The 115,343-nt window shown below is 60.5% G+C and carries 103 protein-coding genes, 1 tRNA gene and 1 pseudogene; 50 read left to right on the top strand and 55 right to left on the bottom strand.

The features are described 5' to 3' along the window. The first annotated feature begins 119 nt into the window (after positions 1-119). From colR to BM403_RS13720, 5 genes are all read left to right on the top strand, one after another. The gene (gene colR / locus BM403_RS13740) at positions 120-803 is read left to right on the top strand and encodes a two-component system response regulator ColR (protein ID WP_003175870.1); all 684 of its coding nucleotides are present in this window, start codon (positions 120-122) and stop codon (positions 801-803) included. Beyond that, positions 793-2,073, top strand: coding sequence for a sensor histidine kinase (locus tag BM403_RS13735; protein ID WP_015885676.1), 1,281 nt, complete (start codon positions 793-795; stop codon positions 2,071-2,073). The genes colR and BM403_RS13735 overlap by 11 nt, the downstream gene beginning before the upstream one ends. A 187-nt stretch (positions 2,074-2,260) precedes the next feature. After that, a complete protein-coding gene (locus BM403_RS13730) occupies positions 2,261-2,941 on the top strand; it encodes a class I SAM-dependent methyltransferase (RefSeq protein WP_043205833.1) in 681 nt (226 codons plus the stop codon). Between the two features lie 4 nt (positions 2,942-2,945). After that, positions 2,946-3,665, top strand: coding sequence for a lipopolysaccharide kinase InaA family protein (locus BM403_RS13725; RefSeq protein ID WP_015885674.1), 720 nt, complete (start codon positions 2,946-2,948; stop codon positions 3,663-3,665). Beyond that, positions 3,662-3,889: a hypothetical protein gene (locus tag BM403_RS13720; protein WP_015885673.1), complete on the top strand. Its 228-nt coding sequence runs from the start codon at positions 3,662-3,664 to the stop codon at positions 3,887-3,889. Before BM403_RS13725 ends, BM403_RS13720 begins: the two co-directional genes overlap by 4 nt. A 60-nt stretch (positions 3,890-3,949) precedes the next feature. On the opposite strand, the gene BM403_RS13715 is transcribed toward BM403_RS13720, so the two are convergent. From BM403_RS13715 to BM403_RS13685, 7 genes are all read right to left on the bottom strand, one after another. Then, on the bottom strand, positions 3,950-6,976 hold the full coding sequence (locus BM403_RS13715) for a multidrug efflux RND transporter permease subunit (protein ID WP_093543238.1): 3,027 nt from the start codon (positions 6,974-6,976) through the stop codon (positions 3,950-3,952). Positions 6,977-6,979: 3 nt separating this feature from the next. Beyond that, the gene (locus BM403_RS13710) at positions 6,980-8,110 is read right to left on the bottom strand and encodes an efflux RND transporter periplasmic adaptor subunit (RefSeq protein WP_046035263.1); all 1,131 of its coding nucleotides are present in this window, start codon (positions 8,108-8,110) and stop codon (positions 6,980-6,982) included. Positions 8,111-8,278: 168 nt separating this feature from the next. Next, a complete protein-coding gene (locus BM403_RS13705) occupies positions 8,279-11,338 on the bottom strand; it encodes a multidrug efflux RND transporter permease subunit (RefSeq protein ID WP_093543236.1) in 3,060 nt (1,019 codons plus the stop codon). Then, a complete protein-coding gene (locus BM403_RS13700) occupies positions 11,335-12,492 on the bottom strand; it encodes an efflux RND transporter periplasmic adaptor subunit (protein WP_093543234.1) in 1,158 nt (385 codons plus the stop codon). Before BM403_RS13700 ends, BM403_RS13705 begins: the two co-directional genes overlap by 4 nt. A 263-nt stretch (positions 12,493-12,755) precedes the next feature. Further along, a complete protein-coding gene (locus BM403_RS13695; protein ID WP_046035297.1) occupies positions 12,756-13,853 on the bottom strand; it encodes a DUF1513 domain-containing protein in 1,098 nt (365 codons plus the stop codon). A 2-nt stretch (positions 13,854-13,855) separates the two neighbouring features. Then, a complete protein-coding gene (locus BM403_RS13690) occupies positions 13,856-14,920 on the bottom strand; it encodes an imelysin family protein (protein WP_046035265.1) in 1,065 nt (354 codons plus the stop codon). A gap of 31 nt (positions 14,921-14,951) precedes the next feature. Next, positions 14,952-16,379, bottom strand: coding sequence for a di-heme oxidoreductase family protein (locus tag BM403_RS13685; RefSeq protein ID WP_093543232.1), 1,428 nt, complete (start codon positions 16,377-16,379; stop codon positions 14,952-14,954). A gap of 139 nt (positions 16,380-16,518) precedes the next feature. Between BM403_RS13685 and BM403_RS13680 the strand changes: the two genes are divergently transcribed. Continuing rightward, the gene (locus BM403_RS13680; RefSeq protein WP_093543230.1) at positions 16,519-17,082 is read left to right on the top strand and encodes an NAD(P)H nitroreductase; all 564 of its coding nucleotides are present in this window, start codon (positions 16,519-16,521) and stop codon (positions 17,080-17,082) included. Positions 17,083-17,205: 123 nt separating this feature from the next. On the opposite strand, the gene BM403_RS13675 is transcribed toward BM403_RS13680, so the two are convergent. The 7 genes from BM403_RS13675 to gap form a co-directional block, all read right to left on the bottom strand. Further along, a complete protein-coding gene (locus BM403_RS13675; RefSeq protein WP_093543228.1) occupies positions 17,206-19,344 on the bottom strand; it encodes a methyl-accepting chemotaxis protein in 2,139 nt (712 codons plus the stop codon). A 138-nt stretch (positions 19,345-19,482) separates the two neighbouring features. Then, entirely contained in the window at positions 19,483-19,884 is a 402-nt protein-coding gene (locus tag BM403_RS13670; protein ID WP_015885663.1) for a YbaN family protein, read from the bottom strand. 148 nt (positions 19,885-20,032) lie between these two features. Next, complete coding sequence (locus BM403_RS13665; RefSeq protein WP_093543226.1) at positions 20,033-20,641, bottom strand: biliverdin-producing heme oxygenase; 609 nt, start codon at positions 20,639-20,641, stop codon at positions 20,033-20,035. Positions 20,642-20,778: 137 nt separating this feature from the next. Next, complete coding sequence (locus tag BM403_RS13660; protein ID WP_046035270.1) at positions 20,779-23,349, bottom strand: TonB-dependent receptor; 2,571 nt, start codon at positions 23,347-23,349, stop codon at positions 20,779-20,781. A gap of 115 nt (positions 23,350-23,464) precedes the next feature. After that, positions 23,465-24,433 (bottom strand): FecR family protein, encoded by a 969-nt coding sequence (locus BM403_RS13655; protein ID WP_093543224.1) that lies wholly within the window; start codon positions 24,431-24,433, stop codon positions 23,465-23,467. Between the two features lie 74 nt (positions 24,434-24,507). After that, a complete protein-coding gene (locus tag BM403_RS13650; protein ID WP_015885659.1) occupies positions 24,508-25,026 on the bottom strand; it encodes an RNA polymerase sigma factor in 519 nt (172 codons plus the stop codon). Between the two features lie 137 nt (positions 25,027-25,163). Next, positions 25,164-26,165 (bottom strand): type I glyceraldehyde-3-phosphate dehydrogenase, encoded by a 1,002-nt coding sequence (gene gap / locus BM403_RS13645; protein WP_024077195.1) that lies wholly within the window; start codon positions 26,163-26,165, stop codon positions 25,164-25,166. A gap of 221 nt (positions 26,166-26,386) precedes the next feature. On the opposite strand from gap, the gene edd reads away from it, so the two are divergent. The 4 genes from edd (at position 26,387) to BM403_RS13625 (ending at position 31,487) form a co-directional block, all read left to right on the top strand. Continuing rightward, positions 26,387-28,213, top strand: coding sequence for a phosphogluconate dehydratase (gene edd / locus BM403_RS13640; RefSeq protein WP_015885657.1), 1,827 nt, complete (start codon positions 26,387-26,389; stop codon positions 28,211-28,213). Continuing rightward, positions 28,210-29,166 carry a glucokinase gene (locus BM403_RS13635; protein ID WP_015885656.1) on the top strand — a complete coding sequence of 319 codons (957 nt, stop codon included), beginning with the start codon at positions 28,210-28,212 and terminating at the stop codon, positions 29,164-29,166. The genes edd and BM403_RS13635 overlap by 4 nt, the downstream gene beginning before the upstream one ends. Before the next feature lie 127 nt (positions 29,167-29,293). Next, positions 29,294-30,028: a response regulator gene (locus BM403_RS13630; RefSeq protein ID WP_015885655.1), complete on the top strand. Its 735-nt coding sequence runs from the start codon at positions 29,294-29,296 to the stop codon at positions 30,026-30,028. A 31-nt stretch (positions 30,029-30,059) separates the two neighbouring features. Next, positions 30,060-31,487, top strand: coding sequence for an ATP-binding protein (locus tag BM403_RS13625; RefSeq protein WP_218189864.1), 1,428 nt, complete (start codon positions 30,060-30,062; stop codon positions 31,485-31,487). 123 nt (positions 31,488-31,610) lie between these two features. Here BM403_RS13625 and BM403_RS13620 read toward each other — a convergent pair whose 3' ends face one another. Then, positions 31,611-32,540 (bottom strand): AraC family transcriptional regulator, encoded by a 930-nt coding sequence (locus BM403_RS13620; protein ID WP_015885653.1) that lies wholly within the window; start codon positions 32,538-32,540, stop codon positions 31,611-31,613. A 328-nt stretch (positions 32,541-32,868) separates the two neighbouring features. Between BM403_RS13620 and BM403_RS13615 the strand changes: the two genes are divergently transcribed. Beyond that, positions 32,869-33,210 (top strand): antibiotic biosynthesis monooxygenase family protein, encoded by a 342-nt coding sequence (locus BM403_RS13615; RefSeq protein WP_093543220.1) that lies wholly within the window; start codon positions 32,869-32,871, stop codon positions 33,208-33,210. 44 nt (positions 33,211-33,254) lie between these two features. Then, entirely contained in the window at positions 33,255-33,500 is a 246-nt protein-coding gene (locus BM403_RS13610; protein ID WP_046035272.1) for a hypothetical protein, read from the top strand. 61 nt (positions 33,501-33,561) lie between these two features. On the opposite strand, the gene BM403_RS13605 is transcribed toward BM403_RS13610, so the two are convergent. Next, positions 33,562-34,194, bottom strand: coding sequence for a flavin reductase family protein (locus BM403_RS13605; RefSeq protein WP_093543432.1), 633 nt, complete (start codon positions 34,192-34,194; stop codon positions 33,562-33,564). Positions 34,195-34,370: 176 nt separating this feature from the next. Here BM403_RS13605 and BM403_RS13600 point away from each other — a divergent pair, with 176 nt between their 5' ends. After that, positions 34,371-35,126 (top strand): COG4705 family protein, encoded by a 756-nt coding sequence (locus tag BM403_RS13600; RefSeq protein WP_093543218.1) that lies wholly within the window; start codon positions 34,371-34,373, stop codon positions 35,124-35,126. Between the two features lie 60 nt (positions 35,127-35,186). Here BM403_RS13600 and BM403_RS13595 read toward each other — a convergent pair whose 3' ends face one another. From BM403_RS13595 to BM403_RS13580, 4 genes are all read right to left on the bottom strand, one after another. Continuing rightward, complete coding sequence (locus BM403_RS13595) at positions 35,187-36,506, bottom strand: MFS transporter (RefSeq protein ID WP_015885648.1); 1,320 nt, start codon at positions 36,504-36,506, stop codon at positions 35,187-35,189. A 286-nt stretch (positions 36,507-36,792) separates the two neighbouring features. Beyond that, entirely contained in the window at positions 36,793-38,118 is a 1,326-nt protein-coding gene (locus tag BM403_RS13590; protein WP_093543216.1) for a sigma-54-dependent transcriptional regulator, read from the bottom strand. Continuing rightward, entirely contained in the window at positions 38,112-39,878 is a 1,767-nt protein-coding gene (locus tag BM403_RS13585) for a sensor histidine kinase (protein WP_093543214.1), read from the bottom strand. Before BM403_RS13585 ends, BM403_RS13590 begins: the two co-directional genes overlap by 7 nt. A 268-nt stretch (positions 39,879-40,146) precedes the next feature. Continuing rightward, entirely contained in the window at positions 40,147-41,670 is a 1,524-nt protein-coding gene (locus tag BM403_RS13580) for a fumarate hydratase (RefSeq protein ID WP_046035276.1), read from the bottom strand. Positions 41,671-41,886: 216 nt separating this feature from the next. On the opposite strand from BM403_RS13580, the gene BM403_RS13575 reads away from it, so the two are divergent. After that, positions 41,887-42,819, top strand: coding sequence for an iron-sulfur-binding ferredoxin reductase (locus BM403_RS13575; RefSeq protein WP_093543212.1), 933 nt, complete (start codon positions 41,887-41,889; stop codon positions 42,817-42,819). A gap of 30 nt (positions 42,820-42,849) precedes the next feature. After that, complete coding sequence (locus BM403_RS13570; RefSeq protein ID WP_093543210.1) at positions 42,850-43,599, top strand: enoyl-CoA hydratase-related protein; 750 nt, start codon at positions 42,850-42,852, stop codon at positions 43,597-43,599. Between the two features lie 100 nt (positions 43,600-43,699). Here BM403_RS13570 and pyk read toward each other — a convergent pair whose 3' ends face one another. After that, positions 43,700-45,151 carry a pyruvate kinase gene (gene pyk / locus BM403_RS13565; protein WP_015885642.1) on the bottom strand — a complete coding sequence of 484 codons (1,452 nt, stop codon included), beginning with the start codon at positions 45,149-45,151 and terminating at the stop codon, positions 43,700-43,702. A 173-nt stretch (positions 45,152-45,324) separates the two neighbouring features. Here pyk and BM403_RS13560 point away from each other — a divergent pair, with 173 nt between their 5' ends. After that, a complete protein-coding gene (locus BM403_RS13560; protein WP_015885641.1) occupies positions 45,325-45,699 on the top strand; it encodes a tol-pal system YbgF family protein in 375 nt (124 codons plus the stop codon). Between the two features lie 225 nt (positions 45,700-45,924). After that, a complete protein-coding gene (locus tag BM403_RS13555; RefSeq protein ID WP_015885640.1) occupies positions 45,925-46,284 on the top strand; it encodes a PilZ domain-containing protein in 360 nt (119 codons plus the stop codon). A 77-nt stretch (positions 46,285-46,361) separates the two neighbouring features. On the opposite strand, the gene BM403_RS13550 is transcribed toward BM403_RS13555, so the two are convergent. From BM403_RS13550 to BM403_RS13525, 6 genes are read right to left on the bottom strand one after another with little or no spacing between them, the layout of a single operon-like run. Further along, entirely contained in the window at positions 46,362-47,693 is a 1,332-nt protein-coding gene (locus tag BM403_RS13550; RefSeq protein ID WP_093543208.1) for a DUF58 domain-containing protein, read from the bottom strand. Positions 47,694-47,700: 7 nt separating this feature from the next. Continuing rightward, entirely contained in the window at positions 47,701-48,696 is a 996-nt protein-coding gene (locus BM403_RS13545; RefSeq protein WP_093543205.1) for an AAA family ATPase, read from the bottom strand. After that, positions 48,693-49,862, bottom strand: a complete 1,170-nt coding sequence (locus BM403_RS13540; protein WP_046035278.1) for a DUF4350 domain-containing protein — start codon at positions 49,860-49,862, stop codon at positions 48,693-48,695. The genes BM403_RS13545 and BM403_RS13540 overlap by 4 nt, the downstream gene beginning before the upstream one ends. Continuing rightward, positions 49,859-51,388, bottom strand: a complete 1,530-nt coding sequence (locus BM403_RS13535) for a DUF4129 domain-containing protein (protein WP_093543430.1) — start codon at positions 51,386-51,388, stop codon at positions 49,859-49,861. The genes BM403_RS13540 and BM403_RS13535 overlap by 4 nt, the downstream gene beginning before the upstream one ends. Next, positions 51,375-52,355, bottom strand: a complete 981-nt coding sequence (locus tag BM403_RS13530; protein WP_015885635.1) for a stage II sporulation protein M — start codon at positions 52,353-52,355, stop codon at positions 51,375-51,377. Before BM403_RS13530 ends, BM403_RS13535 begins: the two co-directional genes overlap by 14 nt. After that, positions 52,352-53,044 (bottom strand): RDD family protein, encoded by a 693-nt coding sequence (locus tag BM403_RS13525; protein WP_043205827.1) that lies wholly within the window; start codon positions 53,042-53,044, stop codon positions 52,352-52,354. Before BM403_RS13525 ends, BM403_RS13530 begins: the two co-directional genes overlap by 4 nt. Positions 53,045-53,211: 167 nt before the next feature. Here BM403_RS13525 and sbcB point away from each other — a divergent pair, with 167 nt between their 5' ends. Then, a complete protein-coding gene (gene sbcB / locus BM403_RS13520) occupies positions 53,212-54,639 on the top strand; it encodes an exodeoxyribonuclease I (RefSeq protein WP_093543203.1) in 1,428 nt (475 codons plus the stop codon). Positions 54,640-54,730: 91 nt separating this feature from the next. Here sbcB and mvaT read toward each other — a convergent pair whose 3' ends face one another. Next, entirely contained in the window at positions 54,731-55,105 is a 375-nt protein-coding gene (mvaT, locus tag BM403_RS13515; RefSeq protein WP_005790963.1) for a histone-like nucleoid-structuring protein MvaT, read from the bottom strand. Positions 55,106-55,455: 350 nt separating this feature from the next. On the opposite strand from mvaT, the gene purU reads away from it, so the two are divergent. Continuing rightward, positions 55,456-56,304, top strand: a complete 849-nt coding sequence (gene purU, locus BM403_RS13510) for a formyltetrahydrofolate deformylase (protein ID WP_015885632.1) — start codon at positions 55,456-55,458, stop codon at positions 56,302-56,304. An 86-nt stretch (positions 56,305-56,390) separates the two neighbouring features. Continuing rightward, a complete protein-coding gene (locus BM403_RS31885; RefSeq protein WP_015885631.1) occupies positions 56,391-56,561 on the top strand; it encodes a hypothetical protein in 171 nt (56 codons plus the stop codon). 13 nt (positions 56,562-56,574) lie between these two features. On the opposite strand, the gene BM403_RS32520 is transcribed toward BM403_RS31885, so the two are convergent. Both BM403_RS32520 and BM403_RS32515 read right to left on the bottom strand, forming a co-directional pair. Continuing rightward, positions 56,575-57,339 carry a methyl-accepting chemotaxis protein gene (locus BM403_RS32520; protein ID WP_370636119.1) on the bottom strand — a complete coding sequence of 255 codons (765 nt, stop codon included), beginning with the start codon at positions 57,337-57,339 and terminating at the stop codon, positions 56,575-56,577. Positions 57,340-57,432: 93 nt separating this feature from the next. Further along, a pseudogene (locus tag BM403_RS32515) lies at positions 57,433-58,464 on the bottom strand (cache domain-containing protein); the annotation flags it as partial. 204 nt (positions 58,465-58,668) lie between these two features. Between BM403_RS32515 and BM403_RS13500 the strand changes: the two are divergent. Next, positions 58,669-60,147 carry a helicase HerA-like domain-containing protein gene (locus BM403_RS13500; RefSeq protein WP_093543428.1) on the top strand — a complete coding sequence of 493 codons (1,479 nt, stop codon included), beginning with the start codon at positions 58,669-58,671 and terminating at the stop codon, positions 60,145-60,147. Positions 60,148-60,151: 4 nt separating this feature from the next. Here BM403_RS13500 and BM403_RS13495 read toward each other — a convergent pair whose 3' ends face one another. Beyond that, on the bottom strand, positions 60,152-60,607 hold the full coding sequence (locus BM403_RS13495; RefSeq protein ID WP_015885628.1) for a DUF721 domain-containing protein: 456 nt from the start codon (positions 60,605-60,607) through the stop codon (positions 60,152-60,154). Between the two features lie 305 nt (positions 60,608-60,912). Here BM403_RS13495 and secA point away from each other — a divergent pair, with 305 nt between their 5' ends. The 3 genes from secA (at position 60,913) to BM403_RS13480 (ending at position 65,954) form a co-directional block, all read left to right on the top strand. Beyond that, complete coding sequence (gene secA, locus BM403_RS13490; RefSeq protein WP_043205822.1) at positions 60,913-63,648, top strand: preprotein translocase subunit SecA; 2,736 nt, start codon at positions 60,913-60,915, stop codon at positions 63,646-63,648. Positions 63,649-63,771: 123 nt separating this feature from the next. Further along, positions 63,772-64,989: a bifunctional glutamate N-acetyltransferase/amino-acid acetyltransferase ArgJ gene (gene argJ / locus BM403_RS13485; RefSeq protein WP_015885626.1), complete on the top strand. Its 1,218-nt coding sequence runs from the start codon at positions 63,772-63,774 to the stop codon at positions 64,987-64,989. A 20-nt stretch (positions 64,990-65,009) separates the two neighbouring features. After that, positions 65,010-65,954 carry a Nudix family hydrolase gene (locus BM403_RS13480; protein ID WP_046035280.1) on the top strand — a complete coding sequence of 315 codons (945 nt, stop codon included), beginning with the start codon at positions 65,010-65,012 and terminating at the stop codon, positions 65,952-65,954. 162 nt (positions 65,955-66,116) lie between these two features. Here the strand turns inward: BM403_RS13480 and BM403_RS13475 are convergent, their stop codons facing one another. Genes BM403_RS13475 through BM403_RS13465 form a run of 3 tightly spaced genes read right to left on the bottom strand, consistent with a single transcriptional unit; the run spans position 66,117 to position 69,698 of the window. Next, positions 66,117-66,695 carry a cob(I)yrinic acid a,c-diamide adenosyltransferase gene (locus BM403_RS13475; RefSeq protein ID WP_015885624.1) on the bottom strand — a complete coding sequence of 193 codons (579 nt, stop codon included), beginning with the start codon at positions 66,693-66,695 and terminating at the stop codon, positions 66,117-66,119. Between the two features lie 2 nt (positions 66,696-66,697). Then, on the bottom strand, positions 66,698-68,734 hold the full coding sequence (locus BM403_RS13470) for a sensor histidine kinase (protein ID WP_015885623.1): 2,037 nt from the start codon (positions 68,732-68,734) through the stop codon (positions 66,698-66,700). Between the two features lie 46 nt (positions 68,735-68,780). Continuing rightward, on the bottom strand, positions 68,781-69,698 hold the full coding sequence (locus BM403_RS13465) for a putative 2-dehydropantoate 2-reductase (protein ID WP_093543201.1): 918 nt from the start codon (positions 69,696-69,698) through the stop codon (positions 68,781-68,783). A 123-nt stretch (positions 69,699-69,821) separates the two neighbouring features. Between BM403_RS13465 and BM403_RS13460 the strand changes: the two genes are divergently transcribed. Both BM403_RS13460 and BM403_RS13455 read left to right on the top strand, forming a co-directional pair. Beyond that, complete coding sequence (locus BM403_RS13460; RefSeq protein WP_003209785.1) at positions 69,822-70,307, top strand: YajQ family cyclic di-GMP-binding protein; 486 nt, start codon at positions 69,822-69,824, stop codon at positions 70,305-70,307. Between the two features lie 135 nt (positions 70,308-70,442). Further along, positions 70,443-71,285 carry a mechanosensitive ion channel family protein gene (locus tag BM403_RS13455; RefSeq protein ID WP_015885621.1) on the top strand — a complete coding sequence of 281 codons (843 nt, stop codon included), beginning with the start codon at positions 70,443-70,445 and terminating at the stop codon, positions 71,283-71,285. 192 nt (positions 71,286-71,477) lie between these two features. On the opposite strand, the gene BM403_RS13450 is transcribed toward BM403_RS13455, so the two are convergent. After that, complete coding sequence (locus tag BM403_RS13450) at positions 71,478-72,761, bottom strand: OprD family porin (protein WP_093543198.1); 1,284 nt, start codon at positions 72,759-72,761, stop codon at positions 71,478-71,480. Between the two features lie 872 nt (positions 72,762-73,633). On the opposite strand from BM403_RS13450, the gene BM403_RS13445 reads away from it, so the two are divergent. Together BM403_RS13445 and BM403_RS13440 are read left to right on the top strand one after the other, a co-directional pair. Next, positions 73,634-74,059, top strand: a complete 426-nt coding sequence (locus BM403_RS13445; protein ID WP_093543426.1) for an HIT domain-containing protein — start codon at positions 73,634-73,636, stop codon at positions 74,057-74,059. A gap of 3 nt (positions 74,060-74,062) precedes the next feature. Next, entirely contained in the window at positions 74,063-74,269 is a 207-nt protein-coding gene (locus tag BM403_RS13440) for a SlyX family protein (RefSeq protein ID WP_015885618.1), read from the top strand. 70 nt (positions 74,270-74,339) lie between these two features. Here BM403_RS13440 and BM403_RS32365 read toward each other — a convergent pair whose 3' ends face one another. Next, on the bottom strand, positions 74,340-74,942 hold the full coding sequence (locus BM403_RS32365; protein WP_025854767.1) for a cold-shock protein: 603 nt from the start codon (positions 74,940-74,942) through the stop codon (positions 74,340-74,342). A 413-nt stretch (positions 74,943-75,355) separates the two neighbouring features. Between BM403_RS32365 and BM403_RS13430 the strand changes: the two genes are divergently transcribed. From BM403_RS13430 to nadA, 20 genes are all read left to right on the top strand, one after another. After that, a complete protein-coding gene (locus tag BM403_RS13430; protein WP_003193874.1) occupies positions 75,356-75,829 on the top strand; it encodes a Dps family protein in 474 nt (157 codons plus the stop codon). Between the two features lie 180 nt (positions 75,830-76,009). After that, positions 76,010-76,354 (top strand): ribbon-helix-helix domain-containing protein, encoded by a 345-nt coding sequence (locus BM403_RS13425; RefSeq protein ID WP_015885615.1) that lies wholly within the window; start codon positions 76,010-76,012, stop codon positions 76,352-76,354. A 321-nt stretch (positions 76,355-76,675) separates the two neighbouring features. Continuing rightward, positions 76,676-76,897: an FmdB family zinc ribbon protein gene (locus BM403_RS13420; RefSeq protein ID WP_003193872.1), complete on the top strand. Its 222-nt coding sequence runs from the start codon at positions 76,676-76,678 to the stop codon at positions 76,895-76,897. Positions 76,898-77,004: 107 nt separating this feature from the next. Then, the gene (gene aspS, locus BM403_RS13415) at positions 77,005-78,780 is read left to right on the top strand and encodes an aspartate--tRNA ligase (protein ID WP_015885614.1); all 1,776 of its coding nucleotides are present in this window, start codon (positions 77,005-77,007) and stop codon (positions 78,778-78,780) included. A gap of 150 nt (positions 78,781-78,930) precedes the next feature. Continuing rightward, positions 78,931-79,677, top strand: a complete 747-nt coding sequence (locus BM403_RS13410; protein ID WP_015885613.1) for a YebC/PmpR family DNA-binding transcriptional regulator — start codon at positions 78,931-78,933, stop codon at positions 79,675-79,677. Between the two features lie 176 nt (positions 79,678-79,853). Continuing rightward, positions 79,854-80,378 (top strand): crossover junction endodeoxyribonuclease RuvC, encoded by a 525-nt coding sequence (gene ruvC, locus BM403_RS13405; RefSeq protein WP_015885612.1) that lies wholly within the window; start codon positions 79,854-79,856, stop codon positions 80,376-80,378. Positions 80,379-80,445: 67 nt separating this feature from the next. Beyond that, positions 80,446-81,057, top strand: a complete 612-nt coding sequence (ruvA, locus tag BM403_RS13400) for a Holliday junction branch migration protein RuvA (RefSeq protein ID WP_003175802.1) — start codon at positions 80,446-80,448, stop codon at positions 81,055-81,057. Next, entirely contained in the window at positions 81,058-82,116 is a 1,059-nt protein-coding gene (ruvB, locus tag BM403_RS13395; RefSeq protein ID WP_015885611.1) for a Holliday junction branch migration DNA helicase RuvB, read from the top strand. A gap of 151 nt (positions 82,117-82,267) precedes the next feature. After that, on the top strand, positions 82,268-82,723 hold the full coding sequence (gene ybgC / locus BM403_RS13390; RefSeq protein WP_015885610.1) for a tol-pal system-associated acyl-CoA thioesterase: 456 nt from the start codon (positions 82,268-82,270) through the stop codon (positions 82,721-82,723). 1 nt (position 82,724) lies between these two features. Then, complete coding sequence (tolQ, locus tag BM403_RS13385) at positions 82,725-83,420, top strand: protein TolQ (RefSeq protein ID WP_015885609.1); 696 nt, start codon at positions 82,725-82,727, stop codon at positions 83,418-83,420. A gap of 23 nt (positions 83,421-83,443) precedes the next feature. Continuing rightward, positions 83,444-83,896: a protein TolR gene (tolR, locus tag BM403_RS13380; RefSeq protein WP_161793227.1), complete on the top strand. Its 453-nt coding sequence runs from the start codon at positions 83,444-83,446 to the stop codon at positions 83,894-83,896. Further along, positions 83,896-84,969, top strand: coding sequence for a cell envelope integrity protein TolA (tolA, locus tag BM403_RS13375; protein ID WP_015885608.1), 1,074 nt, complete (start codon positions 83,896-83,898; stop codon positions 84,967-84,969). Before tolR ends, tolA begins: the two co-directional genes overlap by 1 nt. Before the next feature lie 17 nt (positions 84,970-84,986). After that, complete coding sequence (gene tolB / locus BM403_RS13370) at positions 84,987-86,267, top strand: Tol-Pal system beta propeller repeat protein TolB (RefSeq protein WP_043205819.1); 1,281 nt, start codon at positions 84,987-84,989, stop codon at positions 86,265-86,267. A gap of 57 nt (positions 86,268-86,324) precedes the next feature. Further along, positions 86,325-86,825, top strand: coding sequence for a peptidoglycan-associated lipoprotein Pal (gene pal / locus BM403_RS13365; RefSeq protein ID WP_003193861.1), 501 nt, complete (start codon positions 86,325-86,327; stop codon positions 86,823-86,825). A gap of 6 nt (positions 86,826-86,831) precedes the next feature. Continuing rightward, a complete protein-coding gene (gene ybgF / locus BM403_RS13360) occupies positions 86,832-87,668 on the top strand; it encodes a tol-pal system protein YbgF (RefSeq protein ID WP_046035282.1) in 837 nt (278 codons plus the stop codon). Between the two features lie 164 nt (positions 87,669-87,832). Beyond that, positions 87,833-88,480 carry a 7-carboxy-7-deazaguanine synthase QueE gene (gene queE / locus BM403_RS13355; protein WP_015885605.1) on the top strand — a complete coding sequence of 216 codons (648 nt, stop codon included), beginning with the start codon at positions 87,833-87,835 and terminating at the stop codon, positions 88,478-88,480. Positions 88,481-88,496: 16 nt separating this feature from the next. Further along, positions 88,497-89,171 carry a 7-cyano-7-deazaguanine synthase QueC gene (gene queC / locus BM403_RS13350; protein ID WP_015885604.1) on the top strand — a complete coding sequence of 225 codons (675 nt, stop codon included), beginning with the start codon at positions 88,497-88,499 and terminating at the stop codon, positions 89,169-89,171. A gap of 63 nt (positions 89,172-89,234) precedes the next feature. Next, positions 89,235-89,310, top strand: a tRNA-Lys gene (locus BM403_RS13345). A 317-nt stretch (positions 89,311-89,627) separates the two neighbouring features. Further along, positions 89,628-90,914: an OmpP1/FadL family transporter gene (locus BM403_RS13340; protein WP_093543196.1), complete on the top strand. Its 1,287-nt coding sequence runs from the start codon at positions 89,628-89,630 to the stop codon at positions 90,912-90,914. A 257-nt stretch (positions 90,915-91,171) separates the two neighbouring features. Further along, positions 91,172-92,230: a quinolinate synthase NadA gene (gene nadA / locus BM403_RS13335; RefSeq protein WP_015885602.1), complete on the top strand. Its 1,059-nt coding sequence runs from the start codon at positions 91,172-91,174 to the stop codon at positions 92,228-92,230. Between the two features lie 137 nt (positions 92,231-92,367). On the opposite strand, the gene BM403_RS13330 is transcribed toward nadA, so the two are convergent. The 12 genes from BM403_RS13330 to arcD (BM403_RS13275) all read right to left on the bottom strand — a co-directional run bounded on the left by BM403_RS13330 (position 92,368) and on the right by arcD (BM403_RS13275) (position 106,898). After that, positions 92,368-92,856 (bottom strand): RDD family protein, encoded by a 489-nt coding sequence (locus BM403_RS13330; RefSeq protein WP_015885601.1) that lies wholly within the window; start codon positions 92,854-92,856, stop codon positions 92,368-92,370. Positions 92,857-92,952: 96 nt separating this feature from the next. After that, entirely contained in the window at positions 92,953-93,165 is a 213-nt protein-coding gene (locus tag BM403_RS13325) for a cold-shock protein (protein WP_007951194.1), read from the bottom strand. Between the two features lie 393 nt (positions 93,166-93,558). Beyond that, positions 93,559-94,683 (bottom strand): glycine cleavage system aminomethyltransferase GcvT, encoded by a 1,125-nt coding sequence (gene gcvT, locus BM403_RS13320; RefSeq protein WP_046035284.1) that lies wholly within the window; start codon positions 94,681-94,683, stop codon positions 93,559-93,561. A 39-nt stretch (positions 94,684-94,722) separates the two neighbouring features. Further along, entirely contained in the window at positions 94,723-96,099 is a 1,377-nt protein-coding gene (locus tag BM403_RS13315) for an L-serine ammonia-lyase (RefSeq protein WP_015885599.1), read from the bottom strand. A 161-nt stretch (positions 96,100-96,260) separates the two neighbouring features. Continuing rightward, the gene (gene gcvP / locus BM403_RS13310) at positions 96,261-99,101 is read right to left on the bottom strand and encodes an aminomethyl-transferring glycine dehydrogenase (protein ID WP_046035285.1); all 2,841 of its coding nucleotides are present in this window, start codon (positions 99,099-99,101) and stop codon (positions 96,261-96,263) included. 10 nt (positions 99,102-99,111) lie between these two features. Then, complete coding sequence (gene gcvH / locus BM403_RS13305; RefSeq protein ID WP_015885597.1) at positions 99,112-99,495, bottom strand: glycine cleavage system protein GcvH; 384 nt, start codon at positions 99,493-99,495, stop codon at positions 99,112-99,114. A gap of 444 nt (positions 99,496-99,939) precedes the next feature. Beyond that, positions 99,940-101,451 (bottom strand): sigma-54-dependent transcriptional regulator, encoded by a 1,512-nt coding sequence (locus BM403_RS13300; protein WP_093543194.1) that lies wholly within the window; start codon positions 101,449-101,451, stop codon positions 99,940-99,942. 191 nt (positions 101,452-101,642) lie between these two features. Next, positions 101,643-102,005: a DUF5064 family protein gene (locus tag BM403_RS13295; RefSeq protein ID WP_015885595.1), complete on the bottom strand. Its 363-nt coding sequence runs from the start codon at positions 102,003-102,005 to the stop codon at positions 101,643-101,645. 18 nt (positions 102,006-102,023) lie between these two features. Beyond that, positions 102,024-102,953 (bottom strand): carbamate kinase, encoded by a 930-nt coding sequence (gene arcC / locus BM403_RS13290; RefSeq protein ID WP_046035287.1) that lies wholly within the window; start codon positions 102,951-102,953, stop codon positions 102,024-102,026. 156 nt (positions 102,954-103,109) lie between these two features. After that, entirely contained in the window at positions 103,110-104,120 is a 1,011-nt protein-coding gene (locus BM403_RS13285) for an ornithine carbamoyltransferase (RefSeq protein ID WP_015885593.1), read from the bottom strand. 69 nt (positions 104,121-104,189) lie between these two features. Then, entirely contained in the window at positions 104,190-105,446 is a 1,257-nt protein-coding gene (gene arcA / locus BM403_RS13280) for an arginine deiminase (RefSeq protein WP_093543191.1), read from the bottom strand. Positions 105,447-105,470: 24 nt separating this feature from the next. Continuing rightward, positions 105,471-106,898: an arginine-ornithine antiporter gene (gene arcD, locus BM403_RS13275; protein ID WP_043205814.1), complete on the bottom strand. Its 1,428-nt coding sequence runs from the start codon at positions 106,896-106,898 to the stop codon at positions 105,471-105,473. A gap of 446 nt (positions 106,899-107,344) precedes the next feature. Here arcD (BM403_RS13275) and arcD (BM403_RS13270) point away from each other — a divergent pair, with 446 nt between their 5' ends. Then, a complete protein-coding gene (gene arcD / locus BM403_RS13270; RefSeq protein ID WP_093543189.1) occupies positions 107,345-108,772 on the top strand; it encodes an arginine-ornithine antiporter in 1,428 nt (475 codons plus the stop codon). Beyond that, positions 108,769-109,632: a DNA-3-methyladenine glycosylase family protein gene (locus tag BM403_RS13265; protein WP_093543187.1), complete on the top strand. Its 864-nt coding sequence runs from the start codon at positions 108,769-108,771 to the stop codon at positions 109,630-109,632. Before arcD (BM403_RS13270) ends, BM403_RS13265 begins: the two co-directional genes overlap by 4 nt. A gap of 115 nt (positions 109,633-109,747) precedes the next feature. On the opposite strand, the gene BM403_RS13260 is transcribed toward BM403_RS13265, so the two are convergent. The 7 genes from BM403_RS13260 to BM403_RS13230 all read right to left on the bottom strand — a co-directional run bounded on the left by BM403_RS13260 (position 109,748) and on the right by BM403_RS13230 (position 115,286). Next, a complete protein-coding gene (locus BM403_RS13260) occupies positions 109,748-111,097 on the bottom strand; it encodes a CoA transferase (RefSeq protein ID WP_093543185.1) in 1,350 nt (449 codons plus the stop codon). Between the two features lie 40 nt (positions 111,098-111,137). Further along, positions 111,138-112,481, bottom strand: coding sequence for a sensor histidine kinase (locus BM403_RS13255; RefSeq protein WP_046035290.1), 1,344 nt, complete (start codon positions 112,479-112,481; stop codon positions 111,138-111,140). 65 nt (positions 112,482-112,546) lie between these two features. Next, positions 112,547-113,011: a hypothetical protein gene (locus BM403_RS13250; protein WP_015885586.1), complete on the bottom strand. Its 465-nt coding sequence runs from the start codon at positions 113,009-113,011 to the stop codon at positions 112,547-112,549. Positions 113,012-113,188: 177 nt separating this feature from the next. Further along, complete coding sequence (locus BM403_RS13245; protein ID WP_003193803.1) at positions 113,189-113,866, bottom strand: response regulator transcription factor; 678 nt, start codon at positions 113,864-113,866, stop codon at positions 113,189-113,191. Between the two features lie 7 nt (positions 113,867-113,873). Further along, positions 113,874-114,281 carry an SH3 domain-containing protein gene (locus BM403_RS13240; protein WP_093543183.1) on the bottom strand — a complete coding sequence of 136 codons (408 nt, stop codon included), beginning with the start codon at positions 114,279-114,281 and terminating at the stop codon, positions 113,874-113,876. A gap of 107 nt (positions 114,282-114,388) precedes the next feature. Further along, positions 114,389-114,688, bottom strand: a complete 300-nt coding sequence (locus BM403_RS13235; RefSeq protein ID WP_015885584.1) for a YciI family protein — start codon at positions 114,686-114,688, stop codon at positions 114,389-114,391. Between the two features lies 1 nt (position 114,689). After that, entirely contained in the window at positions 114,690-115,286 is a 597-nt protein-coding gene (locus tag BM403_RS13230) for a septation protein A (protein WP_015885583.1), read from the bottom strand. Positions 115,287-115,343 lie beyond the last annotated feature (57 nt).

Below are 115,343 nucleotides of genomic sequence, written 5' to 3'. Positions count from 1 at the left end.
CGACAATACAATCAGTTGAAAAGCTTTATCGACAGGCCTTTCAGCTCTATCCCTGAGCCCCACTTGGCCTTAAGCTGCGCGAGCCAACACGGCCGTTACCGCGTACGGAGACACTGCCCATGCGAATCTTATTGGTTGAAGACAACCGCGATATCCTCGCCAACCTGGCGGATTACCTGGGGTTGAAGGGCTATACCGTGGACTGTGCGCAGGACGGTTTGTCAGGCCTGCACCTGGCCGCCACCGAGCATTACGACCTGATCGTGCTCGACATCATGCTGCCCGGCATCGACGGCTACACCCTGTGCAAGCGCCTGCGTGAAGACGCCCGTCGTGACACGCCGGTGATCATGCTCACCGCCCGCGACCAACTCGACGACCGGCTGCAGGGCTTCAAGTCCGGTGCCGATGACTACCTGCTCAAGCCGTTTGCCCTGTCGGAACTGGCCGCGCGTATCGAAGCCGTGCTGCGCCGTGCCCAGGGCGGCGGTCGCCGCGCCCTGCAGGTGGGTGACCTGAGCTACGACCTCGACACCCTAGAAGTCACCCGCGAAGGGCGCCTGCTCAAGCTCAACCCGGTCGGCCTGAAACTGCTGGCGGTACTGATGCAGAAAAGCCCGCACGTGCTGCGCCGCGAAATTCTCGAAGAAGCCCTGTGGGGCGATGACTGCCCAGACAGCGACAGCCTGCGCAGCCACGTTCATCAATTGCGCCAAGTGATCGATAAGCCGTTCGCCAAACCGTTGCTGCAAACGGTGCACGGCGTGGGTTATCGCCTGGCCGAGGGTCGTGATGGAGTTTAAGCAAAGCCTTTCCCAACGGATCATCATCGCCTTTGCCTTGATGAGTGCGTTGGTGGCGGGCGCCTTTGCCATGGGCATCGTGGCGACTGTGCACTTGGTCGAAGAAAAGTTGATCTCGGCGGGCCTGGGCGGTGACTTGCAGCGTCTGCTGCTGATGGACACGGTCGAGGACTGGCGGCACCGGCCCGAGCCGGACCAACTGTTTTACTTCAGCGGTGGGCCTGGCGACTTCGAGTTGCCCAAGGATTTGCGGCACCTTGAGCCCGGGTTCCATGAAGTATTCCGCGAGACGCTGTCGTACCACGCCATGGTCGAAGTCATTGACGGCAGGCGCTACGTGCTGCTGCAGGATCAAAGCGATTTCGAAGAACGCGAGCGGGTGCTGTTTGCGGTCGTGCTGGTGGGCTTCGTCCTCAGCCTGGCCCTGGCGGTGTTCCTGGGTTGGGTGCTGGCGCGCAAAGTGATGGCACCGGTCGTGCGTCTGGCCCGCCAGGTACGTCACCGTGACCAGTTGCTGGGCCTGGCACCGCCCCTGGCGCCGGACTACGCGGCGGATGAAGTGGGTGAGCTGGCCGTGGCCTTTGATGCCACGCTGGGAAGGCTGCGTCAGGCGCTGTCCCGCGAGCAGATGTTTACCAGCGATGTAAGCCACGAATTGCGCACGCCGTTGATGGTATTGGCCAGCTCCTGCGAACTGTTGCTGGAAAACCCGGCCATCGATCAGCGTGGGCGTAACCAGGTACAGCGTATCGCCCGGGCGTGTGAAGAGATGCGTGAGCTGGTGCAAACCTTCCTGATGCTTGCCCGCGCCGAACACGACAATGCGTCGATGTCGCCACAGGTGACGTTGCCGCAGGTCGCCGACGACTTACTCGGCATCTGGCGTGAACAAATCGAGCGTAAAGGCCTGGAACTGATCTACCAGCCGGGTAACCCCCTGGACACGCGCTACAACACCACCTTCCTGCATGCGGTAATGGGCAACCTGTTACGCAACGCCTTGCACTACACCGAACACGGCTTTATCCGCCTCACGTTGGAGCCAAGCGGTTTTGTGGTGGAAGACTCCGGAGTGGGCATTCCGGAAGACAAGCGCGAAGCGATGTTCGAGCCCTTCGTGCGCGGCAACGAGAAACGCGGTGAAGGCTTGGGCTTGGGCTTGTCGCTGGTCCAGCGGATCTGCGAAAACCAGGGCTGGAGCGTCAGCCTCAGCACCATGGAGCCCAACGGCTGTCGCTTTCATGTGCAATTGAGTCAGGTCAACGCCTGACTCTACCCCCTGCCGCAATCCTGCCAGAGATACCCGCTATTCGGCGAAGATGGCCCCATGCCATTGCTTGTGTCTGTAAAGTCTTGAAATGTATGGGATTGGACAGGACAAGTTTTTCACAACTGGTTGACCTGTTGATCACAGTTCACTGCTTAAGGTTGTAGGCATCAGTAACTGGAGATCAGTGATGTCTACCCCGATCAAACTCGAATTTTCCGAAAAGTACGACGACGAGCACGCGCAGAATTATTTGCTCAAGCATCAGGACAATCTGGCTCGCCGGCTGTCCCACAAACGCGACGAGCAATTAGCGCGCGGTGCGCTGGCCATGGCCGGTGAGCCTGGGCTGGTGCTGGACCTGCCATGCGGGGCCGGGCGGTTCTGGCCGTTGCTGGCTGAAAAGCCCAACCGTGTGATTATCGGTGCCGACAATTCAGCGTCGATGTTGAAGGTCGCCACAATCGCCCAACCGGCGGACGTGGTGAAACGGGTACGCCCCTTGCAGACATCTGCCTTTGATATCGATTTGCCAGATAACTCGGTCGACAGCATCTTCTGCATGCGCTTGATGCACCATATTGGTGATCCGGCGCACAGGCTAGCGATACTGCGGGAATTTCAGCGTGTTACCCGCGACAGCGTCATCATTTCGCTGTGGGTGGATGGCAATTTCAAGGCCTGGAAACGCAAGCGCGCCGAAGTAAAACGTCGCAACAAGGGTGAGCAGGAAGGTTACCAAAACCGGTTTGTGTTACCGGCTGCTACTGTTGAAGCAGAATTTGAGGAAGCGGGTTTCCGTGTCCAGGAGTCCCTGGACTTCATACCGCTCTACGCCATGTGGCGAGTCTATGTATTGCGCAAGAGGTAACAGGATGGCAGTTGAGTGCGTAGCGGGCAGTCACGTAGCTCCCGAAGAGCGATTCGATTATTTCTGGCGCCAGCAGGGCGAGTGGGTCGAGGAGCCTAACCGTCGGCGTGGCGGTGAAAGTGGCGTGCAACGGGTCATGGGCCCCAATGGACGCTTGCTCTACAGCAAACGCCAGACTGGGCATATCTACCGCAGCTGGTTGCACCCGTTCGGCCGCCCCACGGTGTTGCGCGAGCGCGATGCCATCAAGGGCCTGCGCCTGTTGGATGTGCGAGTGCCGGAGATGGTGTTTTGCGAGGCGCGCCGCGACCCCGAGCACCAATGGAAGGCGTTGTTGGTCACCGCCTCTCTCGACGGTTTCGACGAAATCGAAAACTGGTACGCCGCCGGTGGCCGCGAACAGTACGGCGAGTTGGTTCACGAGCGTCTGCTCAAGGAATTGGCCGGCACCCTGGCGCGTATGCACAAGGGCCGTTGGCAGCATGGCTGCCTGTACATCAAGCATATTTTCGTGCGGGTGACGGGCGAAGGTGACTCGGCCAACGTGGAAGTGGCGCTGCTGGATTTCGAGAAATGCCGCCAGCGTTTGACCGCTTATCGGGCGGCCTCCCATGACATGCTGCAATTGCGCCGCCATTCGTCGTGGAACGATACCGACTGGAAGAAACTCAGCTATTTTTATGAGACGGCGTTTGGCAGCGCTATCAAGGGTTTAACCAGATGAAGCTAGAAATAGCACGAGGTTTGTTCCTGGTCGGGGCGCTGGGCGTTGCAGCCTTGGCGCTGGCGGCGTGGGAACAGCCCCGCACACAGGTGCTCAGTGCGACGCAGGGTGGCGGGCAATGCCTGTTGCCGCGCGTCGCCAAGACCAGTGTGGCGGTCAAGCCTGATCATGAGTTGTTGCTGTTCATGTTTGGAATGTCTCAAGGGATGAGGCCGCAGAGTTGAAACGATTCAAACCCCCGAAAAAGGGCCTTGCGATGCGAGGCCCTTTTTTTTGCCTGCAGGTCAGGCCTCATCCGGTTTGGCCAGCAAGGTATACACGCAAGGCAGCACAAACAATGTAAACAGCGTGCCGATCGACATCCCTGTCGCAATCACCATACCGATATCAAACCGGCTGACCGCGCCCGCACCCGTGGCGAAAATCAGCGGCACCATGCCGAACACCATCGCCGCGGTGGTCATCAACACCGGTCGCAGGCGAATCGCTGCGGCTTCTTCCACCGCCTGGCGTGGCGTCAGGCCCTTGTCTTTGCGCAATTGGTTGGCGAACTCCACGATCAGGATCCCGTGCTTGCTGATCAAACCGATCAGCGTCACCAAACCGACCTGGGTGTAGATGTTCATGCTTGACCAACCCAGGAACAGCGGAATCAGCGCCCCGCAGATCGACAACGGTACCGTCACCAGAATCACCAACGGGTCACGGAAACTCTCGAACTGCGCCGCCAGCACCAGGAAGATAATCGCCAGGGCCAGGCCAAAGGTGACCCACAGCGCCGTGCCTTCCTGGATAAATTGCCGGGACGCGCCGCTGTAGTCGAACGCATAGCCGGGCGGGGTTTCTTCAAGGGCGATCTGGCGCACGGTGTCGATGGCCTCGCCCATGCTGACGATGGGAAACCCCGAAATCAGCGCCGAGTTGAGTTGCTGGAACTGGTTCAGCTGCCGGGGGCGGGCGCGGTCCGTCACCGTGATCAGGGTCGAGAGTGGCAACAACTCGCCCTGGGCGTTTTTCACGTAGTAGTTGTTCAGCCAGTCGGGGTTGTCGCGGTAGGCACGCTCGACCTGGGCAATCACTTTGTAGCTGCGTCCATCCAGGGTGAACCGGTTGATTTCCGCCTCCGCGAGCAACGTCGCCAGGGTGCCGCCGAGGTCCTGCATCGACACGCCCATCTGCGCCGCCTTGGCACGGTCGATATCCACCACCACTTCGGGTTTGTCGAATGCCAGGTCGATATCGACAAAGGCAAACTTGCCCGACGCCATCGCGCGCTTTTTCACTCGGTTGGCCACATCGAGCAACGACTCATAGTCGTTGGCCGTGTTGATCACAAAGCCGAACGGCAAGCCTTCGCCCGTGCCCGGCAAAGAGGGCAGGTTGAAGCCGAACACTTGCAGGCCGGGAATCTGCTCGAGGCGCTTTTGTACCTCGGGCAGGATTTGCATCTGGGTGCGGTCGCGCTCGTTCCACGGCTTGAGCAGAAAACCGCCGATGCCCGATTGCACACCGTTGAAGCCGTTGATCTGGAACGACGAGTAGTACTCCGGGAACTCCTTGAAGATTTTGATGAACTCGTCTGTGTAGGTGTTGAGGTAGTCCAGGTTAGTCGGCTGCGGCGCGCTGGCCATCATGAAGATGATGCCTTGGTCTTCGTCAGGCGCCAGTTGCGACTGGGTGAACTTGAGGAACACCGGGATCAGGCACAGCACGATCAACGCAAACACGATCACCACCGGCCGCGTGTTCAGGGTGCCGTGCAGCATGCTCTGGTAGCGGCGCTTGAGGCTGTCGAAGATCCGGTCGAGGCGGTGAGCCAGGCCCGAAGGGTTTTCATCGTGACGCAACAACAGCGCGCACATCATCGGCGACAGCGTCAGGGCGACGATGCCGGAAATGATCACTGCACCGGCGAGGGTGAGGGCGAATTCCTTGAACAGCGCACCCGTGAGCCCTTCGAGAAAGCCAATCGGCGCATACACCGCCGCCAGGGTGACGGTCATCGACACCACCGGCAGCGCGATTTCCCGTGCGCCTTCCAGCGCTGCATCCAGAGGCGTCTTGCCGTCTTCGATATGCCGGTGGATGTTTTCCACCACCACGATGGCATCGTCCACCACCAGGCCGATGGCCAGGACCATCGCCAGCAGGGTCAGCAGGTTGATCGAATAGCCCATCAACTGCATGAAAAACAGCACGCCGATCATCGACAGCGGGATCGTGATGACCGGGATCACCACCGACCGCAGGGCACCGAGGAACAGGAACACCACCACAATCACGATCAGTACCGCTTCAAACAGCGTCTTGACGACTTCGTTGATGGACGCCTGGATAAACAGCGTGGCGTCATAGGCAATTTCGGCCTTGAGGGTGGGCGGCAGCTGGGATTCCAGCTCCGGCATGATCTTGCGCACTTCCTTGATCACATCCAATGGGTTGGCGCTGGGCGTGGCCTTGATACCGATGTACACCGACGGCGTGCCGCCAAATGAGCTGATGGCGTTGTAGTTTTCCGCGCCCATTTCCACCCGGGCCACGTCCCGCAGCAGCACACGGCTGTCGCCGGCGGTTTTCACCGTGATCGCGCCAAATGCGTCGGCGGACTTGAGGTCGGTGTTGGCGTTGATACTGGTGACCACGAACTCGCCCTTCACCTCGCCGGCGGCGGACAGGAAGTTGTAGCGGCGCACGGCGTCGGTGATGTCGCTGGCGCTGAGGCCGAAACCGGCGAGTTTCACCGGGTCGAGCCAGATGCGCATGGCGAATACCTGGTTGCCGAGGATCTCCGCTTCGGCCATGCCGGGCAGGGTGGCGAGCTTGGGCTGGATCACCCGAGACAGGTAGTCGGTGATCTGCGGATTGCTCAGTTGCCCGCTGGAGAAGCTGATGTACATCAGCGCCGAGGCGTCGGCGGCTTCTTTGCTCAGCACCGGGTCCTCGGCATCCTGGGGCAGCTTGTTCTTGACCTCGTTGGCCTTGGCCAGCAATTCGGTAAACAGCCGGTCGCTGTTGGCGCCGATGCGCGCGTAGATCGAGATCACCGAGAAGTTCTGGCGACTCACCGAGGTCATGTAGTCGATGCCTTCGGCGCTGGCCAGGCTTTGTTGCAGGGGTTGGGTGATATAGCCCTGGATGGTCTCGGCGTTCGCACCGGGGTAGGCGGTGGTCACCGTGATCAGGGCGTTCTCCATGCTTGGATACTGGCGCAGCGGCAGCTTGCTGTAAGCCTGGAAACCCAGCAGCACAATCAGCAGGCTGACCACCATGGCCAGCACGGGCCGGCGAATAAAGACGTCGGTGAACTTCATGGCTCAGTGCCCTGCCGGCAGGTTTTTGTCCGGGCTGATGGCAATGGGCGTGCCGTTGTCCAGCTTCAGCTGGCCGGCGCTGACCACCTGCTCGCCGGCTTTCAGGCCCTTGCTCACCAGCACCAGGCCGCCGCGCCGCTCACCGGTCTCGACGAACCGCCGTTCGGCGATCAGCAGCGGCTTGCCATCGGCATCCTTTTCCACCTCGCCGCCCTCGGTTTTTTTCTCGGCCACGGCGTACACCGAGTTGCCGTAGAGGGTGTAGGTAATCGCGCCTTCCGGCACCACGATCTGCGCGGCGGGATTGGGCAGCAGCACGTCCAGGCTGGTGAACATGCCGGGCAGCAGCTTGCCCTCCGGGTTGGCCAGGGTGGCGCGCACCAGCACATTGCGCGTGCTGTTCTCGACCTTGGGGTTGATCGCACTGACGCTGCCGGGGAATGGTTCGCCCGGGTAAGCCGAGACGGCGACCTGAACGGCCTGCCCAAGGGCGACTTTGGGCACGGAGTGCTCGGGGATATAGAAGTCGACGTAGAGGCTGCTGATGTCCTGCAAGGTGGCGATCACCGTGCCGCTGGCCAGGTAGTCGCCTACGTCCACTTGGCGAATGCCGATGGTGCCGCTGAATGGCGCGACGATGTGTTTTTTCGCCAACGACGCCTTGAGCTGATTGACCGTGGCCTTGTTCTTTTGCAGTTGCGCGGAGAGGCGGTCGAACTCGCCTTTGGAGATGGCTTGGCTGCCGACCAGTTGGCTGCCGCGACCGTAGTCCAGCTGGGCCAGGCCGAGGTCGGCCTGGGCGGTTTCCAGCAGGGCGCTTTCCACTGCGCTGTCGAGTTGCACCAGCGGCTGCCCGGCCTTGACCTTCTGCCCGGACGCGAACTGCACGTCCTTGACTGTGCCGGCAACCTCCAGGCTCAGGTTGACCCCTTGCAAGGCTTTGAGCGTACCCACCGAGGGCAGGCGCAGTTGCCAGGGCTGCTCGGTCGCCGTGGCGACGGCCACACTCACGGGTGGCTTGGGTTTGGAGAAGACCTGGATTTGCTGATAGATAGAAAAGGCTTTATAGCCCGCCAGCAGCAGGACAATTAACAGGACAACACCCAACATGATCAGCAGGCGACGGCGCAGCATATTCCGGTTCCTTGGAAAAACTGGGGCAGACGAAGACAGGCACATCCGGAACATACTCCGAGTGTCGGAGGTATTCCAGCGGGTAAGTTTTACCGTCGGTGGCAGGCTGGAACTCACCGATTGTCAGTTGTAAAAGGTGAGAAAGGGCTGTCAGCCCTTTCCAGTGAATCAGTGCGGGGATGTGCTGCCAACTGTTCGAGCCGCAGGGTCGGCTTTGGTCAATGCCGCGTACACCGATGGCAGGACGAACAAGGTAAATAATGTCCCGATCGACATGCCGGTGGCGATCACCAGGCCAATATCAAATCGGCTGACGGCGCCTGCGCCGCTGGACAAAATCAGCGGGATCACCCCCAGCACGGTTGCCAGGGTGGTCATCAGAATAGGTCGCAGACGGATTGCTGCTGCCTCCTCGACGGCGGCACGCGGTGAAAGGCCCTGTTCCTTGCGCAGTTGGTTAGCAAATTCGACGATGAGGATACCGTGCTTACTGATCAGGCCTATTAACGTGACCAACCCGATTTGCGTATAGATGTTCAGGGTGGACCAGCCCAGGAACAGCGCGATCAACGCCCCGGCTATCGACAGTGGCACCGTCACCAGTATCACCAAGGAATCGCGCAGGCTTTCGAACTGTGCGGCCAATACCAGGCCGATGATCGCCAGCGCCAGGCCGAAGGTGCCCCACAGCGCGTTCCCCTCCTGAACAAACTGGCGGGTAGCATTGCTGTAATCGAAGGTGTAGCCCGGTGGCGCCTCCTCTTGGGCGATTGCTTGCAGGGTTTCGAGCGCATGACTCATGCCGACAATCGGAAACCCTGAAACGATGACTGAATTGAGCTGTTGGAACTGATTCAACTGCCGCGGTCGCACCTGTTGGCTGGATACTTTGATTAATGTCGAAAGGGGGAGCAATTGACCGTCGGCGTTTTTGACTGCGTAGTGGCTCAGCCATTGTGGATTGTCTCGGTAGGTGCGCTCGACCTGGGCAATCACCTTGTAGAGGTGGCCATCAATGCTGAATCGGTTGATTTCCGTTTCAGCCAGCAGGGTCGCCAGGGTCAGGCTCAGCTCTTCCATGGATACCCCCATTTGCGCGGCTTTGGTCCGGTCGATGTCGATCACCACTTCGGGGCGGTCGAACGCCAGGTCGATATCCACGTAGGCAAATTTTCCTGAGTCTATTGCACGTTGCTTGATGCGTTCGGCCACGCTCATCATCGACTCATAGTCTTGCTGGGAACTGAGCACGAAGCCGAAGGGCAGGCCCTCACCCCCTCCTGGCAGGGACGGCAGGTTAAACGCGAAGACCTGCAGGCCGGGGATACGGTCCAATTTTTCGCGCAGGGGGGCAAGTACCTGCATCTGTGTGCGGTCACGCTCTTTCCAGGGTTTGAGTAGAAACCCACCGACACCTGAATGAACACCGTCCAGGCCGTTGATCTGGAACGAAGCCTGGTATTCGGGCAGCGTCTTGAACGGCTCGATAAATGCTTGGGTATACGTATTCAGGTAGGCCAGGTTGGTCGGCTGCGGCGCACTGGAAAGGATGAATATCAGGCCCTTGTCCTCATCGGGCGCCAGTTCCGAAAGGGTGAACATGAGCATTACGGGAATCAGGCCGAGTATGACCAGGGCAAACACCAAGACCACCGACTGCGCTTTCATGATCTGATGCAGGCGTTGCTGATAGCTTTTTCTCAACGCATTAAAGAAGCGGTCCAGGATCAGGAACAGGCCCTTGGGCTGTTCCTCGGGGCGTAGCAACACCGCGCACATCATCGGTGACAGGGTCAGCGCGACGATACCGGAAATCACCACGGCACCGGCGAGCGTCAGGGCGAACTCCTTGAACAAGGCGCCCGTAAGGCCTTGCAGGAAACCGATAGGGGTATACACCGCAGCCAGTGTGATGGTCATGGACAGCACCGGCACACATATCTCTCTCGCACCCCGGATAGCCGCTTCAAGAGGGGATTTACCCCTTTCGATGTGCCGGTGAATGTTTTCCATCACCACGATGGCGTCATCGACGACCAGGCCGATCGCCAGAACCATGGCCAGCAGGGTCAGAACGTTGATGGAGTACCCCATCACTTGCATGAAAAACAGCGTGCCAATCAGTGACAGCGGAATAGTGACGACTGGAATTACCGCTGAGCGCAGCGAACCCAGGAACAAAAAAACCACCAACACCACGATCACGATGGCCTCCACCAGGCTAGACAGCACCTGGTCGATAGAGGCGTTGATGTACAGCGTCGAGTCGTAGGCGATGTCCACGTCCAGGCCAGGTGGGATCTGCGATTGCAGCTGCGGCAGCAATTCGCGAACGTGCTTGGCCAACTCCAAGGGGTTGGCGTCGGGGGCCGGTTTGATGCTGATGTAGAGTGCAGGGATGCCATTGAACGTACTGAAACTGTCGTAGTTCTGGGAACCCAATTCCACGCGTGCCACGTCACCCAGGCGCACCTGGCTGTCGCCCTTGGTTTTCAGGGGGATCGCATTAAACCCCTCTACCGAATGGAGTTCGGTGTTGGTCTGGATGCTGGTGACGACATATTCACCTGTCACATCACCTGCGGTGGGCTGCACGTTGTAGCGCTTGATCGCCTGCGTCACCTCACTGGCGCTCAAACCAAAACCAGCGAGTTTTATAGGGTCCAGCCACAGGCGCATGGCAAAGCTCTGGTTGCCGATGATCTGCGCTTCGGCCATGCCCGGCAGGGTCACCAGCCGAGGTTGAATCACACGACTCAGGTAGTCAGTGATCTGGGCGTTGTTCATGGTTTCGCTGGAAAAGCTCAGGTACATCAACGCGGTATTGTCAGCCGCGACCTTGCTCAGTATCGGGTCGTCAATCTCGCGCGGTAACTGGTTCCTGACTTCATTGGTCTTGGCCAGCAGCTCCGTGAACAAGCGGTCGCTGTCGGCGCCGACTCGCCCGTAGATCGAGATGATCGAGATGTTCTGGCGACTGGAAGACTTCATGTAATCGATGCCTTGCGCGCTGGCCAGGCTCTTCTGCAACGGTTGGGTGATGTAGCTTTGAACACTCTCGGCACTTGAGCCTGGAGAGACCGTGGTCACCGTGATCAGCGCACTTTCCATCTGTGGGAACTGGCGCAACGGCAATTTTCCGTACGCCTGCCAGCCCAGCAACACAATTAACAGACTCACCACCAGCGCAAGTACGGGGCGGCGAATGAACAGGTCGGTGATCGTCATTCTTCGTTTTCCCGATAGGTCGCCTGGGGCAGGTCGTCCGGTTGATTCCTGTCGATGCTGATATGCACCGGCGTACCGTGCACCAGCTTGTTCTGACCGGCAGTGACGACTTGTTCACCCTTGTGCAGGCCCTTGTCGACCACGACAAGGCCATCGCGTCGCTCGCTGCTTTGGATCAAGCGCCGCTCGGCGATCAGCACGGGCGTGCCGTCTTCCTGCAGCCCATGCTCCTGGGTGTCATCGGGGGGGGCCACAACGTACACGTATTGGCCGTAGGGGCTGAACGTGATCGCGCTTTCCGCAACCACCGTGTGCAATTGCGGGTCGGCCAGCTGTATCCGCAGGTCAGCGAACATGCCTGGCAGCACATTTTTGGGCGGGTCTGCCAGGGTCGCCCGCACCAATACATTTCGCGTGCTGTCATCAACGATCGGGTTGATGGCGCTGACGCTGGCGAGGCTGAAAACACCGGGGCGCGCGGAGACTTCAACCTGAACCGACTGGCCGATCGTGATCAATTGGGCGGCTTGCTCAGGGACATGGAAATCAACGTAAAGACTGCTGGTGTCCTGCAGGCTGGCGATCACCGTACCGCTTTGCAGGAAGTCACCCAGATCCACTTGGCGAATACCGATGATGCCGCTGAAAGGGGCGACGATAGATTTCTTTTTCAGTGCTTCGCTGCGTTGCGCAACGAGGGCATTGTGCCGCGTGAGCTCTGCATTCAGTCGATCGTACTCACCTCGGGAAATGGCGTTGATCGTCACCAGCTCCTTGCCGCGTTCGAAATTCTGCCGGGCCAAACGTTGGTCGGCCCGTGCCATGTCCAATTCGGCCTGTTCGGTCTGGTGCTCAAGTTGCAACAACGGTTGGCCCGCATCGACCCTTTGCCCTGACTCGAAGTGCAGCTGGGTGACCACGCCGGGGACTTCGATACTTAAATTGATACCTTGCAATGCCTTGAACGTGCCAGCCGCCGGCAACTGGCGCTGCCAGCGCTTTTCGAATGCGTTGGAGACCGCCACGCTCACGGGCGGCTTTGGCGCATGCAGGATCTGCAGCTGTTGGTAAACCCAAAACGCCTTGTAGCTGGCAAGCATCAGTACGACTAACAGGACGATACTGAGCATGGTAAGCATCCGACGGCCCGGCATAGCTGGTTCCTTATAGTGAGGCGAGTGAGGTGTTGCATGAAGGACGCGCAGGCAGGACCATCCGACGACACGCTGAGCGCCGAAGTTTTCACGAGAAAGGCGGGGGCAATAAGCAGTAAATTCGCGAGTTTCTGTAGGAATACAGATCTCTAAATGAAAGGTTTTTTCATATTTGCTGTAGGAAAAATGCGGAGTGTTGCTGAGGGAGGGGCATGCGCCAGGGCGTCAGCCCAGGCGCTAAGGCGCTGAAGAGAGTCCCGGCGTTAGATCAGATGCAGATGGTTATCCCAGAGCCCCGCCGGCAGCTCCAACGGTTTTGCAAGCAGTGGGTTCTGGCGGCAGTCGTAGAACCGGCAACGCCCTTGTCCCGACGTCACGACAAACCCATCGTCTACGGCACCGACACCGGCACAGTCGGGCAGCGGCCCATCAAGCCGCAGTTCGCCGCTGTCCATGTCCCAGATGAAGAAGCGGTTGCCACGCGGTGCGGTCAACGCCACCAAGCGCAGCTCGCTGTGCACTGCAACGCTGGCGGTGTAGTGCCCCATGGCCTGCAGCTGTTCATCGGCCACCGGGAATGCCACGAAGGGCTGCCCTGGACGCTTGATCGCCAACAACTCGGAGCGTTCCTGGGACGGCCCCATGAACTGCTGCCCGGTGAGAATGGTGCCGTCGCTGGCGATCCCCATATGGCGCACGCTGTTCATCTGCTGGCCGAGGGTTTCCTTGCTGATCAGCGTACCGTCACGCTGCATCAGCACCAAGCTCGGTTCCATGGCGTTGAGGTTCATCTCCACGCGGCTTTCGGCTTCGGTGCGAATGCCGCCGTTGGCCACCACCAGGGTTTCGCCGTCGGGCATCCACGACACCTGGTGCGGACCGATACCGTGGGTGGAGATTTCGCCAGTGTGCACCAGCCGTTCGCCTTCGAACGTGTACACGCCGAGCAGGCCGCGGCCAGGGTCGGACGTATCGTTTTCGGTGGCGTACAGCCAGTCGCCGCTCTTGTGAATGACCGCGTGGCCATAGAAGTGCCGGTTGGCCTTCGAGGTGATGGTTTGCAGCAACGCGCCATCCCGCAGGTCGATCAGGTAACTCTCGGTGCCCGGGCGACGGGCGACAAACAGCGCAATCGGCAACGTCGGGTGGTTGATGATGTCGTGGCAGCGCTGGCCGACCTGGGTGGCAAACACCGGCTTGCCGTCCAGGCGATAGCCCACGGCGTAGTGCTTGCCGTCCGCATCATCCCGCGCCGAGAGCAGCAGCGGGCCCTTGTCTTTACTTTTGAACAGCGTCCAGCCACCCAACGTGAGTGCGCTGAGCAGCACGCTGCCAACGGCCAAAGCCTGTCGCCTGAGCATCATCAGTCACCGTCGTTGGCATTGAAGCCCAGTTGGATGCCCAGCGCCTTGGCCAATTCGCCTTCGTGCAGGCGGTGGACGACGTTGAGGCTGTCATAGATATCGTTGAGCTGCTGGCGCCCGGCATCGTCGGCCAGCAGCTCGTTGAGGGTGCGCTGGTTGCTGTCGAACAGTTTCAGGGACGCGGCGTAGGCGGCGTCGATCTTGTCAGCCAACGGTTTCTGCTCGGACGGCAGCAGGCCGCGCAGGCCTTTGTTGTCGACGCCGACCCACACGGTCTGGGCCGCCGCGAGGCTGGCTTGCAGGCTTTGCAGGGACGACTGGCTACGCCACGCATCGGCCTGGAAAGGCTGCGGGATACCCTTGGTCTGGCGGCCCATCGGCGTGCCGAGCTTTTTCTTCAGGGTGTCCAGTGCGGTCACTTGGACGCGCAGCAGATCGGCAATGGCTTCGTGGGAATCGGCGTAGCGCTGGTTCGGGAACTTGGTCATCTGCGCGAGCATGCCGTCGGTGCTGTTCCAGCTGGCCAGGATCTCTTCGGCGAGCGCCTTCTGGCGATCACCGATGGCCATCAGCAGTGGGCAGTAACGGGCCTTTTGGGCGTCGTCGGCGATATCGGTCTTGGCGTCGTAGAGGATGTATTCGTAGGCCGACAGGCCTTGCACCACCACGCTGGACTTGGCCAGGGCGGCACCGTCGATCTGCGGCTGGCTGGCGACCAGTTGCTCGACCTGGCGACCGACCAGGTTTTTCTTGTCCGGCCAGAACTGCACCTGCCACGCACGGTTGCCTTCAGCCAGCGGGCCGATCAACAGCGGCTGCAGCTCGGCCCAGGCCTTTTGTGCGTGGAGGAAGTCGGCACGCGCGGTGTCCAGGCTCTCTTTACCCTGGCAGTAGGCCAGGGCGCTGACGGCCAGTTGGCGGTCGGCTTCAACCCAGCGGCTGTAGGTGGGCAGAATCACTTGCTTGGCGATGGCCGCCGAGGTCACGGCTTGCGGGTCTTGCGGCGAGCAGGCACCGAGGGCGAGGGCGGCAAGGCTGGTGAACAACAACTTGGGACGGAACATGTCGAGCTCCCTTCTGTAATTGGGGCAAAGCTTATAAAGAATTCAGGAACGCCAGCAACGCAGCGCGCTGCTCGGCATTAAAAGACAACACATGCTGCTGCGCCGCTTGTGCTTCGCCGCCGTGCCACAGCACGGCTTCCAGCAGGTTGCGAGCGCGGCCGTCATGCAGGAACTGGGTGTGGCCACTCACGGTTTGCGTCAAGCCGATACCCCACAACGGCGGCGTGCGCCAGTCGCGGCCGCCGGCCTTGAATTCGCTGCGGTTGTCGGCGAGGCCCGGTCCCATGTCGTGCAACAGCAGGTCGCTGTAGGGGCGGATCACTTGGTTGGCCAGCTCAGGTTCGGCGGCGTTGGCGGCCGTGGTGAACGCGGGCGTGTGGCAACCCTGGCAGCCAGCTTGATAGAACAGGTTTTTACCGGCCAGCACCTGTGGCGTGTTGACGCCTCGGCGCGTCGGTACGGCCAGGTTACGGGTGTAGAACAGCACCAGGCGCAGGATATTGTCGCTGACCTCCGGCTCGCCGTCGGGGCCATTGCCGTTAGGGGCTTGTTTGCAGGCGACTTGGGCATCGGTGCAGTCATCGAACGGTCTCAGGGAAGTCGTGAGGCCCATATCACCAGAGAACGCGTGAACATTTTGTTGATTGAGGTTGGGTTGCCCGGCTTTCCAGCCAAAACGCCCGAGCACGGTTTTTTGCTGGGCGTCGTCCCAGACCCAATTGGCGCGGCCGACGATGGCTTCCTTGTCGGCGGTCTTCGGGTCGGTGTTGCGCAGGATATCGGCATCGCTGATGGCTTCGAGCAGGCCCAGGCCGATCATCGGCGGGGCGATGCGGGCGGAGAAGCGTGTGTCCGGATGCATCGGGCCGTAGCCGAGTTGGGTGATTTGCAGGTCCGGCTTGCGTAACTCGACCACGGTGCCGTCCTTGAACGTCACGTTGACCGGTGTGTAGTCCATGCGCACCTTGCCTTCGGGCACTACGCCCGGCACCGCCATGTCCTGCAGTTGCCCGCCGTAGACCGGCTCGGGCACTACGCCGATCTGTTCGATGAGTTTGGCGTAGGGCGCAGCGTCCGGAATCGACAGGCGCACCAGCATCGACACCGCATTGGGTGCGTCGGGCAACGGCGGATGCCCACGGCCGTCCTTGATATGGCAGTTCTGGCAGGCGTTGGTGTTAAACAACGGGCCCAGGCCATCACGCGCCGTGGTGGTGGACGGGGCGATCACCCACGGGCTGCGAAAGAAGCTGTTGCCGACGCTGAAGTCCAGGCGCCGCGTGGGCGACAGGTTCGCCGAGGGCAAGGAAAACGCGTTCTGGTCGCGCTTGTTCACCGTCGCAGCGCCGCCCGCCCGTGATTCACCCGGCTCGGCCTTGGTAAACCTGGGCGCGTCATCGCAGGCAGTCAGGCTCAAGGCCAGCAACCCCGCGGACAGGCGAAAAAGCGAACGGAACATCGGGTTTCCTGAGTGAAGGCGCAAAATAGGGGCGCAAAGTCTAACAGGGCGGGGCGCAATGAATAAGAGCAATTATCGTTTGGTGGTATCCGATTCATTCCCGCTAGAATGACCGCACATTTTTTTCTGGAGGTGGCCAATGCAGGCTCTCGACGCTTTGCTCAACCGTGTTTCCGTGCCGCGCCTGCTGGAACCGGCACCGACCCAGGAGCAGCTCGACGTGCTGTTCGCCGCCGCCATGCGTGCACCCGACCACGGCCAGCTGCGCCCTTGGCGTTTCCTGACGGTTGAAGGGGCTGCCCGTGAGCAAATGGGCACGCTGCTGGCCGAGGCTGCGCGCCTGCAAGACGCGGACGCACCGCAAGCCGCCATCGACAAGGCCCAGAACGGCCCGCTGCGTGCGCCGCTGGTGGTGGTGGTGATTGCCCGTCTGCAGGAACACTTCAAGGTGCCCAAGTCCGAACAACGGCTGGCCGCCGCCTGCGCGGCGCACGGCATCCTGCTGGCCGCGTATGCCCAGGGCATTGGTGCGGTGTGGCGCACCGGCGAACTGTCCTACTCGGCCCACGTCGCCAAAGGCCTGGGGCTGACGGCGGATGAGGAAGTGATTGGCTTCCTCTATTTGGGTACGCCGCAGAACCCGCCGCGCACGGCGGCTAAGGAAGATGTGGCGGCGTTCGTCCAGGCCTGGCAGGGTCTTTAGCCGTTCGTGGACCCCATGTGGGAGGGGGCTTGCCCCCGATAGCGGTGTGTCAGCTACAGATAAGTAGACTGATACTCTGCCATCGGGAGCAAGCCCCCTCCCACATTGCTCCTTTGGTGTTATTTAAACCTTGAACTGATCCATGAGTTTCATCTGCTGGCTGGCCAAGGCATTGAGTTGGCTGCTGATGGCCGCCGACTCAGTCGCCTGCCCGGTCAGGGTTTCGGTCACGGTGCGGATCGCCGAGACATTGCGGTTGACCTCTTCGGCCACCGCGCTTTGTTGTTCGGCGGCGCTGGCGATCTGCAGGTTCATGTCGCTGATCACGGTGACAGCATCGCTGATCTTGCCCAGGGCCTGCACCGCTTGATGGATCTGCCCCGCATTGCTCTGGGCCTGGCTTTGGCTCGAATGCATGGTGGCCACCACGCCACGGGTGCCGCTCTGGATGCGTTCGATCACCAGGCGGATTTCCTCCACCGAATCCTGGGTGCGCTTGGCCAGGTTGCGCACTTCGTCGGCCACCACCGCAAACCCACGGCCACTTTCCCCGGCGCGTGCCGCTTCGATGGCGGCGTTGAGGGCCAGCAGGTTGGTCTGCTCGGCAATGCTGCGGATCACTTCCAGCACTGAGCCGATCTGCTCGCTGTTGACCGCCAGGGCTTCGACTTCCGTCACCGCCTTGCTGACTTCCTCGGCCAGGGTCGTGATATCCCGTGTGCTCTGTTCAATGATTTGCATGCCTTCGCGTGCCGATTGATCGGCACCGCGTGCCGCGTTGGCAGCATTCGAGGCGCTGTTGGCGACGTCGTGGGCGGTGGCGCTCATTTCATTGGACGCGGTGGCCACTTGGTCGATTTCGCGGAACTGCACCTGCATGCCTTCACTAGTCTGGCGCGCGATGGCGGAAGACTGGTCCGCCGTGCCCCGGGCTTCGGTGATGCTCTGCTTGATCTGGGCGATGGTCGGTTGCAGCTTATCGAGGAAGCGGTTGAACCAGTTCACCAGTTCGCCCAGTTCATCTTTCTTTGCATACGCCAGGCGTTGGGTGAGGTCGCCTTCGCCGCTGGCGATGTCCTTGAGCATGGCCGCCACGCTGTTGATCGGGCGGGTCACGCCGGTGGCGGTCAGCCAGATCAGCAGCAGGCCCAGCAGGCCGGCGGCAGCGGCCACCAGCAGTGCCTTGAGGGTGCCGGCCGCCTGGGCTTCATCGAGTACGCCTTGCAGTTTGACGTTATCGGCCAGCATCACGGCTTTTGGCAGCTTGATCACCACGCCCCAGGATTTGGCCTCGGCAATCGGCTTGACCGGGTACACGGCGCGAATGGTGCCGTCCTGTTCGCGGATCATGCGGTTGTCGCTCGCCAACAATTGCACGATTTCCTTGCCTTCGGTGCCGAGGGTGTCGATCAGGTTCTTGCCGACCTTCGCCGGCTCGCCGCTGTAGGCGGCAATCAAACCGCTGCTGGAGAGAATCTCCAGGTGTGCTGCGCCGTTGAACAGGTTCTTCTGTGCAGCGTCGGTGGTTGCTTGCAGGGCGGTGAGGGCGATGTCGACGCCCACCACGCCGATGACCTTACCGTCTACGATCAGCGGCAGGGAAATGGTGGTCATCAGCACGGGTTTGCCGGCCACGGTGTCCTCGTACGGGTCCAGCAGACAAATGCTACGGCTATCACGTGGGCAGGTGTACCAGATGTTGTAGGGCGTACCGCTGAGGTTGAGGCTGGTCTTGGTCAGGTCGTCCTCGACCATGATGGTGTTCAAGCCTTGACCGCCTGCACGGCTCCAATAGCTGGAGAAGCGGCCTTTCTCGTTGGAGACGCGGGCCTTGTCGTCGATGAATTCGTTGTCTTTGCCATCCAGGCCGTTGGGTTCGAATGACAGCCAGATACCCAGTACCTTGTTGTTGCGTTCGAAGGCGGTTTTCAGGCTCTGGTTGAGTGCTTCGCGCAGTGCGCCGGGCTCCAGCCCTCGCTGAGCTGCCAGGTTGCGCAGGTCTTTGACCTGATCGGCGAGGGCGGTCAAGGCCACCAGGCTGTCACCGAAGGTTTTCTGCAACTGCACCGCCTGTTCGGCCGCCCTGGCTTGCAGCAGTTGTTCGACGCTGGCAGTGAGCATGCGCGAGCTTGAGTCGCTGACCAACTGATCATTCTGGGTGGTGTTGTAGATATTGATGCTGACGACCAGCGCGATCACCCCCAACAGGCAAAGACCGGACAGCAACACAATTTTCAAGCGGATGGAGAGGGTGTTGAACATAGGTTCACTCACGAATGCACTCATGGGTATGCAAGCACCAGAGCCAAGTCCATTCAGCGCTATGTCTGAAACATCGGCGTCATAAATCAATACATGAGAGGCAGGCGATGAACGGCGCGTAAGCGCCTGTACGCGCCGTTATACGGGCTGTGCGAGCCGTTCGGGGCGTGACCAGATCCACAGGTTGCCCAGGCTCATCCCGGCAATCGCCAGGTAGATCGGCCAGCCGTGGTCGAGCATCACCAGCATCAGCGTGGCGCAGAGCAGCATGCTCACGGTGGCGCTGACCTTGGCCCGCCGGGCAATGATCTTGCCGTTGCGCCAGTTGGACAGGATCGGCCCGAACAGCCGATGGTTTTCCAGCCAGGCGCTGAGACGCGGCGAGCTTTTGGTGGCGGCCCAGGCGGCCAGCAGGATGAATTCGGTGGTGGGCAAACCCGGTATGACAATCGCCACCAACCCGATGCCCAGGCTGACGTAGGCCAGCAGGCCGAAGAGGATCCGGGCGATTTTCGAGGTGGATGGGGTTTTGCGGGTCATGGTTTATTTGTAACGTCGCGAAGTGAGCGCCAACTGTGGGAGGGGGCTTGCCCCCGATGGCAGTAGTTCAGTCACTGTAGAGGGTGACTGGTACTCAGCTATCGGGGGCAAGCCCCCTCCCACAGTTGATGGCATTTCAATCTGGAGGTCAGGCCAATTCAGGGGCGCTAGGGTACGCCTGTTCCAGCAATACGGTGAAGCGTACAAACGCGTCGATCGCGCCTTTTTCCACAGCAGCTTCTTCTTCGGCGCTGAATGGCAGGGCGTCGAGAGTGCGCGTGAAGCTTTTCCAGCCTTCGGCACGACCACCGGCCGGCTCACCCAGGTGGCGGGCACCGAAGGTTTCACTCAGGCCCAGGCCCACGGCGCGCTTGATCAGGAACGCGGCGCCCAGCTTGGAACCTTCGGACACAAACAGCCAGCCCAGGGCTTCGGCCTTGCTCGGGTTTTTCACGGCGCCGGCGACCGGTGCAGGCACGTCGGTGTCCAGGTCGCCCAGGTCCAGCCTGGCGGCTTCGGCGCGGCAGCGCTCGGCCAGGTCCGGCACGATCTTGATCAATTCGGCATCGTTGTACAGGGCCACCAGTTCCGATTGGAACAGGTATTGCGCCACCACGAAACGGGCGAAGTTGGCTTGGGTTTCAAACGGGGCATGAGCCTTCACCAGTGCGTCGAGCCTGGTGTGTGGCTCGTGGGTGATCTGGTTCAGGCGCTGGGAGCGCAGGCTTGGGCGTTCAGCGGTAGGGGAAGCGGTCATGAAAAAAGTCCTTGAGAAGGGAAGCGCCTGGGTGCCCGAAAGAGAGCTGTTATCAACTAGACGAACAAGAAGACGCGGCACAGTAAAAAATCCTCACCCCGGCGCTGAATAATTACGCCGGGGTGAGGCGGGTTTCATCAGATGTCCCAGATCACGTTGATCGCAAAGTTGCGACCTGGCTGGGTCAGGCGGTCGAGGTTGGCCGGGGAGGTCACACCGGCTTCGCCGACGCCGTCGTAGCTGCGCACGTCGTCCCAGTTCCAGTACTTCTTGTCGGTCAGGTTGTAGAGGCCGCCGTTGACGGTCACGTCGTGGGTGACCTTGTAGAAACCGGTCAGGTCGACGATGCCGAAGCCTGGGGTCTTGAACGGGGCACTGGTGGTATTGCCGTCGGGCGAGAAGAACGTATTTTTGTCGACGCGGTTCTGTTTCTTGACCAGGGTCCAACTGACCAGGGCGCCATATTGCTCCTGGTCATAACCCAGTCCGAACACGCCCTTGAGTGGGTTGACACTGTTGAGCGGCTGGCCGGTTTCGTCGTTACGGCCGTAGGCGTAGGCCACGGCGCCCTGTGTATACAGACCCTGCGGTGAGCCGAAGGCGTCCAGGTTCATGCGGCCCTTGGCTTCAATGCCCTTGATGGTGGCGCGTTTGATGTTGAAGGGTTGGAAGATCGTGCCGGTCGGACTTACCGAGGTGTTGTCCTCGTCGATGAAGTCCTTGTACTTGTTGTAGAACACCGCGACATCGAAGTTGCCCGCGTCGAAGTTGCCGCGAATCCCGGTCTCGATGCCTTTGCTGGTTTCCGGCTTAAGGTCCGGGTTGGGCTCGACCACGTAACCTTGCTGGAGGTTTTCAAAGCGACCGTACAACGCCTTGGCCGACGGCGTGCGGAAGCCTTCGGCGTATTGGCCGAACCAGGTGTAGTGATCGGTCAGCGCGTAGGTCAGGCCGAATTTCGGCGAGACCCGGTGCCAGGTCTTGGTGCTGTCGTCGTGGGGGTAAATGCGGGTCGGGTCGGTGGCGTTGAGGAAGTCCTCGGTCAGCTTGGGCTTGAGCTGGGTGTAGTCGTAGCGAACGCTGGGCAGGAAGGTCCAGTTGTTCCAGGCGATCTGGTCCTGGGCAAACAGCGAGTAGGTGTTGATGGTCGGGTCTGGGAAGTCGCTGGCCTTGCGCACGCTGTCACCGGCCGAGGGGCTGGGTGCGCCGATGGCCGTGCAACCACTGCCGACGGCCAGGCAGGTGGCGGCGCCTTCGCGCGAACCGGTGACTTTCTGCTGCTTAAGGGTGGTGCCGTACGTGACGTGGTGATCGGTTTCGCCGAGGCTGAACGCCTTGTCCAGCTGTGCGTCGAACACCCATTGCCGTTCTTGGTACAAGGTCTCGCGGGTACGCAAGACGCGGCGACTTGGCTGGTAGATTTCGGCCGTCGTCTGGTCGGTCTTGGCAATCTGGTAGTTGAGGCTGGTCTTGATGCGGTCGGCAATCGGCGACTCGAGGGCAATGCTGTTTTCCAGGCCGAAGCGTTCACGGGTAATGGTGTCGTTGCCGGTACGGGCACGGTACCAGTTCGAGACGAAGGGGCCGGCGTTGAACGGGCCGCCCACGGCGTTCTTGAGGTTGGTGTCGCGATCATCCTTGTACTTTTCATACGTCAGGCCCAGACGGTTGTCATCGCCGTAGTTCCAACCGAGCTTGGCCAGGATATTGGTCGTGCGTGCGTCTTCCGGGTTGGCGCCGGTGCGGGCCAGGCCGGTGGCGTTGTTGCCGTCGTAGGACTCCATCTCGTGGCCATTGCGCTGGCTCAGGTGCAGCAAGCCGTCGACGTCCTGCACACGGCCAGCGACGGTGCCGGAGGTCAGCCAGCTTTCGTCGGCGGAGCTGTAGCCGGTCTTCAGGCGCGCGCCGACGTCCTGGCCGGGCTTGATGATGTCGTCCGGATCGAGGGTGAAGTAACTCACCGCGCCACCAATCGCGCTGCTGCCGTACAGGGCCGACGCCGGGCCGCGCAGGATCTCCACGCGCTTGACGATTTCCGGGTCGACGTAGTTGCGACGGGTCTTGGCGTAGGGGCCGTTGAAGAAGTTGTCCGGCACTTCCACGCCGTCCACCTGGGTGAGGATGCGATCGCCGTCGATGCCGCGAATGTTGAAACCGGCGTTACCGGCACGGGTGCCGGCGCCGCCGACTGAAACGCCAGGCTCGTAGCGCACCAGTTCGCGAATGGTGTTGACGTTCTGGCGGTCCAGCGCTTCGCGCTCATGCACGCTGACGGTGCTCGGCACGCTGCTCACATCCTGCTCGTTACGGGTGGCGCTGATGGTCACCTGTTGCAGGTTGAGGGCGCCGCCCGCTGCGCGCTTTTCCAGGACGATGCTGTTGCTGCCCAGTTTGCGGTAGCTCAGGTTGGTCCCCACCAACAGCCGGTCCAGGGCTTTTTCCGGCGACAACGGGCCGCTTACGCCAGGGGACGATACACCCTGGCCCAGTTCCGCCGGCAGGCCGACTTGCCAGCCGGTCACGGCGGTAAAGGCGTTCAGTGCCGAAACCAGCGGCTGCTGCTCGATGCTGAAGGTGTAATTGCCGTGGCTGCGTGGGGCAGGTTCGGCGGCGGTGGCGGTCATCACTGGCGCAGCGGCCAACAGGATGGCTGCCGTCAGCAAGGACAGGACGGGCGAAGAGGACCGGCGGTTGAAACAAGAGGACATCGAGAGCGCTCCGGGGTACGAGTCTTATAGTTGCGAACTGAGAAAAATAGGAATCAGTTGCATTGGCTAAGACGAGACGTACCACCGACAGCTATCGAGTAAAAATAATTCTCATTTAGTTCAAGATCACCAGCGCCGGGTATTCCGACAGCTTGGCCGAGGTGATGTGCGCCAGCGAACGCACCACGTCCAGGGGCTGGTCGAGGCGGTAATTGCCGGTGACGGCGACGCTGGCGAGTTGGTCGTTGGTGTTGACGATCCAGCCGGGGTAATAGCGACGCAGCTCGGCGAGCACTTCGCTCATCGGGCAGTTTTCGAAGATCAGCCGGCCTTGCACCCAGGCCAAGTCCTTGTTGGCGTCCAGTTTGGCGGGTTGGCCAAAGCCCTTGGGCCCGATGCGGATACTTTCACCGGCGCTCAGGCGCACACGGGCATCGTCGAAGGTATTGCTCAGGTCCACATCGCCGCGCTGCACTTGCACCTGCGCTTCGCCATTGAGGTAGCGCACGGCGAAGGCGGTATCGCGCACGCTGGCGCGTACGGGGCCGGCGTCGATCTCCAGGGGCAGGCCATGGCTGGGCACGACGTCGAAAAACGCTTCGCCCTGGTACAGGCGGGCGATGCGCTGGTGGTCCTTGATGCGGCTGGAAAACGCCGAGTTGGTGTTGAGTAGTACTTTGGAGCCATCGTCCAATTGCAGGCGCTGGCGTTCGCCCACCACGGTGAGGTGGTCGGCTTGCAGGCGTACCGGCAGGTTGCTGAAGCTGAACAGGCCGATCAACAGCACGGCGGCAGTGGCCAGCGGTTTCCAATGCGGCTTGACCCGGCGCCAGGCGCTGGGTTTGCGCGGCGCGGCCAGTGCGACAGCAGCGCTGTGGACCGGCGCGCCACCCCAGGCGGCTTGGGCCTTGCCGAACGCGTGGACATGCGCGGGGTCGCTGGCCAGCCAGGCTTCGAATTCAGCCTGCTGCCCGGGCAGCGGGCACTGCAGGGCGATCAGCCAGTCGAGGGCTTGGTCCATAGCCGTGTCTTGCAACACCTCATGAGCCAGCTCATGGGGGCGCAGTTTATTCGGGTCCGTCACGGTGTTCCTCGGGTCTTCGCCACGTTCTATTCAACTTTCCTACAGCTTAGGTCGACGTTTCTGTCGGGAGAAGCTTAAGGCCGATCCAGCCGTTCGGCCACACCTACACAGATGGCCATGATCAATTTCAGTTCCTTTTGCACGGTGCTCAAGGACACTTCCAACTGATCCGCGATCTCCTGGTAACTGCAACCGTGCAGGCGGCTGAGGATGAAAATCTGCTGTTGGCGGGCGCTCAACTGGCCGAGGCTGACACTCAGGGCTTCAAGCATCTGCTCGGCCTGGGTGGCGTCTTCGGGGGTGCTGATGGGCGCGGCGACGCTTTGCAGGACGTCCATCGGAACATCTTCCTGCAGCGTACGGGCCTGGATCCTACGCGCGCGCAGATGATCCAGCGCGAGGTTGCGCGCAGTTTGATAGACGAAGGGCTCAAGGTGATCGATCGGCCGCTCACTGAGGGCCCGGGTGACGCGCAGGTAGGTTTCCTGCAACAGGTCCTCGGCGGTGCTGTGGTTATTCACCATCCGCTGCAAGGTGCGAAGCAGAACCACCCGTTGGGTGATAAAGACGTGGTTGAAGCGAGATTGGCTCACAGTGATACCAGACCGGTTTGCAGTTAATGATAATGCTTATCATCAACTCAAATGGCAAGTGGCTATTGCTGTGAGCCTGTATCGATCAAATGTGGGAGGGGGCGAGCCCCTCCCACACAAGCCCTGCACAACTCAAATTATTCCGCGTTGCACAGCGCCAGGCAGTTATCCAGCATACGGTTCGAGAAGCCCCACTCGTTGTCATACCAGGCCAGCACTTTCAGCAATTTGCCGCTGACTTTGGTGTGATTGGCATCGAAGATCGACGACAGCGGGTTATGGTTGAAGTCACTGGAAACCAGCGGCAGGGTGTTGTAGCCGAGGATCTTCGAGTGTTGGCTGGCTTCTTTCAGCAGCGCGTTGACTTCTTCGGCACTGGCTTCTTTCTTCAACTGCACAGTGAGGTCCACCAGCGACACGTTGATCACCGGTACCCGCACGGCCATGCCGGTCAGCTTGCCCGCCAGTTCCGGCAGCACCAGGCCGACCGCTTCGGCGGCGCCGGTCTTGCTTGGGATCATGTTCTGGGTGGCCGAACGCGCGCGGTACGGGTCGGTGTGGTAGACATCGGTGAGGTTCTGGTCGTTGGTGTAGGCGTGAATCGTGGTCATCAAGCCGCTTTCGATGCCCAACTCGCGGTGCAGCACCTGGGCGACCGGCGCCAGGCAGTTGGTGGTGCACGAGGCGTTGGAGATGATCTGGTGCGATTGACGCAAAATGTCATGGTTGACGCCGTAGACCACCGTGGCGTCCGCGCCCTTGGCCGGTGCCGAGATGATCACCTTGCGTGCGCCGGCGGTAATATGGGCGGCAGCCTTGTCACGGTCGGTGAACAGGCCGGTGCATTCAAACACCACGTCGATCTTGTGCGCGGCCCACGGCAGGTCGGCCGGGTTGCGGATGGCACTCACGGCAATCCGGTCACCATTGACGGTCAGGCTTTCCTGATCGTGGGCGACCTCTGCTTCGAAAGTGCCATGTACGGTGTCGTATTTGAGGAGATGGGCATTGATCGAACTGTCGCCCAGATCATTGATGGCGACGATCTGCAAATCCTGGCGGTAGCCTTGGGTATACAGTGCGCGCAGGACATTACGGCCGATACGGCCAAAACCATTGATTGCGATACGAAGAGTCATTGGAAAGTGCCTGTCGTCGATTTGTTGTAAGAATTACAAGATTATTCGCATAAAAATAGAAAACAAGCCTTTTTAGTGGCAATATTTTGTTCAATCTACAACGAGTGACCTGAATCAACTGGTCCGATGATCCAAACGACTCCCTGCCATCCCATGCGCTGCGGGCGTTTGATCAGCATAGACACTCAGGTCGCCACATCCGTTAGCCTGGAGTTCTACACATGCATCCCCGCGTCCTTGAGGTCACCGAACGGCTTATCGCCCGCAGCCGCGCCACCCGCGAGGCTTACCTTGCGCTCATTCGCGGCGCAGCCAGCGACGGTCCGATGCGCGGCAAGCTGCAATGCGCCAACTTCGCCCATGGCGTGGCCGGTTGCGGCACCGAAGACAAAAACAGCCTGCGCATGATGAATGCCGCCAACGTGGCAATTGTTTCTTCATATAACGACATGCTCTCGGCGCACCAGCCGTACGAACATTTCCCGGAACAGATCAAGAAAGCCCTGCGCGAAGTCGGCTCGGTCGGCCAGTTCGCCGGCGGCACCCCGGCGATGTGCGACGGCGTGACCCAGGGCGAGCCCGGCATGGAGCTGAGCCTGCTCAGCCGCGAAGTGATTGCCATGTCCACGGCGGTAGCGCTGTCCCACAACATGTTCGACGCCGCGCTGATGCTGGGCATCTGCGACAAGATCGTCCCCGGCCTGATGATGGGGGCGCTGCGCTACGGCCACCTGCCGATGATCTTCGTACCGGGCGGGCCAATGCCGTCGGGTATTTCCAACAAACAGAAGGCCGACGTGCGCCAGCGCTACGCCGAAGGCAAGGCCACCCGCGAAGAGCTGCTGGAATCGGAGATGAAGTCCTACCACAGCCCCGGCACCTGCACCTTCTACGGCACTGCCAACACCAACCAGCTGTTGATGGAAGTGATGGGCCTGCACTTGCCGGGCGCCTCGTTCGTCAACCCGTACACACCGCTGCGTGATGCGCTGACCCGCGAAGCCGCACACCAGGTCACGCGCCTGACCAAGGCCAACGGCAACTTCACGCCGATCGGCGAGATCGTCGACGAGAAATCCATCGTCAACTCGATCATCGCGCTCAATGCCACCGGCGGGTCCACCAACCACACCCTGCACATGCCGGCCATCGCGATGTCGGCGGGCATCATCCTTACCTGGGACGACATGGCCGACCTCTCCGAGGTGGTGCCGACCCTGTCCCACGTGTATCCAAACGGCAAGGCCGACATCAACCACTTCCAGGCGGCGGGCGGCATGTCGTTCCTGATCCGCGAATTGCTCGAAGCCGGCCTGCTCCATGAAGACGTCAACACCGTGGCCGGCAAGGGCCTGAGCCGTTACACCCAGGAACCGTTCCTGGTCGACGGCGAGCTGATCTGGCGCGACGGCCCCATCGAAAGCCTCGACGAAACCATCCTGCGCCCCGTGGCCCGTGCGTTCTCGCCCGAAGGCGGCTTGCGCGTGATGGAAGGCAACCTTGGCCGTGGCGTGATGAAAGTCTCGGCCGTGGCGCCGGAGCACCAGATCGTTGAAGCCCCTGCCGTGGTGTTCCAGGACCAGCAGGACCTGGCCGACGCCTTCAAGGCCGGGCAACTGGAAAAAGACTTTGTCGCGGTCATGCGCTTCCAGGGCCCACGGTCCAACGGCATGCCCGAATTGCACAAGATGACGCCGTTCCTTGGCGTGCTGCAGGACCGCGGCTTCAAGGTCGCACTGGTAACAGACGGGCGGATGTCCGGCGCGTCGGGTAAGATCCCCGCCGCGATTCACGTCAACCCCGAAGCCCAGAGCGGCGGGCCACTGGCGCGGGTGCGCGATGGCGATATCATTCGCGTGGATGGCGTGAAGGGCACCTTGGAGCTTAAGGTGGACGCCGAAGAGTTTGCAGCGCGCGCGCCTGCCACGGGCCTGTTGGGCAATAACGTGGGGGCCGGTCGCGAGCTGTTTGCATTTATGCGCATGGCCGCAAGCTCCGCAGAGCAGGGCGCCAGCGCCTTTACCTCTGCCTTGGAGACGCTTAAGTGAAGTTAGCGCTGGTCGGTGACATCGGGGGCACCAATGCCCGTTTTGCGTTGTGGCGGGATCAGGAACTGCATTCGATCCGTGTGCATGCCACGGCGGATCACACGAGTCCTGAAGAGGCGATCAAGGTCTACCTCAACGAGGAAGGCCTGGAAATCGGGGACATCGGCGCGGTGTGCCTGTCAGTCGCCGGGCCAGTGAGCGGGGATGAATTTAAATTCACCAACAATCACTGGCGCCTGAGCAAGACTGCCTTCTGCAAAACCCTGCAAGTGGATGAGCTGCTGCTGGTCAATGACTTCTCGGCCATGGCCCTGGGCATGACCCGTCTCAAGCCCGACGAATTCCGCGTGGTCTGCGCAGGCACGCCGGAGCCGTTGCGCCCGGCGGTGGTGATCGGCCCGGGCACCGGCCTGGGTGTCGGTACGTTGCTGGACCTCGGCGCTGGCCGCTTTGCGGCGTTGCCGGGGGAGGGCGGGCATGTCGATTTGCCGCTGAGCAGCCCACGGGAAACCCAGTTGTGGCAGCACATCTACAGCGAGATCGGCCACGTCAGTGCGGAAACCGCGTTGAGCGGTGGCGGGTTGCCGCGTCTGTACCGTGCGATTTGTGCGGTTGATGGCCACACACCGGTCCTGGAAACGCCCGAGGCCATCACGGCCGCAGGCCTGGCCGGTGACCCGGTGGCGATGGAAGTATTGGACCAGTTCAGCATCTGGCTGGGCCGCGTCGCAGGCAACAATGTGCTGACCACCGGTGGACGCGGTGGTGTGTATATCGTGGGCGGGGTGATACCGAGGTTTGCCGACTTCTTTATCCGCAGTGGCTTTGCCAAGAGCTTCAGTGACAAAGGCTGCATGAGCGACTACTTCAAGGGCATTCCGGTGTGGTTGGTGACGGCGCCGTATTCCGGGTTGACCGGGGCGGGTGTGGCGCTCGAACAGGCTTTTGCATAGGCAGTGATGGCCCTGTCGGGGGCAAGCCCCGTCCCACAGTTTGATGTGTGAATACATTCAAAGTGTGGGAGGGGGCTTGCCCTCGATGAGGCCATCAAGTACACCCCATAACAACAAGGAGGACCCCGTGAGCGTAATCAGTAAATCGATTCTCCTCGTCGACGACGACCAGGAAATCCGCGAATTGCTGCAGACCTACCTCAGTCGCGCCGGCTTCCAGGTGCGTGGCGTGCCGGATGGCGCGGGGTTCCGCCAGGCGATGAACGAGGCGCCCTGCGACCTGGTCATCCTTGATGTGATGTTGCCAGACGAAGACGGTTTCAGCCTCTGCCGCTGGATCCGCCAGCACCCGCGCCAGGCGCAGGTGCCGATCATCATGCTCACCGCCAGTTCCGACGAGGCCGACCGCGTGATCGGCCTGGAGCTGGGCGCCGATGACTACATCGGCAAGCCTTTCAGCCCCCGCGAGCTGCAGGCGCGGATCAAGGCCTTGTTGCGCCGTTGCCAGTTCGGCCAGGAGCGCAGCAGTGGCGGCGATGTGCTGGTGTTTGATGAGTGGCGCCTGGATATGATCAGCCACCGCCTGTTCCACGTGGATGGCGAAGAGGTGATCCTCTCCGGCGCCGACTTTGCCCTGCTCAAATTATTTCTCGACCACCCGCAACAGATCCTCGACCGCGACACCATCGGCAACGCCACCCGTGGCCGCGACCTGATGCCGCTGGACCGTATCGTCGACATGGCCGTCAGCCGCCTGCGCCAACGCCTGCGCGATACCGAAAAACCGCCGAGGCTGATCCGTACGGTGCGTGGCAGTGGGTATCAACTGGCAGCCAGCGTGGTTGCCGGCAATGCCCACTGAACCATTGACCGAGCGCCGTCGGCGCTTCCCGGTGCCGCGCTCGCTGTTGGGGCGCATGCTGCTGCTGACGCTGCTGGCCGTGTTGTTTGCCCAAGCGCTGTCCAGTGTGATCTGGGTGTCGCAGTTGCGTGCCACCCAGCTCGAAGGGCTGGTCACCAGCGCCCGCAGCCTGGCGCATTCGATGACCGCCAGCGTGAGTTACTTCCGTTCGTTGCCGGTGGCGTATCGGCCGTTGGTGCTGGACCAATTGCGCAGTATGGGCGGTACGCGTTTTGTGGTGACCCTCAATGATCGTCCGCTGGACATGGCCATCCTGCCGCAGACCCCGCGTAAACAGGCGGTGCTCGAGGCGGTGGACGAGGTGTTGAAACAAACCCTCGGCGCCGATGTGCACATGTCGGTGGAGTTCGTCAGCGCCGAAGACCTGCGTATCTTCAACGCCGGCCTGAAACTCGATGAACTGCCGCGCTCCTGGGCGCACTACGCCCTGACCCTGGAACCGGTGAACCCACCGGTGCTGGTCACCCAGATCCAACTCGCCCAGGGCGAATGGCTGTACATCGCCTCGCTGTTGCCCGAGCCCTACACCAGCCTTGAAGAACAAGGCCTGCCGTCCCAGCAAGTGTGGTTTATCGTGCTGACCAGCGGTTTCCTGCTGCTGTTTATCGGGTTGCTGGTGCACTGGCAGAGCCGGCCGCTCAAGCGCCTGGCGCGGGCGGCGCGGGACATGTCCCTGGGGGCCGATGTTGAGCCGGTGGCCGAAGGCGGCGGCAGCGAAGTGGTGGAAGTAGGGCGTGCGTTCAATGCCATGCGCGAGCGCATCAGCCGCTACCTGACCGAACGCAGCCAATTGTTCAGTGCGATCTCCCACGACTTGCGCACGCCGATCACCCGCCTGCGCCTGCGCGTTGAATTGCTTGAAGACGAAAACCTGCAAGCCAAGTTTGGCCGCGACCTGGATGAGTTGGAGTTGCTGGTGAAGGGCGCGCTGCAATGTGTGAAAGACACCGATATCCACGAAAACATCGAGCCGGTCGACCTCAATCACGTGCTCGACTGCCTGGTGGAGCCGTATCTGGCGCCTAACGGTAATGGCCGCGTGACTCAACATGGCCGCGCCCTGAGCACTTATCCGGGCAAGCCGCTGGCGCTCAAGCGTTGCATCGGCAACTTGATCGACAACGCCCTGAAGTACGGGCAGAACGCGCATTTGCACATTGAGGACGATGGCGCGGAGTTCATCCTGCACGTGGATGACGAAGGCCCCGGCGTGCCGGAGCAGCGGTTGGAGCAGGTGTTCGAACCGCACTTCCGCCTGGCCGGGCAGCAGCAGGGTTACGGCTTGGGCTTGGGGATTGCGCGCAACATTGCGCATAGCCATGGCGGCGAAGTGAGTTTGCAGAATCTGCGCGAGGGTGGGTTGCGGGTGACCCTGCAACTACCGCGCGGCTTAGACTGAACACAAGCGGTCAACGTGTGGGAGGGGGCTTGCCCCCGATGACAGTATGTCAGTCAGCTTAGTCTGTAGCTGACCCACCGCAATCGGGGGCAAACCCCCTCCCACATTTTGATCTTCATTGGTTCAGATGCTCTGGCGCAACCGCGCCAGGTCACGCAATGGCGGCGCACCAAAAAGCCGGCTGTATTCCCGGCTGAACTGCGACGGGCTTTCATACCCCACGCGATACCCCGCCGCCGACGCTTCCAACCCTTCGGCAATCATCAATCGCCGGGCCTCCTGCAAGCGCAGTTGCTTCTGATATTGCAGCGGACTCATGGCGGTGATTGCTTTGAAGCGGTGGTGCAAGGTCGAGACGCTCAGGTTCACTTCCTTGGCCAGGTCATCGATGCGCAGCGGTTGTTCGTAGTTGCCATTCAACCACTTGATCGCCTGGCTGACGCGATGGCTCTGACTGTTGGCCACGGCAATTTCATACAGCCGATAACCCTGCGGGCCCCGCAACAGGCGATAGAGAATTTCCCGGTTGATCAATGGCGCGAGCATCGCGATATCTTTGGGCGTATCGAGCAGGCGCGCCAGGCGCAGCACGGCGTCGAGCAATTGGGTGTCGATACGGTCCACGTACATGCCACGGGAGGTTGGACGCGTCGGCACGCCCATCGGGCCGGCTTCGGCAATCAAGGCGGTGAGCTGGGCCGGGTCGATGTTGATGCGTACCGACAGGTTCGGGTCTTGCGGGGTGGCATCAATGATCCGCCCGGCCACCGGCATGGCCACCGAAAAGACTAAATAGTTGAGCGGGTCGTAGGCGAAGATTTCGTCAGCCAGGCGCACTTCCTTGCTGCCGCTGGCCAGAATGCACAGGGCCGGCTCGACCAGCACCGGCATGAAGTCGCGCGGCGTGTTGTGGCGGTTCAGGTACAGCGTCGTGATGGCCGTGCCGTAGGAGCCTTCTTCCCAGGTATGCCGGTGCACGATACTGGCCAGCTCGGCGCGCTGTTTTTCCATCTCGGCATCGAGGGGGATGGATTTGGATTCGGGCGACGGCATGGGGCGTCCTCTACAGGCTGCGGTGATGGGGGCAAGCTTAGCGGCGACGGTTCAAACAGTGTTACGTCGATTCTGCACAATCCTTGCCTGATCCTGCGCCCTATCGTGAATCAGGCAAGCAGCGGGCCTGTCATCTCCCTGAAACACGGCGTTTGTCCGTGGAATAAAGCCCTGGGCCGAACGTCCTCTCTACGCTTCTCGCAGGATTGTGCAATAAGCCGGCAGGAATCGACTAACCGCGTGCTCACCCGCGCCGTTATCTTTGATCCTGTGGCAACACACTCTCACAGTGCTTGCCGAGCATCACTTCTCAACGGGAGAGTCGAACATGTCCACCCCCATTCCCGCGAGCCATATGGCCTTTATCCGCGCCCGAGCCGGGTGCAGCACCGAACTCGGTGCACGCTTGAGCAGTTTGATCGAACCGGGCCGCCAGGCTCAGGGTTGCCTGCAATTCTCGTTGCAGCATTCCCAGGTCGACCCTGATGTCTGGCTGATCTCCGGTTTCTGGAGCAGCGAGCAGGCGATGAGCGCCTACTTCGACTCTCCGGCCCTGATGATCTTTACCGAGCTGTTAAACGACAGGGTCGTGCGCAGCATGGACTTCCAGACCTTCACCGATGCATCCGCCGCGAATGCCTACGGCGAGTACCTGCAACTCGCCGGCTGATCAGGTTTAGAATGGCCGACTTTCCATTGGCCAGGACCTGCAACATGGCACGTAAACAATTTGCCCACCACGAAGCCGTATCCGCCGTAGTACCGGGTGAAGGTGGCTACAGCGCCGCCGTCGCCGTCAAGGCACTGGATGGCATGGGCGCACCGAAGTTTCACAAGATCCTTGATGGACAGACGTTCAAGACCGCTTCCGACGCCGACGATGCAGCCACCGTGCAGCTTGAACGGCTGATCGGTGTGGATGAAGAGGGTCAACTGACCTGGGCGAGCGCCGCCAACTGAGCAACGCCGACAATCTAATGTGGGAGGGGGCAAGCCCCCTCCCACTTTTTATTGTATTCAGTCAGGGTTTGGTGGTGCTTGGCCGGTACATCTTGAACAGCGCCTCCGGCCCCAACTGGAAGTAATCCGCCGGGCCACCACCGCGCAAAATCGGCTCGGCGGCGGCGGTGTCGTAGACCCCATCCTTGAGCAGCCACTTGGCGATGTGCACCGCGACCACCTCGCCCAGCACCAGCCAACTCGGCACCAACGCTTTGTCCGCACGTTGCAACTGGATGATCTGCGTCACCTTGCACTCGAACGACACCGGGCTCTCGCCCACCCGTGGCACGCCAACGATCTTGGAAGCCACCGGCGTCAGGCCGGACAACTCGAACTCGTTGACCTCGGGGGAAACGGCGGCGCAACTCTGGTTCATCTGCTCGGCCAGCGGGCGGGTCGCCAGGTTCCACACAAACTCGCCGGTCTGTTCGATGTTGTTCAGGCTGTCTTTGCGCCCGACACTGGAAAACCCGATGATCGGCGGAATGTAGTTGAACGCATTGAAGAAGCTGTAGGGCGCCAGGTTCAGGCGGCCTTCACTGTCGTGTGACGAAATCCAGCCGATCGGCCGTGGCCCGACGATGGCATTGAACGGGTCATGGGGCAGGCCGTGGCCTTTGGCGGGTTCGTAGAAGTGGATATCGTCGGACATGGCCGGGTTCCTGCTGTTGGCTTCGTTGAGGTGGCCATACTGCAACCCAAGGCGGCTAATTTCCATCGGCGATATGGAATTTTCATTCCTCGCCCACCTATTTTTCACAGTTCCCCGTTCAGTCTGCGCCCAAGGTCGACACCCCCATAAGACTGAACCTTGGAGCCTTCTACCGCATGAACAAACTTCCTCAGATCACCCTCGCGTTCTGGGTCATGAAAATCTGCGCAACCACCCTGGGCGAAACCGCCGGGGATTTGCTGTCGATGACGCTGAATGTCGGTTATGCCATCAGCTCAATGATCCTGATCAGCGTATTCCTGGTCACCTTGGTGACGCAACTCTGGTCCAAAACCTACAACCCCGTGCTCTACTGGATCGTGATCCTGTCCACCAGCACCGCCGGCACTACGATGTCGGACTTCATGGACCGCACCCTCGGCCTGGGCTACGCCACGGGCTCGATGATCCTGATCGTGATCCTGATGATCATCTTTGCCGTGTGGCACCTCAGTGGTGACTCGCTGAACGTGAACAAGGTGCAGACCTTCCGAGGCGAGTTGTTCTACTGGATGGCGATCCTGTTCTCCAACACCTTGGGCACGGCCTTGGGCGATTTCCTCGCGGACGATTCGGGGCTCGGTTTTGCCGGTGGCGCCTTGTTGATCGGCTCGACCATCGCCGCGGTGGTGGCGCTCAAGTATTTCACCCGGATCTCGTCGGTGCTGTTGTTCTGGGTGGCGTTTGTACTGACGCGGCCATTCGGCGCAACACTGGGGGACTTTCTCACCAAGCCCCATGAAAAGGGCGGATTGGACTTTGGCACGGTGGGGTCGTCGGCGGTGTTGGCGGGTGTGTTGCTAGTGATGATTGTGGCTGCATCGTATGCGCAGCGGCGGTATGGGCAGCGTGAGGTTGCGGAACTGTCCTGATCTCAAAAAAAGGGCTGTGTCATCTGCTGACACAGCCCTTTTTGCAGGACTGGCGAAGCGTTAGTCAGTGGTGATACGTGAATGCTTGCGCGTGTCCTTCATGGTCACGTAGACCACCAGCGACACCGCGATGCATGCGGTCACATACCAGTAGTAGCCGGTCTCCATGCCGATGCTCTTGAACCACAGCGCGATGTATTCAGCGGTACCGCCGAAGATCGACACCGTCAGCGCATACGGCAGGCCCACGCCCAGGGCGCGGATTTCGGTCGGGAACAGTTCGGCTTTCACCACGGCGTTGATCGAGGTGTAGCCGCTGACGATGATCAGCGCAGCCATGATCAGGAAGAACGCGCCCCACCAGGACTGGATGGTGTGCAGGGTGGTGAGGATCGGCACGGTGAACAGCGTGCCGAGGATACCGAAGGCGATCAGGATCGGCCGACGGCCTACCTTGTCCGACAGCCCACCGACGATCGGTTGCAGGCACATGAACAGGAACAGCGTCGCCGCCGAGATGGTGGTGGAGTCGGAAATGCTCATGCCGACGGTGTTCACCAGGTATTTCTGCATGTAGGTGGTGTAGGTGTAGAACGCCAGCGTACCGCCCATGGTCAGGCCGACCACGGTCAGCAGTTCCTTGGGGTGGCGCATCAAGGTGCGCATGGCGCTTTCCTTGGCTTTTTCCTTTTTGGTGAACGACTCGGTTTCTTCCATGCCGCGACGCAGGTACAGCGCGACCACCGCACACAGGGCGCCAATGGCAAACGGGATACGCCAGCCCCAGGCATACAGTTGCTCGGTGGTCAGCACTTGTTGCAGCACGATCAGTACCGCCAGGGCGATGAGCTGGCCGGAGATCAGGGTCACGTACTGGAAGCTGGAGTAGAAACCGCGACGTTCCTTGGTCGCCATCTCGCTGAGGTAAGTGGCGGAGGTGCCGTATTCGCCGCCGACCGACAGGCCCTGCAGCAAACGGGCAAATACCAGCAGGATGGGCGCACCGATACCGATGATTTCATAGCCAGGGCTCAGGGCAATCAGCAGCGAGCCGAAGCACATCAGGTAGACGGAGGCCATCAAGGCCTTTTTACGTCCGACTTTGTCGGCATACAGGCCCATCAGCCAGCCACCGATCGGGCGCATCAGGAAGCCCACGGCGAAGATCGCGGCGGTGTTGAGCAGTTGGGCGGTGGTGTCGCCTTTCGGGAAGAAGGCTTTGGCGAAGTACAGCGAGAAAGCGGCGTAGACGTACCAGTCGTACCACTCGACCATGTTGCCGACCGATCCGCTGAAAATCGATTTGATCCGGCTGGACGTGGTGCGCTCTTTCGCCGGCGCAGCCGCCGACCCCAGAGGCAGGGAGTTGGAGTTATCCATTGAAGGATCCTTCATCTAGTTGTTTTTATGGAGCGTGCTTGAGCACTGCCTGGCTGGGGCTATAGCAGGAGCTGTGCCAGGTGGGTGAAGGCCCGGAATAGAAGGGTTACGAGATTTTATTGAGCGGAAAGTTGCTGATGATTTTAAGGGGGTGAGCGGAAATCCGCTTATGGCTGCTGTCCTCATCGGGGGCAAGCCCCCTCCCACATTTTGATTTGTGAACACGCTCAAGTGTGGGAGGGGGCTTGCCCCCGATAGCGGCCTGCCAGTCAACACAACGATGGGCCTAGAGAAACATCTCCCGCACCAACCCATGCCGCTGCATCTTTTCATTCAAGGTTCTGCGCGGCAGTTGCAACTCCGCCAGCACCGCCTTGATATCGCCTTTATGCCGGGTCAACGCGGCCTTCAAGCAATGAGCCTCGAACGCCTCCTGCTGCGCCGCCAGGGATTGCCCGGCCTCGACGCCTTCCGGTTCCGGGTCGCCAAGCCCCAGCACCTGGCGCTCGGCGACGTTAGCCAGCTCACGCACATTGCCCGGCCAGTCGTGACTGAGCAGGCGCCCCAGTTGCGCGCCACTCAGCGGTTCGACGGTGCGGCCCAGGCGATCGGCGGCACTGTGGGTGAAGTGGTCGAACAGCAAGGGGATATCCTCGCGGCGCTCACGCAAAGGCGGCAGGCGCAATTGCGCGACGTTCAAGCGGTAGGCCAAGTCTTCGCGAAAGCGCCCGGCGCGGGCCTCTTCCAGCAGGTCCGGCTTGGTGGCGGCGATGATGCGCAGGTCCACGTGAATACTATTGTTGGAGCCCAGCCGCTCCAGCTTCTGCTCCTGCAGCACGCGCAGCAGTTTCACCTGCTGGGCCAGCGGCATGCTTTCGATTTCATCGAGGAACAGCGTGCCACCGTGGGCGTACTCCAGCTTGCCGATGCGCTTGCCCTGGGCCCCGGTGAACGCGCCGCTTTCGTGGCCGAACAGTTCGGCCTCGAACAATTGCTCGGGAATCGCGGCGCAATTGAGTGCCACAAACGGCTTTTTCGCGCGCGGGCCAAAATCATGCAGGCAGCGGGCGACCAGCTCCTTGCCGCTGCCGGTCTCGCCACGGATCAGCACGTTGACCGGCAGGCTTGCCAGGTCCAGCACCTGGCGGCGCAAGGTTTGCAAACCCCGGGACACACCCAGCAGCGTCGATTCCAACTGCGCCCGATGATCGGCCTGTTGATGCAGGCGTCGGTTTTCGAGAATCAAGCCACGCTTGTCCAAGGCACGGCGCAGGCTGTTGAGCAAGGCATCGGGGCTGAAGGGTTTTTCCAGGAAGTCGTAGGCACCGTCGCGCATGGCCTCAACGGCCATCGGCACATCGCCGTGGCCGGTGAGCAGAATGACCGGCAAATCCGCGTCGCGGCGCTGCACCTCGGCCAACAGTTCCAGGCCGCTGAGGCCGGGCATGCGCACGTCGCTCAGGATCACTCCGGGGAAGTCCTTGGGCAGTCGCGCCAGGCATTCGTCGGCGCGGCTGAACAATTGCACCTCAAACCCCGACAGGCTCAACCATTGCTCGACGGCTGTGCGAATACTGGCTTCGTCATCGACCACAATCACCGCGTTCAGCATGGTTCGGGCGTCTCCAGCGCGATAGGCAAGGTCAGGGTGAATACCGCGCCGTCGCCCCGGTTGCCGGCGCTCAGGCGTCCGCCCAGTTCGTGCACGATAGCGTAGGACACCGCCAACCCCAAGCCGAGCCCGTCACCCACGGGCTTGGTGGTGAAGAACGGGTCGAACACACTGTTCAGGTGGTCGTCGGCAATCCCGCCGCCGGAATCGCTGACGGTCAGCTGCCACAGCTGTTGATCGGCATGCAGGCGGATTTCCAGGCGTTTGCGCGGCTTGTCGGCCATGGCGTCCAAGGCGTTGCGCAGCAGGTTGATCAGCACCTGCTCCAGGCGAATCGCATCGCCGCGGACCCCGGCGGGGCGGGTCAGGTCCAGCACTACGCCGATGGCTTCATCGCGCAGGCGTGCATCCAGAAGATGCAGGGACTGGTCCACCACCGTGGCCAAGTCCAGGCGTTCACGCAGGCCACTCGGGCTTTTGCGCGCGAAGGTCTTGAGGTGACCGGTGAGCGCGGCCATGCGCGTGAGCATGTCGTCCAGCGGGGTGAGCGCCTTGTAGGCGTCGTCGACGCGGCCGTGATCGAGCAGTAGGCGCAACGTGGCCAACTGCATGCGTTGGGCCGTCAGTGGCTGATTGATTTCGTGGGCGAGGGCGGCGGACATCTGCCCCAGCGCTGCCAACTTGGCCGATTGCACCAGGCCATCTTGGGCGGTGCGCAGCGCCTGGGTGCGTTCTTCCACCAGTTGTTCAAGCTCCTCGCGACTGCGCTGGCGCAAACGGGCCAGGCGCCAGCGTTGGGTCAGGAACAGCACCAGGAACACCAGCGCCAGCCAGGAACCGGCGGCGGCCAGCCCGGCGTTGCGTTGATCCTCAAAGGCGAACTGGGGCTTGCGCAGCAGGTGCAGGGTCCAGCCTTCGGCTTTCAGCGGCAAGGACTCCCAGATGTAGTTGGCGCTGCCCTCCGGGCCGTTGACGCGCATCAAATGGCTGTTTTCGCCAAAGCGCTGCAGTGACTGGGCATCCAGCGGCAGCAGTTGTTTTTTGTCGTATTGGCGGGTGGCCTTGAGTTCGGCAAGGTCGCTGGCCGACAGCGGCCGCAGGTTGCGATAACGCCAGCCGGGTTGATTGGCGATAAACACGATGCCACGCGCATCACTGACCAGCAGTAAGTCATTGCCTTGGGCCCACTCGCGCTCAAGCTCGGGGAACTCCAGCTTGACCACCATGGCGCCGAGGAACTGCTCGTGTTCATCCAGCACCGCGCTGGAGAGGAAGTAACCGGGGATCCCGGTGGTTACGCCCACCGCATAAAAGCGCCCGGTGCCCTGGCTCAATGTCTGGCTGAAGTACGGTCGGAACGCGTAGTTATGCCCCACGTAACTGCTCGGCAGGTTCCAGTTGCTGGCGGCCACGGCCAGGCCGGTGCGGTCCATCAACTCCAGCGTGGAAGACTGCGCAGCCCCGTTGATGCGTTCGAGCTTGCGGTTGAGCAGGTCCTGGGTGGAGGGATCCAGCGGGCCCTTCAAGGCGTTGATCATCTCCGAGTCCAGCGCCAGCACGGCGGGCAGGGCGCGGTAGCGTTCGATCAGGGTGTGCAGCGAGTTGGCATACAACGCAAGCTGCTGATTGGCGCGGGCGGCATCGTCCACCAGGGCCTGGCGTTCGGCATGGCGCGTGGCCAAGGCGGCAGCCAGCACGGCACCGGCGATGATCAGCAGGGAGTAGAACGTCAGGCGCAGGGGGCGAGGGATCACGATCATACGGTGATGGGCAGGCGCAGAAAGGGGAGTGCACCATAGCATGCACGACGTTAACGTTGTGGCGAGCGGGGTTGTGTAGTGAGCGGGCTTGCCCCGCGCTGGGTGGCGAAGCCGCCCTAAAACCTGACACCGCGTTCTGTTTGGCAAAATGATGGGGCGGCTTCGCCGCGCAGCGCGGGGCAAGCCCGCTCACTACAGAGAAACCAGCAGGCAATAAAAAGGCGACTAGGCCCAAGGCCGCAGTCGCCTATCCTTGCAAGGGAAATGCTTACTGCACTTCTACCGCCAGGCTGTCACTGATCTTTTTCTGCCAGATGGCAGGACCGGTGATGTGGACGGATTCGCCCTTGCTGTCCACCGCCACGGTGACCGGCATGTCTTTCACATCGAACTCGTAGATCGCTTCCATGCCCAGTTCGGCGAAGGCGACAACGCGCGACTTCTTGATGGCTTGCGCCACCAGGTAAGCGGCACCACCGACGGCCATCAGGTACACGGCCTTGTGGTCCTTGATCGCTTCGATGGCGGTCGGACCGCGCTCGGATTTGCCGATCATGCCCAACAGGCCGGTCTGCTCGAGGATCTGACGGGTGAACTTGTCCATCCGCGTCGCGGTGGTCGGGCCCGCTGGGCCAACCACTTCTTCGCGCACCGGATCAACCGGGCCGACGTAGTAGATGAAGCGGCCCTTGAGGTCCACCGGCAGGCTTTCGCCCTTGTTCAGCATCTCGACCATGCGCTTGTGCGCGGCGTCGCGACCGGTGAGCATCTTGCCGTTGAGCAACACGGTTTCGCCCGGCTTCCAGCTCTGCACTTCTTCCGGGGTGAGGGTGTCGAGGTTGACGCGGCGGGCCGAAGGGCCGGCTTCCCAGACGATTTCCGGGTAGGCGTCCAGCGGTGGCGCTTCCAGCGACGCCGGGCCCGAGCCGTCGAGCACAAAGTGCGCGTGACGGGTGGCGGCGCAGTTGGGGATCATGCACACCGGCAGGGAGGCGGCGTGGGTCGGGTAGTCCATGATCTTCACGTCGAGCACGGTGGTCAGGCCACCCAGGCCCTGGGCGCCGATGCCCAGTTGGTTGACCTTCTCGAACAGCTCCAGGCGCATCTCTTCGATACGGTTCTGCGGGCCGCGCTTTTTCAGCTCGTGGATGTCGATGGACTCCATCAACACTTCCTTGGCCATCACCGCGGCTTTCTCGGCGGTGCCGCCGATGCCGATGCCGAGCATGCCCGGTGGGCACCAGCCGGCGCCCATGGTCGGAACGGTCTTGAGCACCCAGTCAACGATCGAGTCGGACGGGTTGAGCATGGCCATTTTCGACTTGTTCTCGGAACCGCCGCCCTTGGCCGCCACGTCCACTTCCACGGTGTTACCCGGGACGATGGAGTAGTGGATGACCGCTGGGGTGTTGTCCTTGGTGTTTTTACGCGCGCCTGCCGGGTCGGCGAGGATGGAGGCACGCAGGACGTTTTCCGGCAGGTTGTAGGCGCGACGCACGCCTTCGTTGATCATGTCGTCCAGGCCCATGGTGGCGCCATCCCAACGGACGTCCATGCCCACGCGCACGAACACGGTGACGATACCGGTGTCCTGGCAGATCGGGCGATGACCGGTGGCGCACATGCGCGAGTTGATCAGGATCTGGGCGATGGAATCACGCGCCGCTGGCGATTCTTCGCGCAGGTAGGCTTCGTGCATGGCCTGGATGAAATCAACGGGGTGGTAGTAGGAAATGAATTGCAGGGCGTCGGCAACGCTCTGAATCAGGTCGTCTTGCTTGATCACGGTCATGAGTCGCGCTCCTCTATAAGGGAACATTCAATAAAGGTGAGCCCAGTGTTGCATCGGTCGGCTGAGCTCACCTTTCCAAGGCACGCCAAAGTGGTGCAGGCGCGACGCTAAAAAGGCGCGGCAGTATAACCCGGCGCGGTGGCCGATACACCCGACTATGGTCAAACTGTCGCAGGCATGATTCCCTGTGCGCGCCCTTTGTGATTGAGTCCTTATATGCCTGAACTGTACGTCGGCGAACGCCATTGGTCGGTAACGACCGGCAGTAATCTGCTGGATGCCTTGAACCAGGCGGGTGTGGCCGTGCCTTACAGTTGCCGCGCCGGCAGTTGCCATGCGTGCCTGGTGCGGTGCCAGGGCGAGGTCGAGGATAAGCAGCCCGAGGCCTTGAGCGCGGCGCAACGCCAGGAGGGTTGGCGCTTGGCGTGCCAGTGCCAGGTCCGTGGGGATCTGCGTGTCGAAACGTTTGACCCGCTGCGTGACGGTTTGCCGGCCGAGGTGGTGGGCATCGAGTGGATGAACTCGACGGTATTGCGCCTGCGCCTGCAACCGGAGCGCAGTCTGCGCTACCGGGCCGGGCAGCACCTGGTGCTGTGGGCGGGGTCGGTGGCGCGCCCGTATTCCCTGGCGAGCTTGCCCCAGGAGGATGCCTTTCTGGAGTTTCATATCGATTGCCGTCAACCGGGCGAATTCAGCGATGCGGCGCGGGCGCTGTCGGTGGGTGACCGATTGCGTTTGGGCGAATTACGCGGTGGCGCATTGCAATATGATCCTGACTGGCAATCCCGGCCGTTGTGGCTGCTGGCATCCGGTACCGGGTTGGGGCCGTTGTGGGGCGTGTTGCGTGAAGCGCTGCGCCAGGATCATCAGGGGGCCATCCGTGTGATTCACCTGGCCCATGATGCCGATGGCCATTACCTGGCCGAACCCTTGGCGGCGCTGGCCGCGCAGTACCCCAACCTGGCGGTGGAGCTATGGACGGCGGCCGAGTCGGCCCAGGCATTGGCGCAACTGCGGCTTGTTTCGCGGCAAACTCTGGCCTTACTCTGCGGGCACCCTGTCAGCGTGGAAGCGTTTTCCAAGCGCTTGTTCCTGGCGGGACTGCCGCGCAATCAACTGCTGGCCGATGTGTTCCTGCCCCGTGGTTGAGCGCTGAACTCTACAGTCGCGAGATTGACCATGACTGACGCCATCCAACAGCAGCGCGAACGTGGGCTGCTGATCCTGCAGCTCAATCGCCCTGACAAAAAGAACGCCCTGACCCGCGCCATGTACACACAACTGGCCGAGGCGTTGGAGCAGGCCGATGCGGACGGGGAGATTCGCTGCGTACTGATCCAGGGCAGCAGTGAGTGCTTCACTGCCGGCAACGACATTGGCGATTTTCTCGACCATCCGCCCAGCGATCTTGATACCCCGCCGTTCCACTTCATGAAGAGCCTGCTCAACTGTCGAAAACCAGTGATTGCGGCTGTGGCGGGTGCGGCGGTGGGCATCGGCACGACCCTGTTGCTGCATTGCGACCTGGTGTATGTCAGCCGCGATGCGCGGTTGCGCATGCCGTTCGTCAATTTGGGACTGTGTCCAGAATTTGGCTCGAGTTTGATCCTGCCGCGCTTGTTGGGGCATGCCAAGGCGGCTGAGTTGCTATTGCTGGGTGAGGGGTTCACCGGTGAACAGGCGGCTGCCTGGGGCATTGCCACCGAGGCGTTGGGCAGTGGTGAGGCGGCGCTGGCCAAGGCGCGGGAAGTGGCCGAGCGTTTTGAAACCCTGGCGCCGGGGGCGGTGCAGGTGACCAAGCAGTTGATGAAGAGCGTGGACCGCGAACAGTTGCGGCAGGTGATCGAGGAGGAGGGGGCGTTGTTTACCCAGCGGTTGAGGTCGCCTGAGGCGATTGCGGCATTGTCGGGGTTTATCAGCAGTCGCTGAAGGTAAGTCGATGAGGCCCTGACAGCCAGCAGGTCACTCTGGTCTGAAATGCAAAAAGCCCCGCCATTCACAGGGCGGGGCTTTTTTTTCAGCGTGTCAGTCAGACCATTGGGTCGCCAACGTGCAGAATCTTCATGCCGTTGGTACCGCCGATGGTGTGGTAGCTGTCGCCCTTGGTCAGGATGACCCAGTCGCCTTTCTCTACAACACCACGCTTGATCAGCTCATCAATGGCAGCCTGGCTGACTTCGTGCGGCGGCAACGAGGCCGGGTCGAACGGGACGGTGTACACGCCACGGAACATGGCCGCGCGGGCCTGGGTTTCGCGGTGTGGGGAGAACGCGTAGATCGGCACCGACGAACGGATGCGCGACATGATCAATGGCGTGTAGCCACTTTCGGTCAACGCAATGATCGCCTTCACACCTGGGAAGTGGTTGGCGGTGTACATGGCCGCCAGGGCGATACTCTGGTCGCAGCTTTCGAACTCTTTGCCGATACGGTGGCTGGAGGTCTTGCTGGTCGGGTGCTTTTCAGCGCCGATGCAGATACGCGCCATGGCTTGCACGGCTTCCAGCGGATACGGGCCGGCGGCACTTTCAGCCGAGAGCATCACGGCGTCGGTGTAGTCGAGCACGGCGTTGGCCACGTCGGACACTTCGGCACGGGTCGGCATCGGGTTCTGGATCATCGACTCCATCATCTGGGTCGCCACGATCACCGCTTTGTTGTGGCGGCGTGCGTGCAGGATGATCTTCTTCTGGATACCGATCAGCTCGGCATCACCGATTTCCACGCCGAGGTCGCCACGGGCAACCATCACCGCGTCGGAAGCCTTGATCAGGCCGTCGAGGGTTTCGTCGTCGGCCACGGCTTCGGCGCGTTCGATCTTCGCGACCAGCCAGGCGGTGCCGCCGGCTTCGTCGCGCAGTTTACGGGCGTATTCCATGTCGGCGGCGTCGCGCGGGAAGGACACGGCGAGGTAGTCCACTTCCATTTCGGCGGCGAGCTTGATGTCAGCCTTGTCTTTTTCCGTCAATGCCGGGGCCGTCAGGCCGCCGCCACGGCGGTTGATGCCTTTGTGGTCGGACAGTGGGCCGCCGATGGTCACGGTGCAGATCAGCTCGGTGCCGGTGGCGGTGTCGACGCGCATGACCACGCGGCCATCGTCCAGCAGCAACTCGTCACCGACGCCGCAGTCCTTGACCAGGTCCGGGTAGTCGATACCCACGACGTGCTGGTTGCCCTCGGTCAGCGGGTGGCTGGTGGAAAAGGTGAAGGTGTCACCGATTTTCAGCTCGATCCGCTTGTTGGCGAATTTGGCGATACGGATCTTCGGGCCTTGCAGGTCACCCAGCAGGGCCACGAAGCGGCCGTGCTTGGCAGCCAGTTCACGCACCAGCTTGGCGCGAGCCTTGTGCTCGTCCGGGGTGCCGTGGGAGAAGTTCAGACGGGCAACGTCCAAACCAGCCAGAATCAGCTGTTCGAGGACTTCCGGCGAGTTGCTGGCCGGGCCAAGGGTGGCGACGATTTTGGTACGACGGACGGACATGCACAGACTCCTGAGTTCAAGCGCTGAGGAAGGCTACTATGCTCTTTCGTTGTAGTCATTGTTCGTTTGCACTACTTATCGATGATTGACTTGTTTTCGCTGCGGTGTAATACGAACATCCTTGAAGATTTTCGACGAGGGGTCGATACACTGCACAAGACAGGAGAACCCTCATGCGAATTTTGCTCATTGCTGCCCTGGCCGTCAGTGTTGTCGGCTGCACCCGTTGGTCGATGGACCACCATTTGAACAACGCCTACCGCGCCTACAAGGTCGGTGATTGTGAGCGTGTCACCCTGGAATTGTCCCAGGTCGACCGCGAAAGTCGCACCCGACGTTATGTGCAGCCAGAGGTTTCGATGTTGCGCGGGCAATGCCTGGAGCGGCAAAAGCTGTTCGTCGATGCGGTGCAGACCTACCAATTCATCATCAATCAGTACCCCTCGAGTGAGTACGCCTATCGTGCGCGTGCGCGGCTCGACACCCTGCAACAACTGGGGCATTACCCTGGCGCAAGCGTCGCTCGGCCGCGTCCAGCTTCGTTATGATGATATTCGTCATTTCATAACTGGCCCGTTGCCAGTCTTGGGCTATCCTTTAGATGTTCGTTTGTACAAGTTTCAAGCGCAAACGGATGTGGGGCCCGGACTCGGCGGCTGTTTAGCGGCAAAATATTGCCTGTTATCACACCGAGATCCAGGGAGAGCGGGCTTTTAGCCTGTTCCGAATCACTGGCACGGCCGCAGTCATGGCCATTGGATGGCGATCTCACCATGTTTACCGACCGACGGATCGAGCGGCATCAGCTACCTTATTTTCTGCAAGTGTTTAACCGCCTCACCGATAAGCCCATCGGTTTTCTAGGCAATGTCTCGGAAGACGGACTGATGTTAATCAGCCAATTGCCCATGATGGTCGACGTGGATTTCGAGCTGCGCTTGAAAATTCCCGGTGCTGACGGCACCTTCCATCCGATTGATCTCACGGCGACCTGTTTGTGGAGCCACGAAGATATCAACCCGCAGCATTATGATTCCGGGTTCAGCGTGCTCAAGGCCTCCGAGGAATATGGGCAGTTGATCAGCGTCTTATTGCACTATTTCAGTTTTGATCCCTTACAGGCGTCGGCCTGAATCACAGTGCCTGGTCGACCCGTTCCGGGGTAGTGCAGCCCCTGTTGTGGCCGTGCGCTGTTTAAAGGGGGCTTTTGTCAGAAAGCCCCGGCTTTCTTCCAGCCCAGGTAACGTGTCACCAGGGCCGGTCCCAGTTCAGACGGCAAGGTGTCCAATACGGATAACCCTTGGGCGCCGAGGCGGTCGTGCAGCTCATCGCGGGTATTCAGGTAGTCGAGGGTGCCGCTGTAGGCCAAGGCTTCGGACAAGGTTTGCACGGGAGCCTGGCGCAATTGATCGAGCACTTCCTCGCGTAAACTGGCCACCATCACCCTATGCTGTCGGCTGATGCGCTTGACGGCCGTCAGCAGCGCCTCATCGTCCTCATCCCGCAGGTTAGTCACCACGACCACCAATGCACGGCGCTTTTGCCGAGCCAGCAGTTGGCTGGCCGCAGCCTGATAATCGGCAGTCCGTCGAGTGGTGTCCAGGTCGTATACCGCGTTGAGCAACAGGTTCAACTGGCTACTGCCCTTCACTGGCGCGAGGTAGCGCGGCTGGTCACTGGCAAAGGTGCACAGCCCTACCGCATCACCCTCACGCAAGGCGACGTAACTGAGCAACAGGCAGGCATTGAGGGCATGGTCAAAATGCGACAGCTCGTCATCCTGGCTGCGCATGCGTCGGCCGCAATCAAGCATGAACACGATCTGTTGGTCGCGTTCATCCTGGTATTCACGGGCGATTGGGGTGCGCTGCCGCGCGGTGGCCTTCCAGTCGATTTGCCGCAGGCTGTCGCCGTCGCGAAACTCGCGCAACTGATGAAACTCCAGCCCCAACCCTCGGCGTTGACGTTGACGCACACCCAGTTGGCTCAGCCAGTTGTCCACGCCCAGCAGCTGTGCGCCGTAGAGTCGGGCGAAATCCGGGTAGACGCGGGTGGCATCGCTGACCTCGATAAAGCGCCGCGCTGACCACAGGCCCATTGGGCTGGGCAGCAGAATTTCACAGCGGCTGAAACTGAAGTGTCCCCGCCGCAGTGGGCGCAGACGATAACCCAGCTCACTGCGTTCACCGGGGCGCAGGTTTATGGACTGGGGCATGTTTTCCACGGTCAACCCGTCGGGGACGTGATCGAATACCTGCACTGTCAGCGGCTGTGGGAAGTCATGCTCCAAGGCCAGGCGTACCTCACCCCACCGTCCAAGTGCCAGGCTTGCGGGCATCTGTCGGTGTACGCGGGGAGACGGGCGGCGACGCAGGCGCATCGCATCCAGCATGGCCAGCAGCAACAGCGCCAGGAGCAATCCCCACGTCACGGAGTGCAAGGTGTCGGGCACTTTGAACTGCAATGCTGCTGCAGTGCCCAGCAGGATGCCCAGGCCCAGCAATACGCCGAGCCAGTTCAACAGCAGACGGGTCGGTTTCATGGGCGAGTCATTGCCGGGGAGCCGGGATCTGATCGAGCAGTTGCTTGAGCACCTGGTCGACCTCAAGCCCATCTATATCCAGCTCGGGCGCGATACGCACCCGATGGCGCAGTACTGCCAGGGCACATCCCTTGATATCGTCCGGGGTGACGAATTCACCACCGCGCAACAACGCGCGGGCGCGGGCGCCGCGTACCAGGTCGATCGAGGCGCGAGGCCCGGCGCCGATCGCCAGCCCTGGCCAGCTACGGGTGGCGCGTGCCAGGCGTACGGCATAATCGAGAACGTGTTCGTCCAGGGCCAGGTCACTGGCAATCTGCTGCAACTGCAGCACGTCCCCGGCCTGCAATACCGTGCGCAATGGGTGTACGTCCAGCATGTCGGCCCGCGACGAGCGCGTGACTTCGCGCACCATGTCCAATTCCTGCTGTGCGTCGGGGTAATCCATGCGCACCTTGAGCATGAAACGGTCCAGTTCCGCTTCCGGCAGGGGGTAGGTGCCTTCCTGTTCGATGGGGTTCTGGGTCGCCAGCACCATGAACGGTTGGCCGATGGGCAGCGGCTCGCCTTCGAGGGTGACCTGCCGCTCCTGCATGGCCTCGAGCAAGGCTGCCTGGGTCTTCGCCGGCGCGCGGTTGATTTCGTCGGCCAGCAACAAGTGGGTGAACACCGGTCCCTTGCGTAGCTTGAACTGTTCGGTGTGAAGGTCGTACACGGCGTGGCCGGTGACATCGCTGGGCATCAGGTCCGGGGTGAACTGGATACGCGCGAAATCGCCATCAAAGCAGCGCGCCAGGGCGCGTACCAGCAAGGTTTTGCCCAGCCCTGGCACACCTTCCAGCAGCACATGGCCGCCGGCGATCAGTGCGGTCAAGACATCGTCGATCACCGCGTCCTGGCCAATCACCGCCTTGCGTAGCTCAGTGCGCAGGGCCTGGGCTTGTCCGCTGGCGCGTTGCAAGGTTTCGCGGGTCAAGGCGGTGGCGCTTGGAAATTCGCTCATAGGGCATTCCTGAGGGTTTGCAGGCATGCCACCTGCCGGCTGAAATCGGCGCTGGAGAGCCGTTTTGCCGGGAGTGGGCCAAGGGCCTGGCTGATCACGTGAGAAGGTTGACGCGTCAGGTGTTCAAGCACCCGCCACTGTTCTGCGTTGTCGAGGTGTTCAAAACCTGGGTGGCGGCGCCGTGCGGTGCGCAAGATATCGCGCTGTAGGGCATGCAGCAGCGTGCCATGGCCGCTACGGCGCAACAGGAAGTCGGCGCTGGCTTTCAGGTGTTCCTGCAATTGGCGACGGGCGTTGGAGGCGGGTGGCCGGATCGGGCCATGACGCATACCGGCCCGCCAAAGTGCCAAGGCGACCAAGGCAATGAGTGCCACCAGGGCTTGGGGGAAATACCGTAGCAATAAGGTGAACAGGTCGTCGAAGTCACTGTTGAACAGCAAGGTCACGGCGGTGCCCTGGTTCAGGTACCACAGCAGCCAGGCATTATCGTGCTTGCCTATGTCCGGGGTTTTCCACAGGTCGCTGTCGGTGATTACCGTGACGCTGCCTTCCCCGAGCTGGAGTTGCATCAGGTGAGTCGACTTTGCGCTATTGGCGGAAAATTGCGCCAGATGCTTGGGGTCGGTGAGGTTGAAGTCCGTGTCGAAACTGAAATACGCCGGTGCGGTTTCATTGTCGACATAGAGCTTGGTCAGGTCCGGGGCTTTCTTTTTAGGCGGCTTTTCACGGGTGGGGGCGAGCTCGTCAGGCTCGTCACTCAAGGTCTGGTGGATAGGCAGACGATCGAGCAGCAGGTCGCCGCTTTTGCCGGTCTCTTCATCCCAGAGTGCCTCGGCCACCAGTAGCAGGTGGCCGCCGGATTTTGCCCATCCCAGCAGTTGCTCCACTTGGCGTGGCGACATGTTACTGCGTTCGCCGAGCAGTAATAGGCTGTTGCCCTTGGCCGGCAGGGTCGTCAGCCGTTCCAGGCTATTGGCCTGTTCAACTGTCAGGCCTTGTTGGCGCAGAAAGTGTTCGGCCGCCAGGTAGGGGTTGGCCAAGGCTTCCGGGGAAGGGCCGCGGTCCACGACTTCATCGTAGGGAATCGCCTTGCTCCAGGCGTAGTAACCACCCGCTCCAAGCAGGCACGCCAGCAATAGCCCAACCCACAGTAATGGTCGGTTCATGGCTGGATCCCTGAGCTGAACAGGGTGCGCCAGTCACTGCACAGTTTTTGCTGGACGGTGAGGGGGGGAAGGCGATGGCCATAGGCGAGATTTTGCCAGTGCCGAGTCAGCTCATCGCTGAAAGCCAGCAATTGCGGCTGCTGCAATTGGTTTACACGTGCCAGGACCTGACCTTCAGTGTCAGCGCTTTTCAGCGGCAGGCTGAAGTCATGCAGCAGTCGGCTGAGAAGGCCCCGATACAGCAGGCCGAGGGCTTCCCTGGGTTGGGTGGCCCACAGCTGTTCCGCAGCGCTGGCGACATCGTCGGGCAAGGTCTCGGCGCCCAGTTCAAGGCCGAACAGTTGCGTAGGTAGGGGGGCGACGGTTTTCGGTTTGCGAGGCCCCCGCCGAGTGACGAAGGTGCGCAACCATTCGCGATACCGCCACGCGAGCAAGATCAGGCTACCGATCAGAAGCCCCCACAACAGGACTTCCAAACCTTGGGCGATGTGTTTGAAGGTATTGCTGTTGAGGTTGTCCAGCAGCGCCTTCAGCCAGGCCGGAAGTCTGCCATCACTGTGAGCCTTGTTTTTAGTGGCGGGTTGTTCTTCGCCGAAGCGATAGCGGGTGACGGTTTCCGGGTTTTTGAAGGGCGGCTTGTCCAGTATCACCTTTACGGACTGGCTCGCACTCTGGGTGCCCAGCGGCTTGGGAGGACTGGAAGGATCGGCCAGGACGGGCGGACTGAATGGCAGCAACGTTAACCCGATCATCAGTAATAGCAACGGCACCACACTGCTCAGGCGTTGACGAAGACGTCGGAAGACCAACTCCAAGTCCCAGGCTTCCAGTGCGGTGCGGCGGTTAAGATAGAGGCTGAAACCGCAGGCGACGTAGATCGGCTCCCAAAACACCAGGATCAAGGCATAGAAGGCGTTGCCCAGGTGTTCCAACCAAAGCCCTTCCGCGCTGGTCGCCAGTGCCAGGCGTTGCCAGTCCCAATCCGTCTCGATGTTTTGGGGAATAAAGAAATAGAACAGCGCCATGCAACCAAACCACAGGCCGATTTCCAGGTGCACCCCGACGGTGGTCAGCCAACGTGCGGCGCCAGCGTTGCGTTGCTGCAGTACGCCCAGGCGTTTTTGGCGTGCTGGGCCATCCAGGCCTTCGAGTTGGCTCACAGGCATTAAAAAGCTTCGGCTCAGGCTGAGCCGTCGCCAGGTCAGGCTGGCCAGCAGCTGGCTTTTGAGCAGGCTTGGCCACTGGCGCACCGCCTGCTTGAGGCTGGGCGTTTCGCCAAACAAGGCCTTGGACAGGATGTACAGCGGCAAGCGGTCAAAGGCGGGCTTGAGCCACCAGAACAGGAATATCGCCGTAGACGGGTACTGCCACAGCAGGGCAGTGAGTAAGGCAAACACTGGCAGGGTGATCAACGCCCAACTGCTCATCAATAGCAGGCGGTGTTCCCGTGCCATTAGTACGCCAAGGTCCATGGCCTCCCAGGCAGTACGGGGGCGGATTACCACGCTGGCATCACTCAGGCGCATGGTGGGTCCTTCCGGCAACGCTCAGGTAAACGATCACCAGCAGCCACAGGACAGCGCCCACCAGGTATTTGACCCAAGGGGTTATCGCAGTGGTGGATGACCAGTAGGCCTCGATGAAGGCAGCGATCAGTAGGAAGATCATGACGCCGCACAACATTTGCACGCTCTTGCGCGCCGCCAGCCGTAAGGATTCACCACGGGTCAACTGTCGCGGAGCGATCAGCGCCCAGCCCAACTGCAAACCGGCGGCACCGGCGAGGGCGATCGCGGTCAGTTCGAATGCGCCATGGCCGATGACGAATGACCAGAAGGTCTGGCCATAGCCGATTTCGGTCAGGTGCCCGGAGACTGCACCGATGACCAGACCGTTGAAAATCAGAAAGAACACGCTGCCCAGGCCGAACAATAAGCCGGCGGCAAATGTCTGGAACGCGATACCGATGTTGTGCATCACGTAGTAGCCGAACATCATCCAGTCTTCGCTCGATGCTCGCTCGGCGGCGCGGCCCAGTCGGCTGGCGTCGGGGTCATACATGCCCTGCATCTCGGCCACTTGCTGGGGGCTGACGATGCTGTAGATAAGGTCCGGAAACAGGTACACCAGCAGCGCGATACCGATCAGGCTGCCAAAGAACAGCAGGCTTGCTATCAGCACGAAACGCCACTGTTCCCGCACTAACCGAGGAAAATCGGCGAGTACGAACCCCAGTACATTGGCCGCCAATTGGCTGCGATGACGGTAAAGTTGTTGATGGCCGCGCAGGGCCAGTTGCTGCAGTGGGTCTACCAGGTAGCTGCTGTAGCCACGCTCCTGGGCCAGGGCCAGGTGCTGGCACAGGCGTCGGTACTGATGGGGGAAGTCAGCCACGTCGCCGGGCTTGGCCTTACCTTGCTCCAACTGTTTCAGGTGTTCGGCAAAGGCTTGCCATTGGGGCTGGTGGCGGCTTTCGAAAAGGCTCTGCTTCATGTTGGCCCCAACAGGCCACGGGCCACGCCGTTGAGTTGCTCTACAGCGCGAGCCGGGGATACCTGCAAAGGGGTGGCGAGAATCGAAGCCAGCTCGTGAACGCGCTCAGTGGACAGTTCAGTCTGGCGTTCCGCGAAGGCAAGGATGGCCCGTTGTTCGCTCAAGTCCAGGGCAAAGGGCAGGCGCAAGGCTGCAGCTTGAGGTATCTGGGGACGCTCCAACGGCTGCTCTCGGTAAATCACCAGTGTGCCGGCGGCCAGGTCGCCCAGTCGCTTGAAGTGAACATGCTGCAGGCAACTGATAGCGCCGAGGAAATAGCCGAATGGCAGCATGTCGACAAATCGCAGCAGGTTACGGATCAGTGACGCGGACCAGCTAATCGGGGTGCCGTCATCTTGTACGACACGTAACCCCATGACCTGTTTGCCGGGCGAGCATCCCTGGTTAAGCACCTCGAACAGCACCATGTACCACCAACTGATTAGGAACAACAGCAGCGAGCCCAGGCCGATACCGACGTTGCCCAGCAAGGCCAGCGGTACCAACAGAATACCCATGATGACTCCGCGCAAACCCAAGTCAAAGGCGAAGGCCAGCACGCGTGGCACCAGGCCGGCCGGGCGCAGTGGCAGGTCGATGCCCTCCGGGGTCTCGATCTGGTAGCGGGTGTCCAATGGGGCTGACGGCATCGCGATCCTTGGCAGTGCAGAGTGGCTGGAAGACACGGATGCTAGCAGTGTCGGCGATGGAAGCAACCATTCAAGGTTTTGCTGGATGTTTGTACAGTGCATTTGGTGCTGGTCGCGGGGGTTGCTCAACGCCTAGACTTTGACGATCTTCAGTACAGGAAAAGCCCGTGACCTCCATTTTCTGGTACGACTATGAAACCACCGGTATCAACCCGCGCAGCGACCGCCCACTTCAGGTAGCCGGCATTCGTACGGACCTCGAACTCAACGAGATCGGCGCGCCGGTCAATCTTTATTGCCAGCCCAGCGACGATATCCTGCCCCATCCTGTCGCCTGTGCGATTACCGGTATCACCCCCGCGATACTCGCGGAAAAAGGCCTGGCCGAGGCCGACTTCATGACGCGGGTGCACGCTGAACTGGCCGCCCCGGGGACCTGCGGCGCGGGTTACAACACCTTGCGGTTTGACGATGAAATGACGCGCTACAGCCTGTATCGCAATTTCTTTGATCCTTACGCACGGGAATGGCAGGGCGGTAACAGTCGCTGGGATTTGATCGATGTCGTCCGCACGGCCTACGCCCTGCGCCCCGAGGGGATTGAATGGCCACAGCAGGATGGGCGCGTCACGCTCAAGTTGGAACGCCTGACCGAAGCCAACGGTATCGACCATGGTCAGGCGCACGATGCGTTGTCCGACGTGCGCGCCACGATTGCCCTGGCTCGACGGATTCGTGAGAAACAACCCAAGCTGTATGAATGGTTATTTCAGCTGCGCAGCAAGCAACGGGTGATGGACCAGGTGCGCTTGCTGCAACCGATGGTGCACATCTCCGGGCGTTTTTCCGCCGAGCGTCATTACCTGGGGGTTGTGCTGCCGCTGGCATGGCACCCGCGCAATCGCAATGCCTTGATCGTCTGCGACCTTGGGCTCGACCCGCAAGGGTTGCTGGACCTTGATGCCGACACGCTGCGCCAACGTCTTTATACCCGCCGTGAAGCGCTGGCGGAGGGCGAACTGCCGGTACCGCTCAAACTGGTGCATATCAATCGCTGCCCGGTGGTTGCTCCCTTGAATGTGCTACGGGCAGAAGATCGTGAACGCCTGCACTTGGACATGAATATTTATCAGGAGCGAGCGCTGCGGCTAAGTGACGCACAGGAAGTTTGGCGCGATAAGTTAGCGGCCATTTACGCCGAAGAGGATTTCGCAGCGAGTGCCGACCCGGAACAACAGCTTTACGACGGTTTTATCGGGGACCGGGATCGGCGTTTATGTGAGCAAGTCCGCACGGCCGAGCCTGCGCAATTAGCACGCCAGCAGTGGCCATTTGATGATCACCGTTTGCCTGAATTATTATTTCGCTACCGTGCACGTAACTTCCCCGATACCTTGAACAGTGAGGAGCAACAACGCTGGAAACTTTTTTGTCAGCAACGTTTGTCCAGCCCGGAATGGGGCGCACCGAATACCCTTGACGCATTTAATCAGGCTCGGCAGGAGTTTGCCGTTAGTGCGACGTCGTTTCAGCATGGGGTGCTGGAGCAATGGCAGGAATATGCGGACACTCTGGCCGCGAGGATGAATCTGTAATCGCGGCTCACAGAATAGACAGGTAATAAAAAACGCCAGCAGGCTGGCGTTTTTTTAATGTGTCGCGTATCAGGCGCGAGCCTGGCGAGGCTTAGCCCAGCAGGGTAGCCCAACCCTCAACCACGTCACCGCCCCACTTGGCTTTCCACTCTTTCAGCGTTTTGTGGTTGCCACCTTTGGTTTCAATCACTTCGCCGTTGTGTGGGTTCTTGTATTGTTTGACCTTGCGAGCACGCTTGGTGCCGGTAGTTTTCACAGCGCCGCGCGGTGCTTTAACTTTCGACTCTGGATCCAGCAGCGCGATGATGTCACGCAGGGATTTGGAGTATTCACCCATCAGGGTGCGCAGTTTGCCTTCGAATTCCAGCTCGGTTTGCAGTTTGTCGTCTTGGGACAGGTTCTTCAAACGGGCTTGCAGCTCTTTGATAGCTTCTTCGGTGGCACGGTATTCGTTGATCAGAGACATGTGGACTACCTTATGTAGAGCGCTGATTGACAGGGATAGTGGCTCAATAATAGTCAGGCGGTATGCCCAAGTAAACATTTAAGGTCGCATTTCTGTGAATTACTTTAAATGTTTGTAGCAATGCTATGCATTCGAGTTAATTACAAGGGCGTAGACCTAAAGACAATTCTCCTGAAATGCGCGGAACAACCGTAGGGTGGCAAAATAGATTCATATAAAGGTGGTAAAGCCTTAGCGTCTTAAGGGTCAAGGCGTGGGCCGGTGATCAGAATAAGCGTTAACGGATACTGCAGTTTTCCTGCGCAATCGCTAGAATGGCGGCCTTTGCGAAGTTCTGGAGTTTCCCCCTAATGCGCACTTTTCGGCTGGTGATTGCTTGCCCGGACCGGGTCGGCATCGTTGCCAAAGTCAGTAACTTTCTGGCGTCCCACAACGGTTGGATCACCGAGGCGAGTCATCACTCGGACAATCTCAGTGGTTGGTTCTTCATGCGTCATGAGATCCGTGCCGATACGCTGCCCTTCGGCCTTGAGGCCTTCCGCGAGGCATTTGCGCCGATCGCCGAAGAGTTTTCGATGACCTGGCACATCACCGACACCGAGCAGAAAAAACGCGTGGTGTTGATGGCCAGTCGCGAATCCCACTGCCTGGCTGACTTGCTGCACCGCTGGCACAGTGATGAACTGGACTGCGAGATCGCTTGCGTGATTTCCAACCACGACGACCTGCGCAGCATGGTTGAGTGGCATGGCATCCCGTATTACCACGTGCCGGTCAACCCGCAGGACAAGGAGCCGGCCTTCGCCGAAGTCTCCCGCTTGGTCAAGCAGCACGAAGCCGATGTCGTGGTGCTTGCGCGCTACATGCAAATCCTGCCGCCGGAGCTGTGCCGCGAATACGCCGGCAAGGTGATCAACATTCACCACAGCTTCCTGCCGTCGTTCGTGGGCGCCAAGCCTTACCATCAGGCTTCCCTGCGTGGCGTGAAGCTGATCGGCGCGACGTGCCACTACGTCACCGAGGAGCTGGACGCCGGCCCGATCATCGAGCAGGACGTGGTGCGTGTCAGCCACAGCGACAGCATTGAAGACATGGTGCGTTTCGGCCGTGACGTCGAGAAGATGGTGCTGGCCCGTGGCCTGCGTTACCACTTGGAAGACCGCGTGCTGGTGCACGGCAACAAGACGGTGGTGTTCTGACCAACCTGTTGTGATTGAAGAATGAAGGGCCTGGGCGTTAAATCGTCCCAGGCCCTTTTTCTTTGCGTGCCGTTGAGGAGTGAGCAATGAGTGATCCGCTGGACAAAGCCACATCAAAAGCCCCGGCGACGGTGGGCGAGGGGTGTTTGAGTCGATTTGATCCGGATGACCTGGACAGTGAGGACGGCACCGATTTTCCCGGTGCCGCCCAATTGTGGGAGCGGGAGCAGCGTAAACCCGAGCCCGAGGGCGAGTAACTGCCCGCCAGGATCAGATTCGGAAGCTACCGACCAATTGCTTCAATCGCGCGGCCTGTTGCTCGAGGTCGGCACAGGCGCGCAGCGTGGACTGCAGGTTTTCCACGCCTTCCTGATTAAGGGTGTTGATCTCGGTGATGTCCATGTTGATCGACTCCACCACCGAGGTTTGCTCTTCAGTGGCGGTGGCGACTGACTGGTTCATGCCATCGATCTCGCCGATGCGCTGGGTCACACTGTTCAGGCGTTCACCGGCCAGGTTGGCGATGTCCACACTGTCGAGGCTGTGACGCTGGCTTTCACTCATGGTGCTGACCGACTCCCGGGCACCGACTTGCAATTCCTCGATCATCTTTTGCACTTGTTGCGCTGATTCCTGAGTGCGATGCGCCAAGTTGCGCACTTCGTCCGCGACCACCGCAAACCCACGTCCGGCTTCGCCTGCGCGAGCCGCTTCAATGGCTGCGTTCAGCGCCAGCAGGTTGGTTTGTTGGGAAATACTGGTGATCACCTCAAGAATCTGTCCGATGTTCACGGTTTTGCTATTGAGTGCTTCGATGTTGCTGCTGGAAGCACTGATCATCGCTGACAGCTGGTTCATCGCCTGGATATTGCGCTCGACCACGTGCTGGCCGTCTTCAGCCAGATGCCGTGCATCGCTGGCTTGATGGGAGGCTTGCGCGGCATTGCGCGCGATTTCCTGGGCCGCAGCCCCCAATTCGTTGATGGCAGCGGCGACGCTGCTGGTGCGGTTGGCCTGCTCGTCGGAGTTGACCATCGACGAGTTGGAGGCACTGACCACGCGCAGTGCCACCTCATTGACCTGTTCAGTGGCCGAGGATACTTCGCGGATCGACGTATGAATCCGCTCCACGAAGCGGTTGAAGGCGTTACCCAGCGTGCCGAATTCATCGTGATTCTGGATCGTCAGGCGTCGGGTCAGATCGCCTTCGCCGTCGGCGATGTCCTGCATGGCGCGGGTCATCACATGCAGTGGTTGCAACAGGATGCGGATCAGCATGCCGAGCAGGGCGATGATGATCACCACGGCAATGAGCGTGGCGATGACCGCCGAAGTGCGGAATTCGCTGAGCATGGCGAAGGATTTGTCTTTATCCACCGCAATACCGAGGTACCAGTTCACGGAAGGCAGGCCCTTGATCGGTATAAAGGTCACGATAGTGTCCTTGCCGTTGGCCTCGACTTCGCTGAAGTCCGGGCTGATCTTCGGGGTGTTTTTTGGATACACGTCGGCCAGGGTCTTCATCACCAGGTTTTTGTCCGGGTGTACCAATACTTTGCCATCTGCACTGACCAGGAACGCATAGCCCATCCCGCCGAAATTCAGCGCGCCAATGTTATCCACCAGGGTTTGCAGGCTCAGGTCGCCACCGACCACGCCGATGCTCTGGGTACCTTGGGTGCTGGGAGTGGCAACGGAAATGATCAGTTTGCCGGTGGCGGCATCGATATAAGGTTCTGTCAGGGTTGAGCCGTTGCTGCTCTGGGCGCCCTTGTACCAGGGGCGGACGCGCGGGTCGAAGCCGTCTGGCATTTTGGTATCAGGGCGGATGGTAAAGGCGCCTTTGCTGTCGCCGACGTAGGTCGCCATGAAGGCAGAGGTCAGCGCTTTCTGTTCCAGCAGGCCGGCAACCACGGAAGGCTCGGGGTTGATGGCGATGTTTTGCGCGGCGTTTTCCACCAGGGCAATGCGCCCTGTCAGCCAGGTTTGAATGTTGCTGGCGGTGACATCACCCATTTCATGCAGGTAGTTGTTGAGGTCGTCGCGAATGGCATTGCGTTGCAGGTAGTCGTTATAGAGGGTAAACAGCGCGAATGCGGCGATGACGATAAGGGAGGCTGCAAGCAGGATTTTATGGCTGAAGCGCAGATTTTTATTCATGGCTTGTAGGGTCCGCTAAGGTCTTAATATCCGAAGCGCGTCCTTATGGGATGCGCAAAATGGCAGCGTCAAAAAAGGTGTGATACTTCTTGTGATAGTTCTGTGGGTCCCTGTAGGAACTACCTGACCTTTTTTTGGACTTTGTGGGTCTCACATAAGCCTGTATCGACCTGGCGACACTAAAGATTAACCATGGGTGACGAAATGCCTGACTCCACGCAACTCCTTATCGGCGCAGACCTTTCCGGCCAGCCCATCGCCCAGGCCATGCGCCTGGCCAACCGTCACGGGTTGATCGCCGGCGCCACCGGCACGGGCAAGACCGTCACGTTGCAACGCCTGGCAGAGGCCTTCAGTGATGCGGGCGTGGCGGTGTTTGCCGCGGACATCAAGGGTGACCTGTGCGGCCTGGGGGCTGCGGCGAATCCTCAAGGCAAGGTTGCCGAACGTATCGCCGGCATGCCATTCCTCAATTACACCGCCAAGGCTTATCCGGTCACGCTGTGGGATATTCACGGGCAATCCGGTCATCCACTGCGCACCACCATCAGCGAAATGGGCCCGTTGTTGCTCGGCAGCCTGCTGGAGCTCACCGACAGCCAGCAGTCGGCCCTTTATGCCGCGTTCAAGGTGGCGGATCGCGAAGGCCTGTTGCTGCTCGACCTCAAGGACCTCAAGGCACTGCTCAACCACTTGCGCTATCACCCGGAGTTGTTGGGGGAAGACGCGGCACTGATGACCACCGGTTCCAGCCAGGCACTGTTGCGCCGCCTGGCGGTGCTGGAACAGCAGGGCGCCGAAGCGTTGTTCGGCGAACCGGCCTTGCAGTTGGAAGATATCTTGCAGCCCACCGGTGACGGGCGCGGGCGCATTCATCTGTTGGACGCCAGCCGCCTGGTGCACGAGGCACCCAAGGTGTACGCGACGTTCCTGCTGTGGTTGTTGGCGGAGTTGTTCGAGCAACTGCCCGAGCGCGGTGACGCCGACAAACCGCTGCTGGCGCTGTTTTTCGATGAGGCGCATTTGCTGTTCGCCGACACGCCCAAGGCGTTGCAGGATCGTCTTGAACAGGTAGTGCGGCTGATTCGTTCCAAAGGCGTGGGTGTGTATTTTGTCACCCAATCGCCCGGCGACCTGCCGGACAGCGTACTGGCCCAGCTCGGCCTGCGTATCCAGCATGGCCTGCGGGCGTTCACCACCAAAGAGCAAAAATCCCTGCGCGCCGTGGCTGAGGGTTTTCGACCAAACCCGGCATTTGATGCGTTGTCGGTATTGACCGAATTGGGCACGGGTGAGGCCTTGGTGGGCACCTTGCAGGAAAAGGGCACGCCGGAAGTCGTGCAGCGTGTATTGGTCGCACCGCCGCAATCGCGGATCGGGCCGCTCAGCGGCGCCGAACGCGCCGCGTTGGTGGCCCGTTCACCGTTGCAAGGGCGTTATGACAAGCCGATCGATCGTGAATCTGCCTATGAAGTGCTGATGTCGCGCAAGGAACTGGGGCCGACCGAGGACGCCAAGTCGGCCAGCGACGAGCCGAGTTTCACCGACAAGGCGGGAGCGTTTCTGGGCACCACGGCCGGCAAGGCCCTGAAGTCAGCGATGCAACAAGCCGCCAACCAGATGGGGCGGCAACTGGTGCGGGGTTTGTTGGGGTCGCTGTTGGGCGGTAGCAAGCGCAAATAGCGCGTCAGGGCTTGGGTTTGGCGTGGGCGGCGAGCCTTTCAAGCGCCGCGCGCAAGCCTGGGTTGCTGATGCCCTCGGCCGTTGCCTGAATGGTTTCGGCCGCATTCGTCGATAGATCGTGAGTATGCTCAGCCACCGCCGGCAGCGTAGTGGGCGGTTGTACTTTGAACTGGACCCGGGTCAGGCCGGCAAATTCATCAAACGCCATCAATTGACGTTGCAGGCGTTTTTGCTGATAGCGCAAACGCGTTGCCCAGTGGCCATCTGTGACAATTAGCAGCAGGTTGCCTTCGCGCCAGGACGCTACGCGGCAATGTTCGCGCGCAGCCGGTTGCAGCTGGCTTTCGAGCAGGCGTTGCAGATGGCCCAAGCGTTGCGCATGGCCAAAGATGGCTTTCAACGGCTTGGCATCGCGAAGCAACACGGCAGGAGCGCGGGCTGTCAGGGGGCGAAATGCCATTATTGGACACCTAAAGTAACAGAGCGGCCATCTTAGCAGAAAGCACCTCTACGCCCCCAGGCCATGCCTTTCTGGGGTTTTGTTCGTGAAATCAATTGGTAACTTCTGCCCTCCATGGGTTGAAGTTCCAGCAAAAGCCCTTATTTTAAACAAGCCCTCTCACCGCCTCATGCCAGCATCAGGGAATAACGCCACTTTCCTCACCCACGATTCCGGGTAGAATGCGCGTTCGCATGCGGCCGTGAGGGCTGCTCGGGCCACTGACGGTGCGCCCTCCATCCCTATGTGTGGAAGAACCTGCCGATATGTTTGCGCCTTTGTTAAAGAAACTTTTTGGAAGCAAGAATGAGCGCGAAGTCAAACGCATGCTCAAGACGGTGCAGCTGGTCAATGCCTTCGAAGAGCAGATGGTTGCCCTTTCGGACGAGCAATTGCGCGCCAAGACCGAAGAGTTCAAGGCCCGCATAGCTAAAGGTGAGACCCTCGACAAGCTGCTTCCCGAAGCCTTTGCGGTCGCCCGTGAAGCGGGTAAGCGTGTCATGGGCATGCGCCACTTCGACGTCCAGTTGATCGGCGGCATGACCTTGCATGAAGGCATGATTGCCGAAATGCGTACCGGTGAAGGCAAGACCCTGGTAGCAACCTTGGGTGTTTACCTCAACGCACTGTCCGGCAAGGGCGTGCACGTTGTGACGGTGAACGACTACCTGGCTCGCCGGGATGCCAACTGGATGCGCCCGCTGTATGAATTCCTCGGCCTGACCGTCGGCGTGGTAACGCCGTTCCAGCCGCCGGAAGAGAAGCGCGCGGCCTACGCTGCCGACATCACCTACGGTACCAACAACGAATTCGGTTTCGACTACCTGCGCGACAACATGGCGTTCAGCATGGAAGAAAAATTCCAGCGCGAACTCAACTTTGCCGTGATCGACGAAGTCGACTCCATCCTCATCGACGAAGCCCGTACCCCGCTGATCATCTCCGGCCAGGCCGAAGACAGCTCGCGCCTGTACACCGAGATCAACAAGTTGATCCCGCGTCTTGAGCAGCACATCGAGGAAGTGGAAGGCGTGGTGACCAAAGAAGGTCACTTCACCATCGACGAGAAGACCCGCCAGGTCGAACTCAACGAAGCCGGTCACCAGTTCGTCGAAGACATGCTGACCCAGATCGGCCTGCTGGCTGAAGGCGAAAGCCTGTACTCGGCCCACAACCTCGGCCTGCTGACCCACGTGTATGCCGGCCTGCGTGCGCACAAGCTGTTCCATCGCAACGTCGAGTACATCGTGCAGGACGGGCAGGTGGTGCTGGTTGACGAACACACCGGCCGTACCATGCCGGGTCGTCGCTTGTCCGAAGGCCTGCACCAGGCCATCGAAGCCAAGGAAGTGCTCAACATCCAGGCTGAAAGCCAGACGTTGGCCTCCACCACCTTCCAGAACTACTTCCGTCTGTACAACAAACTGTCCGGCATGACCGGTACGGCCGACACCGAAGCGTTCGAATTCCACCAGATCTACGGTCTGTCGGTCGTGGTTATCCCACCGAACAAACCGCTGGCGCGTAAAGACTTCAACGACCTGGTGTTCCTGACCGCCGAAGAGAAATACGCGGCGATCATCAACGACATCAAGGACGGCATGGCCCAGGGGCGTCCGATCCTGGTAGGTACCGCCACTATCGAAACGTCCGAGCACGTGTCCAACCTGCTCAATAAGGAAGGCATCGAGCACAAGGTCCTCAACGCCAAGTTCCACGAAAAAGAAGCCGAAATCATCGCCCAGGCCGGTCGCCCAGGCGCACTGACCATCGCGACCAACATGGCCGGTCGTGGTACCGACATCCTGCTGGGCGGTAACTGGGAAGTGGAAGTGGCCTCCCTGGACAACCCGACGCCTGAGCAGATCGCCCAGATCAAGGCTGATTGGCAGAAACGCCACCAGGCCGTGCTGGAATCCGGTGGCCTGCAGGTGATCGCTTCCGAGCGTCACGAATCGCGCCGTATCGACAACCAGCTGCGGGGTCGTGCCGGTCGTCAGGGTGACGCCGGTTCCAGTCGCTTCTACCTGTCGCTGGAAGACAGCCTGATGCGCATCTTCGCCTCGGACCGCGTGAAGAACTTCATGAAGGCCCTGGGCATGCAGTCCGGTGAAGCGATCGAGCACCGCATGGTGACCAACGCCATCGAGAAGGCGCAGCGCAAGGTTGAAGGCCGCAACTTCGACATCCGTAAGCAACTGCTCGAGTTCGATGACGTCAACAACGAACAGCGTAAAGTGATCTATCACATGCGTAACACGTTGCTGGCCGCCGACAACATTGGCGAAACCATCGCCGATTTCCGTCAGGACGTGCTCAACGCCACCGTCAGCGCACACATTCCGCCACAGTCCCTGCCTGAGCAGTGGGATGTTGCCGGCCTGGAAGCCGCGTTGAAGAACGACTTCGGTGTCGAGTTGCCGGTTCAGCAGTGGCTGGACGAGGACGATCACCTCTACGAAGAGACCCTGCGCGAGAAGCTCATGACCGAGCTGCTGGCGGCGTACAACGAGAAAGAAGAGCAGGCGAGTGCCGAAGCACTGCGCACCTTCGAGAAGCAAATCGTACTGCGCGTGCTGGACGACCTGTGGAAAGACCACCTGTCGACCATGGATCACCTGCGTCACGGCATCCATCTGCGTGGCTATGCCCAGAAGAACCCGAAGCAGGAGTACAAGCGCGAGTCGTTCACGCTGTTCTCCGAACTGCTGGATTCGATCAAGCGCGATTCGATTCGCGTGCTGTCCCACGTTCAGGTGCGTCGCGAAGACCCGATCGAGGAAGAAGCCCGCCTGCGCCAGGAAGCCGAGGCACTGGCTGCGCGCATGCAGTTCCAGCACGATGAAGCACCGGGTCTGGACGCTCCTGAAGTATTGGGCGAAGAGATCGATGTGGCCTTGGCTCAAACCCCGGTTCGCAACGATCAGAAGCTGGGCCGTAACGAGCTGTGCTATTGCGGTTCGGGCAAGAAGTTCAAGCACTGCCACGGCCAGATCGAATAAGATTTCCGCCTGACGCTGTAACACCCCGCGCCGCGACCGGCCTCTGCCGTCGCGGCGTTTTGCCATTAATTTCACCGTCGTTCACGACGGCACAGACATCATCTATTTTTAAGGAGCGCATTCATGGCTGTTGGTCTTGGTCCTTTGCCCACGTTGCACCCGGTTGCCGGTTTTGAACTCGGTATCGCTTCGGCCGGCATCAAACGCCCGGGGCGCAAGGATGTGGTGGTGATGCGCTGTGCTGAAGGCTCGACCGTCGCCGGTGTGTTCACCCTCAACGCGTTCTGCGCCGCGCCGGTGATCCTGGCCAAGCAACGCGTGGCCGGCACGATCCGTTACCTGCTGACCAACACCGGCAATGCCAACGCCGGCACCGGCGAGCCGGGCCTGGTGGCCGCCGCGCGCACCTGCGCCAAGCTGGCCCAGTTGACCGGCGTCGACGCTAGCCAAGTGCTGCCGTACTCCACCGGTGTCATCGGTGAGCCGCTGCCGGTGGAAAAAATCGAAGGCGCACTGCAAGCCGCGCTGGACGACCTGTCTGTGGATAACTGGGCCGCCGCCGCCACCGGCATCATGACCACCGACACCCTGCCAAAAGGCGCGAGCCGCCAGTTCGTGCACGATGGCGTGACCGTCACGGTCACCGGCATCAGCAAGGGCGCGGGCATGATCCGCCCGAACATGGCCACCATGCTCGGTTACATCGCCACCGACGCCAAAGTCTCCCGCGATGTGCTGCACAGCCTGATCCTGGACGGCGCCAACAAGTCGTTCAACCGCATCACCATCGATGGCGACACCTCGACCAACGACTGCTGCATGCTGATCGCCACCGGCCAGGCCAACCTGCCGGAAATTACCTCCTCCAGCGGCCCGCTGTTCGCGGCGTTGAAGCAGGCCGTGTTCGAAGTGTGCATGGACGTGGCCCAGGCCATCGTGCGTGACGGCGAGGGCGCGACTAAATTTGTGACGGTTGAAGTCAACGGTGGCGGCAACCATCAGGAATGCCTGGACGTGGGTTACACCGTGGCTCACTCGCCGCTGATCAAGACTGCGCTGTTCGCCTCTGACCCGAACTGGGGCCGTATCCTGGCAGCCGTCGGCCGTGCCGGCGTGCCGGACTTGGACGTGAGCAAGATCGACGTGTTCCTCGGTGATGTGTGCATCGCCAGCCGTGGCGCCCGTGCTGAGACCTACACCGAAGCTCAGGGCTCGGCGGTGATGCAGCAGGAAGAAATCACCATCCGCATCGAGCTGGGTCGCGGCGAGTGCAGCGAAACCATCTGGACCACCGACCTGTCCCACGAGTACGTGAAGATCAACGCGGAATACCGTACCTGACAGCCAAGAGGAAAATCGCGGTGAAACGAGTGCATGTAGCAGCAGCGGTGATCCGCGGTGTCGACGGCAGGATTCTGCTGGCGCGCCGCGCCGATACCCAGCACCAGGGCGGTCTCTGGGAGTTTCCCGGTGGCAAGGTGGAGGCCGATGAATCGGTCGCCAGCGCACTGTCCCGCGAACTGCAGGAAGAGCTGGGTATCCAGGTCACCACGGCACGGCCGCTGATCAAGGTGCAGCATGACTACCCGGACAAGCAGGTGTTGCTGGATGTCTGGGAGGTTTCGGCGTTTACCGGCGAACCGCAGGGTGTCGAAGGACAACCGCTGGAGTGGGTCGCTCCTCGAGACCTGATCAACTATGAGTTTCCGGCGGCCAATGCACCGATCGTTGCGGCGGCGCGCTTGCCTGCCGAGTACCTGATCACGCCAGGCGAGCTGGAAACCCCCGCGTTGTTGCGTGGCATCCAGAAAGCCATCGCGGGTGGCATCAAGCTGGTGCAGCTGCGCGCGCCCAACGGCTACGACCCCAAATACCGCGACCTCGCGGTCGACGCGGTGGGCCTGTGCGCGGGCAAGGCCCAACTGATGCTCAAGGGACCGTTTGAATGGTTGGGGGACTTTCCTGCAGCCGGCTGGCACATGACGGCGGCGCAGCTGCGTAAATACGCGAGTAAGGGCCGCCCACTGCCGAAGGATCGCTGGCTGGCGGCTTCGTGCCACAACGCTGAAGAGCTGGCGTTGGCGCAAATGATGGACGTGGATTTTGTCACGCTGTCGCCGGTGCAGCCGACTCAGACCCATCCTGACGCGCAACCGTTGGGGTGGGCGCAGGCGGCGGAGTTGATCCGTGGGTTCAGCAAGCCGGTGTTCCTGTTGGGCGGGGTAGGACCTGCCGAGCGGGAACAAGCTTGGGAAGCTGGCGCTCAAGGTGTGGCTGGCATTCGCGCGTTCTGGCCGCAAACTTAACGCGGACATGTAGTGAGCGGGCTTGCCCCGCGCTGGGCTGCGAAGCAGCCCCAAAACCAGACGGCGTGTTGTGTCTGAGCCTACGCGGCGGCCTTGTTGGGGCTGCTTTGCAGCCCAGCGCGGGGCAAGCCCGCTCACTACAGGTTTGGCGTTTTTATTGGGTTAGTGGGGCTTCGCTGCTGCCTGCCACAACACTTCGGCTACACCCTGGCGCTTGGCGATTACCCTGGCAGCCACAAAGAGTAAATCCGACAACCGATTGATATACGCCAACCCCACGCCTTCCAGCGGCTCCAGCGCATTCAACTGCTGACACCGACGCTCCGCACTGCGCGCCAGGCTACGGCACACGTGGGCCTGGGCGATCAGCGCCGAGCCACCCGGCAGGATGAAGTTCTCCAGCGGCCCCACTTCTTCATTCCAGCGATCAATCGCCGCTTCCAGCCGATCCACTTCCGCCGCATTCAAGGCTTTGTACTCTGGCATCGCCAGCTCGCCGCCCAGATCGAACAATCGATGCTGGCAAGGCGTCAGTACCTCGATCACGTCCTGCAAGCCCGGATGCTGTCCGCCGAGTGCTTCGAGATAGGCCAGCAGCAAGCCGAGCTGACTGTTCAGCGTATCCACTTCGCCAATGGCTTCCACACGTGGGTGGTCCTTGGGCACGCGGCGGCCGTCGCCCAGGCCGGTTTCGCCCTTGTCGCCGGTGCGCGTGTAGATTTTCGACAGGCGAAAGCCCATGGTCATTGCTCCAGTTGGGTAAGTTCGTAAGGCGGCAGTTGGCTGCCGGCCAGAGGCAAGCGCAAGGTAAAGCAAGTGCCTTGGCCTAGGGTGGAGTGCACTTCCATCTGGCCCTTGTGGTTATTGGTGATGATGAAATACGACACCGACAGCCCAAGCCCGGTGCCCTGGCCGATTTCCTTGGTGGTGAAGAAGGGCTCGAATGTACGTTTGCGCACGTTCTCGCTCATGCCGATGCCATTGTCTTCCACCTGGATCTCCGCCCACGGTGGGTTGAGGCGGGTGCGCAGGATAATGCGCCCCGGCTCGCTGTCGTCTTCGCGCAGGTGGATGGCCTGGGCGGCGTTTTTAAGCAGGTTGAGCAGCACCTGTTCCAGTTCGTTGGCGGTGCCGGGTACCGGGCCCAGCTGCGGGTCGAATTGACGGATGATCGCCTGGCCCTTGAAGTCAAAGCCGATGGCCAGGTCGAAGTCGTTGCCGGCGATTTCCACCGCCTGGTCGATCAGCGCCGGTAAGTCGCACGGTGCCATCTGCCGGTTGCTGCGGCGGCTGAAGCTGAGCATATGGGTGACGATCTTCGCCGCCCGTGCCCCGGCCTGCTGGATACCATCGAGCAGTTGCGGCACTTCACGACTTTGCAGGTAGCGGTTGACGGTTTCCAGCTCGATGCCCGCCTGTTCGGCGTGTTCCAGGTTCTTGGGCAGGTCGGGAGACAACCGGCGGCGGATGTTCTGCACGTTATGCAGGATTGCCCCCAGCGGGTTGTTGATCTCATGGGCCATGCCAGCGGCCAAGCCACCCACGGAGAGCATCTTCTCCGACTGCACCATCATTTCTTCCAGGGACAGCCGTTGAGTGATGTCATCGATACGGATCACCACGCCCCGCCCGGCACCGCCCATCAGTGGGTAGAACGTCAGGGCGTAATGCTTGGGTTCATCGTCCTTGAACCACGTGACACGTTCGATGCGCTCCACGGTGTGTTGCTCGACCGCCGCCCTGATCTGCGGCAGATACGGCTTGAGTGGCAGGAAGGCGAGGTAGATCGGCTGGTTCAGGGCTTCATCCAGTCGCGTACCGGAAAGCGCGCTGGCCTCCTGGTTCCACTGCGTGACGTAGAGCTGTTCATCCAGGGCGATCAGTGCCGAGGGCATCGAGTCGATGATGCTGTTCAGGTAATTCTGGAAGCCGGTGAGTTTTTTCTCGATCTTGCTGCGGACTTGGACTTCCAGTTCCAGCTTGCGGTTGGTGTGGCGTGTCTCTTCGGCCAAGCCTTGGGCCTGATCGTAGGCGGCCTGGGAGTCGTCACGTGCACGCTTGAGCTGCTGCTCGCGGGCTTCGATGCGCGACAGCATGGTGTTGAAGGCTTCTGCCAGGCTGCCGATTTCATCGTGGTTGCCACGACCGGCGCGCAGGGCGTAGTTCTCTTCACGGGTGACTTGGCGCGACAGCTCTTCCAGTTCATGGATCGGCCGGGTGATCAGGCGTTTGATCTGGCGGGCGATGATCAGCCACAGCAACACGCTGAAAATCAGGATGCCCAGGCTGGCGGTCAGCGTGCCGGTGTAGAACGCCACCGGCAGCTCGCTGCTGGCCACCAGCAGCAGATGACCGGACGGCTGGCCCGCACGGGGCAGGGTGATGACCTGGTTGCTGCGAAACTCGGTCACGCGCCACGCTTCGATATGCCGGTAGTTGTCGGGCAGGTGCAGGCGGTCACCGTGTTGCATCTGCGCCAGGCGGTTGCCTTCGCCGTCGTACAGGGCGGCGGCGCGCAAGGGTGAATAGCTGGTCAGCTCATTGAGCAGGGCGTCAGCCTTGGCGGGTGATTCGAGGGCCTCGGCGGCGAGCGCGGGGTTGGACACCAGGCGACCAATGGCCTGCAAGGCCTGGGGGGCCATGCTTTCCTGGGAGATCCAGTAGGCGGCGCTGATAAAGGTCAGGTTGGCCACCAGTAATACAGTGGTCAACAGCACCAGCAGCGCGGCCAGCAATTTCTGCCCGACGGGTAGGTTTTCAAGACGCTGGCGCAGCGGCATCAGGGTTTTCCCAGGTGATAGACAGGCGGGCAGGGTAGCGCGTGGCTCAGTCGCGGGGCAATCTGCGTGCGAGCAGCTGCTCGACCAAGCGTACTTGCAGCTGGTTTAAATGCGGCAGGTTCAGCTGATGACGGGCGGCCGCCTGGCAAGCATAGCCCAATAGGTAGCTGATTTCGGTGCGGCGGCCGGCGGCCACGTCCTGGTACATGGAAGAGTAATTGGCCGCCGTGGCCAGGATCACCCGTTCCACTTCGTGCTGCAGATCCAGCGCGGCGGCGGGCTGGCCGCAGCATTCCAGCAGTTCACCGAGTTCAGCGCACAGGGTGGCGACTTCGCAGTGGTGGGCTTGCAGCTCGCCATTACGGCACTGATACAGCACGGTCAGTGGGTTGATGGCGCAGTTGAGCGCCAGCTTGCGCCACAACCGCGTGAGGATATCGGCGCTCCAATCGTGGGGAATGCCAGCCGCCTGCAAGTCATCCAGCCAGAGTGGCGGGGTAGGGTGGCTCGCGTCCCCCAGCCAGGTGTAGCCATGGCCGGCAAACACCACGCGCCAGTCGCCGTCGCGAAACGCGCCCTCGGTGCTGGAGGCAAAGATGCAACGGGCCTGGGGCATTTGTGCAGCGACCGCGTCCTGGCTGCCGAGGCCGTTCTGCAGCAGGATCAGTTCCGCGTCGGGCGCCAGTCGCCGTTGCAACTGTGCGACGGCGCTTTGGGCGTCGTAGGCCTTGCACGCCACCAGCAGGCGATGAATCGGCTCCGGGCTGTCAGGCGTTTCTGCGATCACCGGGTAGGTCTGTGCTACACCGTGCTCTACCAAGGTCAGACCCTGGGTGGTCTGGTAGTTGGCCAGACGCGCCTCATCACGCAGGATCAACCTGACAGGGACGCCCGCGCGCGCCAGGCGCGTGGCCCAGAGTGTGCCCAGGCTGCCGGCGCCGAGAATATGCCAGGTGGTCGACATCAGTTTGTGCTCCGTGGGGTCGCTCACAGTGAATGGGGCGAAAGAACCGCTATAATGCCCCGGCATTTTAGCTCGGGCGCGCTCCATCTCTACTGAGCCCGCCCCTTATATTGGAGAAATGACATGCCTTCGTTCGACGTGGTATCCGAACTGGACAAACACGAAGTCACCAACGCCGTCGAGAACGCCGTCAAGGAACTGGACCGTCGCTATGACTTGAAAGGCAAGGGCAGCTTCGAATTCAAGGAAAAGGAACTGACCGTCAACCTGACCGCTGAAGCCGATTTCCAGCTGGAAGCGATGATCGAGATCCTCAAGCTGTCGCTGGTCAAGCGCAAGATCGACGCGCAGTGCCTTGAAATCAAGGACGCCTACGCCTCCGGCAAGCTGATGAAGCAGGAAGCCGTGCTCAAGGAAGGTATCGACAAGGAGCTGGCGAAGAAGATCGTTGCCCACGTCAAGGATGCCAAGCTCAAAGTCCAGGCCGCCATCCAGGGTGAGCAGGTGCGTATCACGGGCAAGAAACGTGACGACCTGCAAGAGGCCATTGCGGCATTGCGCGCCAAGACGTTCGACATGCCGCTGCAGTTCAATAACTTCCGCGACTGATGGCACATTGGGGAACCAGCGGGCGTTTTTGACGTCCCACGCCCCAGCACCTGCTCCCACGATTGAGCCCTACGGGGCTCAATTGCATTTATGGCCACTCAATACACCGAACATCCGGTAAACAGGAGAATGTAGATGGATTTGAACGCTGAAATGGATCACCTGATCAAGACCTCAGAATCGTGGCTCCCGATGATCATGGAATACGGCAGCCGGTTTTTGCTGGCCATGGTCACCCTGGTCATCGGTTGGTGGCTGATCAACGTGTTGACCCACCGGGTAGGGCGCTTGCTTGCACTGCGTAATGCCGACATGGCGCTGCAACATTTCATTACCAGACTTGCGAACATTGCGCTCAAGATCATGCTGGTGGTCAACGTGGCTTCGATGATCGGTGTGGCAACCACCTCGTTCATTGCGGCGATCGGTGCCGCCACCCTGGCCATCGGCATGGCATTGCAAGGCAGCCTGGCGAACTTCGCCGGTGGCGTGCTGATTCTGTTGTTCCGCCCGTTCCGCCTTGGTGACTGGATCGAAGCCCAGGGCACCTCGGGTACCGTCGATAGCATCCAGATCTTCCACACCGTGCTGCGTACCGGCGACAACAAGACCGTGATCGTGCCGAACGGCATCCTGTCCAACGGCATCATCACCAACACCAACCGCCAGCCGACCCGCAAGGTGGTGTTTGACGTAGGTGTGGACTACGAGGCCGACCTGCAGAAAGCCCGTGAGGTGTTGCTGGAACTGTCGAAAGACCCGCGTGTGTTGGCAGACCCGGCCGCTGTGGCAGTGGTGTCGACCTTGGGCGACAGTTCGATCACCGTATCCCTGCGTTGCTGGACCAAGACGTCGGATTATTGGGACGTGGTGTTTATGCTGAACGAACTTGCACGTGATCGTTTAAAAGAGGCGGGGATTGATATTCCATTTCCGCAGCGGGTTATTCGTGTGATGCAGGAAACAGTCGCCAAGTAGCGTGAGCCAATAGTCTTGAACTTGGCCGTCAGGTCAGGTTCGAGGTGCAAGTGTCAATCTCGTTAGCTAGCTTGCTAGTTATTCCCGTGCTGAAACATTACAGCCATAAAAAAGCCGCTCCCTTGTTTAACAAGGGAGCGGCTTTTTATTTCAGGCCGAGGCCTCAAGTCATCGTTGTAATCAAACCTTCAATTACAAGATGTTCAGCGGGTAGTTCGCGATCAGACGCAGTTCGTCGATCGAAGGCGAACCGTAGTACACGCCATCGCCGGAGCGATAAGTGGCTTGACGCAGACGCAGGCTCAGGTTTTTCGCTGGGCCGCTCTGTACCACGTACTTGGCTTCGATGTCGCGTTCCCACTCTTTACCGTTCGACGTGGTGGCAGTGTTGGCGCCGCTACCGGTGACATAACGAGTCATGAAGCTAAGACCAGGAATGCCAAAGGTCGCCATGTTGATATCGTAGCGAGCTTGGTAGGACTTCTCGCCTTCGGCGTTGAAGTCGGAACGGGCAACGGAGTTGGCCAGGAACACGCTACCGCCGCCGTCTACGCCGTAGCCGTAGTCGCCGTCGCCGGTGACTTTCTGGGCTGCCAGGGTGAAGGTGTGAGCGCCGATGGTGTAAGCGCCCTGCAAGCTGAACGCGCGGTTGTCGAGCTTGGTGGTGCCATCTTTCTCTGCGCGTTGCAGGCCGGCACCTTCGCTCTTGGTGTCGTAGATGTTGAAGTCCAGGGCGAAGGACTGATCGTCGCTCAGCGCGTGGGTCCAGTTCAGGTTGCTGTAGTACTTACGGAAGTAATCTTCGGTCTTCGCGTAGTACAGGCTACCGGTGAACTCAGGCGTAAAGGAGTACACACCACCGACAAAGTCGGTTTTGGTCAGGCCCAGGCTGTCATGGTAGGTCTGGTTTTGCGCGACGCTGGAGGTGAAGTGACCGCCTTCCAGCTTCAGGCCCTTGATCTCGTTACTGGTGATCGAGATACCTTGTGGCAGCTCTGGCAGCAGGCGGCTATCGTCAGAAGCGAACACAGGAGCCGTGGTGTACTGGTCACCGATTTTCAGGACCGTATTGGAGATACGGAACTTAACGGCACCGCCGCCTTTGGAGTAGTCATCCTGCGAACGACCGTCGGAACCGGTTGGGAACAGACCGGTACCGGCGCGACCCTTGCCGCTGTCGAGCTTGACGCCCAACAGGCCGATCACGTCAACACCGACACCGATGGTGCCTTGGGTGAAGCCCGATTCGTATAGGGCGTTGAAGCCCAGGCCGGTTTCTTCTGCACGGCTCTTCGTGCCCGGGCCCGACGGGTTGTTACGGAAGTCGCGGCTGAAATACAGAGCGCGGGTATTAATGCTGAAAGTACTGTCTTCAACAAAGCCCTTGGAATCGTCCTGAGAGGACGCCGTTGCCAACTGTGAGGTGCCTGCTGCCGAGACAGCCAGGGCGATCATGCTCCACTTCATCACGCGCATCGTGATTTGCTCCTTTGGTTTTAGGAAGAGTACTGCCGTCCCACCTGTATTTTTGTCTGGGCGGCTCTTTCTTTTTGTGTCGGCGCAAAGTTATATCACGCTGACAATATTGGCGATACTTGCCCAACTTTCCTTTCAGCTTCTTTACGAGCTTGTCGTAGATTGCTATATCCATGTCGCAAATTCACAGCCTCACTGTAACGAGGCTGACAACTTCAATACTGTTTCTAAACCGTTAAAAGAGCGTAAAAAACGTGACTTTAAAAGTTTGAAATCGTCCTTGGCGCGCATTGAACCGCTGTTGTTTTCATCGCGAAACACCTGATTCCCTTCTGGTGCCGTTGCCGACGATAAGAGGATGAATGCAGCAAGCGTGCCCAAACCGCAAACCGAATGTCATTTTTTCGTGAAAAACGTCGTCGCTCCGTGAAAACCGCATAAGCACGGGGTTTTTACGCCGATTGGTTTGGCCCGGACGCCCATGCTCCGCATCGGTGTAGAGGTGCGCACATCCTGAATCTGGAGAAAACGTTACCCATTCACCCCAGTCGGTGGGTAGACGACGGATCTCTTTGAGGCATAAATGGGTCATTTTGGTGCAGGCCCCCAGATATCGCTTGATTGCGGTGATGGCTCAATGCCTTGTTTCTTGAGGCCTCTGTGTCGCGGGTCTCGCCATAATCTTTTGATCAGTGTTTGGCCAATCGCAGCAGGATTGGTCATTGAGCGTAGTCGAAATATTCGCCTGTCTCTAAATGGTGCACTTTTTTTCATTGCGCCATGTTCATGCGCGCAGGCGCTGGCGTGAAGCGTGGGCGATTCGCAGGTATGCTGGGGGCCTTGAACCTGACCTGCCGAACGGAGTGCCTGCGGTGTTCGCTTTAGATCAACGCCTTCAACAAGACACGCTGGTCATGGGGGATTTCCCCCTGTGCCGCCTGCTGCTGTCCAATGACTCGAACTACCCTTGGTTCATTCTGGTGCCGCGTATCAACGCTATCAGCGAAGTGTTTCAGCTGGATGTCGCCGATCAGCAGCGGTTGTGGCAAGAGACGACGGCCCTGGCCCAGTCGCTGAATGACGGTTTCTGCGCCGACAAAATGAACATCGGCGCCCTGGGCAATGTGGTCAGCCAGCTGCACGTGCATGTGATCGTGCGCAAGCGTGACGATGCCGCCTGGCCGGCGCCGGTATGGGGCAAACATCCGGCGCAGCCTTACACCGATGCGCAAGTGGCAGCCATCCGCGGCCGTCTGCGCGAGTTGTTGCCCGCCGACTTCATCTTTACCCAGGGTTGAATCATGGATCTGCAAGACCGCGTCACCGACCTGGAAAGCCGCCTGGCCTTCCAGGACGACACCATCGAGACCCTCAATGACATCCTCGTCACCCAGCAGCGTGCTGTCGAGCGCCTGCAATTGCAGATGACCGCGCTACTTAAACGCCAGGAAGAAATGGGCGGCCAATTCGAAACCTCCGAAGAAGAAGCGCCGCCGCCTCATTATTAACAGGCGCGCATAAAAAAACCGCGACCCAGCCAAGCTGGATCGCGGTTTTTTTTTGCTGCGAGCGCGGGTATCAGCGACGCGGCAGTGCAGCGATCACGTCTTCGGCCTGCAGGCCTTTGTCGCGATTCATGACGGAGAATTCCACGCGCTGGCCTTCCACCAGGACGCGATGACCTTCGCCGCGAATGGCCCGGAAGTGGACGAAAATGTCGTCGCCCGAATCACGGGAAATAAAGCCGAAGCCTTTGGAGGTGTTGAACCACTTGACGGTACCGGTATCCCGATTGGTCATGTCGTAGGTTTGCGACGAGGCCGCAGGGGAGGAACGGTAGAAGCTGATGGCCAGGTGAAGAACGATGGCGACCACAGCAATCACCAGGCTGAGCAGGATGGCCGGGTGGCCGCCGACTTCAGGCATAGGTGCCAGGAGGGTGAGGGTTTGTACGACCACGGTCAGTACCAGCAGCGCGCTGACCAGGTTTTGCAGTTGATGACGTGTGCCTTTGTTCCAGTAAGGGATCACCGGTGCCAGCGTCAGGTTAAGAAGGCCGAACAAGGCCAGGTACAGAGCGTCGTGTTGTTCCAGGTAGGGAGGGCTTCCCTGTTGCAAGCTCGGTATAAAGGACAGCAGCAACGCTGCAACGCCCGTTAGCAGGTGGACGATTTTCAACATTTTGATTAACTCACTTTAAGACGGATCACGAGGAAGAGCTGACTGGCACGGTTCGCTTCTGAACAATGGGAGGCGTTGGGCACGTGCGCGGGGTATCAGCCTATGCCGCTGCCGCAGAAAGTAACGGCGACGACACGCCGCCTATTTAACAGCAAAGGCTGTGCCTACTCAAATCAAGCATTTCGGGGTGTTGCAAGGATGACGGCATTTCTGTGTCAAACGCTTGTCCTAGACACGTGCAGGCTTTTCAAACGGGTTGCAGGGATATTTCCTACTTGGGCCAGAGGCCCGGCCGCACCGTTTGAATGGCCACGCCGGGGCGAATTGCCGCGCCGGGCTGCGCATCACCGGCACTCTTGCTAGAGTGGTCCTGCACCTGATCAATGAATGCTTGTCAATTGAAGGGGATAAACATGGCAATCGATATCGGTATCAGTGAAGAAGATCGTAAATCCATCGTCGACGGGCTTTCACGGCTGCTTTCCGATACCTATGTACTGTATCTGAAGACCCACAACTTCCATTGGAACGTCACGGGCCCCATGTTCCGTACGCTGCACTTGATGTTCGAGGAGCAGTACAACGAGCTGGCGCTGGCAGTGGACTCCATTGCCGAGCGTATCCGTGCCCTGGGTTTCCCGGCACCGGGTGCCTATTCCATCTATGCCCGTCTGTCTTCCATCAAGGAAGAAGAAGGTGTGCCCAGCGCAGAAGAGATGATCAAGCAGTTGGTGGCAGGCCAGGAAGCGGTCACTCGCACCGCACGTGGCATCTTCCCGCTGCTCGACAAGGTCAGCGATGAGCCGACGGCCGACCTGCTGACCCAGCGTATGCAGGTTCACGAGAAAACCGCGTGGATGCTGCGCTCCCTGCTCGAAAATCAGTAAACACCTGCCCTGAGTGGCGCCTTCCTGGCGCCGCTCGCTTGTTTCCGCGCGTTTCCTGGCGTTGTCCTACGTCTATCAACTCCCCGTCTTCTGGCTGCCTGCCTCTGCCTGCGGTTTTATAAGGCCATCGCCCAATGGGACAACCCATGGGCTGCTGTTTGGCAATGGAGTGTCAGGTGTATGTCACGCGGAGTGGGTAATGGAGTGATGGAAACCGGTGGTTTTCATAGGATAAAGATCGACCCTTTTGCGAAAGGGTTCGATATGGGGCTGGCCAAGCCATTGTCCCGGTCGGTAAGGCTCAACGGGTTTTCCACGTGCCTGCGATTGGAGCAGATCTACTGGAATATCCTCACGGAGATAGCCAGGATCAACGCCTGTTCAGTCAGTGCGTTGCTGTCCTATGTCGACCGGGAAGTGCACTTGCGTTATGGCGGTGTGAAAAACTTCAGTGGGTTGGTCAGGGTGGTCTGTGTGGTTCACGCCTTGAAAGGGGGTGTTGAACCGTCCTGTTCACCGGAATAGTGCATTGAGCACCGGCGCCGGCCCTTGTAGTGAGCGGGCTTGCCCCGCGCTGGGCTGCGTAGCGGCCCCAAACCAGGCGACCCAGGCCTATCCTGGACCTCGGGTGTCCTTATTGGGGTGGCTTCATTGGCGCGGCTTCGCCACCCAGCGCGGGGCAAGCCCGCTCACCACAAGGTCGTACGCTGAGATGGGCAAGGCTCCGGCAGAAAGCCGGCTGCGCTGCCTCGATTTACCAGATATAATCCCGCGCTTTGCTACGCATGCTGCGGAACCCGTAGGGCAGGCGTGGCGCAGTAACGATCTGATCGCCGAGACATCTCCATGCCCATGTACGACTATCAATGTGCTTCCTGTGGTCATCAGTTGGAAGCCATTCAGAAGATCAGCGCCGCGCCGCTGGTCGATTGCCCTGCCTGCCAGGCACCGGAGCTCAAGAAGATGTTGTCCATGCCGGGCTTCCGCCTGAGCGGCAGCGGCTGGTATGAGACCGACTTCAAGACCGGCGCCAAGAAGAACCTCGCCGGCGGCGACAAAGCAGACTGAGTTGAACTCTACGCGCAGGCTCCTGCATTATCCGTCCCCTGCTTTAATGTACGGTGACGAGGCAGGCCTCCACCGAATTTCGAATTACGAGAAGTGAAACCACTACCATGATGCGCAGCCATTATTGCGGCCAACTGAACGAGACCCTGGAAGGTCAGGAAATCACCCTTTGCGGATGGGTTCACCGTCGCCGCGACCACGGCGGGGTGATCTTCCTCGATATCCGTGATCGTGATGGTCTGGCCCAAGTGGTGTTCGACCCTGACCGCGCCGAGAGCTTCGCCGCCGCTGACCGCGTGCGCAGCGAGTACGTCGTGAAGATCACCGGTAAGGTTCGCCTGCGTCCGGCGGGTGCCGTGAACAAGAACATGGCGTCCGGCGGCATCGAAGTGCTGGGTTACGAGTTGGAAGTGCTGAACGAATCGGAAACCCCGCCGTTCCCACTCAACGAATACTCCGACGTGGGCGAAGAAACCCGCCTGCGCTATCGCTTCCTGGACCTGCGTCGTCCGGAAATGGCCGAGAAGCTGCGCCTGCGTTCGCGCATGACTACCAGCATCCGTCGTTTCCTCGACGAGAACGGCTTCCTGGATGTCGAAACCCCGATCCTGACCCGGGCCACCCCGGAAGGCGCGCGTGACTACCTGGTGCCTAGCCGTACCCACGCCGGTTCTTTCTTTGCTCTGCCGCAATCGCCGCAACTGTTCAAGCAATTGCTGATGGTGGCCGGCTTCGACCGTTACTACCAGATCGCCAAGTGCTTCCGCGATGAAGACCTGCGCGCCGACCGCCAGCCGGAATTCACCCAGATCGACATCGAGACCAGTTTCCTCGATGAAAAAGAGATCATGGGCCTCACCGAACAAATGATCCGCAACCTGTTCAAGGAAGTGCTGGACCTGGAGTTCGGCGACTTCCCGCACATGACCTTCGAAGAAGCCATGCGCCGCTACGGTTCCGATAAGCCAGACCTGCGTAACCCGCTGGAACTGGTGGACGTGGCCGACCAGCTCAAGGACGTCGACTTCAAGGTGTTCAGCGGCCCGGCCAACGACCCGAAATGCCGCATCGCCGCCCTGCGCGTGCCTGGCGGCGCGAGCATGCCGCGCAAGCAGATCGACGACTACACCAAGTTCGTCGGCATCTACGGTGCCAAGGGCCTGGCGTACATCAAGGTCAACGAGCGCGCCAACGGTGTTGACGGCCTGCAATCGCCGATCGTGAAAAACATTCCGCTGGACAACCTGAACGCGATCCTCGACCGCGTCGGTGCAGTCGACGGTGACATCGTGTTCTTTGGCGCCGACAAGGCCAAGATCGTCAGCGAAGCCTTGGGCGCGCTGCGGATCAAGCTGGGTCACGACCTGAACCTGCTGACCTGCGAATGGGCCCCGATGTGGGTCGTTGACTTCCCGATGTTCGAAGAGAACGACGACGGCAGCTTCAGCGCCTTGCACCACCCGTTCACCGCGCCGAAGTGCTCGCCGGCCGAGCTGGAAGCCAACCCGGCCGGCGCCCTGTCCCGCGCCTACGACATGGTGCTCAACGGCACCGAGCTGGGTGGCGGTTCGATCCGTATCCACCGCAAAGAGATGCAGCAAGCGGTCTTCCGCCTGTTGGGCATCAACGAAGCGGAACAGGAAGAGAAGTTCGGCTTCCTGCTCGACGCCCTGAAATACGGCGCGCCGCCGCACGGTGGCTTGGCGTTCGGCTTGGACCGCCTGGTGATGTTGATGACCGGCGCCCAGTCGATCCGTGAAGTGATTGCCTTCCCGAAAACCCAGAGCGCTGCGGACGTCATGACCCAGGCTCCGGGTGTGGTGGATGCCAAGGCGCTGCGCGAGCTGCACATCCGCCTGCGCGAGACGCCGAAGGCTGAGTAAGGCTGCTGCGTGAAAGCGCACTGAGGTTTACGCAGTCTAAAAAGGCGCATCTTCGGATGCGCCTTTGCGTTACAAGGGTTGTGTTTTAAAGAGAGAAGTCCTGCCTGGGGCGGGATTGATAAGGTTTCTACAGAATTTCGGAGTTGTGTTATGGCTGGCCATTCCAAGTGGGCGAACATCAAGCACCGCAAAGAGCGTCAGGATGCCAAGAAAGGCAAGATCTTCACCAAGTGGATCCGCGAACTGACCGTCGCCGCGCGCCAAGGTGGGGGTGACCCAGGCTCCAACCCGCGTCTGCGCCTGGCGCTGGACAAGGCCCTTGGCGCCAACATGAGCCGCGACATCATTGATCGCGCCGTGGCCCGTGGCGCCGGTGCCGCCGACACCGACGACATGGTCGAACTGACCTACGAAGGCTACGGCCCGGGCGGGGTGGCGGTGATGGTCGAGTGCATGACCGACAACCGTAACCGCACCGCGGCAGCCGTGCGCCATGCGTTCAGCAAGTGCGGCGGTAACCTCGGTACTGATGGCTCGGTGGCCTACTTGTTCGAGCGCAAGGGGCAGATCTCCTTCGCGCCGGGCACGGATGAGGATGCACTGATGGAAGCCGCAATGGAGGCCGATGCCGACGACGTGGTGACCAATGAAGACGGCTCCATTGATGTATTCACGTCGTTTGCTGGGTTCTATGCCGTGCGCAATGCGTTGGAAGCCGCCGGTTTCAAGGGCACCGATGCAGAAATCGTCATGCTGCCGACCACCAGTGCCGAACTGGACCTGGACGGCGCGCAGAAAGTGCTGAAGATGCTGGACATGCTTGAAGACCTGGATGATGTGCAGAACGTGTATTCCAACGCCGACATCCCAGAGTCAGTAGCCGAACAACTCGCTTAAGCATGATGAAATCCAGTGTGGAAGCGGGCTTTTGTGGCGAGGGAGCTTGCTCCCGCTGGGGTGCGACGCGCCCCCAAAAACCTGCGCCTGCTACGCAGTCGAGCGGGAGCAAGCGCCCTCGCCACAAAAGCAGCTTCCACATTGGATCTATGTGTTTCCACAAAACTGCAGGCGTTATGACTTTAATCCTAGGTATCGACCCCGGTTCGCGCATCACCGGTTTTGGCGTGGTGCAACAGACCCCGCGCGGCTGTGTCTACGTCGCCTCGGGCTGCATCCGCACGGGTGCGGGCGAACTGGCCGAGCGCCTGCAGATCGTCTATCGCGGCGTGCGTGAAGTGATCCAGACGTACGGGCCGGTCACTATGGGCATCGAAAAGGTGTTTATGGCGAAGAACGCGGACTCCGCCCTGAAGCTGGGCCAGGCCCGTGGTGCCGCCATCGTTGCCGGCGCCGAAGAGGGCATGGAAATCGCCGAATACACTGCGACCCAGGTCAAGCAGGCCGTGGTTGGCACCGGTGCCGCCAACAAAGAGCAAGTGCAGATGATGGTCATGCACATGCTCAAGCTCACCTCAAAACCGCAGATCGATGCGTCCGACGCCCTGGCCATTGCCATTTGCCATGCGCACACCCGCTCCAGCCTGCTGCCGCATGGCCTGGGGGCGGCACGCAGTCGTGGCGGGCGCCTGCGTCTCTGATAGCATCAGCGCAATCGTTATTTCCGGTCAGGCCTTGATCTGACCCCAAGCTTTAAGGATCTGAACCGTGATTGGACGTTTGCGCGGCACCCTGGCTGAGAAACAGCCGCCGCACCTGATTCTGGATGTGAACGGGCTGGGGTATGAGCTGGAAGTGCCCATGACCACCCTGTATCGCCTACCGTCGGTCGGTGAGCCGATAACGCTGCACACGCACCTAGTGGTGCGCGAAGATGCGCAACTCCTCTATGGTTTCATTGGCAAGCGCGACCGCGACTTCTTCCGCGAGCTGATCCGCCTCAATGGCGTGGGCCCGAAATTGGCGCTGGCGTTGATGTCGAGCCTGGAAGTCGATGAGCTGGTGCGTGCCGTTTCGGCCCAGGACACTTCGGCGCTGACCAAGGTGCCGGGCGTCGGCAAGAAGACCGCCGAGCGCCTGCTGGTGGAGCTCAAGGACCGTTTCAAGGCATGGGAAGTTGTGCCAAGCATGTTTGCCCTGGTGCCGAATCAGCCAGATATGCCGGCGGGCCAAGTGGCCAGTGCCGAAAGCGATGCGGTCAGCGCGCTGATATCCCTGGGCTACAAGCCGCAGGAAGCCAGCAAGGCCGTGTCGGCCATCAAGGACAAGAACCTGAGCAGTGAAGACATGATCCGCCGCGCCCTGAAGGGAATGATTTAAGTGATTGAAGCAGATCGTCTGATTGCGGCCACCGGCCCGCGAGACCGTGAAGAGGTCCAGGACCGGGCCATTCGCCCCCTGAGCCTGGCCGACTACATCGGCCAGCCCACCGTGCGCGAGCAGATGGAACTGTTTATCCAGGCTGCCCGGGGGCGCAGTGAGTCCCTGGACCACACGCTGATCTTCGGCCCGCCGGGTTTGGGTAAAACCACGCTGGCCAACATTATTGCCCAGGAAATGGGCGTGTCGATCAAGTCCACCTCGGGTCCGGTGTTGGAGCGTCCGGGTGACCTGGCAGCGCTGCTGACCAACCTTGAGCCGCATGACGTGCTGTTTATCGACGAGATCCACCGGCTTTCGCCGATCGTCGAAGAAGTGTTGTACCCGGCCATGGAAGACTTCCAGCTCGACATCATGATCGGCGAAGGCCCTGCGGCCCGTTCGATCAAGCTCGACCTGCCGCCATTCACCTTGGTAGGCGCGACCACCCGTGCCGGCATGCTGACCAACCCGCTGCGAGACCGTTTCGGTATTGTTCAACGTCTAGAGTTCTATAGCACCGCGGACCTGGCGACGATCGTCAGCCGTTCGGCGGGCATCCTGGGTTTACCGCTGGACCCGGAAGGCGCGTTTGAAATCGCCCGTCGGGCCCGTGGCACGCCGCGGATCGCCAACCGTTTGCTGCGTCGCGTGCGGGACTTTGCCGAAGTGCGTGCCAAGGGGCATATCACCAAGGCCGTGGCCGACCTGGCCTTGAACCTGCTGGACGTGGATGAGCATGGCTTCGATCACCAGGATCGGCGTCTACTCTTGACCATGATCGAGAAGTTCGACGGTGGCCCGGTGGGTGTCGACAGCCTGGCGGCGGCCATCAGCGAAGAGCGCCACACCATTGAAGACGTGCTGGAGCCGTACCTGATCCAGCAGGGCTACATCATGCGCACGCCAAGGGGGCGGGTGGTGACGCGGCACGCCTATCTGCACTTTGGGTTAAACATTCCGTCACGATTGGGCGAGATGCCTGTAGTAGACGAATTCCTCGATGCAGTGGACGATTAAAAGCTTCACGCCAGACGATTTATCCGAGGTTTGTGCTGTCCTAGTGGCTGGTGTCGTCTTTCAGTCAGTAGAAATATTCTTCAGGATGAAGAGTGATAATGAAAAAACAGTTGCGGGCCGGATTGGCAACCTGAGGAGTAAGCACTAGAGTATGCGCGCGCAAAACGGGGATCAGTCGTTCGCACATCGCTGTCGCGTTTATTACGAGGACACCGATGCCGGCGGCATCGTGTATTACGTCAATTACCTCAAGTTCATGGAGCGGGCTCGAACCGAGCGGCTACGGGAGCTGGGCTTTGCCCAATCCCAGCTGGCAGGGGAGGACCTGTTGTTCGTCGTGCACTCCAGCGAGGCGCGGTATCACGCGCCGGCGCGGCTGGACGACGAGCTGTTGGTCAGCGCTGAAGTAATCGAATTGAACCGTGTCAGCCTGCGTTTCAAGCAGCAGGTCAGGCGGGCAACGGATGCAACGCTGCTCTGTGAGGGGCAGTTCCTGGTGGCCTGTGTGCGCACCAATAGTTTGAAACCCCGGGCCATTCCCGAAGCTCTACGTGCGGCCTTTGCCGACGTAAGCGGCGCGGGTAAACAATCAAAGCAGGAGATTTAGCGTGGAACCTACCGTCGTCGACCATTCCTCCATGTGGAGCCTGGTCAGCAATGCCAGTGTTGTGGTTCAACTGGTCATGCTGACCCTGGTAGCCGCATCGGTTACCTCTTGGGTCATGATTTTTCAGCGCAGCAACCTGCTGCGTGCCGGTCGACGTGCCCTGGAGAGCTTTGAAGAGCGCTTCTGGTCGGGTATCGACCTGTCCAAGCTGTACCGCCAGGCCGGCAGCAACCCGGACCCTGATTCGGGCGTAGAGCAGATCTTCCGTGCCGGCTTCAAGGAATTCTCCCGTCTGCGCCAGCAGCCAGGCGTTGACCCTGAAGCGGTCATGGAAGGCGTGGCCCGCGCCATGCGCGTCGCCATTTCCCGCGAAGAAGAAAAGCTTGAGCAAAGCCTGCCGTTCCTCGCCACCGTAGGTTCCGTCAGCCCGTACATTGGTCTGTTCGGTACCGTCTGGGGGATCATGAACTCCTTCCGCGGCCTGGCTCAGGCCCAGCAAGCGACCCTGGCCACCGTGGCCCCGGGTATCGCCGAAGCCCTGATCGCTACGGCGATCGGCTTGTTTGCCGCTATCCCCGCAGTAATCGCCTACAACCGCTTCGCTGCCACCAGCGAAACGTTGATCGGCCGTTACTACACCTTCGCCGATGAGTTCCAGGCGATCCTGCACCGTAAAGTGCACACCAGCGAAGAATAAGCAGGTAATTCCCAATGGCTTTAATCGCTCGAGCTCGCAAAAAGCGCAAGCCGGTCGCCGAGATGAACGTAGTGCCTTACATCGACGTGATGCTGGTGCTGCTGGTTATCTTCATGGTGACCGCGCCGATGCTCAACCAGGGCGTGAAGGTTGATCTGCCCAAGGTTTCCAGTGAAGCCTTGCCGCAAGACAACAACACTCAAGTCCTGACCATTTCGATCAAGGCTGACAAGACCTATTACTGGAACCTTGGCAGCGAAGTCGACACGCAGAAGCAGCAAGACAAGGCCCTGACCTTGCCCGCGATGACCGATGCCGTGACCAAGATCATTCGCTCCGGCAACGAAGGCGGCAAGCACACCCAGGTGTTCATCCGTGGCGACAAATCGGTCGACTACGGCTCTGTCATGGGCGCCATGGGCGGGCTGCAGAAGGCCGGCGTGGGTAACGTTGGCTTGATTACCGAGGCGCCCTGATGCAGCAACAGCGAGAGCCGTCCGCCTCGGAAAGCTTCTTCTGGCCTAGCGTCTGGGCGATTGCCCTGCACGTCCTGGTGTTTGGCATGCTGTTCGTCAGCTTTGCCATGACCCCGGACCTGCCGCCAGCCAAGCCGATCGTGCAGGCGACCCTGTATCAGCTGAAATCGAAAAGCCAGGCCACCACCCAGACCAATCAGAAGATTGCGGGTGAGGCCCAGAAGTCGGCTGCGCGCCAGACTGAAGTCGAACAGATGGAACAGAAGAAGGTCGAGCAGGAAGCGGTGAAGGCTGCTGCGGAACAAAAGAAAGAAGAGGCGGCTCAAAAGGCCGAGGAATCGAAAAAGGCAGACGAAGCCAAGAAGGCCGACGAGGCGAAAAAGGCTGATGAAGCCAAAAAGTCCGAGAAGGCTGCCGAAGCTAAAAAAGCCGAAGAGAAACAATTGGCTGATATAGCCAAGAAGAAATCTGAAGAAGAAGCCAAGAAAGCTGCTGAAGAAGAGGCCAAGAAAAAGGCCGCTGAAGACGCCAAGAAGAAAATAGTCGAAGACGCGAAGAAGAAAGCCGCCGAAGACGCCAAGAAAAAAGCTGAAGCAGACGAGGCGAAGAAGAAAATCGCCGACGACGCGAAGAAGAAAGCTGCCGCCGACGCCACCAAGAAAAAGGCCCAGGAAGCAGCGCGTAAATCCGCCGAAGAGAAAAAGGCCCAGGCCTTGGCAGATTTGCTTTCCGACACGCCTCAGCGTCAGCAAGCCTTGGCCGATGAGCAGGGCGATGATGTCGCGGGCAGTTTCGACGACCTGATTCGGGCGCGGGCAGCAGAGGGTTGGACACGTCCACCTTCGGCGCGTAAAGGCATGACAGTAGTGCTGCAGATCGGCATGTTGCCGGACGGTACGGTGACTTCGGTCAGCGTGGCCAAGTCCAGTGGTGACGGTTCGTTCGACAGTTCGGCGGTTGCCGCGGTCAAGAACATTGGCCGGTTGACCGAGATGCAGGGAATGAAACCAAGCGACTTCGCTCCCTATCGTTCATTCAAGATGACATTCACACCTGAGGATCTAGCCTTGTGAGAAACCTTCTTCGAGGAATGCTTGTCGTTATTTGCTGTATGGCAGGGATAGCGGCGGCGGATGAAAAGAACATCCTGGTCACCAGCGGTAGCGATCGGGCCACTCCGATCGCCGTTGTACCGTTTGGCTGGCAGGGCGGCAGCGTGCTGCCGGACGACATGGCCCAGATCGTCAGCGACGACCTGCGCAACTCCGGCTACTACGCGCCGATTCCGAAAGGCAACATGATCAGCCAGCCGAACCAGGCCAGCGAAGTCGTGTTCCGTGACTGGAAAGCGGTGGGTGCGCAGTACCTGATGGTCGGCAACATCACGCCGGCCGGCGGTCGCCTGCAAATCCAATACACCTTGTTCAACGTGGCCACCGAGCAGCAGGTCTTGACCGGCAGCGTGTCGGGCACCGCCGAACAACTGCGGGACATGGCTCACTACATCTCGGACCAGTCGTTTGAGAAGCTCACCGGTATCAAGGGTGCTTTCTCGACGCGTCTGCTGTACGTGACCGCTGAACGTTTTTCCGTAGACAACACTCGTTACACATTGCAGCGCTCGGATTACGACGGTGCACGGGCTGTGACCTTGCTGCAATCGCGTGAGCCAATCCTGTCGCCGCGCTTTGCGCCGGACGGCAAGCGTATTGCCTATGTGTCTTTCGAGCAGCGTCGTCCGCGTATCTTCGTCCAGCACATTGATACTGGTCGTCGTGAGCAGATCACCAACTTTGAAGGCCTCAACGGTGCGCCAGCCTGGTCGCCGGATGGTTCGCGCCTGGCATTCGTGCTGTCCAAGGACGGCAACCCGGACATCTACGTGATGAACATGGCTTCGCGCCAGATCTCCCGCGTAACCAGCGGCCCGGGTATCAATACCGAACCGTTCTGGGGCAAGGATGGTTCGACCATCTACTTCACCTCTGACCGAGGCGGCAAGCCGCAGGTCTATAAGGCGAACGTGAATGGCGGTGGTGCGGAGCGTGTTACTTTTATCGGTAACTACAACGCCAACCCTAAGCTTTCGGCTGATGAAAAGACGTTGGTGATGATTCACCGTCAGGATGGTTTCACTAATTTCCGGGTTGCGGCCCAGGATTTGCAGCGCGGAACCGTAAAAATCCTCACAGATACCAACCTTGATGAGTCAGCCACTGTTGCGCCCAACGGCACCATGGTAATCTACGCCACCCGCCAGCAGGGCCGGGGAGTCTTGATGCTCGTGTCCATTAATGGACGCGTAAGGCTCCCGCTTCCTACCGCACAAGGCGAAGTCAGAGAACCATCCTGGTCCCCTTACCTGAACTGACGCGGCGCTACAAAAAAAGATTTGCTTAACACACTGGGGTTCATTAGGAGTTTCACGATGGAAATGCTGAAGTTTGGTAAGTTTGCTGCTCTGGCTCTGGCTCTGTCCGTAGCCGTTGGTTGCTCGTCTAAAGGCGGCGACAATGCCGGTGAAGGCGCAGCTGTTGATCCAAACGCTGGTTACGGCGCTAACACTGGTGCAGTTGACGGCTCCCTGAGCGAAGAAGCTGCTCTGCGCGCTATCACCACTTTCTACTTCGAATACGACAGCTCGGACCTGAAACCAGAAGCCATGCGCGCTCTGGACGTTCACGCGAAGGACCTGAAAGCTAACGGCGCTCGCGTTGTTCTGGAAGGTAACACTGACGCCCGTGGTACTCGTGAGTACAACATGGCACTGGGCGAGCGTCGTGCGAAAGCCGTTCAGCGCTACCTGGTACTGCAAGGTGTTGCTCCAGGCCAACTGGAACTGGTTTCCTACGGTAAAGAGCGTCCAGTTGCAACTGGCAACGACGAACAGTCGTGGGCTCAAAACCGTCGCGTCGAACTGCGTAAGTAATTCGTCATGCGAACGTGCCGTCGTGCTCTAACTGTATTGGCTCTCAGTCTCGCACCGCTTGCGGTGTGGGCTGCGGTTCCTGTGGAAGATAGCAACTCTGGCTATAACAATAGCGGGAGCAGTTATCCGCCAGCGGGTTATGGCACGAACGGCGCCTATGCTGGGGGGGCGGCTACGTCCGCCCCCTCCGCACAGGGCGAACTGTTCAACCAGCTGCAACGCATGCAGGATCAATTGGCGCAGCAACAAGGCGCGATTGAAGTTCTGCAGAACCAAGTGAACCAGCTGAAGCAAGAAGGCCTGGAGCGATACCAGGATCTTGATCGACGCATTGGAGCCGGCGTTACACCTGCCGCAACTCCTGATAATTCTTCTGCCGGTGGCGCGCCCAGTGCCGCTGCCGGCGGTGCAGCAGCGGGGGCTGCGGCGGCAAGCCAGGCCCCTGCCGCGAGCAGCGAACCGGGTGATCCGGCGAAGGAGAAACTGTATTACGATGCAGCCTTCGACCTGATCAAAGCCAAGGATTTCGATAAGGCCAGCCAGGCATTTACCGCTTTCCTGCGTAAATACCCGAACAGCCAGTACGCGGGCAACGCCCAATACTGGTTGGGCGAGGTCAACCTGGCAAAGGGTGATCTGCAGGGGGCAGGCCAGGCATTTGCCAAGGTCAGCCAGCTGTACCCCAAGCACGCCAAGGTGCCGGACTCGCTGTATAAACTCGCTGACGTAGAACGCCGCCTGGGTCATACCGACAAGGTCAAAGGCATTCTGCAGCAGGTTGTGGCCCAATATCCGGGTACCTCGGCTGCCCAGTTGGCCCAACGGGACCTGCAGCGCTTGTAAGCGAAGCAGCCCGTTTAGAAGAAACCCGCGCCTGGCGCGGGTTTTTTCGTTAGAATCCACGCCCTTTTATGAAACACGCTTTTTGGGGCCTGCGCGTTGGCGGGGTCCCTTAAAGTGCCTGACGGAGGCGGACAGCCTGTTTAGCTGTTACGCCCGTGGCGACTATGCAAGACACATTACGTATTACCGAAGTTTTTTACTCGTTGCAGGGTGAAACGCGAACGGCCGGCCTGCCCACAGTCTTTGTGCGCCTCACCGGTTGCCCCTTGCGTTGCCAGTACTGCGACAGCGCCTACGCCTTCAGTGGTGGCACCGTGCGCACCCTCGATGACATCCTGGAGCAGGTGGCCGGCTACAAGCCGCGCTATGTCTGCGTAACCGGCGGTGAACCGCTGGCCCAGCCCAACGCCATTCCATTACTCAAGCAGCTGTGTGACGCCGGCTACGAGGTTTCCCTGGAGACCAGTGGTGCGCTGGATATCTCGGCAGTCGATCCCCGTGTAAGCCGCGTTGTCGACCTCAAGACCCCAGGCTCCAAGGAAGCGCACCGTAACCGCTACGAGAACATCGAGCTGCTGACGGCCAACGATCAGGTCAAGTTTGTCATCTGTTCGCGCGAGGACTACGACTGGGCGAACTCCAAGCTGATTCAATACGGGTTGGACCGACGCGCCGGCGAAGTGCTGTTCTCGCCAAGCCACCATGACTTGAACGCCCGTGACCTCGCCGATTGGGTGGTTGCGGACAATCTACCGGTGCGCCTGCAATTGCAGTTGCATAAATACCTTTGGAACGACGAGCCAGGACGCTGATATGACTGAACACACCATGGATCAAAAACGCGCGGTAATCCTGCTCTCCGGCGGCCTCGACTCCGCCACGGTGGTGGCTATGGCGCAAGCGCAGGGCTACAGCTGCTACACCATGAGTTTCGACTACGGCCAACGTCACCGTGCCGAGCTGAACGCCGCCGCCCGTGTCGCCCGTGACATGGGCGTGGTGGAGCACAAGGTGATCGGCTTGAACCTCAACGGCATCGGCGGCTCCGCGCTGACCGACAGCAGCATCGACGTGCCGGAAGCCCCCAGCGAAGGCATACCGGTGACTTATGTGCCGGCACGCAACACCGTGTTCCTGTCCCTGGCCCTTGGCTGGGCGGAAGTGCTCAACGCTCGAGATATCTTTATCGGCGTCAACGCGGTGGATTACTCCGGCTACCCGGACTGCCGCCCTGAATTCGTCGAGTCGTTCGAACGCATGGCCAACCTGGCCACAAAGGCCGGTGTAGAAGGGCAAGGCTTCCGCATCCTGGCGCCACTGCAAAACCTGAGCAAGGCCGATATCGTGAAGGCTGGCGTAGGACTTGGCGTCGATTACTCGCTGACTGTTTCCTGCTACCAGGCAGACGATGACGGCCGTGCTTGTGGGAAATGCGACAGCTGCCGACTGCGTGCAGAAGGCTTCCAAGCCGCCGGAATTGCTGACCCAACGCGTTATTTCTGATTTATTTCAAATAAGGTGTTGAATAATCCTTAGAAATCAGTATTATACGCGCCACCACACAGCGGGTCGTTAGCTCAGTTGGTAGAGCAGTTGGCTTTTAACCAATTGGTCGTAGGTTCGAATCCCACACGACCCACCATTTTTGGCGGTTTAGAAAATCCGGAAGGCCCACGCAAGTGAGGATTTCCGGGTTTTTTTTTGCCTGTTTGAAAACACAGCGAGCCCCAGGCCAACGAAAGGCTGGGGTTTTTTTGTATCTGCGCGAAGCTGCCGTTGTCGCCAAAACCCATGGGTCACAATCGGGTTTTAAGGTCATTGCTGGAGACAAAAATACGGCCAAAGTCTTTGAAATCCATAGGATTGTCCGACAATCCAATGGATGAAAAACTCTTCATAAACCACCCGCTCGAACGTTGGTAGCTTCCTCATCGCTGCCCCATCATTCGAGTCCTAATAATGAATAACAAAACTCTTAAAGGCGCCTTGGCGCTTGCCGTTTCCCTGGCCTCAACCCAGCTGTTCGCCGGTGGTTTCGCATTAAATGAACAAAGCATCAGTTCAATGGGCACGGGCTACGCCGGTCGCTCCTCTTCGGCCGAGGACGCGAGTACGGTGTTCGGCAACCCCGCCGGCATGTCCCGCTTGAAGAAGAATGAAGTCAGCCTCGGCGCGACCTACCTTGATGCCAAAACCGATATCAAAGACGCCAGTTCCTCGCAGTTCGGTGCCAACAACCCAGGCACCAACAAAGGCGACATGGTGCCCGGCATTGCCGTGCCGATGGGCTACCTGGTCACGCCCATCGATGAGCACTGGGCGTTCGGCCTGGGCATCTACGCGCCGTTCGGCCTGGTGACCGACTATGAGCACAGCTTCCAGGGCAATGCTTTTGGCAGTAAGAGCAAGGTGTCGGTCATCACCGTGCAGCCAACGGTCAGCTATGCCTTCAACGACAAAGTGTCTGTGGGCTTTGGCCCGACTTTCAACCGCATCGACGGCGAGCTGGATTCCAACGTGCCCCTGGGTGGTGGCGCCAGCGAAAGCGTGAAGGTCAAGGGTAACGACAACGCCACGGGGTTCAACGCCGGTATCCTCGTGCAGCCTCTCGACAGCACGCGCATCGGTGTGACCTACCACTCGCAGGTGGTGTATCACCTCAGCGGCAAGACCCATGCGTCCGGCCTGATTTCCGATACCTTTGACGGTGGGCCGCAGAAGTATGACGCCAGCCTGGACCTGACAACCCCTTCGTCGATGGATTTCTCGGTCACCCAGCAACTGAATGATGACTGGACCCTCTACCTCGGCAGCACGTACACGCGTTGGAGTCAGTTGAAGAAGATCACCATCAACAACGACGGTGTGTCCGACCTCACTGCTCAATTCGGCGGCCTGGGTTCGATCACCGAGCAACAGCACTGGCATGACACCTGGTCCCACGCCATCGGCGCGGCCTATCGGGTCAACAAAGAACTGGTGCTGCGGACCGGTTTTTCGGTGGACCAGACGCCGACCAACAACACTGACCGATCCGTGCGGATTCCGACGGGTGATCGCACGGTTTTCAGCCTGGGCGCGGGCTGGACGCCAGTCGACAACCTGACCTTCGATGTGGCGTATTCCTACCTCAAGGAAGAGCCGATCAAGGTGCGGCAGAACCTTTCCCAAGTAGGCCTCACCTACGATGCCAAGTATGAAAATAGCGCCAATGGCTTTGGTGGGTCGGTGACTTACCGCTTCTGACGTCCGCGCAACGCACAGCGTCGGTTGTAAAAACGGGAAACCCCAGCCTTGGGGTTTCCCGTTTTTTTACACCCGACGGATGCACCCGCGAATGCCAGATTAGGCTTTTGAAACCATTGGATATTCTGTAGCCTTGCGCAGCTTCATCGCTAACCGTGCTTGATGAACACAATCACTTCGTCCGGCGGCGCCCGAAGGGCTCCAGAGCCGGTGGTACACTCGACTTTCGCGCAACGGCGCCTGCAGGTCTTGCGAACATGACGCAAATTTCCGAACGCCTTCTGGTTCAAGCCCACCTCGACGCCAAGCAGCCCAAGGCGCTCAGCGCCGATGAAGAGGCTGGCCTGCGTACCGCCATCGCCGCCGAGCTCAAAGCGCAAGACGCGGTGCTGGTTGCTCACTTCTACTGCGACCCGGTCATCCAGGCCCTGGCCGAAGAAACCGGCGGCTGTGTCTCCGACTCCTTGGAAATGGCCCGCTTCGGCGCCGCCCACCCGGCCAAGACCGTGTTGGTTGCCGGTGTGCGTTTCATGGGCGAGACCGCCAAGATCCTCACACCCGAAAAACGCATCCTCATGCCCACCCTGGAAGCCACCTGCTCCCTGGACCTGGGTTGCCCGGTGGAGGAGTTCTCGGCGTTCTGCGACCAGCACCCAGAACGCACCGTGGTGGTGTATGCCAACACTTCGGCGGCCGTTAAAGCCCGGGCGGATTGGGTGGTGACGTCGAGCTGCGCGCTGGAAATCGTCGAAAGCCTGATGGACAACGGTGAAACCATCATTTGGGGACCTGACAAGCACCTGGGTACCTACATCCAGCGCCAGACCGGTGCCGATATGCTGTTGTGGGACGGCGCCTGCATCGTCCACGAAGAGTTCAAGTCCAAGCAGTTGGAAGACATGAAGGCGCTGTACCCGGACGCAGCCATTCTGGTGCACCCTGAGTCGCCGACTGCGGTGATCGAACTCGCGGATGCCGTGGGCTCGACCAGCCAACTGATTGCGGCGGCCCAGCGCCTGCCGAACAAGACCTTTATCGTCGCCACCGACCGCGGCATCTTCTACAAGATGCAGCAGCTGTGCCCGGACAAGGTCTTCGTCGAAGCGCCTACCGCTGGCAACGGGGCTGCGTGCCGTAGTTGCGCGCATTGCCCGTGGATGGCGATGAACACGCTGGAGCGCACGCTGCAGTGTCTGCGTGAGGGCACTAACGAGATCTTCGTCGAGCCGTCCGTGATCCCGCAGGCGGTGCGCCCGCTCAAGCGCATGCTGGATTTCACCCAGGCCGCACGCCTTAAACTCGCCGGCAACGCCTGACTCAAGGCGGGCTCAGTAAAAAAATGTGGGAGGGGGCTTGCTCCCGATAACGGAGTGTCAGTCAGCTCATGTGCCACTGATACCCTGCTATCGGGAGCAAGCCCCCTCCCACATGTTGATTTCCACTCGTCAGGGCGTTATTTCTTCTGCTTCGGAATCCGCACCAACTGCGTATCCGAATAGATGTCATGCCAGCTGCGTTTGCGCTTATCAAACAGCGACCAGATAAACCCCAGCCCCACGCATAACCACGACGCGATCGCCACCACAAAGCGCAACAGCGCCTGCCACAGGCTGATCCGCGAGCCGTCCGCGTTCTGTACGCGCACGCCCCACACCTGCATGCCCAGGGTCTGGCCGGAATGGGTCCAGAACTTCGCAAAGAAGCCAAACAGCACAAACAACAGAATCGTCGACAGCAACGGGTCGCCGTCCAGCGCGCCGGATTCGGTGAGGGTGCGCATCTTGGCCTCGCCAACAAACGCGATCCAGACCAGCTTGTAGATAAACGCAGTGACAATCAGCAGGGCAGTGCACAACAGGAAGTCATAGAACATCGCTGCCAGGCGACGGCCCAGGCCAACGGCGGGGAACTCGCCTTGGGGGCTCAGCAGGGGTTTCGGCATGGCAGGGCTCTCTTATGAAAAAAGCCATTTTACGAGCAAACGCGCATAAAAAAGCCCCTGATGTCAGCATCAGGGGCTTTTTGTCGCAGGGAAGGATCAGGCTTCTGCGATTACTTCATCAGCCTGCATGCCTTTTTGACCCTGCACGGCAACGAAGGTCACCTTCTGGCCTTCTTTCAGGCTCTTGAAGCCGTTGCCTTGAATAGCGCGGAAATGCACGAACAGATCCGGACCGCTTTCTGGAGTGATAAAACCAAACCCTTTCTCGTCGTTAAACCACTTGACGGTACCGCTCTGACGTGTCGACATTTCTTCTTTCCTTTGACGCTAAAAATTAATGACAGCCCCTTTCGAATGAAAGAGTACTGGGCTGGGTTGCAGGAAAGTAAGAGACGTCGAACGGGTTGTAGCACAACTACTTCAGCTACTGCCCAGGTCCAGGTTCCAAGCGACCCATGCAAACACAGTGGTCAAACTCTACGCCAACTAACAGAGAAAAAACAAGTCCTGCCAAAAGCCCAGATTTTGCTGGGGCTAATGACACTTGTATGAATGTTGTGGGTCTGACTTATTCGATAGAGTTGGTCACTTGTTATAGGTTGAACCCTATAACAAAGACTATCGACAGTGCACTGTTTTATGGCGGTTGCGTTACAGATTAGTGCACGTTAACGCAACCGCGTTACTTATAGAAACAGTCAATCAGCCACGGAAGTAACGTTGCGGTACAAATGGCATTTTACTTACACGAAGTGGCACCTTTTTCCCACGCACCAACGCAGAGACTTCGGTGTCCAGTGCGATGAATGCGCTGTCCAGATAACCCATTGCCAACGGGCCGCCGAGGGTCGGACCGAAACCACCGCTGCATACGCTGCCAATCACTGTGCCGTCGGCGTCGACGATCTCCGCGCCTTCGCGCACGGGCGTGCGCTCTTGTGGCAACAGCCCTACACGTTTACGGCTCACACCGGCTTGCTGCTGGGTGAAGATCGTGTCGGCACCCGGGAAGCCACCGGCACGTGCGCCATCGGCGCGACGGGCCTTGGAGATCGCCCACAGCAAGCTGGCTTCGATCGGCGTGGTGTCGGTGTTCATGTCGTGGCCGTACAGGCACAGGCCCGCTTCCAGGCGCAATGAATCGCGGGCGCCCAGGCCGATGGCCTGCACTTCGGTCTCCGCCAGGAGGCTGCGGGCGAGGCTTTCGGCGTTGGCGGCCGGTACTGAGATTTCGAAGCCGTCTTCACCGGTGTAGCCCGAACGGCTGACATAGCAGTCCACGCCTAGCAGGCGCAGGGAGGCGAACTGCATAAACGTCATCTGGGTGACTTCCGGTGCCAGGCGGGCCAGCACCTTGACCGCCGCCGGGCCTTGCAGCGCCAGCAAGGCGCGCTCTTCAAACAATGGCTCGATGCTGCACTGGTCGCCGATATGCTGACGCAGGTGCGCCAGATCCTGGTCCTTGCAGGCGGCGTTGACCACCAGGAACAGTTCGTCGTTGCCCAGGTTCGCCACCATCAGGTCGTCGAGAATGCCGCCCTGAGCGTTGGTGAACATCGCATAGCGCTGCATGCCTACCGGCAGGTCGATGATGTCGACCGGCACCAGGGTTTCCAGGGCCTTGGCGGCATTCGCGCCGGTCAGGCGGATCTGGCCCATGTGGGACACGTCGAACAGCCCGGCCTGATCACGGGTGTGCAGGTGTTCCTTCATGACGCCCAGTGGGTATTGCACCGGCATGTCGTAGCCGGCGAAGGGCACCATGCGCGCGCCCAGTTCAATGTGCAGGGCGTGCAGAGGGGTTTTCAACAGGGTTTCGGTGGACATATTCAGCTCCTGAAAAACGTGCTGGCGCGCCGTTAGGCGTCAGCACTCGATAATGTTGACCGCCAAACCGCCACGGGCGGTTTCCTTGTATTTGCTTTTCATGTCGGCGCCGGTCTGGCGCATGGTGCGGATGACCTTGTCCAGCGAGACGAAGTGTTGCCCGTCGCCACGCAGCGCCATGCGCACCGCATTGATCGCCTTGACCGAGCCCATCGCATTGCGCTCGATGCAGGGCACCTGCACCAGCCCGCCAATCGGGTCGCAGGTGAGGCCGAGGTTGTGCTCCATGCCGATTTCGGCGGCGTTTTCCACCTGGGAAACGCTGCCGCCCAAGACTTCGCACAGCGCGCCGGCGGCCATGGAACAGGCCACGCCGACTTCACCCTGGCAGCCGACTTCGGCACCCGAGATCGACGCGTTTTCCTTGTACAGAATGCCGATGGCGGCGGCGGTGAGCAGGAAGCGCACCACGCCGTCTTCGTTCGCGCCGGGGATAAAGCGCATGTAGTAATGCAGCACCGCCGGCACAATCCCGGCCGCACCGTTGGTGGGCGCCGTGACCACGCGCCCGCCGTTGGCGTTTTCTTCGTTGACCGCCAGCGCGTACAGATTGACCCAATCCAGCACCGACAGTGGGTCGCGCAGCGCCGATTCCGGGTGCTTGCACAACTGACGATGCAACGCCGCGGCGCGACGCTTGACCTTCAGGCCGCCAGGCAGAATCCCTTCATTGCGACAGCCGGCGTCCACGCAGTCCTGCATCACTTGCCAGATCTTCAGCAGGCCGGCGCGGGTTTCCGCTTCCGGGCGCCAGGCGCTTTCATTGGTCAGCATCACCTGGCTGATGGACAGCCCGTAAGTGGTGCAATGGCCCAGCAAGTCCTTGGCGTGCTTGAAGGGGAAGGTCAATGGCGTGGCGTCTTCGACAATCCGGTCGGCGCCGGCGGCGTCTTCATCCACTACAAAACCGCCGCCCACCGAGTAGTACTCGCGGCTGCGGATCTGGATATTGGCGGCGTCGAAGGCGCGGAAAATCATGCCGTTGGGATGATAGGCGAGGGGTTTGCGAATCATCGCCAAGTGTTCTTTCTCGTTGAACACGATGCTGTGTTCGCCGAGCAAATTCAGGCGGCCGTCCTTGCGCATCTGCGCCAGGCGCGTTGCCACGGTTTCGGTATTCACGGTGTCCGGGTGTTCGCCTTCCAGCCCAAGCAGTACGGCCTTGTCGCTGCCGTGGCCTTTGCCGGTGGCGCCGAGCGAGCCGTAGAGTTCCACCTTGACGCTGGTGGTGGCGCTCAGCAGGTTGTCGCGGCGCAGGCCCTCGACGAATCGGGCGGCGGCGCGCATCGGGCCCACGGTGTGGGAACTGGAGGGGCCGATGCCAATCTTGAACAGGTCGAACACGCTTAAAGACATGAGTTGTTCTCCGGTTTCTTATTATTTTCTGAAGGTCGCCTTGGTCAAGTGTGGGATGGGGCTTGCCCCCGATGAAAGTGTGCCAGTCAGCTCATCTGTCTCTGACCCACCGCTATCGGGGGCAAGCCCCCTCCCACATTTGTACCCAGTACATCCTTAAGTTATGCGTAGCTCTCGATCGACGGGCACGCACACACCAAATTGCGATCGCCAAACACGTTGTCAACCCGGCCAACCGGCGGCCAATACTTGCCTTCGATCAGCGAAGCAACCGGGTACACCGCTTGCTCGCGGCTGTACGGATGGCTCCATTCGCCCACCAGTTCCGCCGCGGTGTGCGGCGCGTTTTTCAGTGGGTTGTCGTCCTTGTCCAGGGTGCCGTTTTCCACCGCGCGGATTTCTTCGCGGATGGCGATCATGGCGTCGCAGAAGCGGTCCAGTTCTTCCTTGGATTCGCTTTCGGTCGGCTCGATCATCAACGTGCCGGCAACCGGGAACGACATGGTCGGCGCGTGGAAGCCGAAGTCGATCAGGCGCTTGGCCACGTCATCTACGCTGATGCCGCTGCTGTCTTTGAGTGGGCGCAGGTCGAGGATGCATTCGTGCGCCACCAGGCCGTTGCTGCCGGTGTACAGCACGGGGTAGTGCTCTTCCAGGCGACGGGAAATGTAGTTGGCATTCAGGATCGCCAGCTGCGAAGCGCGCTTGAGCCCCGCGCCGCCCATCATGCTGATGTACATCCAGGTGATCGGCAGGATGCTCGCGCTGCCGAACGGCGCTGCGCATACCGCGCCTTCCTTGCGTTCCATGGCGGCGTGGCCCGGCAGGAACGGCGTGAGGTGCGACTTGACGCCGATCGGGCCAACGCCCGGGCCGCCACCGCCGTGAGGAATGCAGAAGGTCTTGTGCAGGTTCAGGTGGGACACGTCGCCGCCGAACTTGCCCGGTGCGCAGAGGCCGACCATGGCGTTCATGTTGGCGCCGTCGATGTACACCTGGCCACCGTTGTCGTGAATGATGCCGCAGATTTCGCGGATACCTTCTTCGAACACGCCGTGGGTGGACGGGTAGGTGATCATCAGCGCGGCGAGGTGATCGCGGTGCTCGATGGCCTTGGCGCGCAGGTCTTCGATATCGACGTTGCCACGCGCATCGCAAGCGGTCACCACGACACGCATGCCCGCCATGTTGGCGGTGGCCGGGTTGGTGCCGTGGGCCGACGACGGGATCAGGCAGATGTCGCGACGTTCTTCGCCACGGCTCTGGTGATAGGCACGAATGGCCAAGAGGCCTGCGTACTCGCCCTGGGAACCGGCGTTCGGTTGCAACGAGATCGCGTCGTAACCGGTGGCCGCGCAGAGCATGGCTTCCAGGTCCGAGGTCAGTTGCAGGTAGCCGGCGCTTTGTTCGGCGGGAGCGAACGGGTGCAGGGCACCGAACTCGGCCCAGGTCACCGGGATCATTTCGCTGGCGGCGTTGAGCTTCATGGTGCACGAGCCCAGCGGAATCATGGTGCGGTCCAACGCCAGGTCTTTGTCGGCCAGCTTGCGCAGGTAACGCATCAGCTCGGTTTCAGAGTGATAGCGGTTGAACACCGGGTGGCTGAGGATCGGCGACTGGCGCAGCAGCGCTGCCGGCAGGGTGCTGTCCACGTTGGCCGCGAAGTCGGGCAAGGCCTTGCCGTCGGCGAAGATCGCCCACAGGGTTTCAATGTCGGCCTGTGTGGTGGTTTCGTCCACCGACACACCCAGACGCTCAGCGTCCACGACACGCAGGTTGATGCGCTGGGCGCGGGCCTTGTCGTGCAGGGTGGCGGTGTTGGCACCGGTGTTGAGGGTGAGGGTGTCGAAGAAGTGTTCCTGCTCGACCTTCTGGCCCAGGGCGGTCAAGCCCTTGGCCAGGATCGCGGTCAGCTGGTGAATGCGCTGGGCGATCTGCGTCAGGCCTTTGGGGCCGTGGTACACGGCGTACATGCTGGCGATGTTGGCCAACAGCACTTGGGCGGTGCAGATGTTGCTGGTGGCTTTCTCGCGACGGATATGTTGCTCGCGGGTCTGCATGGCCAGGCGCAGGGCCGGCTTGCCGAAACGGTCCACGGAGACGCCGACCAGACGGCCCGGCATGTCGCGCTTGAACGCATCCTTGGTGGAGAAGTACGCCGCGTGCGGGCCACCAAAGCCCAGCGGCACGCCGAAGCGTTGCGCGCTGCCGATGGCCACGTCGGCACCGAACTCACCCGGCGGGGTCAGCAGGGTCAGGGCCAGCAGGTCGGCGGCCACCGCGACCAAGGCGTTGGAAGCGTGGAAACGCTCAGTCAGCGCGCGGTAGTCGAACACGTCACCGTTACTGGCCGGGTATTGCAGCAGGGCGCCGAAGAAGGCGCTGACGTCGGTCAGTTCACGCTCATCGCCCACCACCACATCAATACCCAGAGGCTCGGCACGGGTGCGCAGCACGTCGAGGGTTTGCGGGTGGCTGTGGACCGAGGCGAAGAAGGCATTGCTGCCCTTGTTCTTGCTCAGGCGCTTGCAGAAGGTCATGGCTTCGGCGGCAGCGGTGGCTTCGTCAAGCAGCGAGGCGTTGGCGATCGGCAGGCCGGTGAGGTCGCTGATCAGGGTCTGGAAGTTCAGCAACGCTTCCAGGCGGCCTTGGGAAATTTCTGGCTGGTACGGGGTGTAGGCGGTGTACCAGGCCGGGTTTTCCAGCAGGTTGCGCAGGATCGGCGACGGCGTGTGACAGTTGTAGTAGCCCTGGCCGATGTAGGTCTTGAACAGTTGGTTCTGGCCGGCGATGGCCTTGATCTTGGCCAGGGCCTCGGCTTCGCTCAGGCCGTCTTCCAGGCCGAGCACGCTGGTGCCCTTGATGCTTTCCGGGATCACGCTGGCGCTCAGGGCTTCCAGGGAGTCAAAGCCCAGGCTGGCGAGCATGTGTTGCTCGTCTTCCTGGCGCGGGCCGATGTGGCGGGCGATGAATTCGTTGGCGGTAGTCAGATTAACGGTCATGGCGCGCTCCTCAAGCTTCAGCGTTGGCTTTGATCAGGCGGTCGTACGCATCCTGATCCAACAGCTTAGCCACTGCACTGGCATCAGCGGGTTTAAAGCGGAAGAACCACCCTTCGCCCATCGGGTCTTCGTTGACCAGCTCCGGGCTGCCATCGAGTTTGTCGTTCACTTCGAGCACTTCACCGTCCAGCGGCATGTACACACCGCTGGCGGCCTTGACCGACTCCACGGTGGACGCTTCAGCGCCCTTGTCGTAGGCCTGCAACTCCGGCAGTTGCACGAAAACCACATCACCCAGCGCGTTCTGCGCAAAAGCGGTGATACCCACGGTGACGCTGCCGTCAGCTTCGGCGCGCAGCCATTCGTGATCTTCAGTGAAACGCAACTCGCTCATGGAAACTCCTCGGGGCCAGATTCGTCTGGTGGACGGGATTGGAATAATGGGGAGTTGCTTAGCAATATCGCGGCCAAGGTTATTAAGTCTTTATAAATCAGTAAGTTATAAATAATGGATATGACGAGATGACGGTTGGCTGTAGCGATTTCGCTACACGCGTGCGCGTGAAAAAAAGCCTATGTGGATCAAAGCCTTGCATGGCGTGCAAAAAACAGGGTTGTAGCGATATCGTTACGCTGTAGCGCTTTCAGTACAGCCGATGTCGTTCTCAGACCAAAACCTGGCAGGCGGTCGATGTTTGGAATGCTGCCAATGTGGGAGGGGGCTTGCCCCCGATGGCGATGGGTCAGTTAGAGATGCTTTGATTGACACACTGCTATCGGGGGCAAGTCGAATCGTCGCACCGTCCCTCCCACATTTGACCTCTATCGACCCAGCCAGTCAGGGCTTGTTGGAGGGAATGCCGTACTTGCGCAGGCGATGAGCAATCGCCGTGTGGGAGGTCTGCAGCCGGCTGGCCAGTTGGCGGGTCGAGGGGTAGCTGGCGTAGAGCTTTTCCAGCAGGCTGCGTTCGAAATCTTCCATGGCCTGTTCCAGGCTGTCGACTTCGCCGTCGCCCTGGCGCGCCACCGAGGTGCCAGCGATGTCGAGGTCGCCGATGTCCACCAGGCTGCTTTCGCAGATGGCGGCGGCGCGGAAGATCACGTTCTGCAGTTGCCGAACGTTGCCCGGCCAGCGGTTGCCCAGCAGCGCCGGGTAAGTACCGGGCGCCAGGCGGCACACCGGGCGCTGGATCTGTGCGCAGGCCTGCTGCATGAAGTAGCGGGCGAGCAGCAGGATGTCCTGGCCGCGTTCGCGCAAGGGCGGCACTTCAACGTTAAGCACATTGAGGCGGTAGAACAGGTCTTCGCGGAAGGTGCCCTCGCTGACCATTTTTTCCAGGTCACGGTGGGTGGCGCTGAGGATGCGCACATTGACCTTCACTTCACGGTCGCCGCCGACGCGACGGAAGCTGCCGTCATTGAGAAAACGCAGCAGCTTGGCCTGTAAGTACGGCGACATCTCGCCGATCTCATCGAGGAACACCGTGCCTTGGTTGGCCAATTCCATCAGCCCTGGCTTGCCACCGCGTTGCGCGCCGGTAAAGGCGCCCGGTGCATAACCGAACAGCTCGCTCTCGGCAAGGTTCTCCGGCAGCGCCGCGCAGTTCAAGGCCAGGAACGGCGCGCTGTGGCGTGCACTGATGGCGTGGCAGGCACGCGCGACCAATTCCTTGCCGGTGCCGGTTTCGCCCTGGATCAACAGCGGTGCATCCAACGCTGCCACTCGCTGCGCGCGTGCCTTGAGAGTGCGGATGACCGGGGACTCGCCGAGCAGCGCGTCAAAGCCTTCGGCATGGTCGTGGTGCAACGCCGAGAGTTGTTCGCCAATGCGATTGGGTTGATAGAGCGTCAGCAGCGCGCCGGCGTCGGTAATCGGCGTGGCGTCCAGCAACAGCGTCTGGCCGTTGACGCTGATCTCTCGCAGCGGCAAGCGAAAGCCTTGCTCCAGCAAGGTCTCCAGCAGGGCCGGATCATTGAACAGCTCGCTGATGCTTTCCCCGGCCGGTTCGCGTCCGTACAGGGCGATCAACGCCGGGTTGGCCAGCAGGATCTTGCCCGCGCTGTCCAGCGCCAGCACCGGGTCGGTCATGGCGGCCAGCAGGGCGTCGAGTTGCAGGTGGCGGCGTTGGCCGGGGAGGATGTCCACCACCGTGACCGCCTGCACGCCGTGCACGCTGAACAGCGCGTCACGCAGTTCTTCGAGGACGTCGGCGCTCAGGGTCGGCGCGTCGATATAGACGTTGGGCGGCACCATCTCCACCGCATCCAGGTTGAGATTGCGCCCACCGAGCAAGGCCAGGACTTCCTGGGTAATGCCGACGCGGTCGATGAAACTGACGTGGATACGCATGGGGCTGCTGACAATTCTGGGACGCGAGAGGCAGCAAGTATGCCTTGCAGAGGGTGGAGATCAAAATGCGGGAGGGGGCTTGCCCCCGATGGCGGTGTGTCAGTCAGCCAATTTGTAACTGATGCACCGCTATCGGGGGCAAGTCGAATCGTCGCACCGCCCCTCCCACACTTGAAGCTAGGTTGTGCCAGTTATTCCAAGTGTTCGGGTTTGATGGGGTCACCCGATTTCACATCCAACTGATGCCGCACATCTTCGAACATCTGGTCGTACTGCTTGTGCATCGAGCCATTGAGTACCGCAATCTTCGGCATCCCATACTTCTGCGCGATGTTCATCGCATGCCGGGCAAAGTCGAATGCCTGGTCCTTGGGCAAGAAGAACTCTTCCTTGAGGTCCTTGCCCTGCACCGAGCCGTGCAGCTTGAACAGCATGCCCTTGCCTTCCTTTGGGTCCTGGCTGACTTCGTAATCGATACACAGGTTGTAGCTGTAGTCATCCTTGTTCAGCGCGTGACGTTCAACGTGCAGGTGACCCGGTTCAAAGGTGGCCATAGGCGTATCTCCTCTACTTCACAGATAGGTGATGCCAGGTGTTGCCGTGCTGATGCGCGTGCCGGCACTGCCCTGGACGATGGCTTCGATGTCCGAGAGTGAACCGATGACGGCGGTTTTGCCAGTCTGGCGGGCGAACTCACAGGCGGCTTGGACCTTGGGGCCCATGGAACCGGCGGCGAAGCCGAGTTTTTCCAGGTCGTCGGGGTGGGCCTGGCCGATGGCTTTCTGGGTCGGCTTACCGTAGTCGATAAACGCGGCGTTGACGTCGGTGGCGATCACCAGCAGATCGGCGTCCAGTTGCGCCGCCAGCAAGGAGGAGCACAGGTCCTTGTCGATCACCGCTTCGATGCCTTTGAGCTTACCGTCGTCGCCATACATCGTCGGGATGCCACCACCGCCGGCGCAGATCACAATGGCGTTTTTTTCCAGCAGCCATTTGATCGGGCGAATTTCAAAGATGCGTTTGGGCCGTGGGCTGGCGACCACGCGGCGGTACTTGTCGCCATCCGGTGCAATCGCCCAGCCTTTTTCGGCGGCGAGTTTTTCCGCTTCGGCTTTGGAGTACACCGGGCCGATGGGTTTGGTCGGGTTCTGGAAGGCCGGGTCCTTGGCGTCGACTTCGACCTGGGTGAGCAGGGTGGCGAAGGGCACTTCGAAGTCCAGCAGGTTGCCCAGTTCCTGTTCGATGATGTAGCCGATCATGCCTTCGGTCTCGGCGCCGAGCACGTCCAGCGGGTAAGGCGACACCTGGGTGTAGGCCGCCGCCTGCAACGACAGCAGGCCGACTTGCGGACCATTGCCGTGGGCGATCACCAGCTCGTTGCCGGCATGGATCTTGGCGATCTGTTCGGTGGCGATGCGGATATTGGCGCGTTGGTTGTCCGCCGTCATGGGTTCACCACGGCGGAGCAGGGCGTTGCCGCCCAGGGCTACGACGATGCGCATAAAGAGTGTCCTTCTGAAATTCATCGTTGTGAACACGGCCAGTGTGGGAGGGGGCTTGCCCCCGATAGCGGTGGGTCTGTTGATCAATGTGCTGACTGACACACCACCATCGGGGGCAAGCCCCCTCCCACACTGACTGTGTTCCAGCAGTAAGATTTAGATATCTGCGAGTGCCGACACCAGAATCGCCTTGATGGTATGCATGCGGTTTTCAGCCTGCTCAAACGCGATATTGGCCGGCGATTCGAACACTTCCTCGGTCACTTCCACGCCATTGGCCAGGTTCGGATAACGCGCGGCGATGTCCTTGCCCACCTTGGTTTCGCTGTTGTGGAAGGCCGGCAGGCAGTGCATGAACTTCACCCGAGGGTTGCCCGAAGCTTTCATCATCTTGGCGTTGACCTGGTACGGCAGCAGCTGCTCGATGCGCTCGTCCCACGCTTCCACCGGCTCACCCATGGACACCCAGATATCGGTGTGGATGAAGTCCACGCCCTTGACCGCTTCCTTCGGGTCTTCGGTGATGGTGATACGCGCGCCGCTTTCCTCGGCAAACGCCTGGCATTGCTTGATGAAATCCTCGTGCGGCCACAGGGCTTTCGGCGCGCCGATGCGCACGTCCATGCCCAGCTTGGCGCCGATCATCAGCAGCGAGTTGCCCATGTTGTAGCGCGCATCGCCCAGGTAGGCGTAGCTGATGTCATGCAGCGGTTTGTCGCTGTGCTCGCGCATGGTCAGGGTGTCGGCGATCATTTGGGTCGGGTGGAATTCGGCGGTGAGGCCATTGAACACCGGCACCCCGGCGAACTTGGCCAGCTCTTCGACGATTTCCTGTTCGAAGCCACGGTATTCGATGGCGTCGAACATCCGGCCCAGTACGCGGGCGGTGTCTTTCATGCTTTCTTTGTGGCCGATCTGCGACGACACCGGGTCGATGTAGGTGACGTGGGCGCCCTGGTCATGGGCCGCGACTTCGAAGGCGCAGCGGGTGCGGGTCGAGGTTTTTTCGAAGATCAGCGCGATGTTTTTGCCCTGCAGGTGCGGACGCTCGGTGCCGGTGTATTTGGCGCGCTTGAGGTCGCGGGACAGGTCCAGCAGGTAGTTCAGCTCGCGGGTGGTGTGGTGCATCAGCGAGAGCAGGCTGCGGTTGCGCATGTTGAAAGCCATGATGGATCTCCTTCTGTTTAGGTTATCCCCTTGGCCGGCGCCTTATGAGCGACGGCCAAGGCCTGGAAATTAATAGTCGATAGGGTCGCGGATGATCGGGCAGGTCATGCAGTGACCGCCGCCGCGGCCACGGCCGAGTTCACCGGCGCTGATGGTGATCACTTCCACGCCTGCCTTGCGCAGCAGGGTGTTGGTGTAGGTGTTGCGGTCGTAGCCGATCACCACGCCAGGCTCCACGGCCACCACGTTGTTGCCGTCGTCCCATTGCTCGCGTTCGGCGGCAAAGCTGTTGCCGCCGGTCTCGACCACGCGCAGCGCCTTGAGGTTGAGGGCTGCGGCGACGGTGTCGAGGAAGTTGGTTTTCTCCCGTTGGATGTCGATGCCGTGTGGCTTGCTGTCATCTGGGCGCAGGGTGAAGGGCACGATCTGGTTGACCACTTCAGGGAAGACGGTGACCAGGTCGCGGTCGCAGAAGCTGAACACGGTGTCCAGGTGCATCGCTGCGCGGGATTTCGGCAGGCCGGCCACGATCACGCGTTCCACGGCTTTGTTCTTGAACAGGTTGCGCGCCAGTTGGCCGATGGCCTGGTGGGACGAGCGCTCGCCCATGCCGATCAACACCACGCCATTGCCAATCGGCATGACGTCGCCGCCTTCCAGCGTGGCGGCACCGTGTTCCTGGTCGGGATCGCCGTACCAGATCTGGAAGTCCGCGTGGGTGAACTCCGGGTGGAATTTGTAGATGGCGCTGGCCAGCAGGGTTTCCTGGCGTCGCGCCGGCCAGTACATCGGGTTGAGCGTCACACCGCCGTAGATCCAGCAGGTGGTGTCGCGGGTGAACTGGGTGTTGGGCAGCGGTGGCAGAATGAAACTGGCGTGGCCGAGGAAGTCGCGGAACATCTCGATGGTCTTGCCACCGAAGCTGCTTGGCAGGTCATCGGCCGACACGCCACCGATCAGGAACTCGGCGATCTTGCGCGGCTCCAGGCTGCGCAGCCACGAACTGACTTCCTCGACCAGGCCCAGGCCTACGGTGTTGGAGGTGATCTTGCGTTCCAGGATCCAGTCCAGGGCTTCGGGGATGGCGACAATGTCGGTGAGCAGGTTGTGCATTTCCAGCACATCAATGTCCCGCTCGCGCATCTTGGTGACGAAGTCGAAGTGGTCGCGCTTGGCCTGGGCCACCCACAGCACGTCATCGAACAGCAGTTCATCGCAGTTATTGGGGGTCAGCCGCTGGTGGGCCAAACCTGGGGAGCACACCATGACTTTGCGCAGTTTGCCGGCTTCGGAATGTACGCCGTACTTCACTTTTTCCGTGGTCATTACAGATCCTCCAGTGAGACACAATTACAAGGTCAGGAAGCCGTCGTAGAGGCCATAAGCAGCCACCAGGGCGCCTGCGACCACTGCAGCGAAAATCAGCTTCTCGACGTTGGTGAAAATCGGTTTGCCCAGTTCACGCTTGGCCTTGGCGAACAGGATCGCGCCGGGGGCGTAGAGCAGGGCCGAGAGCAGCAGGTATTTGGTGCCGCCGGCATAGAGCAGCCAGACCGCGTAGATCAGCGCGACGGCGCCGATGAACAGGTCCTTCTTGCGCTCTGCCAGGGCGGTTTCGTAGGTTTCGCCGCGCACCGCCAGCAGCAGGGCGTAGGCCGCCGACCACAGGTAAGGCACCAGGATCATCGAGGTGGCGAGGTAGATCAGCGACAGGTAAGTGCTGGCGGAAAACAGCGTGATCACCAGGAAAATCTGGACCATCGCGTTGGTCAGCCACAGCGCGTTGACCGGTACGTGGTTGGCGTTTTCCTTGCGCAGGAACTCCGGCATGGTGTGGTCCTTGGCGGCGGCGAACATGATCTCCGCACACAGCAGCACCCACGACAGCAGCGCCCCCAGCAGCGAGATGATCAAGCCGACGCTGATCAGCACCGCGCCCCAGTGGCCCACCACATGCTCCAGCACGGCGGCCATCGACGGGTTCTGCAGCTTGGCCAGTTCCGGTTGGGTCATGATGCCCAGGGACAACACGTTCACCAGCATCAGGAACAGCAGCACGGTGATAAAACCGATGACGGTAGCCTTGCCGACGTCAGAACGTTTTTCCGCACGGGACGAGAAGATGCTCGCGCCTTCGATGCCGATAAACACCCACACGGTGACCAGCATCATGTTGCGCACCTGGTTCATCACGCTGCCCAGGTCCGGGTTTTTCACGCCCCAGATGTCAGCGGTGAAGATATCCAGCTTGAACGCGAACACGGCGATCAGCACGAACAGCACCAGTGGCACCACTTTGGCGACGGTAGTCACCAGGTTGATGAACGCGGCTTCCTTGATGCCGCGCAGCACCAGGAAATGCACGGCCCACAGCAGCACCGAAGCACCGATCACCGCCGCCGGCGTATTGCCCTCGCCAAAGATCGGGAAGAAATAGCCGAGGGTGCTGAACAGCAACACGAAGTAGCCAACGTTGCCCAGCCACGCGCTGATCCAGTAGCCCCAGGCTGATGAAAAGCCCATGTAGTCGCCGAAACCAGCCTTGGCATAGGCGTACACCCCGCCGTCGAGGTCGGGCTTGCGGTTGGCGAGGGTCTGGAACACAAAGGCGAGGGTCAACATGCCGATGGCGGTAATCACCCAACCAATCAATACCGCACCAACATCGGCACTGGCGGCCATATTTTGCGGGAGTGAAAAGATCCCGCCGCCAATCATTGAGCCGACGACAAGTGCAACCAGTGCGCCCAATCGAAGTTTTCCGGGAGATTCAGACATCGCATAACTCCAATGCAGGAGAAGAGAGACCACAGAATAAATCCGTGCGCTAATCAAACAGCTGACTCAGATCACTTCATTGGCACATTCCATTGTGAATTAATGACTTAGGGTGGAAAGTCCTGGGCAATAGTTTTCCGCGCAAAGGCGCTTTCCAGAGCGATCTCTGCGTGTTGATTAATCATTTAGTCCTGCGTATGGAGGATTTAAACTAGACCTTTTTCAGGAATGTGCAAACTTTTCGGGAATGCGACAGTAAGTAGCTTGGATGCGACGAATGATCGTCCGTATTTAAATTATAAATAAGCTTAAAATATATAAACTGTCATACCGCAGGGTTATGAGCAGGGTACTTTTATCGCGGCCCCTAATAACGCTACACGCGCTGGATTAATCAGTTGAGTGCGCGCTTATCAGTCAAAACTTTTATTTAATCAGGAGTGTTCATGTCTCAACCCGCTCAAAAACTTCGACTCAGCGCCCTGATTGCCCTGGTGGTGGGGTCGATGATCGGCGGTGGGATTTTTTCGTTGCCGCAGAATATGGCCGCGCGTGCGGAGGTGGGGGCGGTGTTGATCGGCTGGGCGATCACCGCGGTCGGTATGCTGACCCTCGCGTTCGTGTTCCAGACCCTGGCCAATCGCAAACCCAACCTGGATTCGGGCGTGTATGCCTACGCCAAGGCGGGCTTCGGTGACTACATGGGGTTCTCGTCGGCCTGGGGCTATTGGATCAGTGCATGGATGGGCAACGTCGGTTACTTCGTGTTGCTGTTCAGTACCCTGGGTTACTTTTTTCCGCTGTTCGGCCAGGGCAACACGCCGGTGGCCATTGGGTGTGCGTCGTTGCTGCTGTGGGCCGTGCATTTCCTGGTGCTGCGCGGGATCAAGGAGGCGGCGTTCATCAACCAGATCACCACCGTGGCGAAGATCGTACCGTTGCTGATGTTCATCGTGATCGCGGGTGTGGCGTTCAAGGCCGATATTTTCACTCGGGATATCTGGGGCCTGGGCAACCCGAACATCGGCAACGTGGTGGACCAGGTGCGCAACATGATGCTGGTCACCGTATTTGTGTTTATTGGTATCGAAGGCGCCAGCGTGTATTCGGCGCGCGCGGAGAAACGCTCGGACGTGGGCCGCGCCACGGTGATCGGTTTTCTTGGGGTGCTGGCCTTGCTGGTGCTGGTGAACGTACTGTCCCTGGGGATCATGAGCCAGCCGGAACTTGCGCAATTGCAGAACCCGTCCCTGGCCGGCGTGCTCGAACATATTGTCGGCCCCTGGGGCGCGATGGCGATCAGCATTGGCTTGGCGGTTTCCCTGCTCGGCGCCTTGCTGTCCTGGGCCTTGCTTTGCGCCGAAATCCTCTATGCCACGGCCCAGGACAAGACCATGCCGGCCTTCCTGAAAAAGGAAAACGCCAACCAGGTGCCGGTCAACGCGTTGTGGCTGACCAATGTGATGATCCAGGTTTTCCTGGTGATCACACTGTTTTCCCACAGCACCTACACCACCCTGATTTACCTCGCCTCGTCGATGATCCTGGTGCCGTACCTGTGGTCTGCGGCCTATGCCGTCTTATTGAGCGGGCGCGGCGAAACCTACGAAGGCGCCCACGGCCAGCGCATGAAGGACTTGCTGGTTGGCCTGGTTGCCCTCGGCTACGCGGTGTGGCTGCTCTACGCCGGCGGTTTGAAGTACCTGCTCCTGTCGGCGTTGCTGTATGCACCGGGCGTGATCCTGTTTGCCCTGGCCAAGCGTGAGCAAGGCCAGCCCTTGTTTACTCACCTGGAAAAAGGCATTTTCAGCTGCGTGGTCACTGGCGCGGGGCTGGCGGCGTATGGGTTGTACAGCGGGGTGTTGTCGTTGTGAGATTGGCGTATCAGCCGCCGTATGACTGGGCGGCGATGTTGGGCTTTCTGTCGGCACGGGCGATCGCTGGGATGGAGACCGTGGAGGCGGGCGTGTATCGGCGCAGCATCAGCGTCGAGGGACGGCATGGCTGGATCAGTGTGGCGCCGGGGACTGGCGATGGTTTGGATGTTGGCGTCGATTTTCCAGAGGGGGCGGCTTTGCCCGAGATCGAGCGCCGCCTGCGCAAGATGTTTGATCTGGACGCCCAACCCCAGCAGATCAATGCGCAACTGGCGACCGACCCATTGATGGCCCGGTTGGTTGCGGCCCGTCCGGGCTTGCGCGTACCAGGCACCTGGGACGGGCTGGAGCTGGCGATTCGTGCAGTGCTGGGCCAGCAGATCACCGTGGTGGCGGCCATTCGCTTGGCGGGCAAGTTGGTGGCACAGTACGGCCAACCGCTGGAAACGCCTTACGCCGGTATCACCCATGTGTTCCCCACGGCTGAAGTCTTGGCCGTGGCGGACCTGGCCACCCTTGGCATGCCCAAGGCGCGTGGGCGCACGTTGTCAGGTGTCGCCCAGGCATTGCTGGATGATCCTGAGGTGTTCGAACCCAAGGCCAGCCTCAAGGAGGGCATCACCAGGCTGGTCGCGTTGCCGGGGATTGGCGATTGGACGGCGCAGTACATCGCCATGCGCCAGATGCGCGAAGCGGATGCGTTTGCGTCGGGGGATATCGGGCTGATCAATGCGCTGGCGGCGCTGGAGGGCGGGCCGGTGTCTGCCCGGCAGTTGTTGGCGCGGGCTGAGGCGTGGCGGCCGCTGAGGGCGTATGCGGCGCAACATTTGTGGACGTCGTTGCAGCGGTCAGATTGATACTGTCTGTACTGGCCTCATCGCAGGCGAGCCAGCTCCCACACTTGACCGGGTACATCCGTTGGAATGTGGTCAAAATGTGGGAGGGGGCTTGCCCCCGATGGCGGCAGTCGGTTCACCACTGCGCCCGGTGTGACCCCAATTCGCCTGCCGCCAGATCCCACTGCAACGGTGTACCGCTGATGGTCACCGGCGCAAGCAAACGATGCGCCGGGCCCCACGCGGTCTGTTCAACCACCAGCCCTTGATCGCTCGCTTCCTCGGCTCGCAACGCCGGCTGCTCCGGTACCTGCCCTGCCTCCACCAACAATTTTGCCGTACGCGCCAACGACAACCGCGCCGAACCGCCACGCCCGGATTTCAAGCGTTCGCTCAAGGCTTGAAGCGCACTGGCCGCCATCAAGTACCCGGTGGCGTGATCCAGCGCCTGCAACGGCAGCGGCACCGGTTTGTCCGCTTGTTTCCAGGCCATGCCCGCCGCGGCAATCCCGCTGCTCATCTGCACCAGGCTGTCGAAACCTCGGCGATTGCGCCACGGGCCGCTCCAGCCGTAGGCGTTCAGGCTCACGTCGATCAGGCCAGGGGCGAGGGTTTGCAGGGCGCTGGCGGTGTAGCCCAGTTGCTCCAGGGCGTCGGCGCGGTAGCCGTGGAACAGGATATCGGTGTCTTGGAGGAGTCTGGCGAAAATCCGGCGGCCTTCGGCACTCTTGAGATCCAGGCGGGCGCAGCGTTTGCCCAGGGTCATTTCCGGCACCACGCCAGGCTCGTTCCAGCTCGGGGAGTCGATGCGCAGCACATCGGCGCCCAGGCCCGCGAGAAAACGACTGGCCACGGGGCCGGCCAGTACGCGGGTCAGGTCCAGGACCTTGAGGCCCGCCAGCGGCCGCGCCACCGAGCCGAGCCAGGCTTTGTCGGGGGTGGTTTGATAGGTCTGGCGCTGCACCAACGCCTCGGCATTCACCGCCAACCCTTGGGGATGCGACTGCCATGCCTGCCGCGAACGCATCTGCGCCGCGCAGCCACCCTCATCGACAATCGCCTGCTCCAACTCAGCAGCCTTCCACTTGGCAACATAGGCGGCCATCTCGCTGCGGTCGGCGGCTTTTCCCAACACCCGCTCGGCGGCGGCGCGGTGATGGGGCGCGTTGGTGTGCAGGCGAATCCAGCCATCGGCGCTGGCGTAGTCGCCAGCCACCGGGTCCCACAGCGGTGGGGTTTCCCAGCCTACCGGGCGAATAGAGGAGGAGAACCAGAAGGACGCGAGGCGGCGGTCCACGCTGACGCCGGGCAATCGCCCGGTCTGTTGCTGGATCAACTGGGCCACGGCCTGGCCGGCGGCACCGAGGCTGGCGCAGGCCAGGTCGGTCACGGCAAAGGTCGAGGGCAGGGCGCCGGCTTCGGTCAACGTCAACGGGGTGTGTGGCAGGTCGAGTGCGGCTTGGATGGGAGTCAGCAGGTCAGTCATCAAAGGCCCTCCATAATAGAAGGGCCACTATAGAAGATCATCAGGCCGGTGTGACAACCCCAGGCTCCAGCGGCAGGTCGATACTGGCGATAAAACCGCCTTGGGCATGATTGGCCAGGAACAGGCTGCCGCCATGGCGCTCGGCGGCGCGCCGGGCAATCGCCAGGCCCAGGCCGTGGCCTTGTGCGGTCTGACCTGGGGCGCGGTAGAACGGTTCGCCCAATTGGCTCAGGTGCTCGGCGTCAACGCCGGGGCCGTGGTCGCGCACGCTGATCACAATATGCTCGCCGTGAAGGTGGGCGTGTAACTCGATCGGCTGGCCCGGCGGGTTGAAGCGCTGGGCGTTGCGCAGCAGGTTATCCACTGCCCGTTCGATCATGGTCGGCCACCCCTTGAGGTGCAGTTCGGTATCGGTGGTGAGCTGCACCACCTGGTCCGGGGCGCTGAGTTGGGCGTCCTTTTGCAGGGTCTTGAGCAACGGGTTGAGGTCGATCTCTTCGGCGCTGGCGTTGTCGGCATCGACGCGGGCCAATACCAGGATCTCGCTGATCAGTGCCTCCAGGCGATCACATTCGCGGGTCAGGCGAGGCCAGAGTTTTTCGCGTTCCTCGGGGCTGGCGCGTTCGGCCAGGGCCAGGGCGATGCGCAGGCGGGCCAGGGGCGAACGCAGTTCGTGGGACACGTCGCGCAGCAACTGGCGCTGGCTGCCGATCAGGCTTTGCAGGCGCGCGCCCATGCGGTTGAAGTCGGTGGCCAGCACGCCGAACTCATCGCGTCGGTTGGCCAGCTGCGCCAGGCTGTTTTGCTGGTAGGTGGCTTGGCCAAGGTCATGCACGGCACCGCGCAGGCGGCTCAACGGGCGCGTGATGGACAGCGTGACGAACAGGCTGAACAGGGTCAGCACCACCAAGGCGACGACCAATGCCATTAACGGCCATGCCAGGCTGCTGCGGTGCCATTCGTCCAGCTCCGGGTGTGGGATGCGGTAGATCAACAGGTAAGTGTCGCCGGTCTTCTCACTGGTGTATTCAGCGGTCAGGCGGCGCCAAGGCAGGTGGCCGTCATTGCTGTCGTTCTGCCGAGCCTCAAAAGCGGCGGCGCGGCGCGGGAACGTACCGCGCACCACCGGCTCGCCGCTTTCGTTCAGTACCTGCACATCGATGTGATACTGGCGTTTACGCTGTTGCAGCAAATCCTGGGCAGCGTCTTCACCCTGGGCTTCGTAGAGTTGGGTCCACTCTTCGGCCAGGTTATTGAGGCCGGGGTGACGGCTGAGAATCCAGGCATCTTGATTAAGCATGTGCCCAAGCAGGATCGACAACCCGGCAACCAAGGCGATGGCCAGCCAGAAGCTGGCCAGGATGCGCCAGAACAATGAACGCACAGGAAACCCTCAAACAGGAAAAGCCCAGTGGCGGGAGCCACTGGGCTGGGAGCGTTACGGGGGCATTATTGCGCTTTTTGCGGCTGTTGCGCTTTCCAGGCTTGGAATTCCTTCCATTCGGCGCGGCGCTGTTCTTGCTTCTTGACGATCTCGTCGAATTTTTTCTGCTGATCGGGCTTCAGCACGGCACGGATGTCAGCCTGGGTTTTCTGCTTGCCGGCGGCGATTTCGTCCTGCATGGCTTTCTGGTCGGCAGCGGGCAGTTTATCCAGGTACTTTTTGGTCAGGTCTTTACGAGCATGCCATTGGTCGCCCATCAGTTTGCCGATCTGCTCGCGCTGCTCTTTGCTCAGGTCCAGTTGGCTGAAAGGGCCGCCTTTGCCGCGCGGACCGTGTTCACCGCCGTGGCCCGGGCCACCCATCATGTGGCCTTCTGGGCCGCCCATCGGGCCTGGGCCTTCGGGCATTGCAGCCATGGCAACGGTCGGCAGGGCAGCGGCGAACATCAAAGCGATAAGGGTCTTGCGCATGGTGATTCTCCTGTCTCTATTCCGGTGAGTCCGGATGTGAGTAGATTACGGAGATCAAGGTCAGCGGCGGTCAGGTGTGCGTAAAGCTTGGGTAAAGAGGGTTTTGTTGCAAACTGACAAAACCCTTGGGTTTGAATATTCAAACACGCCAGCCTCTACCGTGGAACGCTGGGAGCGTTAGAGGCTGTAGTAGTAACCGCGACTGCGCAACGCCACGATCCGTGGCCGGCCATCCGGGTGTGGGCCGATCTTTTTGCGCAGGTTACTCACGTGCATGTCCAGGCTGCGATCGTAAAGGGTCAGCTTACGGCCCAGGGCAATCTGCGCGAGTTCCTGTTTGTCCAACGGTTCGCCGGGCTGGCGCAGCAAAGCTTCCAGCAATCGGCTTTCGGAGACGGTGAGCGCAAATTCCTGTTCATCGATGCTGACCACGCCGCGTACCGGGCTGAAGCAAAGGTCGCCCAGCTCCAGTTGGGTAGACACGGCCGCCGGGTGGCTGCGGCGCAGTACCGCGCGCAGGCGGGCGGTGAGCTCGCGAGGGTCGCAGGGCTTGGCCAGGTAATCATCGGCGCCCAGTTCCAGGCCGAGGATACGGTCCAGCGGTTCGCCGCGGGCCGACAGCATCAGCACCGGCAGCTCAGGGTGGTCGTTGCGCAATTGCTTGAGCAGCTCAAGGCCGCTGCCGTCGGGCAGCATTACGTCAAGCACCACCGCTGCCGGGGCGCTGTCGGCCAAGGCTTTGCGGGCGCTCAAGCCGTCATGGCAGGCGCGCACCTGGAAGCCTTCCTGGCTTAACCAACTGGTCAGCAGCTCGCAGAGCTCCTGGTCATCATCTATCAGTAACAGCTCGCTCATGACTCACTCAATTTAGCCATTGTCGACGGCGACGGTGCCCACCGCTGGCGAAGATCCCGCACAGCAGGGCGATCAGTGCGACGGCCCCGCCGGTGACGAACCACTGTTGTTGCTCGGTCAGCCATCGGGTCAAGGCCCCGCCCTGTGTCTCTTTGAGTTGCTGGGCCAGGCGTTGGTTCTCTTGGCGAAGGCGATTCAATTGGGCGCTCTCGCGGCTAGCGTCCGCACTTTGCAGTTGCTTGCTCAGTTCTTCACGCTGGCGTTCGCTTTCTTTCAAACGTTGCTGCAACTCGCTGATCTGGGCGCCGGCACTCAAGGACAGGGGCGTGGAACTGCCGGTGTTCGAGGTTTCTTCAGCGTGGGCCGTAGCCCCGATCATTAACACTGCCAACAGACACAACTGACGTAAGCGCATCGGAACTCCTGATTCCACACGAATATTCAGAACGTTGTCGGCAGGTTACCCAGAATAATGAGCAATTAGGCGTTCGCCGAACCGAATAGGTTCGGCACGCCTTTTGATCAAGGCAGGACTTGCTTGAACGGTTTGATCACGACGTCGGCGTAAACGCCGGCCGCGACGTAAGGGTCAGCCTTGGCCCAGGCCTGTGCATCGGCCAGGGACGCGAACTCGGCAACGATCAGGCTACCGGTGAAACCGGCATCGCCCGGGTCATTGCTGTCCACCGCAGGATGCGGGCCGGCCAACACGATACGTCCTTCGGCTTGCAGCTGTTTCAGCCGTTCGACGTGAGCCGGGCGCACGCTCAGGCGTTTTTCCAGCGAGTTGGCAACGTCGGTGGCAATGATGGCGTAGAGCATGTCAGTCCTCGGTTTTTGGCGTGGTGGGATCGGCGTCATGCAGATGACGTGACAGGTAAATACCCTGGGCAACCAGGAACAGCACGGTCATGCCCAGGCTGCCGAAGACTTTGAAGTCGACCCAGTAGTCCTGGAACGTGAATGCCACGAACAGGTTGGCGGCGCCGCAGAACAGGAAGAACACGATCCAGGCTACGTTCAAACGCGTCCACACCGGCTCCGGCAGGGTCAACGCATGGCCCATGATCCGCTTGATCAACAGGCGGTCACCGATGAAATGGCTGCCGATGAACGCCAGGGCGAACAGCCAGTTCACCACCGGGGCTTTCCATTTAAGGAAGGTTTCACTGTGGAAGGCCAGGGTCAGGCTGCCGAAGACCAGGCAGGCGACCAGGGTCAGCCATTGGCTTTTTTCCAGTTTGCGCTGGGAGATGAAGATGGCGCCGTAGACCACGACGGAGCTGATGATAAGCACGGCGGTGGCGCTGTAGATGCCCCCGAACGTCAGCTCATGGCCGGCCAGATCGATGACCCTGGGGTCGAGTTTGTAGACGATGAAAAACAGCAACAGCGGGATGAAGTCGATGAATTGTTTCACAGTAAGAGCCAGAAGCTGGATGTGGCGGCATAATAACAAACATCCTAGGTAGCGAAA

This window comes from Pseudomonas sp. OV546, from assembly GCF_900116845.1.
Classification (GTDB): domain Bacteria; phylum Pseudomonadota; class Gammaproteobacteria; order Pseudomonadales; family Pseudomonadaceae; genus Aquipseudomonas; species Aquipseudomonas petroselini.
This window is presented reverse-complemented; position numbering and strand designations above follow the sequence as displayed.

What these genes read in the sequence shown, in the direction of transcription:
- BM403_RS13425 (WP_015885615.1), top strand. Translation starts at nt 76,010, where the DNA reads ATGTCACGCGGAGTGGGTAATGGAGTGATGGAAACCGGTGGTTTTCAT.
- BM403_RS13610 (WP_046035272.1), top strand. Translation starts at nt 33,255, where the DNA reads ATGGCACGTAAACAATTTGCCCACCACGAAGCCGTATCCGCCGTAGTA.
- arcD (WP_093543189.1), top strand. Translation starts at nt 107,345, where the DNA reads ATGTCTCAACCCGCTCAAAAACTTCGACTCAGCGCCCTGATTGCCCTG.
- BM403_RS32520 (WP_370636119.1), bottom strand. Translation starts at nt 57,339, where the DNA reads ATGGTCAACTCCGACGAGCAGGCCAACCGCACCAGCAGCGTCGCCGCT.
- gcvH (WP_015885597.1), bottom strand. Translation starts at nt 99,495, where the DNA reads ATGAGCGAGTTGCGTTTCACTGAAGATCACGAATGGCTGCGCGCCGAA.
- BM403_RS13250 (WP_015885586.1), bottom strand. Translation starts at nt 113,011, where the DNA reads ATGCGCAAGACCCTTATCGCTTTGATGTTCGCCGCTGCCCTGCCGACC.
- gcvT (WP_046035284.1), bottom strand. Translation starts at nt 94,683, where the DNA reads ATGTCCACCGAAACCCTGTTGAAAACCCCTCTGCACGCCCTGCACATT.
- BM403_RS13475 (WP_015885624.1), bottom strand. Translation starts at nt 66,695, where the DNA reads ATGGGCTTTCGCCTGTCGAAAATCTACACGCGCACCGGCGACAAGGGC.
- BM403_RS32365 (WP_025854767.1), bottom strand. Translation starts at nt 74,942, where the DNA reads ATGTTGAAAATCGTCCACCTGCTAACGGGCGTTGCAGCGTTGCTGCTG.
- BM403_RS13715 (WP_093543238.1), bottom strand. Translation starts at nt 6,976, where the DNA reads ATGAAGTTCACCGACGTCTTTATTCGCCGGCCCGTGCTGGCCATGGTG.
- BM403_RS13535 (WP_093543430.1), bottom strand. Translation starts at nt 51,388, where the DNA reads ATGCGCCTGAGTGATGCCAGCGTGGTAATCCGCCCCCGTACTGCCTGG.
- BM403_RS13260 (WP_093543185.1), bottom strand. Translation starts at nt 111,097, where the DNA reads ATGACTGACCTGCTGACTCCCATCCAAGCCGCACTCGACCTGCCACAC.
- queC (WP_015885604.1), top strand. Translation starts at nt 88,497, where the DNA reads ATGGATCAAAAACGCGCGGTAATCCTGCTCTCCGGCGGCCTCGACTCC.
- BM403_RS13465 (WP_093543201.1), bottom strand. Translation starts at nt 69,698, where the DNA reads ATGTCGACCACCTGGCATATTCTCGGCGCCGGCAGCCTGGGCACACTC.
- BM403_RS13295 (WP_015885595.1), bottom strand. Translation starts at nt 102,005, where the DNA reads ATGGCCACCTTTGAACCGGGTCACCTGCACGTTGAACGTCACGCGCTG.
- BM403_RS13420 (WP_003193872.1), top strand. Translation starts at nt 76,676, where the DNA reads ATGCCCATGTACGACTATCAATGTGCTTCCTGTGGTCATCAGTTGGAA.
- ybgC (WP_015885610.1), top strand. Translation starts at nt 82,268, where the DNA reads ATGCGCGCGCAAAACGGGGATCAGTCGTTCGCACATCGCTGTCGCGTT.
- BM403_RS13500 (WP_093543428.1), top strand. Translation starts at nt 58,669, where the DNA reads ATGCCTGACTCCACGCAACTCCTTATCGGCGCAGACCTTTCCGGCCAG.
- ybgF (WP_046035282.1), top strand. Translation starts at nt 86,832, where the DNA reads ATGCGAACGTGCCGTCGTGCTCTAACTGTATTGGCTCTCAGTCTCGCA.
- arcC (WP_046035287.1), bottom strand. Translation starts at nt 102,953, where the DNA reads ATGCGCATCGTCGTAGCCCTGGGCGGCAACGCCCTGCTCCGCCGTGGT.
- BM403_RS13595 (WP_015885648.1), bottom strand. Translation starts at nt 36,506, where the DNA reads ATGGATAACTCCAACTCCCTGCCTCTGGGGTCGGCGGCTGCGCCGGCG.
- ruvC (WP_015885612.1), top strand. Translation starts at nt 79,854, where the DNA reads ATGACTTTAATCCTAGGTATCGACCCCGGTTCGCGCATCACCGGTTTT.
- BM403_RS13545 (WP_093543205.1), bottom strand. Translation starts at nt 48,696, where the DNA reads ATGAGCGAATTTCCAAGCGCCACCGCCTTGACCCGCGAAACCTTGCAA.
- pal (WP_003193861.1), top strand. Translation starts at nt 86,325, where the DNA reads ATGGAAATGCTGAAGTTTGGTAAGTTTGCTGCTCTGGCTCTGGCTCTG.
- gap (WP_024077195.1), bottom strand. Translation starts at nt 26,165, where the DNA reads ATGACTCTTCGTATCGCAATCAATGGTTTTGGCCGTATCGGCCGTAAT.
- BM403_RS13285 (WP_015885593.1), bottom strand. Translation starts at nt 104,120, where the DNA reads ATGGCTTTCAACATGCGCAACCGCAGCCTGCTCTCGCTGATGCACCAC.
- BM403_RS13325 (WP_007951194.1), bottom strand. Translation starts at nt 93,165, where the DNA reads ATGTCGACACGTCAGAGCGGTACCGTCAAGTGGTTTAACGACGAGAAA.
- mvaT (WP_005790963.1), bottom strand. Translation starts at nt 55,105, where the DNA reads ATGTCTCTGATCAACGAATACCGTGCCACCGAAGAAGCTATCAAAGAG.
- BM403_RS13330 (WP_015885601.1), bottom strand. Translation starts at nt 92,856, where the DNA reads ATGCCGAAACCCCTGCTGAGCCCCCAAGGCGAGTTCCCCGCCGTTGGC.
- aspS (WP_015885614.1), top strand. Translation starts at nt 77,005, where the DNA reads ATGATGCGCAGCCATTATTGCGGCCAACTGAACGAGACCCTGGAAGGT.
- BM403_RS13575 (WP_093543212.1), top strand. Translation starts at nt 41,887, where the DNA reads ATGCCTGAACTGTACGTCGGCGAACGCCATTGGTCGGTAACGACCGGC.
- BM403_RS13725 (WP_015885674.1), top strand. Translation starts at nt 2,946, where the DNA reads ATGGCAGTTGAGTGCGTAGCGGGCAGTCACGTAGCTCCCGAAGAGCGA.
- BM403_RS13240 (WP_093543183.1), bottom strand. Translation starts at nt 114,281, where the DNA reads ATGCGCTTACGTCAGTTGTGTCTGTTGGCAGTGTTAATGATCGGGGCT.
- BM403_RS13695 (WP_046035297.1), bottom strand. Translation starts at nt 13,853, where the DNA reads ATGCTCAGGCGACAGGCTTTGGCCGTTGGCAGCGTGCTGCTCAGCGCA.
- BM403_RS13580 (WP_046035276.1), bottom strand. Translation starts at nt 41,670, where the DNA reads ATGACCGTGATCAAGCAAGACGACCTGATTCAGAGCGTTGCCGACGCC.
- BM403_RS13235 (WP_015885584.1), bottom strand. Translation starts at nt 114,688, where the DNA reads ATGCTCTACGCCATCATTGCCACCGACGTTGCCAACTCGCTGGAAAAA.
- BM403_RS13720 (WP_015885673.1), top strand. Translation starts at nt 3,662, where the DNA reads ATGAAGCTAGAAATAGCACGAGGTTTGTTCCTGGTCGGGGCGCTGGGC.
- BM403_RS13600 (WP_093543218.1), top strand. Translation starts at nt 34,371, where the DNA reads ATGAACAAACTTCCTCAGATCACCCTCGCGTTCTGGGTCATGAAAATC.
- BM403_RS13450 (WP_093543198.1), bottom strand. Translation starts at nt 72,761, where the DNA reads ATGCGCGTGATGAAGTGGAGCATGATCGCCCTGGCTGTCTCGGCAGCA.
- BM403_RS13570 (WP_093543210.1), top strand. Translation starts at nt 42,850, where the DNA reads ATGACTGACGCCATCCAACAGCAGCGCGAACGTGGGCTGCTGATCCTG.
- BM403_RS13495 (WP_015885628.1), bottom strand. Translation starts at nt 60,607, where the DNA reads ATGGCATTTCGCCCCCTGACAGCCCGCGCTCCTGCCGTGTTGCTTCGC.
- BM403_RS13605 (WP_093543432.1), bottom strand. Translation starts at nt 34,194, where the DNA reads ATGTCCGACGATATCCACTTCTACGAACCCGCCAAAGGCCACGGCCTG.
- BM403_RS13675 (WP_093543228.1), bottom strand. Translation starts at nt 19,344, where the DNA reads ATGTTCAACACCCTCTCCATCCGCTTGAAAATTGTGTTGCTGTCCGGT.
- arcA (WP_093543191.1), bottom strand. Translation starts at nt 105,446, where the DNA reads ATGACCACGGAAAAAGTGAAGTACGGCGTACATTCCGAAGCCGGCAAA.
- BM403_RS13315 (WP_015885599.1), bottom strand. Translation starts at nt 96,099, where the DNA reads ATGTCTTTAAGCGTGTTCGACCTGTTCAAGATTGGCATCGGCCCCTCC.
- queE (WP_015885605.1), top strand. Translation starts at nt 87,833, where the DNA reads ATGCAAGACACATTACGTATTACCGAAGTTTTTTACTCGTTGCAGGGT.
- tolB (WP_043205819.1), top strand. Translation starts at nt 84,987, where the DNA reads ATGCTTGTCGTTATTTGCTGTATGGCAGGGATAGCGGCGGCGGATGAA.
- BM403_RS13680 (WP_093543230.1), top strand. Translation starts at nt 16,519, where the DNA reads ATGCAGGCTCTCGACGCTTTGCTCAACCGTGTTTCCGTGCCGCGCCTG.
- BM403_RS13470 (WP_015885623.1), bottom strand. Translation starts at nt 68,734, where the DNA reads ATGCCGCTGCGCCAGCGTCTTGAAAACCTACCCGTCGGGCAGAAATTG.
- BM403_RS13560 (WP_015885641.1), top strand. Translation starts at nt 45,325, where the DNA reads ATGCGAATTTTGCTCATTGCTGCCCTGGCCGTCAGTGTTGTCGGCTGC.
- BM403_RS13620 (WP_015885653.1), bottom strand. Translation starts at nt 32,540, where the DNA reads ATGCCGTCGCCCGAATCCAAATCCATCCCCCTCGATGCCGAGATGGAA.
- BM403_RS13710 (WP_046035263.1), bottom strand. Translation starts at nt 8,110, where the DNA reads ATGCTGCGCCGTCGCCTGCTGATCATGTTGGGTGTTGTCCTGTTAATT.
- tolA (WP_015885608.1), top strand. Translation starts at nt 83,896, where the DNA reads ATGCAGCAACAGCGAGAGCCGTCCGCCTCGGAAAGCTTCTTCTGGCCT.
- BM403_RS13430 (WP_003193874.1), top strand. Translation starts at nt 75,356, where the DNA reads ATGGCAATCGATATCGGTATCAGTGAAGAAGATCGTAAATCCATCGTC.
- BM403_RS13530 (WP_015885635.1), bottom strand. Translation starts at nt 52,355, where the DNA reads ATGAAGCAGAGCCTTTTCGAAAGCCGCCACCAGCCCCAATGGCAAGCC.
- BM403_RS13340 (WP_093543196.1), top strand. Translation starts at nt 89,628, where the DNA reads ATGAATAACAAAACTCTTAAAGGCGCCTTGGCGCTTGCCGTTTCCCTG.
- edd (WP_015885657.1), top strand. Translation starts at nt 26,387, where the DNA reads ATGCATCCCCGCGTCCTTGAGGTCACCGAACGGCTTATCGCCCGCAGC.
- BM403_RS13550 (WP_093543208.1), bottom strand. Translation starts at nt 47,693, where the DNA reads ATGAAACCGACCCGTCTGCTGTTGAACTGGCTCGGCGTATTGCTGGGC.
- secA (WP_043205822.1), top strand. Translation starts at nt 60,913, where the DNA reads ATGTTTGCGCCTTTGTTAAAGAAACTTTTTGGAAGCAAGAATGAGCGC.
- purU (WP_015885632.1), top strand. Translation starts at nt 55,456, where the DNA reads ATGCGCACTTTTCGGCTGGTGATTGCTTGCCCGGACCGGGTCGGCATC.
- BM403_RS13460 (WP_003209785.1), top strand. Translation starts at nt 69,822, where the DNA reads ATGCCTTCGTTCGACGTGGTATCCGAACTGGACAAACACGAAGTCACC.
- BM403_RS13735 (WP_015885676.1), top strand. Translation starts at nt 793, where the DNA reads ATGGAGTTTAAGCAAAGCCTTTCCCAACGGATCATCATCGCCTTTGCC.
- BM403_RS13540 (WP_046035278.1), bottom strand. Translation starts at nt 49,862, where the DNA reads ATGAACCGACCATTACTGTGGGTTGGGCTATTGCTGGCGTGCCTGCTT.
- BM403_RS13730 (WP_043205833.1), top strand. Translation starts at nt 2,261, where the DNA reads ATGTCTACCCCGATCAAACTCGAATTTTCCGAAAAGTACGACGACGAG.
- argJ (WP_015885626.1), top strand. Translation starts at nt 63,772, where the DNA reads ATGGCTGTTGGTCTTGGTCCTTTGCCCACGTTGCACCCGGTTGCCGGT.
- BM403_RS13555 (WP_015885640.1), top strand. Translation starts at nt 45,925, where the DNA reads ATGTTTACCGACCGACGGATCGAGCGGCATCAGCTACCTTATTTTCTG.
- BM403_RS13300 (WP_093543194.1), bottom strand. Translation starts at nt 101,451, where the DNA reads ATGCGTATCCACGTCAGTTTCATCGACCGCGTCGGCATTACCCAGGAA.
- colR (WP_003175870.1), top strand. Translation starts at nt 120, where the DNA reads ATGCGAATCTTATTGGTTGAAGACAACCGCGATATCCTCGCCAACCTG.
- pyk (WP_015885642.1), bottom strand. Translation starts at nt 45,151, where the DNA reads ATGTCCGTCCGTCGTACCAAAATCGTCGCCACCCTTGGCCCGGCCAGC.
- BM403_RS13660 (WP_046035270.1), bottom strand. Translation starts at nt 23,349, where the DNA reads ATGTCCTCTTGTTTCAACCGCCGGTCCTCTTCGCCCGTCCTGTCCTTG.
- BM403_RS13690 (WP_046035265.1), bottom strand. Translation starts at nt 14,920, where the DNA reads ATGTTCCGTCCCAAGTTGTTGTTCACCAGCCTTGCCGCCCTCGCCCTC.
- BM403_RS13590 (WP_093543216.1), bottom strand. Translation starts at nt 38,118, where the DNA reads ATGCTGAACGCGGTGATTGTGGTCGATGACGAAGCCAGTATTCGCACA.
- arcD (WP_043205814.1), bottom strand. Translation starts at nt 106,898, where the DNA reads ATGTCTGAATCTCCCGGAAAACTTCGATTGGGCGCACTGGTTGCACTT.
- BM403_RS31885 (WP_015885631.1), top strand. Translation starts at nt 56,391, where the DNA reads ATGAGTGATCCGCTGGACAAAGCCACATCAAAAGCCCCGGCGACGGTG.
- BM403_RS13525 (WP_043205827.1), bottom strand. Translation starts at nt 53,044, where the DNA reads ATGCCGTCAGCCCCATTGGACACCCGCTACCAGATCGAGACCCCGGAG.
- BM403_RS13410 (WP_015885613.1), top strand. Translation starts at nt 78,931, where the DNA reads ATGGCTGGCCATTCCAAGTGGGCGAACATCAAGCACCGCAAAGAGCGT.
- BM403_RS13685 (WP_093543232.1), bottom strand. Translation starts at nt 16,379, where the DNA reads ATGTTCCGTTCGCTTTTTCGCCTGTCCGCGGGGTTGCTGGCCTTGAGC.
- BM403_RS13585 (WP_093543214.1), bottom strand. Translation starts at nt 39,878, where the DNA reads ATGATCGTGATCCCTCGCCCCCTGCGCCTGACGTTCTACTCCCTGCTG.
- BM403_RS13440 (WP_015885618.1), top strand. Translation starts at nt 74,063, where the DNA reads ATGGATCTGCAAGACCGCGTCACCGACCTGGAAAGCCGCCTGGCCTTC.
- BM403_RS13700 (WP_093543234.1), bottom strand. Translation starts at nt 12,492, where the DNA reads ATGCCGGGCCGTCGGATGCTTACCATGCTCAGTATCGTCCTGTTAGTC.
- BM403_RS13455 (WP_015885621.1), top strand. Translation starts at nt 70,443, where the DNA reads ATGGATTTGAACGCTGAAATGGATCACCTGATCAAGACCTCAGAATCG.
- BM403_RS13705 (WP_093543236.1), bottom strand. Translation starts at nt 11,338, where the DNA reads ATGACGATCACCGACCTGTTCATTCGCCGCCCCGTACTTGCGCTGGTG.
- BM403_RS13670 (WP_015885663.1), bottom strand. Translation starts at nt 19,884, where the DNA reads ATGACCCGCAAAACCCCATCCACCTCGAAAATCGCCCGGATCCTCTTC.
- BM403_RS13615 (WP_093543220.1), top strand. Translation starts at nt 32,869, where the DNA reads ATGTCCACCCCCATTCCCGCGAGCCATATGGCCTTTATCCGCGCCCGA.
- BM403_RS13245 (WP_003193803.1), bottom strand. Translation starts at nt 113,866, where the DNA reads ATGAGCGAGCTGTTACTGATAGATGATGACCAGGAGCTCTGCGAGCTG.
- gcvP (WP_046035285.1), bottom strand. Translation starts at nt 99,101, where the DNA reads ATGACCGTTAATCTGACTACCGCCAACGAATTCATCGCCCGCCACATC.
- BM403_RS13665 (WP_093543226.1), bottom strand. Translation starts at nt 20,641, where the DNA reads ATGACCGCTTCCCCTACCGCTGAACGCCCAAGCCTGCGCTCCCAGCGC.
- nadA (WP_015885602.1), top strand. Translation starts at nt 91,172, where the DNA reads ATGACGCAAATTTCCGAACGCCTTCTGGTTCAAGCCCACCTCGACGCC.